General features: G+C 64.2%; 93 protein-coding genes, 2 pseudogenes and 1 riboswitch (2 of these 96 cut by a window edge). Of the genes and pseudogenes, 43 read left to right on the top strand and 52 right to left on the bottom strand.

Going from position 1 to position 115343, the window contains the following annotated elements; translation table 11 throughout:
* Positions 1-633 carry the start of a hypothetical protein gene (locus HPY44_03520; protein ID NSW55059.1) on the bottom strand. It extends 1656 nt beyond the left edge of the window, so the window shows 633 of its 2289 coding nt (coding positions 1-633); it begins with the start codon at positions 631-633; its stop codon lies off the left edge, out of view.
* Entirely contained in the window at positions 630-1091 is a 462-nt protein-coding gene (locus HPY44_03515; protein NSW55058.1) for an NUDIX domain-containing protein, read from the bottom strand. Before HPY44_03515 ends, HPY44_03520 begins: the two co-directional genes overlap by 4 nt.
* Positions 1092-1191: 100 nt before the next feature.
* Here HPY44_03515 and HPY44_03510 point away from each other — a divergent pair, with 100 nt between their 5' ends.
* Genes HPY44_03510 through HPY44_03500 form a run of 3 tightly spaced genes read left to right on the top strand, consistent with a single transcriptional unit; the run spans position 1192 to position 6176 of the window.
* Positions 1192-3786 carry a carbohydrate binding domain-containing protein gene (locus tag HPY44_03510; GenBank protein ID NSW55057.1) on the top strand — a complete coding sequence of 865 codons (2595 nt, stop codon included), beginning with the start codon at positions 1192-1194 and terminating at the stop codon, positions 3784-3786.
* 24 nt (positions 3787-3810) lie between these two features.
* Positions 3811-4668 carry a hypothetical protein gene (locus HPY44_03505; GenBank protein NSW55056.1) on the top strand — a complete coding sequence of 286 codons (858 nt, stop codon included), beginning with the start codon at positions 3811-3813 and terminating at the stop codon, positions 4666-4668.
* Positions 4669-4712: 44 nt separating this feature from the next.
* A complete protein-coding gene (locus HPY44_03500; GenBank protein NSW55055.1) occupies positions 4713-6176 on the top strand; it encodes a hypothetical protein in 1464 nt (487 codons plus the stop codon).
* Between the two features lie 21 nt (positions 6177-6197).
* On the opposite strand, the gene rnc is transcribed toward HPY44_03500, so the two are convergent.
* The 16 genes from rnc to HPY44_03420 all read right to left on the bottom strand — a co-directional run bounded on the left by rnc (position 6198) and on the right by HPY44_03420 (position 22385).
* Positions 6198-6962: a ribonuclease III gene (rnc, locus tag HPY44_03495; protein NSW55054.1), complete on the bottom strand. Its 765-nt coding sequence runs from the start codon at positions 6960-6962 to the stop codon at positions 6198-6200.
* Positions 6963-6996: 34 nt separating this feature from the next.
* Positions 6997-8238 carry a beta-ketoacyl-ACP synthase II gene (fabF, locus tag HPY44_03490; GenBank protein NSW55053.1) on the bottom strand — a complete coding sequence of 414 codons (1242 nt, stop codon included), beginning with the start codon at positions 8236-8238 and terminating at the stop codon, positions 6997-6999.
* 10 nt (positions 8239-8248) lie between these two features.
* Entirely contained in the window at positions 8249-9061 is an 813-nt protein-coding gene (locus HPY44_03485; protein NSW55052.1) for a class I SAM-dependent methyltransferase, read from the bottom strand.
* Between the two features lie 128 nt (positions 9062-9189).
* Complete coding sequence (locus tag HPY44_03480) at positions 9190-9432, bottom strand: acyl carrier protein (protein NSW55051.1); 243 nt, start codon at positions 9430-9432, stop codon at positions 9190-9192.
* A 100-nt stretch (positions 9433-9532) separates the two neighbouring features.
* Positions 9533-10273 (bottom strand): 3-oxoacyl-[acyl-carrier-protein] reductase, encoded by a 741-nt coding sequence (gene fabG, locus HPY44_03475; protein ID NSW55050.1) that lies wholly within the window; start codon positions 10271-10273, stop codon positions 9533-9535.
* Positions 10274-10311: 38 nt separating this feature from the next.
* Positions 10312-11238, bottom strand: coding sequence for an ACP S-malonyltransferase (gene fabD, locus HPY44_03470; GenBank protein NSW55049.1), 927 nt, complete (start codon positions 11236-11238; stop codon positions 10312-10314).
* A 27-nt stretch (positions 11239-11265) separates the two neighbouring features.
* Positions 11266-12462 carry a 4Fe-4S binding protein gene (locus HPY44_03465; protein NSW55048.1) on the bottom strand — a complete coding sequence of 399 codons (1197 nt, stop codon included), beginning with the start codon at positions 12460-12462 and terminating at the stop codon, positions 11266-11268.
* Positions 12463-12523: 61 nt separating this feature from the next.
* Entirely contained in the window at positions 12524-13306 is a 783-nt protein-coding gene (locus tag HPY44_03460) for an electron transfer flavoprotein subunit beta/FixA family protein (protein NSW55047.1), read from the bottom strand.
* 74 nt (positions 13307-13380) lie between these two features.
* Positions 13381-14529, bottom strand: coding sequence for an acyl-CoA dehydrogenase family protein (locus HPY44_03455; protein ID NSW55046.1), 1149 nt, complete (start codon positions 14527-14529; stop codon positions 13381-13383).
* 149 nt (positions 14530-14678) lie between these two features.
* Positions 14679-15668 (bottom strand): ketoacyl-ACP synthase III, encoded by a 990-nt coding sequence (locus tag HPY44_03450; GenBank protein ID NSW55045.1) that lies wholly within the window; start codon positions 15666-15668, stop codon positions 14679-14681.
* A 152-nt stretch (positions 15669-15820) separates the two neighbouring features.
* On the bottom strand, positions 15821-16834 hold the full coding sequence (gene plsX, locus HPY44_03445; protein NSW55044.1) for a phosphate acyltransferase PlsX: 1014 nt from the start codon (positions 16832-16834) through the stop codon (positions 15821-15823).
* A gap of 71 nt (positions 16835-16905) precedes the next feature.
* Positions 16906-17115 (bottom strand): 50S ribosomal protein L32, encoded by a 210-nt coding sequence (gene rpmF, locus HPY44_03440; protein ID NSW55043.1) that lies wholly within the window; start codon positions 17113-17115, stop codon positions 16906-16908.
* Positions 17116-17263: 148 nt separating this feature from the next.
* Positions 17264-17677, bottom strand: coding sequence for a DUF177 domain-containing protein (locus HPY44_03435; protein NSW55042.1), 414 nt, complete (start codon positions 17675-17677; stop codon positions 17264-17266).
* Between the two features lie 609 nt (positions 17678-18286).
* Entirely contained in the window at positions 18287-19513 is a 1227-nt protein-coding gene (locus HPY44_03430) for an FAD-dependent oxidoreductase (protein ID NSW55041.1), read from the bottom strand.
* Between the two features lie 634 nt (positions 19514-20147).
* Entirely contained in the window at positions 20148-21599 is a 1452-nt protein-coding gene (locus HPY44_03425) for a right-handed parallel beta-helix repeat-containing protein (protein ID NSW55040.1), read from the bottom strand.
* A gap of 147 nt (positions 21600-21746) precedes the next feature.
* Positions 21747-22385 carry a class I SAM-dependent methyltransferase gene (locus tag HPY44_03420; protein ID NSW55039.1) on the bottom strand — a complete coding sequence of 213 codons (639 nt, stop codon included), beginning with the start codon at positions 22383-22385 and terminating at the stop codon, positions 21747-21749.
* Between the two features lie 250 nt (positions 22386-22635).
* Between HPY44_03420 and HPY44_03415 the strand changes: the two genes are divergently transcribed.
* Positions 22636-26307, top strand: coding sequence for an alpha-mannosidase (locus tag HPY44_03415; GenBank protein NSW55038.1), 3672 nt, complete (start codon positions 22636-22638; stop codon positions 26305-26307).
* A gap of 767 nt (positions 26308-27074) precedes the next feature.
* Here HPY44_03415 and HPY44_03410 read toward each other — a convergent pair.
* From HPY44_03410 to HPY44_03400, 3 genes are read right to left on the bottom strand one after another with little or no spacing between them, the layout of a single operon-like run.
* On the bottom strand, positions 27075-28163 hold the full coding sequence (locus HPY44_03410) for a mandelate racemase/muconate lactonizing enzyme family protein (GenBank protein ID NSW55037.1): 1089 nt from the start codon (positions 28161-28163) through the stop codon (positions 27075-27077).
* Positions 28164-28199: 36 nt separating this feature from the next.
* The gene (locus tag HPY44_03405; GenBank protein ID NSW55036.1) at positions 28200-29012 is read right to left on the bottom strand and encodes a ZIP family metal transporter; all 813 of its coding nucleotides are present in this window, start codon (positions 29010-29012) and stop codon (positions 28200-28202) included.
* Positions 29013-29039: 27 nt separating this feature from the next.
* Entirely contained in the window at positions 29040-30899 is a 1860-nt protein-coding gene (locus HPY44_03400; protein NSW55035.1) for a hypothetical protein, read from the bottom strand.
* A 189-nt stretch (positions 30900-31088) separates the two neighbouring features.
* Between HPY44_03400 and HPY44_03395 the strand changes: the two genes are divergently transcribed.
* Positions 31089-34568, top strand: coding sequence for a discoidin domain-containing protein (locus tag HPY44_03395; GenBank protein ID NSW55034.1), 3480 nt, complete (start codon positions 31089-31091; stop codon positions 34566-34568).
* Between the two features lie 38 nt (positions 34569-34606).
* On the top strand, positions 34607-35956 hold the full coding sequence (locus HPY44_03390; GenBank protein ID NSW55033.1) for a hypothetical protein: 1350 nt from the start codon (positions 34607-34609) through the stop codon (positions 35954-35956).
* A 711-nt stretch (positions 35957-36667) separates the two neighbouring features.
* Here the strand turns inward: HPY44_03390 and HPY44_03385 are convergent.
* Entirely contained in the window at positions 36668-37522 is an 855-nt protein-coding gene (locus HPY44_03385; protein NSW55032.1) for a carbohydrate ABC transporter permease, read from the bottom strand.
* Positions 37523-37746: 224 nt separating this feature from the next.
* Here HPY44_03385 and HPY44_03380 point away from each other — a divergent pair, with 224 nt between their 5' ends.
* A complete protein-coding gene (locus HPY44_03380) occupies positions 37747-38121 on the top strand; it encodes a response regulator (protein ID NSW55031.1) in 375 nt (124 codons plus the stop codon).
* Positions 38122-38208: 87 nt separating this feature from the next.
* Here HPY44_03380 and HPY44_03375 read toward each other — a convergent pair whose 3' ends face one another.
* Positions 38209-42276 carry a heparinase II/III family protein gene (locus HPY44_03375; protein NSW55030.1) on the bottom strand — a complete coding sequence of 1356 codons (4068 nt, stop codon included), beginning with the start codon at positions 42274-42276 and terminating at the stop codon, positions 38209-38211.
* Positions 42277-42427: 151 nt separating this feature from the next.
* Between HPY44_03375 and HPY44_03370 the strand changes: the two genes are divergently transcribed.
* The gene (locus HPY44_03370; GenBank protein ID NSW55029.1) at positions 42428-43177 is read left to right on the top strand and encodes an SIMPL domain-containing protein; all 750 of its coding nucleotides are present in this window, start codon (positions 42428-42430) and stop codon (positions 43175-43177) included.
* Between the two features lie 18 nt (positions 43178-43195).
* Here the strand turns inward: HPY44_03370 and HPY44_03365 are convergent, their stop codons facing one another.
* The 7 genes from HPY44_03365 to HPY44_03335 all read right to left on the bottom strand — a co-directional run bounded on the left by HPY44_03365 (position 43196) and on the right by HPY44_03335 (position 49590).
* Entirely contained in the window at positions 43196-44182 is a 987-nt protein-coding gene (locus HPY44_03365; GenBank protein ID NSW55028.1) for a calcium/sodium antiporter, read from the bottom strand.
* Positions 44183-44259: 77 nt separating this feature from the next.
* The gene (locus tag HPY44_03360; GenBank protein ID NSW55027.1) at positions 44260-45222 is read right to left on the bottom strand and encodes a lysophospholipid acyltransferase family protein; all 963 of its coding nucleotides are present in this window, start codon (positions 45220-45222) and stop codon (positions 44260-44262) included.
* A 168-nt stretch (positions 45223-45390) separates the two neighbouring features.
* Positions 45391-46335, bottom strand: coding sequence for an aldo/keto reductase (locus HPY44_03355; GenBank protein NSW55026.1), 945 nt, complete (start codon positions 46333-46335; stop codon positions 45391-45393).
* Between the two features lie 38 nt (positions 46336-46373).
* On the bottom strand, positions 46374-47405 hold the full coding sequence (locus tag HPY44_03350; GenBank protein ID NSW55025.1) for a sugar kinase: 1032 nt from the start codon (positions 47403-47405) through the stop codon (positions 46374-46376).
* Positions 47406-47446: 41 nt separating this feature from the next.
* Positions 47447-48244 carry a DUF1828 domain-containing protein gene (locus tag HPY44_03345; protein NSW55024.1) on the bottom strand — a complete coding sequence of 266 codons (798 nt, stop codon included), beginning with the start codon at positions 48242-48244 and terminating at the stop codon, positions 47447-47449.
* 1 nt (position 48245) lies between these two features.
* A complete protein-coding gene (locus HPY44_03340; GenBank protein ID NSW55023.1) occupies positions 48246-48719 on the bottom strand; it encodes a hypothetical protein in 474 nt (157 codons plus the stop codon).
* 73 nt (positions 48720-48792) lie between these two features.
* Entirely contained in the window at positions 48793-49590 is a 798-nt protein-coding gene (locus tag HPY44_03335; protein ID NSW55022.1) for a thiazole biosynthesis protein, read from the bottom strand.
* A gap of 84 nt (positions 49591-49674) precedes the next feature.
* A riboswitch (TPP riboswitch) is annotated at positions 49675-49779 on the bottom strand.
* A gap of 284 nt (positions 49780-50063) precedes the next feature.
* Here HPY44_03335 and HPY44_03330 point away from each other — a divergent pair.
* Positions 50064-50348, top strand: coding sequence for a nucleotide pyrophosphohydrolase (locus HPY44_03330; GenBank protein NSW55021.1), 285 nt, complete (start codon positions 50064-50066; stop codon positions 50346-50348).
* Between the two features lie 120 nt (positions 50349-50468).
* Here the strand turns inward: HPY44_03330 and HPY44_03325 are convergent, their stop codons facing one another.
* Positions 50469-50675 (bottom strand): Flp family type IVb pilin, encoded by a 207-nt coding sequence (locus HPY44_03325; protein NSW55020.1) that lies wholly within the window; start codon positions 50673-50675, stop codon positions 50469-50471.
* A gap of 291 nt (positions 50676-50966) precedes the next feature.
* On the opposite strand from HPY44_03325, the gene nifS reads away from it, so the two are divergent.
* Both nifS and nadA read left to right on the top strand, forming a co-directional pair.
* The gene (gene nifS, locus HPY44_03320) at positions 50967-52169 is read left to right on the top strand and encodes a cysteine desulfurase NifS (GenBank protein ID NSW55019.1); all 1203 of its coding nucleotides are present in this window, start codon (positions 50967-50969) and stop codon (positions 52167-52169) included.
* Complete coding sequence (nadA, locus tag HPY44_03315) at positions 52136-53113, top strand: quinolinate synthase NadA (GenBank protein NSW55018.1); 978 nt, start codon at positions 52136-52138, stop codon at positions 53111-53113. Before nifS ends, nadA begins: the two co-directional genes overlap by 34 nt.
* Before the next feature lie 79 nt (positions 53114-53192).
* Here the strand turns inward: nadA and murJ are convergent, their stop codons facing one another.
* From murJ to HPY44_03280, 7 genes and pseudogenes are all read right to left on the bottom strand, one after another.
* Entirely contained in the window at positions 53193-54857 is a 1665-nt protein-coding gene (murJ, locus tag HPY44_03310) for a murein biosynthesis integral membrane protein MurJ (GenBank protein ID NSW55017.1), read from the bottom strand.
* Between the two features lie 160 nt (positions 54858-55017).
* Positions 55018-55986 (bottom strand): PD40 domain-containing protein, encoded by a 969-nt coding sequence (locus HPY44_03305; GenBank protein ID NSW55016.1) that lies wholly within the window; start codon positions 55984-55986, stop codon positions 55018-55020.
* Positions 55987-56427: 441 nt separating this feature from the next.
* Positions 56428-59004 carry a hypothetical protein gene (locus tag HPY44_03300; protein ID NSW55015.1) on the bottom strand — a complete coding sequence of 859 codons (2577 nt, stop codon included), beginning with the start codon at positions 59002-59004 and terminating at the stop codon, positions 56428-56430.
* Between the two features lie 525 nt (positions 59005-59529).
* Positions 59530-60054, bottom strand: coding sequence for a phosphoribosylformylglycinamidine synthase subunit PurS (locus HPY44_03295; GenBank protein NSW55014.1), 525 nt, complete (start codon positions 60052-60054; stop codon positions 59530-59532).
* A gap of 37 nt (positions 60055-60091) precedes the next feature.
* Positions 60092-60934 (bottom strand): phosphoribosylformylglycinamidine synthase I, encoded by an 843-nt coding sequence (gene purQ / locus HPY44_03290; GenBank protein NSW55013.1) that lies wholly within the window; start codon positions 60932-60934, stop codon positions 60092-60094.
* Between the two features lie 264 nt (positions 60935-61198).
* Positions 61199-62239, bottom strand: coding sequence for a Gfo/Idh/MocA family oxidoreductase (locus HPY44_03285; protein ID NSW55012.1), 1041 nt, complete (start codon positions 62237-62239; stop codon positions 61199-61201).
* Positions 62240-62478: 239 nt separating this feature from the next.
* Positions 62479-62565: pseudogene (locus tag HPY44_03280) on the bottom strand (RNA-binding protein).
* A gap of 863 nt (positions 62566-63428) precedes the next feature.
* On the opposite strand from HPY44_03280, the gene HPY44_03275 reads away from it, so the two are divergent.
* The 10 genes from HPY44_03275 (at position 63429) to HPY44_03230 (ending at position 72041) form a co-directional block, all read left to right on the top strand.
* A complete protein-coding gene (locus HPY44_03275) occupies positions 63429-64598 on the top strand; it encodes an aldo/keto reductase (GenBank protein NSW55011.1) in 1170 nt (389 codons plus the stop codon).
* Positions 64599-64752: 154 nt separating this feature from the next.
* Positions 64753-65703 (top strand): hypothetical protein, encoded by a 951-nt coding sequence (locus tag HPY44_03270; protein ID NSW55010.1) that lies wholly within the window; start codon positions 64753-64755, stop codon positions 65701-65703.
* 355 nt (positions 65704-66058) lie between these two features.
* The gene (locus HPY44_03265; GenBank protein ID NSW55009.1) at positions 66059-66715 is read left to right on the top strand and encodes a DUF4159 domain-containing protein; all 657 of its coding nucleotides are present in this window, start codon (positions 66059-66061) and stop codon (positions 66713-66715) included.
* 44 nt (positions 66716-66759) lie between these two features.
* Positions 66760-67617 (top strand): dTDP-4-dehydrorhamnose reductase, encoded by an 858-nt coding sequence (gene rfbD, locus HPY44_03260; protein ID NSW55008.1) that lies wholly within the window; start codon positions 66760-66762, stop codon positions 67615-67617.
* A 41-nt stretch (positions 67618-67658) separates the two neighbouring features.
* Positions 67659-68672 carry a GHMP kinase gene (locus HPY44_03255; protein NSW55007.1) on the top strand — a complete coding sequence of 338 codons (1014 nt, stop codon included), beginning with the start codon at positions 67659-67661 and terminating at the stop codon, positions 68670-68672.
* Positions 68673-68747: 75 nt separating this feature from the next.
* Positions 68748-70004: an adenosylhomocysteinase gene (locus HPY44_03250; protein NSW55006.1), complete on the top strand. Its 1257-nt coding sequence runs from the start codon at positions 68748-68750 to the stop codon at positions 70002-70004.
* A 15-nt stretch (positions 70005-70019) separates the two neighbouring features.
* Positions 70020-70487 carry a universal stress protein gene (locus HPY44_03245; protein NSW55005.1) on the top strand — a complete coding sequence of 156 codons (468 nt, stop codon included), beginning with the start codon at positions 70020-70022 and terminating at the stop codon, positions 70485-70487.
* Between the two features lie 18 nt (positions 70488-70505).
* A complete protein-coding gene (locus HPY44_03240; protein NSW55004.1) occupies positions 70506-70694 on the top strand; it encodes a hypothetical protein in 189 nt (62 codons plus the stop codon).
* Positions 70695-70697: 3 nt separating this feature from the next.
* Entirely contained in the window at positions 70698-71633 is a 936-nt protein-coding gene (locus HPY44_03235; GenBank protein ID NSW55003.1) for a sulfite exporter TauE/SafE family protein, read from the top strand.
* Positions 71634-71735: 102 nt separating this feature from the next.
* Positions 71736-72041 (top strand): ferredoxin, encoded by a 306-nt coding sequence (locus HPY44_03230; protein NSW55002.1) that lies wholly within the window; start codon positions 71736-71738, stop codon positions 72039-72041.
* 124 nt (positions 72042-72165) lie between these two features.
* Here the strand turns inward: HPY44_03230 and HPY44_03225 are convergent, their stop codons facing one another.
* Positions 72166-73194: a hypothetical protein gene (locus HPY44_03225; GenBank protein ID NSW55001.1), complete on the bottom strand. Its 1029-nt coding sequence runs from the start codon at positions 73192-73194 to the stop codon at positions 72166-72168.
* Positions 73195-73564: 370 nt separating this feature from the next.
* Here HPY44_03225 and HPY44_03220 point away from each other — a divergent pair, with 370 nt between their 5' ends.
* The 7 genes and pseudogenes from HPY44_03220 to HPY44_03190 all read left to right on the top strand — a co-directional run bounded on the left by HPY44_03220 (position 73565) and on the right by HPY44_03190 (position 82481).
* On the top strand, positions 73565-75448 hold the full coding sequence (locus HPY44_03220; GenBank protein ID NSW55000.1) for a hypothetical protein: 1884 nt from the start codon (positions 73565-73567) through the stop codon (positions 75446-75448).
* A 129-nt stretch (positions 75449-75577) separates the two neighbouring features.
* Positions 75578-76630, top strand: a complete 1053-nt coding sequence (locus HPY44_03215) for a hypothetical protein (GenBank protein NSW54999.1) — start codon at positions 75578-75580, stop codon at positions 76628-76630.
* A gap of 178 nt (positions 76631-76808) precedes the next feature.
* Positions 76809-77312: pseudogene (locus tag HPY44_03210) on the top strand (CIA30 family protein).
* Positions 77313-77717, top strand: coding sequence for a peptide-methionine (R)-S-oxide reductase MsrB (msrB, locus tag HPY44_03205; protein NSW54998.1), 405 nt, complete (start codon positions 77313-77315; stop codon positions 77715-77717).
* Positions 77718-77898: 181 nt separating this feature from the next.
* Entirely contained in the window at positions 77899-78855 is a 957-nt protein-coding gene (locus HPY44_03200; protein ID NSW54997.1) for a MoxR family ATPase, read from the top strand.
* A gap of 1 nt (position 78856) precedes the next feature.
* A complete protein-coding gene (locus HPY44_03195) occupies positions 78857-80086 on the top strand; it encodes a DUF58 domain-containing protein (GenBank protein NSW54996.1) in 1230 nt (409 codons plus the stop codon).
* Positions 80076-82481, top strand: a complete 2406-nt coding sequence (locus tag HPY44_03190) for a transglutaminase domain-containing protein (protein ID NSW54995.1) — start codon at positions 80076-80078, stop codon at positions 82479-82481. The genes HPY44_03195 and HPY44_03190 overlap by 11 nt, the downstream gene beginning before the upstream one ends.
* On the opposite strand, the gene HPY44_03185 is transcribed toward HPY44_03190, so the two are convergent.
* From HPY44_03185 to HPY44_03145, 9 genes are all read right to left on the bottom strand, one after another.
* The gene (locus tag HPY44_03185; protein ID NSW54994.1) at positions 82471-83169 is read right to left on the bottom strand and encodes a DUF2993 domain-containing protein; all 699 of its coding nucleotides are present in this window, start codon (positions 83167-83169) and stop codon (positions 82471-82473) included. The genes HPY44_03190 and HPY44_03185 overlap by 11 nt on opposite strands.
* Before the next feature lie 123 nt (positions 83170-83292).
* Positions 83293-84501, bottom strand: coding sequence for a TIGR00375 family protein (locus HPY44_03180; protein ID NSW54993.1), 1209 nt, complete (start codon positions 84499-84501; stop codon positions 83293-83295).
* Between the two features lie 35 nt (positions 84502-84536).
* The gene (locus HPY44_03175) at positions 84537-84938 is read right to left on the bottom strand and encodes a hypothetical protein (GenBank protein NSW54992.1); all 402 of its coding nucleotides are present in this window, start codon (positions 84936-84938) and stop codon (positions 84537-84539) included.
* A gap of 30 nt (positions 84939-84968) precedes the next feature.
* Entirely contained in the window at positions 84969-86120 is a 1152-nt protein-coding gene (locus tag HPY44_03170) for a M48 family metalloprotease (GenBank protein NSW54991.1), read from the bottom strand.
* Between the two features lie 174 nt (positions 86121-86294).
* Positions 86295-86699, bottom strand: coding sequence for a response regulator (locus HPY44_03165; GenBank protein NSW54990.1), 405 nt, complete (start codon positions 86697-86699; stop codon positions 86295-86297).
* 152 nt (positions 86700-86851) lie between these two features.
* Positions 86852-87055 carry a hypothetical protein gene (locus HPY44_03160; GenBank protein ID NSW54989.1) on the bottom strand — a complete coding sequence of 68 codons (204 nt, stop codon included), beginning with the start codon at positions 87053-87055 and terminating at the stop codon, positions 86852-86854.
* A gap of 469 nt (positions 87056-87524) precedes the next feature.
* Positions 87525-88910 carry a mandelate racemase/muconate lactonizing enzyme family protein gene (locus HPY44_03155; GenBank protein ID NSW54988.1) on the bottom strand — a complete coding sequence of 462 codons (1386 nt, stop codon included), beginning with the start codon at positions 88908-88910 and terminating at the stop codon, positions 87525-87527.
* 181 nt (positions 88911-89091) lie between these two features.
* A complete protein-coding gene (locus tag HPY44_03150) occupies positions 89092-90534 on the bottom strand; it encodes a PD40 domain-containing protein (protein ID NSW54987.1) in 1443 nt (480 codons plus the stop codon).
* Positions 90535-90563: 29 nt separating this feature from the next.
* The gene (locus tag HPY44_03145) at positions 90564-91928 is read right to left on the bottom strand and encodes a hypothetical protein (protein ID NSW54986.1); all 1365 of its coding nucleotides are present in this window, start codon (positions 91926-91928) and stop codon (positions 90564-90566) included.
* A gap of 657 nt (positions 91929-92585) precedes the next feature.
* Between HPY44_03145 and HPY44_03140 the strand changes: the two genes are divergently transcribed.
* The 3 genes from HPY44_03140 (at position 92586) to HPY44_03130 (ending at position 96627) form a co-directional block, all read left to right on the top strand.
* The gene (locus HPY44_03140) at positions 92586-93827 is read left to right on the top strand and encodes an amidohydrolase family protein (protein ID NSW54985.1); all 1242 of its coding nucleotides are present in this window, start codon (positions 92586-92588) and stop codon (positions 93825-93827) included.
* Positions 93820-95241 (top strand): hypothetical protein, encoded by a 1422-nt coding sequence (locus tag HPY44_03135; protein ID NSW54984.1) that lies wholly within the window; start codon positions 93820-93822, stop codon positions 95239-95241. Before HPY44_03140 ends, HPY44_03135 begins: the two co-directional genes overlap by 8 nt.
* A 75-nt stretch (positions 95242-95316) precedes the next feature.
* Positions 95317-96627 (top strand): HlyC/CorC family transporter, encoded by a 1311-nt coding sequence (locus HPY44_03130; protein ID NSW54983.1) that lies wholly within the window; start codon positions 95317-95319, stop codon positions 96625-96627.
* A gap of 76 nt (positions 96628-96703) precedes the next feature.
* Here the strand turns inward: HPY44_03130 and HPY44_03125 are convergent, their stop codons facing one another.
* From HPY44_03125 to HPY44_03115, 3 genes are all read right to left on the bottom strand, one after another.
* The gene (locus tag HPY44_03125; protein ID NSW54982.1) at positions 96704-98344 is read right to left on the bottom strand and encodes an amidohydrolase family protein; all 1641 of its coding nucleotides are present in this window, start codon (positions 98342-98344) and stop codon (positions 96704-96706) included.
* A gap of 241 nt (positions 98345-98585) precedes the next feature.
* Positions 98586-99302 carry an SDR family oxidoreductase gene (locus tag HPY44_03120; GenBank protein NSW54981.1) on the bottom strand — a complete coding sequence of 239 codons (717 nt, stop codon included), beginning with the start codon at positions 99300-99302 and terminating at the stop codon, positions 98586-98588.
* 379 nt (positions 99303-99681) lie between these two features.
* Entirely contained in the window at positions 99682-101658 is a 1977-nt protein-coding gene (locus HPY44_03115) for a hypothetical protein (protein ID NSW54980.1), read from the bottom strand.
* A 95-nt stretch (positions 101659-101753) separates the two neighbouring features.
* Here HPY44_03115 and HPY44_03110 point away from each other — a divergent pair, with 95 nt between their 5' ends.
* The 12 genes from HPY44_03110 to flgM all read left to right on the top strand — a co-directional run bounded on the left by HPY44_03110 (position 101754) and on the right by flgM (position 114439).
* A complete protein-coding gene (locus tag HPY44_03110; GenBank protein ID NSW54979.1) occupies positions 101754-102512 on the top strand; it encodes a PD-(D/E)XK nuclease family protein in 759 nt (252 codons plus the stop codon).
* Complete coding sequence (locus HPY44_03105; GenBank protein ID NSW54978.1) at positions 102500-103483, top strand: hypothetical protein; 984 nt, start codon at positions 102500-102502, stop codon at positions 103481-103483. The genes HPY44_03110 and HPY44_03105 overlap by 13 nt, the downstream gene beginning before the upstream one ends.
* The gene (locus HPY44_03100) at positions 103480-104073 is read left to right on the top strand and encodes a mechanosensitive ion channel (GenBank protein ID NSW54977.1); all 594 of its coding nucleotides are present in this window, start codon (positions 103480-103482) and stop codon (positions 104071-104073) included. The genes HPY44_03105 and HPY44_03100 overlap by 4 nt, the downstream gene beginning before the upstream one ends.
* A 154-nt stretch (positions 104074-104227) precedes the next feature.
* Positions 104228-107707, top strand: coding sequence for a hypothetical protein (locus HPY44_03095; GenBank protein ID NSW54976.1), 3480 nt, complete (start codon positions 104228-104230; stop codon positions 107705-107707).
* A 25-nt stretch (positions 107708-107732) separates the two neighbouring features.
* Positions 107733-108995, top strand: coding sequence for an ATP-binding protein (locus HPY44_03090; protein NSW54975.1), 1263 nt, complete (start codon positions 107733-107735; stop codon positions 108993-108995).
* Positions 108992-109627 carry a hypothetical protein gene (locus HPY44_03085; protein NSW54974.1) on the top strand — a complete coding sequence of 212 codons (636 nt, stop codon included), beginning with the start codon at positions 108992-108994 and terminating at the stop codon, positions 109625-109627. Before HPY44_03090 ends, HPY44_03085 begins: the two co-directional genes overlap by 4 nt.
* Positions 109624-110604, top strand: a complete 981-nt coding sequence (locus HPY44_03080) for a hypothetical protein (protein NSW54973.1) — start codon at positions 109624-109626, stop codon at positions 110602-110604. Before HPY44_03085 ends, HPY44_03080 begins: the two co-directional genes overlap by 4 nt.
* 5 nt (positions 110605-110609) lie before the next feature.
* Positions 110610-111650 (top strand): HD domain-containing protein, encoded by a 1041-nt coding sequence (locus HPY44_03075; protein ID NSW54972.1) that lies wholly within the window; start codon positions 110610-110612, stop codon positions 111648-111650.
* A gap of 133 nt (positions 111651-111783) precedes the next feature.
* Entirely contained in the window at positions 111784-112386 is a 603-nt protein-coding gene (locus tag HPY44_03070; GenBank protein NSW54971.1) for a sigma-70 family RNA polymerase sigma factor, read from the top strand.
* A gap of 32 nt (positions 112387-112418) precedes the next feature.
* On the top strand, positions 112419-112949 hold the full coding sequence (locus HPY44_03065) for a hypothetical protein (GenBank protein NSW54970.1): 531 nt from the start codon (positions 112419-112421) through the stop codon (positions 112947-112949).
* A 52-nt stretch (positions 112950-113001) separates the two neighbouring features.
* The gene (locus HPY44_03060) at positions 113002-114012 is read left to right on the top strand and encodes a hypothetical protein (protein ID NSW54969.1); all 1011 of its coding nucleotides are present in this window, start codon (positions 113002-113004) and stop codon (positions 114010-114012) included.
* Between the two features lie 127 nt (positions 114013-114139).
* Complete coding sequence (gene flgM / locus HPY44_03055) at positions 114140-114439, top strand: flagellar biosynthesis anti-sigma factor FlgM (protein NSW54968.1); 300 nt, start codon at positions 114140-114142, stop codon at positions 114437-114439.
* An 83-nt stretch (positions 114440-114522) separates the two neighbouring features.
* On the opposite strand, the gene HPY44_03050 is transcribed toward flgM, so the two are convergent.
* Positions 114523-115343, bottom strand: the 3' portion of a protein-coding gene (locus HPY44_03050; protein NSW54967.1) for a hypothetical protein. Its footprint extends 145 nt past the window's final position; the window shows 821 of its 966 coding nt (coding positions 146-966); the start codon falls outside the window, past its right edge; the stop codon is at positions 114523-114525.

The raw sequence follows: 115343 nt of genomic DNA, 5'->3' as shown, positions 1-115343 counted from the left end.
GGCGAGGTCGCTGTTGGCAATTCCGCGATCCAACTGGGACATGCAGCGCGCCACAAGTTCACGGTCGGAAGTGTGCCCGCGGGTCGTCAGGAGCGCGGGCAGGAGCCTCAGCAGCGCCGCCTGGTCACTTCTCGCGCCGAGACGTTGCGCAAAGTAGAAATGTCCGCCGCGCCGGGCCGAACCGCTGTCGTCCTGGGACAATTCTGCAACCAGCGCTTCGTCCCCGAGGAGCTCGCGCAACAGGTCCGCGGGAAGGCCGCTGTGGATCCGCGAGGCCGCATCCAGGAACCTGCGGGCGCGGATTTCGAGGAATGGATCGGGCGCAGCGCTTTCGTCCCGGAACGCGCCGGCGAAGGGGCCGCCGTTGAGCAGCGCCAGGAGCATGTCCACCGCACCGGACAGGGGCGCTTCACCCCGCGCGGCTCGAGCAATGGTCTGCACCGCCACAAGATCCCACTGGCGCAGGCCGGCAAGCTCCTCCCTGGGTGGGTGGTCAGGAATGACCGCCAGCGTTCGGGGGGCCTGCCCAATCTTGCACAGGTAGGCGGTCCTGCCGGGGGCTGCGCCTGCCGGAAGGGAACAGACGGTAATGACGGCGACCAGGAACGCGAATCGGGCAAGGGAATCCATCATTCAGCGGTGTCCTTCGTCTGCGTGAGGTCCAGGGGCGGGAGTTCCGCCACGCCGGCACCGGCTGTTGTCGCAAGGGCACACAACGTGCCAAGTTCGCCCGGGAAATGGGGTACCGTATGCAGTTCATCAAGCGGGACCCAGCGGAAACGGCGCCCCTCGATGCCGCCGCCGGCGGCGTTCCGGGCATTGGCCGACACCGTCGCGGAGTAGTACAGCTCCAGCGAATCCCGCTGCGGCCAGAAGGCCTGCCGGATGCCAATGAGTCGGCCGATGCTAACATTGACCCCGGTCTCCTCCGCCACTTCCCGAGCAGCGCACTGTGACGCGAGTTCGCGGTGTTCAATAGTTCCGCCCGGAGGCACATAGCTCCCGGGCGAGTGGTTGCTTTCCACCAGCAGGACCTTCCCCTGGTGCACAGTGACCGCCACAGCCCGGACTTTCAGGCCGGTTTTCGCCATCGATCGTCTCCTTGCGCGTCGTCGCCGTCTGCGCGGCCAAGAGGTCAGCGGGCCGTCCCGAGCGAAGACTCCCGATTATCCATTGCACAGGAGGCCTGCCATGTTTCTTGCTATCGCGCTGTTTCTCCTGGTACTGACAAGCGTAAGCTGCGCCCAGGTTCCCGAAGGTTGGTTCCCCTTCGTGATCGGCGAAATCGCCCCGGACAGCGTTGCCAATATGTCAGGCTACAATAACGCGGTGGCAGGCGCAAAGGGTTTCATCCAGGCACGGGGCGGGCACTTCGTGGATGAACAAGGGAACCGCATCCGGTTCCTTGCCACAAACTTGACTTTCGACAGCGCTTTCCCGGACAAAGATCAGGCGCCCCTGATCGCCCGACGAATGGCTGCTCTGGGAATCAACTGCGTGCGCTTCCATCACATGGACAACCAGACGAAACCCCGCGGGATCTGGGATCCGGCGTTCCAGGATCGCCAGCACATAGACGCGGAGCAGCTTGACCGCCTGGACTGGATCATCTACCAGCTCAAGCTCAATGGGATCTACTCCAACATCAACCTCCACGTCTCGCGCAAGTTCGGCGCCGCTGACGGTTTCGAGAACGCCGAGACCCTCCCCGGCTACGACAAGGGGGTGGACAACTGGCAGCCGCGGATGATCGAGCTTCAGAAGGCATATGCCCGCGAACTGCTCACCCACCGGAACCCTTACACGAACACGCGCTACGTGGAAGAGCCTTGCATCGCGATGGTGGAGTTGAACAATGAGAACAGTGCCCTGCAGTTCGCCATGGGGCAGGAGTTTCATCTCTTGCAGGAGCCGTACAAGGGGCAGCTCCGGGCGATGTGGGTGGACTACCTCAAGGACAAGTACCAGACCACCGAAGCCTTGCGCGCTGCCTGGGATGAGGGTTCCGCACCGCTGGGCGAGGAACTGGTACGCAACCGGGACTTCGCCCAGGGCACGAAAGAGTGGGTGCTGGAGACCCGCAACCGCCAGACGGATGTATTCGAGATCGTCGATGACCCCGAGGTTGGCAAGGCCATTCACGCGCGGCTGAACAGCCTCGGCGTGAATCCCTGGGATTTCCAGGTACATCAGACCGGGCATGATCTCAAGGAAGGACAGGTCTACACGCTTTCCTTCAAGATCAGGGCCGACCCGCCGCGCACCGTGAGCGTGGGAGCGCGCCGAGACATAGCCGATTGGCGCGATCACGGCCTGACCGCCTCTGTGCAGGCCGGCAATAACTGGACCGAGCACAGCTTCACCTTCACGGCCCGCGACACCCTCCCCAACCACAGCCGCTTCAGCTTCAACTGCCAGAACAGCCTGGGCAGTGTCTGGCTGGCGGATATCAGCCTGCGTCCCGGTGGAATCCGGGGCCTGGGCGAGGACCAGTCGCTTGAAGCGGGCAACGTCGCCTTCTCCAGCCGCAGCAGCACCGCCCGAGCCTGGGAAGACTGGCTGGCGTTCTTCGTCAAGCTCGAGCAGGATTACACCCGGCCATTTCACCGGATGCTCAAGGACGAACTGGGCCTGAAGGCGCTGGTGGTGGATACCCAGGCATCCTACGGCGGCATCGGTGGCGTCTGGCGCGAATCTCGCCTGGACTACGTGGACACGCACTCCTACTGGCAGCATCCCAGCTTTCCAGGGCGGCCCTGGGACCCGGGCAACTGGAGCATCGGCAATACATCCATGGCCGCGGCGGCGGGCAGGGATACGCTGACCGCTCTCGCCCGGCACCGTGTGGCAGGCCTGCCTTTCACGGTGAGCGAGTACAACCACCCGGCGCCCGGCGACTACCGGGCCGAATGCATGCCAATGCTCGCGGCCTTCGCGGGCCTGCAGGACTGGGACGGCATCTTCGAGTTCGACTACGGCAGGACTCCGACCCAGTGGGAAGATGCGAGGATCAACGGCTATTTCCAGATGGTCACCGACCCCGCGAAGCTCGCCTGGTTCCCCATCGCTGCCAATCTCTTCAGGCGCGGGGATGTCAGTGCGGCCCGCGAGGAGATCCGGCTGCGGGTGCCGGAAAATCAGATCGTGACGCTGCTTGCGAAGCACGGCAACAGCGCGGGTTCCGTTTGGGACGCAGCAGGGGTGCCAAGGATCGCATCCATCCGCCATCGTCTTGCCGTGGAGTTCGTCCCCGATGGCGAGGTCTCGGCCCCAAAGGTGAGCCTCCCACAGGACACCGCAAGCATCCAGTCGGATACCGGCGAGATCACCTGGGCGTCGGAACCCCGGGAAGACATTCCCTTCCGGGTCGAGACGGAACGGACCTGCGCAATCATAGGCTCAGTGGCCGGGACCACGCTCAATCTCAGGCCGGGCGTGGAGATCGCCCTGGGGGACACATCAAACGGCTGGGCGGCGGTGGGCCTGACCAGTATGGACGGCAAGTCGCTTGCAGAGTCCGGCCGCATGCTGCTGGTGCTCATGAGCCGCGTGGAGAACCAGGGCATGGTGTGGGACGAAGCGCGCCGCACCGTGGGCCGCAACTGGGGCAAAGGGCCGACTGTTGCCGAGCCAGTCCCCGCGACGCTGCGTTTCGCAGACGGCGGCCTGGTTGCCTACGCGCTGGATGGTTCGGGAACGAGGGGCCGCCGCGTCGAGGCAGCCAACGGCGCCCTGGTCCTCGGGGCCGACTGCCGGACTGTGTGGTATGAGCTCGTGCGGGAGTGATCGCAGGCACTGGGGGCGATACCAATGAACGCAACCCTTGACCCGCTGAGGGCGAAGCTGACCACTCATTTCGACCGCGCCGGCAAGATCACCCTCGTTGTGGTTGCCCTGGCATTCCTCTGGGTCGCCTCATTGCGCTTACTCATCGCGTGGCTGCTTCAGAGACAGTGGGGCGGGGACATCCCTGGTGGTGTCGTGGCCGCGGTGTTGGTGATCGTGGCCGTCGTCTTCCTGCTTCCCTTCCTGATGCTCTCCGGCATGACCAACGACCTGCGCCGCATCGCGCGCGAGCATGTAGGGACCAGCGACGACTCGTTCCTGGCGCGCAGCGGCCCGAGGGGTCTGCGCTGGATTGCGGTGGGGCCGGGTGGAGTGAGTCTCGCCGGGGTCTCGGACGCGTTCACCATCCCGCCGGCCCAACTGCGCCGGCTTCTGGTGCATGGCCGCCGGTTCTGGCTGGAGTGGGAGGACCGTGACGGGATCACGTGCGCGGTATGGTCAGAGCGCGCCGTGAAGGCTCCCGTGCTGGAGGCGCTGCAGACCCTGGTGCGCATGCATGGCGGCGAGGTGGTAACAGTGGAGGGCAAGGCTCTGTCCGGTGCCATGAACCGTGGACGCAGCCGCATCCAGAGGGCGACACGGGCCCGGATCGCGCCCCCGCTCATGGCGCTGGTGGGGGTACTTGTCCCCACCCTCATCATCGAGGACTTGTTCCGAGGGCTTCAGGAGACTGATCCAGAGGCTTACCTGAACGCAATTCTCGCCATGACCGCTGCCGCGACCGCTCTGTTCGCACTGGTCTGGTTCTACTACGCCTTCCCGGCGTTCACACAGGCCGAGCGAGCCGCCTGGGCCGTCCCTGGCGCCTTCCAGGACGCGTGAACGGTGCGCGAATCTAACTCTCGATGTCAAGGAGCGTGATGAAGATGCGCCGTCCTGCCATTGTCCTGCTCGTCTTGCTCGTGTGGCTTCCAGCAGCCTTCACCGCCACCGCGCTCGAGCAACTTCGCGTTGGCCCGAAGCCCGTCTTTCGCGAAGGCCACACCCTCATCCCTCTCACCACCTGGGGACCCGAGTTCAGCCTGGAGATCCGCCGGGAGCTGTGCGAGAACTGGGGATATGCTCTCCAGTTCGGGCGCATTCGCCCTGACATGCTGGCGCGCCTGAGTGATCCTGCAAGCGTCGAAGCGAAGGTCTGCGCGCTTGCGGCCGAGAACCCCGAGCGCTACCCGCTGCATGTCACCATCGCCCCAGCGTTCTCGATCCGCGACTTCACCGATCAACTTCCGGCCGAGACCTGGTGCACTGACGAGAACGGCCGGCTTCCTGACGGCCAGCGCATTTTCAGCCCCGAGGCGCCGGACAGTACCTTCGACATGATCGCCGACTACGAGGCGAACATGCTCAAGCAGGTGCTGGCATTGGCGCCCGTCGCGGTCATCACCAACGGCGGCGAGTACGGTCTGAGCACCGTCGGGCATCACCTGAAGTACTGGGAGAAGGACCCGAAGGTCGTCGCAGCGCGGGGAGACCGCGACTGGTTCGAATACATCTCCGAGCGCAAGGCCCACCAGGAGATGATCATCACCGAGCGCATCCGCGAACTGGTCCCCGACCGGCTCACGTACGTCTACTACCCCACCGAGGGCTGCCCCCACCGGGACCGCTATGCGAACTGGTGGCAGTGGACGTGGGACTATGCTTTCATGAAGCCCGTGTCGGACCTGCCCAGCAGCTCGATCTACTGGAAGCATTTCAACTCCGGCTGGTCGGGGGACAATGACGCTCTCACCCAAGCCCTCAACGCCACCGCCCAGCACATCGCCGCAGGCCAGCCGCTCTCGTACAACTGGATGAACCCGGGCTGGCCGGACACCGGCAGACCCAACCCGCCGATGTCTGATGCGGAACGGTACATGGGCTATCTGAAATGCTACTACACGGCGGGGATGATTGGTGGTGTGGCCGGGTACTTCGCTTATGATCCGGTGGACAACTGGATCTGGCAACTCATGTGCCTGGGGCATGTGCAGGCGCTGTTCTCGCACCTGGAGCAGTTCGTTCGGGAGAGTGAACTCCTGCCCGGACCTAACCGGCACGTGTGGTCAAAGGACCTGCCGGCGTACGAGCTGCCCACGGGCTCGAATCAGGTGCGGGTGCTTGCGCGGAAGCACAGGGAGCGGCCGGAGTGGCTCCTGGTGGCGTGGGCTGCTGACGGCCCGACGCAAGGGGTCTCCGTGGACGTGCCGGACCTGGGCGCTGTATCACTGAGCGCGAGACCAAGCGGGAGTGTCTATCTGGCGCGGAGGGTGGCAGGCGCAGTGAGGCTGGTGTTGGTGGACCTGGATGGTATGCTGCCAACCGCGCGGATGGGAGCTCGCCCTGACTGAGGCGGGCTCGCTGTTGAAGGGTCAGGTCGGAAGCTCGGGCAGCCAGCAGTCGCGGTTATCGAGAGCCTCCCGGGCCGCCTGTTGCTGGGCGGCTTGTTTGCTTGGCCCTTCACCGGATCCAATGGTCATTCCACGGAAGCGAACCTCCACCACGAAGGTCCGTTCATGGGCCGGCCCGATGGTGTCCACGGTCACGTAAGAAGGCGTCTGCTTCGTCCGCTCTTGCAGAAGCTCCTGGAGTTCTGTCTTGTGGTCGTAGACCAGCTCGCTGCTGGTCATCGCCTCGAGCACAGGCTCGAACACGGTCATCACGAATCTGCGGGTAGTCTCAAGGTCAGTGGACAGATAGACCGCACCCACCACGGCCTCCATGCAGTCCTCCAGAAGTGATGTCTTGCCGCGGCCGCCGGTATCCTCCTCACCCTTGCCCAGGAGCATGTAGTCACCCAGCCCCAGCTGACGCGCGACCCGGGCCAGCGTGCTGGCGCGAACCGCGTACGCTTTCATCTTCGTGAGATTGCCCTCGGGAGCAGTGGGGTAGGCGCGGTAGAGGTGTTCGACCAGGATCAGATCAAGAACGGCGTCACCCAGGAACTCCAGGCGCTGGTTGGCCACCCAGGGCCCCAAGCCTGCTTCGCGGGCGAAGGAGGTGTGCGTGAAGGCGGCCGCGAGGGTCTGCAGCGAAACGGTTTCGGGCAGGCCGAGTTTCTCTCGCACCGCCTGCCAGCGCGCTTCATCGTGCAGCGGGTCGGCCCGCTGCCCTTGGTCCGGCCGGTCTGAAGCCAAGAAGTAGACCTCGCAGGGGCCTCCGTGCGCGGCGCTATTCCTCGTAACGCCGCGCGACGACGACCGCGTTGTGCCCACCGAAGCCGAAGGAATTGCTCATGAGGGTGTCGATCCGGGCTGAGCGGTGCTCCTCCCGGACAACATCAATCCAGATGTCATCATCCGGCTCGTGGCAGTTGAGGGTCAAGGGCACAATGCCCTCTTGCATCATCTTGATGGACAGTGCCAGCTCCATCGCACCCGTCGCGCCCAGCATGTGCCCATGGACGGATTTGGTCGAGCTGACCATGGGGGAGTAGTTCTTGCCCTCATACAGCAACTGCAGGGCTCGGGCCTCCATATCATCTCCGCCCGGCGTTCCCGGGGCGTGGGCGTTCACGTAGTCGATGTCGGTGACGGACAGTCCGGCCTCATCGATGGCGGTCAGCATCGCCCTGGCGGCGGCTTCCCCGCATGGATCCGGGGCCACCATATTGTATGCGTCCGCGGTCATCCCGTAGCCAACGATCTCCGCGAGGATATTGGCTCCCCGTGCACGGGCGAACTCCAGTTCCTCCAGAATGATGATGCAGGCGCCCTCGCCCATGACGAAACCGTCCCGGGTCTTGTCGAAGGGACGGCACGCTGTGGCAGGCTCGTCATTGCGGGTGGACAGGGCCTTCGCAGCGCAGAATCCGCCGAGTCCGGTGGGAGAGATCGCGCCTTCAGTGCCGCCGGTGATGATGGCTCTCGCAGTCCCGTGCTTAATGGTCTCGAATGCGTTCCCAATGGCATGGGTTGCACTGGCGCAGGCGCTCACAGTCGCGTAGTTCGGGCCCTTGGCGCCCGTGCGCATGGAGATCATCCCGGCAGCCATGTCCACGATCATCACCGGGACCAGGAAGGGCGATACTCGGCCCGGACCTTTGGTGATGAGCTTCGTGTACTGCTCCTCCCAGGTCCACATGCCGCCGATTCCGCAACCGCAAATGACGCCCACGTCATACTGGTTCTCGGGGGTGATCTTGAGCCCGGCCTGGGCTATCGCCTGGTCGGCAGCCACAATGGCGAACTGCGTGAAGCGGTCGCAGCGCTTGGCTTCCTTGCCATCCATGTACTGGGTGGGGTCCCAGTCTGGAATGTCCGCGCCGATGTGCACGTCGTAGTCGGTAGTGTCGAAGATGGAGATGGTCTTGATGCCTGTGCGTCCCTCAAGGGCCGCGGACCAGGCATCCTCCAGAGAATGCCCAACCGACGACACACAACCGATACCTGTCACGACGACTCGGTGGGACATGCTTACTCTCCTATTCCTCAACGTTTTCGCGTCCCGCCGGCCCGGCTTCCTTTCGGGCCAACACAAACAGATTCTTGGTCAGCCGCAATGCCGACCGCGCGCTTTCGAAAAGGAAGCCCGGAAGGGTAGTCGCATAGAGCGCAGCCCCTGGCACCGGCACAAGACCACACTCCCGCAGGACCCGGTCCAGCGTGCGGGAGTGATGGTACACAAGATGAGTCTTTGCCCAGTTCCCGCGGTAACCCCGATACGTCTGACGCCAGAGGTGGGCGCGCAGATACTCGCACGATGGAGTGATGATGGCGGCAAGACCGCCCGGCTTGAGTATCCGCCGAACTTCCCGCAGCCCCTCGCTGGTGCGCGGGATATGCTCGATCACATCCCACATGGTCACTACGTCGAAGCTATCGTCGGGCAGGCCGGTCCGGGTGATTGAAGCCCGGTGAACTTCGAACCCCAGGCCCCGACAGTGCTCGACCGGGTACTTGCCGACGTCGAGGCCCACGGGCTCAAAGCCCGCATCGCGGGCGGCGATCAGTGTCTCTCCGACACCACAGCCGATATCCAGCAGACGCCCTGACGGCACGTACCTGCGGATGATCCTGATCCGACGAGCCGCGGAGCGGGTTTTCCTGGCCGTGCGGAGCTGATAGTTCTGGAAGTAGGCCTCGTCGTCGTAGTGCTCGACGGACCGGGCCGCCAACTCGTCAGCATCTGCGTTTACGACCAGCCCGCAGCCGGCGCAGCGCAGGTAGTGACCCTCCTCATGCTTCACGTAGTCACGGATGTCGGTCGAGCCACAGACCTGACAGGGGCCCTTCACAGGACCGCCCCCTCTCGCCGCCGATCCGTTCGCACGTAACGAAGCAGGGGGACCCCGGCCGTCCGGCAGCCTCTAGCGGCTCGCTTACCGTGGCCCGAATCCCCCTATGGACCGCATACCTGTCGATACTATGCCTCGCCGCCAAGTTTGGCCTCGAGATAGCGCACGGCGTCGCCCACGGTCTGAATCTTCTCGGCGTCTTCTTCCGGAATCTCCACGTCGAACTCGTCCTCGAGAGCCATGACGAGCTCAACAACGTCCAGCGAGTCGGCGCTCAGGTCGCCATCAAACGAGGCGTTCTCGGTGACCTTGCTTTCGGGCACGGAAAGCTCGCGCACGATGACTTCCTTGACCTTCTCGAACAGTGCCATTTTGCGGTTCTCCCTTCAAGGGTATGCATAAGTTGGGAGCACTGCGCTCCCTTGGTGCAGGTCAAAAAGAATCCTCAGCGTACAGGCCGGCGGCGCACAACTACATAACCATTCCACCGCAGATGCTGATTACCTGCCCGGTCAGGTAGGACGACCTGGGGCCGCACAGGAAGGCCACCACGTCGGCCACATCCTGGGCCGTTCCCGGCCGGCCCAGCGGAATCCCCTTCAGCCATTCGCTGCGGGCCTCCTCACTGAGCTGGTGGGTCATCGGGGTCTCGATAAAGCCGGGCGCCACCGCATTACACAGGATGTTGCGGCTGGCAAGCTCCTTCGCGGTGGTCTTCGTCAAGGCGATCAAGCCGCCCTTCGAAGCGGAGTAGTTGGCCTGCCCCGCGTTCCCGATAACACCCACGACCGACGCGATGTTCACGATGCGCCCGCTCTTTTGCTTCATCATCGGCCGGGCAACCGCACGGGTACACAGGAATGCGCTCTTGAGGTTGACGTCGAGCACCAGGTCCCACTGCTCATCCTTCATGCGCACCAGCAGGCCGTCGCGGGTAATCCCCGCATTGTTGATCATGATGTCAAGCCGGCCAAACCGGTCCAGCGTCTGCTCCACCATGCTCTCAACGTCTTCCACCTTCGCAGCGCTGCCAACGGTGACCAGTGCTTTGCGCCCCAGGTTTTCCACCATCGCGGCGGTTTCCTTCGCGGTCTCCTCCACCAGATCATTCACCACAATATCCGCTCCATCGCCCGCGAGCGTCAGGGCAATTGCGCGGCCGATCAGTCCGCCGGCTCCGGTTACGACTGCGATTTTTCCGTCAAGATCCATGCTGCGACCTCCGGTGTCAACGGGCAACTGCGCCCTGTTTAGCCCAGTGATTCCACGAACGCATTGATCTCCGCCAGCGTGCCGACACTGGCCACGCGCACGTTGCTGTCGATGCGCTCGATCAGCTTCGCCAGCACATTACCCGGCCCGACTTCTACAAAGCAGTCCACACCCTGAGCAATCATCGTCCGGACTGAGTCCTCCCACCGCACGCTCCCCGTCACCTGATGGATCAGCGCCTGGCGAATCCCGTCTGCCTCAGTGCGCGCCGTGGCGTCCACGTTGGAGACTATCGGGACTGTCGCGTCGGACAGGTGCACGGCCTCGAGCTCCGGCCTGAGCATCTCTGCGGCAGGGGCCATGAGCGGGGAGTGAAAGGCGCCGCTGACCTTGAGCGGGATGCTCCGTCCCCCGCGCTCCTTGGCCAGCGCACAGGCGGCGTCTACCGCGGCCTTTTCGCCGGAGATAACCACCTGACCCGGGCTGTTGAAATTCGCAACACTCAGGACGCCCTCGCCGGCCGCATCCTGAACGAGTTGCTCGACGTCCGCGGTTTCCATCTTCAGGATCGCGGCCATTGCCCCGCCTACCTGGCTTGCGGCGGCGGCCATCAGCTCGCCCCGCTTACGCACCAGGCGCGCTGCCTCCTCAAGCTCCAGACACCCTGCCGCGACCACTGCCGAGTACTCTCCCAGGCTGTGGCCGGCCACCAGCGCGGGCCCCTCCGCGTGCCGTTTGCGCAGCGCCGCGAAGGTTGCCACGCTGTGTGCGAAAATAGCGGGCTGCTGGATCTCGGTGGGTGTGAGCGCGTCGGCGTCCTCGCCGAACATGATCTCGGTGAGGGAGAAGCCCAGGGCGTCATCCACCACGCGCAACACTTCCTCCGCGATGGCGGATTCGCCCGCGATCTGCTTGCCCATGCCCGCGAACTGCGAGCCCTGGCCGGGGAAGACGTAAGCGATCATGCGAGTGCTCGGCGCACCGCCCGCGGGCTAGTTGCCGAATTCCTCCTTGAGCGCCTTCACGAGTTCCGGAATGACCTCGAACAGGTCGCCAACGATCCCGTAATGCGCCACCTTGAAGATCGGCGCGTCCGGGTCGGTGTTGATGGCCACGATGGTGTCGGAGGAGGACATGCCCGCGAGGTGCTGGACTGCGCCGGAGATGCCGCAGGCCACGTAGAGCTTGGGCTGGACGGTCTTTCCGGTCTGACCGACCTGGTGATAAGCGGGGATCCAGCCGGCATCCACCGTTGCGCGGGACGCGCCCACAACGCCGCCCAGGGCATCGGCCAGCTCGCGAATCAGCGCGAAGTTCTCAGCCTTCTTGATCCCGCGGCCGCCGGAGACGATGATCTCGGCGTCCTGCAGGTTCACCTTCGAGCCGCCCTCTTCCTGAATGACCTCGATGATCTTGGTGAGGACTGCCTTCTCGTTGAGATTCACTTGGGTGCGCACGATCTCACATTGGGCGTTCTCGCGCGGCGGGATCTTCTTCATGACGCGTGGGCGCACAGTGGACATCTGTGGGCGAGCCTGCTTGCACAGGATCGTCGCCATGATATTGCCGCCGAACGCCGGGCGGGTCTGGCGCAGGAGTTTGGTCTCCGGGTCGATATCCAGCCCGGTGCAGTCCGCGGTGAGGCCCGCTCCGATGCGCGCGGCGATACGGCTGGCAAGGTCCCGGCCCATGGGCGTTGCGCCGAACAGGACAATTTCGGGCTTGTGGGTGTTGATCAGCCCGGTGAGCACGTCGCTGAAGGGCCCGGTGCGGTACTGCGAGAGCACCTCGTGCTCCACGATGTACGCCCGGTCGGCTCCATGGGCAGCGGCCGTGGGAACGAGAGCCTCCACGGACTCGCCCACGATCGCGACAGACACATCCGTACCCAGGTCTGCTGCAAGGCGGGATGCCTCGCCCAGGAGTTCCAGCGACACGTCGGCCAGCTTGCCGTCATGCAGTTCGGCGATGACCCAAATGCCCTTGTAGGCGCTGGTGTCCACGTCGGCCATCTTCGGTACTTCGAGGATGATTGCGCCGAACTTGCAGGAGGATGCGCAGGCGCCGCAACCCGTGCAATCTTCGGTGAAGCGAGCCTTGCCGTCCTCAACCACGATCGCCCCGTACGGGCAGGCGCTGATGCAGACCTTGCAGCCGACGCACTTATCGACATCGATGTGTATAGACATTGTGATCCCTGTAGCGTGGATTTGCCGCCCCACGGGTCGGGGCCGGCTTGCGGCTCCCTGTTCAGAGAACCTTGGCATCCCGCAGCCGGCTCACCAGTTGGCGCGCCACGTCGGGCACATCGCCCTCCAGCCTCTCGGCCTTGTGGTCGTGGCTGGGGGCGAACACCCGCATGACGTTTGTGGGCGAACCCGACAGACCGCAGCGCTCAAGGTCCGCACCGACGTCTTCCGCTGTGAGACACGGGATCTCGACCTTGCGTGCTTTCATGACACCCTTGAGCCCCGCATGGCGCGGCTCGTTGATCTGCTTGACCACCGTGATCAAACAGGGCATCGGCGCCTCCACCACCTCGAACCGGTCGTCCAGCAGCCGCTTGACCCGGACCTTCTTACCGTCCACCTTGATTTCGATGGCGTAGGTGACCTGAGGGATGCCAAGCTGTTCGGCAAGGCCGGGCGGTACCTGCGCGGTGTCTCCGTCGAAAGCTTGCTTGCCGCAGAGAATCAAATCGAAATCCCCGATCTTGCGTACGGCCTGGGAGAGGGCATAGCCGGTGGCGAGGGTGTCGCTTCCAGCGAAGGCGCGGTCGCACAAGAGCAGCGCGTTGTCGGCGCCCATCGCGATTGCCTGACGCAGGGCTTCCTCGGCCTGCGGCGGCCCCATGGTGATGACGGTTACCTCACCGCCATGCTCCTCCTTGAGCTGGAGCGCGGCCTCGATGGCATTCTCGTCGAAGGGGTTGATGATGCTGGGGACGCCGTCGCGCATGAGGGTGCCCGTTTCCGGGTTGATGCGCACTTCGGTGGTGTCCGGCACCTGCTTGATCGAGACGATGATCTTCATGCTGTAAGCCCTCGTCAAGGACCCGGCGCCGTGAGATCGTCTCCCCCGACGCCTGACCCGCTGTTGTTCGGCATTTACTTGCTGATGGCTTCGCGCAGAAGGGCGAGGGCGATGACGCCGCGCTGGATCTCGGACGTGCCCTCCACGATCTCAAACAGCTTGGCTTCGCGCATGTACCGCTCCACCGGGTATTCGCAGGTGTAGCCGTGTCCGCCGTGAATCTGTACAGCCTTGGAGCACACGCGAGAGACCGCTTCGGAACCGTACAGCTTGGCCATCGCGGCCTGCTTGCTGAAGGGGAGGCCCTGATCCTTCATCCATGCGGCCTGGTAGGCGAGCAACCGGGCACATTCGATGTCGGTGGCCATGTCCGCGAGGTGGAACTGGATGGCCTGGAATTCGCTGATCTTCTTCCCGAACTGCTCGCGCACCAGCGAATACTGCACGGCGCAATCGTACGCCGCCTGGGCAAGACCAACCGCGCCCACAGCCATACCGATGCGGCCGATGTCCAGCAGATCCATGGCCACGCGGAAGCCCCGGCCTTCCTTGTACAGCACGTTCTCCGCGGGAACTTCGCAGTCCTCGAAGATCAGTTCGCGGTTGGACAGAGAGTTGTACGCCATCTTCTTCTCATCCTTGCCGAAGGAGAAACCGGGCATGCCCTTCTCGAGGATGAAAGCCGTCAGACCACGGGTCCCGCGATCAGGCGCGCTGTTGGCTACGACCACGTAGGTCTCCGCGTCCCCGCCATTGGTGATGAAAATCTTTGTGCCGTTGAGAATGTACTTGTCGCCGCGCTTTTCGGCACGCGTCTGGACGGAGCCGGCATCGGAACCCACGTTGGGCTCAGTGAGACCCATGGCGCCGATCTTCTTGCCGCTGGCCAGGTCGCGCAGATACTTGTCCTTCTGCTCGTCAGTGCCGAAGGCCATGATCGGGTACATGCACAGCATGTGGGCAGCGTAGACGGCCCCGGTGGTGGTGCAGGCAGCGCTCAGCTTCTCGCCGATGACTCCCCATTCCAGGAAGCCCATGCCCATGCCGCCCCATTCCTCGGGAACCGGCACACCGAACAGGTCACACTCGGCCATGACCTTGATGTTGTCCCAAGGGTACTCGCCAGCCTCATCGACCTCACAAGCGGTCGCCTTGAAGTCGGCGCAGATCTCGTCAACGGCGTCGAAGATCTCCTGCTGTTCCTCGGTGAAGCTGAAATCCATTGTGCGGACCTCCCTGGAACTGTGAACCGACCCTGGGCCGGGGATTGGGCTGCGCGGCGCGAGACGCCAAAGCGCAGGGTTTTCTCAACGCCGGGGCCGGCGCATGTAATGCTGGCCCGGGCGGTCGATACAGCTGATGATCGTCGCGATCAAGTCCACCGGAAGACAGCGGAAGCGAGGCTGAAGCCGGCCCCGAAGGCAACCAGCAGGACGACGTCCCCGGGCTTGAGACCTGTCTCCCGCGCGTACTCATCCAGCGCGATACCCACTGAAGCCGCCGATGTGTTCCCGTACTTATCCAGGTTGATGACCATGCGCTCGTACGGGATGTCCAGCCGCTTCGCCGCGGCATCGATGATCCGCAGATTCGCCTGATGCAGAACGCAGACGTCAACCTGCGACATCTCCAGGCCGGCCTTCTCCATGCAGCGCCGCGCGATCTCCGGCACGCCGCGCACTGCGAGCTTGAAGACTTCGTGGCCGTCCATCTGCAGCAGGTGCTGGTAGTCCGCGAGAGCTTCGGGGGTGAGGCGGGTGCGGCTGCCGCCCGCGGGGATCATCAGGAGTTCGGCAGAGTCGCCCTGGGTGTCCATGGCGAAGGCCAAGAGCCCCTGCCCGGGCGCACATGGCCCGAGAACAGCGGCACAGGCCCCATCACCGAAGAGCACGCAGGTCGAGCGATCGGTCCAGTTGGTGATGCGCGTCAGGGATTCGGCAGCGATCACCAGGACGTGATCAGCCGCCCCGGTCTGGATATACTGCGAGCCGGTCACCAGCGCCTGCACCCAACCGGTGCAGCCGGTCACAACGTCGAAGGTGCCGACACCTTTGGCGCCCAGCATGTCCTGGACGATGCTGGCAGTTGCGGGGAAAGGCATGTCCGGAGTGATCGTTGCAACGATGATCATGTCCAGATCATCGACGCTGATGCCCGCGTTCTCCAGGGCCTTGCGGGCTGCCTCGAAGGCCAGGTCGGAACTGGCTTGATCATCGGCGAGGATGCGCCTCTCACGGATGCCCGTATGCTCGACGATCCACTCGTCGCTGGTGTCAACGATGTCGCACAGGTCCTGGTTTGTGAGCACGCGCTCAGGCACGTACGCGCCAAGACCTTTGATACAAGCGCCTCGAACTTCCATGGTCTTGAGTCCCTCGCCGCCGCGGCGGGCAAGTTCGCGCGCAGCGGCCAATGTGATCGGGTGCCCCGCAGGTGCCGGGCCATTGTCCCTGAACGCCGCCCTCGCATGGGCACGAAAGATCCCGCGGATCTGGGGGCGTGCGCGTACTGCCTTCAGGCAGGGACAGACGCCTCGGGGAACAGCTCCCGGCAGGTATCGCGGACGTGCTCCACCACCCGGCCCTTCACCGCGCGCTCCGCAACAAGCAAGGCGTTCTTGATGGCGAAGGCGTCAGACTTACCGTGGCTGACGACGCAGATGCCGTTGACACCCAGTAAGAGCGCCCCGCCGTACGTGCCATAGTCGAAGAGATCTCGCAGCGCCTTGAACGGGCCGCGCATGAACAGCATGCCCATCCTCGCCCACGCGCTGCGTTTGATGCCGGTGCGAAGGACGTCAACCAGCGTACCCGCGACACCCTCAGCAACCTTCAGTACCACATTGCCAACGAAACCGTCGCAGACGATGACATCCACGTCATCGTCTGCGAAAACCTGGTCGCCCTCTACATTCCCGATGAAGTTGATCGGGGCCTTCTCCATGAGCGGCATGGCGGCCTGGGTCAGTTCGTTGCCCTTGTGCGCCTCGGTGCCGATGCTCAGCAAACCCACCCGCGGCGCCTTCATGCCCAGCGCGAACTCGGCGTAGATGCTGCCCATGAGGCCAAACTGCACCAGGTATTCCGGTTTGCAGTCCGCATTGGCGCCGGCATCCAGCAAGATCCGCGGGCCGTGCTTCGTGGGCAGGAAAAGCGCGATGGCCGGCCGGGCAATGCCAGGGATCGTTTTCAACCGCGTGTGGCACAGGGCCATGAACCCGCCGCTGTTGCCGGCGGAGACGCACGCCTGGGCTTCACCGGAGAGAACCATCTCAACGGTGCGGGCAACCGAGGAATCCGGCTTGCCGCGCAGAGCGACGCGCGGGCTGTCTTCCATCTCGACGATCTCGGTGGCCGGGCGGATGATCATCCGATCGGCTCCCGCGTGACCGGCGATAAGCGCGCGAATCCTGTCTTCCTGGCCGCAGAGCGCCACCTGTGATTCAAGGCAGTCCGCAGCCAGCAAGGCGCCGCGCACAACCTCGTCGGGGGCCAAGTCCCCGCCCATGGCATCCAGAGCTATGAGCATTCGGGGCTCCTGTGGTATACCCGGACGCTAGCCAGTGCCTTCAGGTCCGGGCGATCGACCGCGCAAAGAGCCTACTTCTTCTCTTCCTTGCGCTTGTCGTCCTCCGCGACCGTGTGGTCGACCTTCCGGCCCTTGTAGTAGCCGCACTTGTAGCACGCATTGTGCGGAAGAATCATGGTCTTGCAGTTCCTGCACTGGGTGAGGTTCGGAAGGGCGATCTTCTGATGCGTCCGCCGCTTCCTTGTCCGGGTGTTCGAATGTTTCCTCTTCGGCAGCGCCATTTTCCTGTCTCCCGTTCATTGTCAGCCGTCCGCACACAGGTCTGAACACGGCCAACCCCGATGCGGGCCCCAATGGCCGACTGTCAGTACTCAACAAGCCGGCTTGTCGCTCAGGTTCAGGCAGCGCTGCCTGCCCAGCGGCATGCCGTCAGTCGTCGATGAGATCGCGAAGCCCGGCCCAGCGCGGATCCACGTCGTCCTCGCCGCAGCCGCATGGTCCGTCGCTCAGGTTCCTGCCACATCGGGGGCACAAGCCCGCACAGTCGGGCCGGCATAAGGAACGCGACGGCACATTGAGGACCAACACCTGCCGGACCAGTTCACTCAGGTCCACCAGGTCGCCACTCAGAAGCGGGATAGGCTCCTCCGTGCCGGCTTCCCACATCGAAGGCTCGTCAATCTGGGTCAACGAGCACTGCTCATAGACCTCAGCGTCCAGCTCCACGACGTGATCGGCAAGGCAACGGCTGCACGGCAAGACCGCAGTCGCATGCAACCGGCCCCGCGCGGTCACGAGGGAATCGGCATTCTCAAGTTCCACATATCCGATCACCGGACCCACGAACTCCCCGCCCGCGCCATAGGGTGCCGGTGCGTCAATTTCGCACCGGACTCGCCCCTGCGGCTTGGATAGCGTCGCGAGAATCCGGTATTGCATAATGCAGAACGCGGCTTTCGCCGCGATAGGTGGCCTGTGAGCCTATTTGCAGAAGGCGAGTATATTGCCAAGGTGCAGGGCGTGTCAAGACTCACAGGCCGTCGAAAGAGCATCGGTCCTCCTGGATGCGTGCCGGCTAATCCCAAATCCGCGTTCAGCCAGCCCTTTGCCTTGAGCCTTTCCACAACAGCCCGCGAAGCCGGCGTCACAACCGCCCGGCGTTCTCATCATTTCTGTCGCCCCCCCCGGGGGCTCAAGCGACCTGAAGTGCCCCGATTCCACGGGCTCCGTTCCGCTTCGCTCCACTCCACCCGCGGCTATGAGCTGTCGCCCGCTTCGCGGGCTGTGAGGCAAAGGGCCCACCAACGAGATGCCAACTCTCCAGGGCCGGCGGAACTCATTCCGGACAGAGAGAGCGTCTGACTTCGATAGGTCCAGGCACGCTCTGGCCGCTGCTAAGATAACGCGCTGATGCCTGTAAGCCAAGATGCTCTCAGTCTTTCCGCTGTCAGCCTACTCTCCCTTGCGAGACGCAATCACCCTTCGCAGTTCTCCTCCGTCCACTTCCGCCGGCTCCATCCCGTCCCTGACACACCACGCCGCCGCGAGGCCCGCCGCCTGCCCCATCGCCATGCACGTCCCGGTCACTCGGTACGATGCGTGGGCCTCGTGGCTCCCCGAGATGCACCGTCCGGCGACCAGGAGGCCGCCCACACCCGCGGGAACCAGGCAGCGGTAGGGGATGTCGTACACCCCCGTCTTCACCCCGTGTCCGCTGTCAACGCCCGAATCCGGGTCCGGATCGTGGATATCTACACCGAAACCGCAGGACGCGATCCCGTCCTCGAACGCCCGCGGGGCCGTCAGGTCAGCCAGCGTCAGCCTGTACAGGCCTGTCACGCGCCGGGTTTCACGGATCCCCATCTGCGGTGCGGTAGCCGCCAGCCGCACGCCCTCGAGCCCCGGCACATGACGCAGGACCTCCACCATCTCGTGAGCCTGCCGCCGGGCATCCACCGTGCCCTTTGTCAGGTCCGCCGGGTCCAGCGGGTTCAGTCGGTACACATGCGTGGCCTGGATCGCCGCCTCACCCGCAGCCGGCAGAGTGATGAGCCACGGGGCGTAGTTTACCCGCTCGAAAGGCAGGCGGTGCGGCAGACCGGCGCGCTCCAGCGCATCCGACATGAGGTCGAACAATTCGAGAGCCGAGTCGCAGTCAAAGCTCCCGATACCACGGACTTCGAACATGAGGGTCATCGGCTGCACGACGCCATCGGCATCCCTGCCCATCTCATACTCGCAACCGGCCCGCGCCGCGATGTCCCCATCTCCCGTGCAGTCCACGGTCACTTTCGCCAGGACAGCCTCTCGCCCGGCCTTGCTTTCGGTGATTACCCCCCTCAGCCGTCCGTCCTGCACGATGCTGTCCACACAGTATGTATGGTATAGCAGTTCCACGCCGGCCTCGGCCAGCATCCGTTCCAGTTCGAGTTTCATCGTCTCCGGGCAGAAGGTGTGGGCGAACTTCCAGCGCTTCCAAGCCCCCGCAGCTTCCAGTCGCTGGATGAGCTCGCGCACCAGCCAACCATTGCGGGTGGCTTCGAAAAACGGGTTGACGAGACCAGCGGTCCACATGCCGCCGGCCATGCCGTAGCGTTCCAGCAGCACCGTGCGGGCACCCTCGCGCGCGGCGGCGATTGCGGCCGAGACCCCGGCAGGCCCGGCGCCACAGACCAGCACATCGGCCTGGAGGCGAACCGGAGTGTTCCGGGGCGATTCCAGGACACAGAGGTCATCGACACCAATCGCCATCGGGTGCGGCGTAAGCTGGTATCCCATCTGCTGCGTCTCCCTGTACGGCCGTCGCGCTTTTCTCTCAACCGTTCTTCCGCACTGCCGTGTAAGATGACCACAGGGGCATCCGGGCCCTGGCAGCCTGGCGCGAAGTGCTCGACGCACCCGCAGCCTGGATTGCCCTCGTACCCCGCCTCATGCTTCCACTGGCCCTCGATGTATCCCCGCGTCTGCCCGACTGTCGCCAGGGTGCACTCGAACACCGCGTACGTCGACGCCGGGACCCGGCGCTTTATTGCGCCCTCAACCGGTTGCGCATCGGCCGCCACCGCAGCTCCCGCGATTACATCGACGGTACCCTCTCCGTCCGTGCCGAAGTACACCCCATGGTACCCCGGTTCCGTGCTCAGGGCTTCCAGTGCAGGCGCGACCCGAGCGAACTGCCGCCCCCAGATGTCCTGGTAGTCAAGCTGCATCGGATTCCCACGCACCCCGACGCCCATGACCGAGAAGGCTTCCTTGTCTGCAATTCTCGGTTCCATGCCCGGGCGCGCCCTTTGCCGCTATTGTCGATGGAGCCTCAGCCGTGACATGCGCCGACCCAAGGCCCTCCGCCGTCGGGTCGGGCATTGCCAAACAGGTCAATGCCCGGATCACCCGGCACAGCAGTGCCTGCTCCCCGGCAAGGAGAGTCCGGGACAAGCCGGTACCCGCCGATGGTCCCAAAACCCTCGCCGCCTGTGCCCGGCGCGATCAGCCCTGGCTCGGACAGGATCGCCGCGGGGTCCTCTGGCCGGTTCCGTATGTTCCCGAACCACGCATTGTTGCTGCAGGTAATCCCGGTGATGCCCCGCGGACTGTGCACCATCTGGCCGTCTGCGTGGACGATATTGTTCACAAACCGCAGGGTATCCGGGGCGCCGGAGGTGTTGCGGAAGAGGGTCACCGACAGTTCCGGGCCCACGTAGATGGTATTGTTATGGATGGTGGCCCCGCCGGTCCCGTCGCTCTCCAGTGTGAAGGTGGCCACCGCATCGTTCTCGCTCACATTGTAACGCACAATGGTGCCCCTGGAGCCCGCGCACATGAGCAGGAACCCCCCGGCGTTGTGGTGGCTGTAATTGTACTGAAAGACCGTGCCGCGACAGCTCACATCGTCGTCGAAGGCCTCGCTATCCCAGACCGTCACGCCACCGACCGCAGTGTGGCTGACCTCGTTGAACTGGATCAGCGTGTCATTGCAGCGGTGGGGCCAGATCCCTGCGCAGGCACGCTCGCCCGGCCTGCGCCCAACTCTCTGGTGGGCGTAGCGCAGCACATTGTGCTCGATCACCGCGCCGTCGCAGCCGAGTATGAATATGCCGTCGCCGCCGATGTCCCGCAGGTGATTGCCCCGGATCACAACCCCCGTGCTGTGATGGGTATCCTTCGCGGTGGGGTAGTCGGTGAGCAGAATCCCGTTTCTGTCGACGCGTTCGATGGTGCAGTTCTCGATGAGCAGGTCGTCGAACCACGTCTCCTCGCCCTCGCGCTTCAGCAGGAACCCGCCGTCATCACCGGTGAGGCTCCCGCGCACGTCGTGGATGTCCAGCCGCCGGAAGTGTAGGCTTCTGGCGATGCCGAACTCCTTCATGTACGCGAACACGCCGATGGTTCCGCCACTGATCTCCAGGTCGGCGATCTCCCAGTGCGAGCCATTGTAGAGCGAGACCACCGGCCCTGATCCCGGCCCCCGCAGGATATGGGGCTTCGGTCCCTCGCCATAGCTCCCCACGGTGTTCGGGCTGCCGAGTGCGCCAGAACCCGTCAGGTTCAGCGGGCCCTCGTATTCGCCGCCTGCGCGCAGGAGTATCCGGCTGCCGGGTTCCAGTTGCAGCGCGTTCACCGGGGCGAGAGTCTTCCAGGCCCCCGCCGGCGAACGCCCGGAGTTGGAGTCATCGCCGGAGACCGCATCCACGAAATACACCGGAGCAGCGGCCCGTGAGCAGGTCAAACAGGCGAGCACGAGGATGATGCACCACTTTTCGCGCAAGGCAGTTTCCTCCGGGGGACGGCGAGGTGCAGGTGGCAGGATATTCCGGGCACAGGTCGCGAGACCTTCCAGGGGCCGGGGCGCCACCGGTCTTGGCGAAGGCCAAGCTCCGGGCGGGATCCGCAGGCGTTGCCTGCAATTGCTCCTCTACCCCGCCTTTCTCCCCACAGTCATCAACACACCGTATTCCCGTAACACACCGTCTGCGCCCGGGCGTTCGAAGACATGCACCGTCTCTGACCTCAACTCCACCAGCCCCGCCTGTGCGAAGAACCCCTGCATCTCCTCAGCGCCGAAGCCATGGTGGTACACCGCCTCCGAGTCCCCGTGGAAGGTTCCGTCCTCGGAGTCCAGGTCCACAATGCAAAGGGCGCCGCCAGGTCTCAGCAGTCCCGCTACGCGCCGGATCATCCCGGCCGGGTCCGGGATGTGGTGCATTGCCATGGCGCTGAAGATCAGGTCGAAGTCGCTGTCGGGCAGGTCGTCTCGGGTCAGATCCGCCTTGAGAGGCGTCACATTCCTGACGCCCAGCTGGGCCATCTTCTCCCCGAGAATCTTCAGCATCTCCTCGGACGTGTCCACAGCGAGGATCGACTTCAGATGCGCACTGAGGGGATACGTCACCAGTCCGGTACCGCAGCCGATCTCAAGCGCGGTCATATGCGGCCCGACGGGCACGGCCTCGCGGATGGCGTCCGCAGTGGTCATCGCAAGCTGGATACGTTGCGGATTGAGGTCCCAGGTTGCGGCGGCACGGTCGAAACGGTTCTGGCTGTCAGTGGTCAAGGCACGGGCCTCCTGCTATGCTCCTGGCTGGCCAACGGGTGGGTGCCACACCAAACTCCGCCTGGTGTGCCGTGGTGCCGGCACCGCCACCCATCGTCACCCGGCCATCATACCCCATCGACGGAACGATTCCCACAGCATGTGCGCAAGATCGGCCCGAGCCACAAAGATCCACCACGCAGGAAAGCCGCGATGGGTGCCGAATCCAACTCTGTGCGCCATTGAACCCGCGCAACCCGGAGGAGCTCCCATGCATCGCCTGGCCGCCCTGCTCGCTGTCTGCTTCGCCTTGCCGGCTTCGCTCTGTATCGCGCAGCAGTCCGTGGATCGCGTACTGGCCAATTTGCAGGCCATCAGCGTCACCGACGCAGGAGACTGGCGATTCGCGCATCCCGCACAGCCCGGCGGCGAAGCGCCCGATCTCGACGACAGCGCCTGGCAGGTCGTGCGCCCCGAGCACGGGTGGGAGTTCCCGAACACGTCCGCCTGGTACCGCAAGCGCGTCGTAATCCCACAGACCGTGGGCGGCGTGTCGGTTGAGGGGTCCCGACTGGTCCTCACCTGCGCCGTGGATGACGACATGGACCTTTATGTCAACGGCAGGAACGTGGGTCGATTTCACTGGGACCAGGGCAGGGCGGTGCTCACGGAAGACGCCCAGCCCGGTCAGGAGATCGTGGTAGCGATCCGGGCCATCAACCAGGGCGGTCCGGGCAGGCTCCTTTGGGCGCGGCTGGACTACGAGGCCCTGGAGAGTTTCCGCGAACCTGCCGGAGAGTGGGCGGCGCGGCTTCAGTTCTGCAAGCGCCTTCTCGACTCCAAACGCATGGTCGACAAGCGCGCCGAGTACCTGCGAACCCTTGACGCCGCTGCGGGCATGATCGACTTCGACGCCATCTCACGGCGCGATCCGAAGGCCTTCGAGGCGTCCCTGGACAAATGCCTCGCCGCACTGACGCCGTTCTCGCAGCTGGCAAAGCAGTACACCATTTTCCTCGTGGGCCACGCGCACATCGACATGAACTGGCTCTGGCTGTGGCCCGAGACCAAGACGGTCTGCCGTCTGACCTGGGATCAGGCGCTGAAGTTCATGGACGAATACCCCGAGTTCCGTTTCACACAGAGCCAGCCGGGCGCATACATTGCCATCGAGGAGGAATGCCCCGAGCTTTTCGCGCGCATCCAGGAGGCGGTGGCGCGGGGGCAGTGGGAACCCGCCGGGGCAAGCTGGGTGGAGGGCGACACCAACATGGCGTCCGGGGAGGCCCTGGCGCGTCAGTGTCTTCTCGTTCACCATTACTACACATCCCGCTTCGGCCAGCAGAGCAGACTGGTTTGGCTGCCCGACAACTTCGGCCACGCCTGGACCGTCCCCAGCATCTTCTCGGACGCGGGCTATGAGCACTTCTACTTCTGCCGCGCGGGCAAGGGCCTGCCCACCTTCTGGTGGGAAGGCCCCGACGGCGGCAGGCTCCTGGCATACAACCACCGCTGGTACAACGAGGAGTTCCGGCGCGACCGGGGCGTGGTGCCCCTGGAGATTGAGGACCGCGTCGGCATCCCGGCCTGCATGATTGTCTACGGCGTGGGCGACCACGGCGGCGGCCCCACGCGCCAGGACATTGAGGCCGCCAAGGCTCTGCAAGCGGACCCGCTCTTTCCCAACATCCAGTTCGCGGCCACCGAGGACTACTTCACCGCGGCCCTGGAACACTCAAAGGGTGACTTGCCCATTGTGAAGGACGAACTGAACTTCACCTTCGAGGGCTGTTACACCACCCACTCGGACGTGAAGCGCTGGAACCGGGATAGCGAGAACATTTTGCCCATTGCCGAAGCCCTGTCAGCGATTGCCGCCAAATGGGGCCCGGAGTACCCGCGGGAGGGTCTCACCCGGGCCTGGCGCAACACGTGCTTCAACCAGTTCCACGACATCCTCCCCGGCAGCGCTATACACGGGTCCTATGAGTATTCGAAAGAGCTGTATGAGCAGACGCGTGAAGTCGCGGACAGCGCCATTGACCAGTCGCTGGAAGCCCTCTGCGCGCAGATCGACACCCGGGGAGAGGGGCAGGCGGTGGTGGTCTGGAACCCGGTGGCCTGGGATCGCAAGGACCGGGTGGCGGTGGTGCTTCGCACGCCGGGCCCCTGGCCCGGCGCCATCGTGACGGACACCGAAGGCAAGGCGCTTCCGGCGCAGGTGATCAACTCCAAACCCGACGGCGAGGCTTTCGCGACCACCGTAGAGTTCATCGCCGACCTGCCGGCGCTGGGCTACGCGGTGTTCCACATCACGTCCGGGCCTGTCCGGGAGCCCTGGAGCGACCCGAGCACACAAAGCATCACGGACGAGCAAGTGGCGAGCATGAAGGCTCAGGGAATCCCCATGAATTGGGAGCACCGACACAGCCCCGACATCAGCGCCCGATTCCTCCTGGAGATGCTCCATGAGGCCCCGCACGGTATGTCGGCGTGGAATATAGGGCCGATCACGAAGACTGAGACGCTGGAGCTCAAGGACGTGCGGCTGGAGTCAAAGGGGGATGTGTGCACTCGCTTCGTCGCATCCTACGCCTACGGTCAGTCCACCTTCGACGTGCAGGTCTCGATGTACGAATCTCTGCAGCGCGTGGAGTTCGACATGCTTGCGGACTGGCGGGAACTTGGCAATGCCCGGGATGGCGGACCCTTCCTGAAAGCCGCCTTCAAGACCAGCGTGGACAGTCCCCGGGCAACTTTCGAAATCCCCTGGGGCAGCATCGAGCGCGCCGCAGACGGCCACGAGGTCCCCGCACAGAAGTGGATCGACCTCGCGCAGGCAAGGCGCGTGGTCCCCGAAGGCGGGCGCGACGCAAAGGCCATCGATGTGTCCCGGTTCTTCAATGAGGACGTGTTCGCCGGGACCGATGACACCAATGACGGGGACTTCGACAACGGGAACCGCTCATACCCGGCGGAGATCCTCCCCACCGGAGATGCCCGGGCGGACGGCGTCCCATTGATTGTGCCGCCGGTTGAGAAGGGCGCGCTCAACTCCATCCGCGCAGAGGGGCAGACTATCGAGTGGCCCGCGGAATCCGCGCCCGCGCTGGGAGTGTTCGGGGCAAGCTCCAACGGCCGGCACGGTGGCCCGGCAACGCTCCTGTACGAGGACGGGACCCGCGCGCCGGCAGTGCTGGAGTTCAGCGACTGGTGCTTCGGGCCCGGCTCACGGGAGACCACGGCCTTCCGGCTCGACCACCGCTACGCGGACGGTCGCAGGGCCGAACCCCCCGTTCACATCTGGCTCCAGCGCATTCCTTTGGACCCCTCAAGACCGGTCAAGGGCATTGTCCTGCCCAAAGAGCCAAACCTCCACCTTTTCGGCTTCGCCTTCACCGAGAGCGTGACTTACGAGACCAACTGGGGCCTGGCGCTGCTCAATGACTGCAAGTATGGGTTCGACGTCAAGGGCAATGTCATGCGCATGTCCCTTTTGCGCGCCTCGTATGACCCGGACCCCATGCCTGACCTGGGGACCCATCGCATCCGCTTCGCGATCATGCCCCACCAGGGCGACTGGCGTCACGGGGAAGTCCCCCGGCGCGCCCTGGAGTTCAACCAGCCGCCCATCGCGCGGGTGGTGGACTCCCATCCCGGGACGCTCCCGTCTGCCTACTCCTTCGTCCGGGTGGAGCCGGCGGAGATGATCCTGTCAGCCTTCAAGCTCGCTGAAGACGGGAACGGGTTCATCGCGCGAGTCTACAACTCGGCAGGGGTGGGAGGAACGGCGCGGATCACCTGCAACCTGCCCTTCAGCCGGGCGGAGTCGTGCAACCTGCTGGAGCAGTCGCGGGAGACCAACTCGGCGACCGTGGACGGCCCGGTGGTGAGCCTGGACCTTCAGGGCCGGCTGCACGGAACGGTGCGGTTGGTGCCGTAGCGCAGCCGCCGACCGGGATGCCCCCGGGCTGAAACCCGGGGCTAGGGGCCTGCGGCCGGGCGTCCTGCCGGACGCGACGTCGATGCCCCGGGTTGACGCCCCGGGTTGAAACCCGGGGCTAGGGGCCTGCGGCCAGGCGTCCTGAGGGACGCGAAGGCGGAGCGTCCCGCTCGACAGGCCGTTCGCCGTTCGCCGTCCAGCCCCGAAGGGGCGGAAGCCCTTTGCCACCAGCGTGAGCTGGTGGAATCAGGCCCCTCCTTCGAGATCATAAGAGCCCCCGAAGGAGGCGGCAGGCGCCCCGGATCGACGCCCCGCGCTGAAGCACGGGGCTAGGGGCCTTCGGCCGGGCGTCCTGCCGGACGCGACGTCGATGCCCCGGATCGACGCCCCGCGCTGAAACCCGGGGCTAGGGGCCTGCGGCCAGGCGTCCTGAGGGACGCGAAGGTCGAGCGTCCCGCTCGACAGGCCGTTCGCCGTTCGCCGTCCAGCCCCGCAGGGGCGTCAGCCTCTTGCCACCAGCGTAAGCTGGTGGAATCAGGCCCCTCCTTCGAGATCATAAGAGCCCCCGAAGGGGGCGGCAGACGCCCCGGGTTGATGCCCCGGGTTGAGTCGGTGCCCCGAATTGATGCCCCGCGCTGAAGCACGGGGCTAGGGGCCTTCGGCCAGGCGTCCTTAGGGACGCGAAGGTCGAGCGTCCCGCTCGACTCCAATGACACCCGCCGACCGGGACGGTCGGCTTACGCGAGCCCGCCGCGGGAGGGTGGCGGTCACGCCTCCGACACCTGCCGGTCAGCCGCCTCCAGCCATTCCGGCCGAACCGTGATGCCCCAGCCCGGTCCCTCCGGGAACTCTGCTTCGCCGCCGTACGCCCGGGGCATGGGGTCATAGATGCCCGTCATCGAGTCCTGCGGCTCGATGGAGTATTCCATAAATGGGCCGGCATTGGGCATCGCCCGCAAGCAGTGCATGGTGAAGACCTGCAGCATGGAACGGTTCGCCGCATGGGGCACGCACACCAGCCCGGCGTCAGCCGCCATACGCGCCACCTGCATGAGCCGCGCGACGCCGCCCACATAGCACACGTCCGGCTGGGCGATGTCCACCGCGCGCATGGCGATCATCCGCCGCCACTGGTGCAGGAAACAGTCTTGCTCGCCACCCGCCACGGGAACCTGCAGGGACTCGGCGACCTGTGCCGTCCACTCGTACTCCCAGTAAGGGCAAGGCTCCTCGAAGTGCACGACCCCGTTCGCCTCCAGCATGTACCCGACTTCGATGGCTCTCTGCGCGGTGTAGCAGCCATTGGCGTCCACGAGCAGCGCAACGCGGTCGCCAACGACCCTGCGCACGGTGGGAACCAGGGCTTCGGTCCGGCCCGGCCACTCGTCCTGATTGTGCCCATTGACCTTGCCGATGCGCAGCTTGAAGGCGCGGAAGCCCTGGTCGTCGCGTAACCGCGCCATGCGCGCGGCTTCGTGTTCCGGCGAAATATCCCGGCGCATGCTGGACCCGTACACGGGCACCGGCCCGGGAGTTCCCCCGAGCAGCTCGCAGACAGGCTTGTCTTCCAGCTTTCCACGCAGGTCCCACAGGGCCGTGTCCAGGCCCGAGAAGGAGCGGCGCACGTAGCTGCCCGGGAACTTGTAGTTCGCCTCCATGACCCGCGCTGCAAGGGCGTCGATCTCGAGGGCATTCGCTCCCAGCGCGACGGGAGCGACCTGCCGGTGGAACACCAGTGCAGATATGTCCGCGTTGAAGGGCGCCATTTGCCCGAAGCCTTCAGAGCCGTCCTCCGTAACCACGCGGACCACGCTGATGGCTCCGCTTGTATAGGTCTCGATCCGCTGAATCCTCATGGCTCACTCTCTCCCGTCCCCCGGAGTTTGCCTTCCCTACCCCAGCGCCACGTCCAGGATCATCATCACCACGAATCCGATCATCACGCCGCCGGTGGCCACGTCTCGATACCCACCGTTCTGGGACTCCGGGATCAGCTCCTCCACGACCACGAAGATCATCGCCCCGGCCGCGAAGGCCAGTGCGTAGGGCAGGATCGCCTGGGCCACAAGCACGATGGCCGCACCGATGACCGCTGAGACCGGCTCCACAACCGCGGAGAGCTGTCCATAGAAGAAACTGAGTCGGCGTGAGATGCCCTCGCGACGCAGCGGCATGGACACCGCAAGGCCCTCGGGGCAGTTCTGGATGCCGATACCGAGAGCAAGAGCCGTAGCGCCGGTGAGGCTGGCTTCGGGAAGCCCTGCCGCCGCTGCTCCGAAGGCAACGCCGACTGCGAGGCCTTCGGGAATGTTATGCAGGGTGATGGCGAGGATGAGCAGCGTCGTGCGCCGCCAGGTCGTGTGTATGCCCTCAGCGTCCTGTGTCGCGAGCCCTGGGTGCACGTGGGGCAGGAGCTTGTCTACACCGTACAGTACAGCGCCTCCAAGCAGGAAGCCGACGGCAGGCGGAAGCCACGAGGGCAGTGGCCCGGCCGCGGCCATCTCGATGGCAGGCGACAGCAGCGACCAGTAGCTTGCCGCAATCATCACCCCCGCCGCGAAAGCCAGCATGCCGTCCAGCAGCTTGCGACTCGGCTGCTTCGCCAGGAAGACTCCGGAGGCGCCAAAGGCGGTAAGGCCCCAGGTAAGCAGCCCCGCGAGGAGCGCCTGTACAACCGGATGCCACTCGCTGAATGACTCGAACACGGCGAACCTCCTGGTTGCGCGGGGCTGTCACTCGCCGCGCTGGTCCCTAACCGGGGTCGATGACAGCGCGATCTCGGTGTCCAGGCCCTCTATCACCACGCCCGCATCGCCCGGGTCCGTGGCTGCGGTTATCGCGATCGCCGAAAGATGGCGCGGGTCGAGGTCACGCACCTTCAGCCCCCGTATCGCCACCTCTGCGCAATTGTCCACGAGAATGGAATCATATTTCGCCCGGGGCCGCCGCGTGTCCTCGCCAGTCTCGATGCGGTTGTCGATGATCCGCACTCCACGGCAGGCTCGCAGCTCAATGGCCGGAGTGCCCAGGTCCCGGAAAAGATTGCCCTGGATGAGCAGGTTGTGGATCGCGCGGGCGCTGGAGAGCTTCCCGTCGCGCTGCTGCGAGTACAGGAAGATCGCGGGCATGTAGCCACCTTTGCCGTTGAAGGTGTTCCCGATGATCTCAATATCCCGCGCCAGGGGGCCTTCGGCCCAGCGGGTGCTCTCGTGGTTGAGCGAGATGCCCCAGCCCTCCATCACCTCGAACAGGTTCCCGGAGACCCTCACCCCGGTGGCGCTGAGCAGTATCCCTCTCCCCCGGAAGCAGCGGAAATGGCAGTCGGTGATGACCGAACCTGTGCCGCTTTCAGACAGATTGTACAGGCAATCGGCATCCTCCACACTCGCTCCCGCGCGCAGGCCATCAATCGGGGCGTCGAGAGCAACACGGTAAGCCCAGCGGTCGGGTAACTCCGCAACCGAAAGCACCCTTGCCTGCCCCAGCACGCTGGCGGTATCCACGTCCATGCCCTCCAGAAGGTCCCCCACGAGCAGCGTGTAATGAGACCGCTGCAGCACCAGTTCCGCGGGCGAAATGACCTCCAGCACCGGGATCGCGGAACTGTGGATGTTGATGCCGTCGTCGGCCATGCCCTCGAAGCTGCAGCCGTCAATGGTGATGCCCTTCCGGCAACCCCGGCAGTGGACCCCGTCAGCATTGGTGGACAGCATCCTCCCGGAGCCCTCGCGACGCAGGACGTGGCAATTGCGGATGGTCACCTTGCCGCAAAGGTATGGCAGGAATGCCAGTCCGGGCGAACTGTGGAGTGTCAGGTTCTCGAAGATCAGGTCATCGCAATGGCTGGCCCCGAAAGCTGCCGTGTAGTTCCGCGCGGCGTGGACGAAGCGGTCTCCGGGCTTCATGCCCGAATTGCGCAGGGGTTCAGGGTATCCGGTGGGAGGGCCGCCGATCTTCATGCGCCAGTGCCGCGGCCCGATCTTGCTGTCGATGACCGCCGGGATCGCCGTGGGCCCGAAGCGCGTATCGCCGGTGCCCTCCAAGGGCCGCACCACCAGCCCCCAGACCGCCTTCGCATTCTGGAAAGCCGCGTGGTCAGGCTCGATGAAACCTTCGTCCACCTGCAGGTCGTAGGTCTGCGCGTCCAGGTCAACCGCCGTGATCGTCCCCTGGGCGAAAGGCGGCGGGTCATAGTCGAGGGTGAGGTTTCGCACTGTCGTGCGCAGGCAGCCGGACAGGCTGAAGCCGCCAGTCTCCGGGTCCGTGATGATGAGTTCAGTGCCCGGATCGCTGCCCCGGATGGTGAGGTCCCGGGCGTTCGCAATCCTGACGGCATGGTCGCCGGCAGGGGGCCTCCCCAGGCGATATGTGCCCGCTTCGAGCACGACTTCGGCGGGCTGCCCGCAGTCAATCGCAGCCGCGATAGCGGCGCCGATCCCTGGTCCCGCATCGGCATAAGCACCCGGCAAGGCTCCGTAGTCACGCGCGTGGAATCGGCGCACGGCGGTGTCCTCCGCGGCTGGATCGGCCACGGCCGCAATAGTAGTCAGGGCCAGCACTATGCACAGCCCGGCCATTGGTGGCGTGATCATCAAAGGGCTCCCCTGCATCGGAACGGCATCCGTCAGGTCTCCAGCGTGAGCCGCAGGGAAGGAACTCTGCCCTGCAACTGCGAACCGCATTCCTGTGGAGAATATGCCGCGACTGCCGGCCCGGCACCTCCCGAAGGCAGTGAGGGCGCCGAGCCGCTCGTGCGCGATTTCGGGTCCAGGGGGTCCGCGATGAACAGGCTCAGTGCAGCCCTTGCCCTTGCCCTCGCGTTGACCGTCATACTGCAGGCCCAGGCGGAGTTCGACTCCTCAACCGGCCAGATCCGCGATGCGCGGTGGCGGTCCGGCGTGCCACTGGGGGGAATCGGCTGCGGCGCAATCGAACTCCTCACCGACGGCGCTTTCGGCAACGCGACCACGAACCACAACTGGGACCGGCCCACCGGGGTCCTCCGTGGCAGCTTCGCCGCGGTGCGCTGCGAGACCAACGGCATGAAAGCTGCGAGAATCCTGCGGGGCACCTGGGACCGCGAGTACGAAACGGTCACCAACATCGCCCACACCCGCTATCTCGGCCTGTACCCCCGCGCCGAACTGGCCTTCCAAGACGATGGTCTCCCGGTAACCGTAAGCCTCCACGCCCACTCTCCCCTGATCCCTCGCAATGTGCGGGACTCCTCACTCCCCGTGGCCTTCCTGGACTTCACTGTGACCAATCCCGGTGCCCAGGTTGCCCAAGTGTCCCTCGCGCTCTCATGGGAAAACCTCGTGGGTTTCGGCGGGCGCAAGGACGTCCCCTGGGATTTCGCTTCCGGCCGCGAGCAGACGCCTTGGACGGGGGACGATTGCGCGGGCATCCTGTTCACCAGCACCGAGAGCTTCGACGACATGCGCCAGAATACCATCGGCACCCACTTCGCAGGCGTACAACTGGGCGAGGGTGTGACCGTGGCCACCTGCAGCGAGTGGGATGCCGATAGGTCATCTATCCCCTGGTGGGACAGTTTCGTGGAGACGGGCAGGCCGGAATGCGAGCCCCAAAGGTCTCGGGTCCACAGTTCTGCCGCGGTGGTCTCGGCCTCAGTCACCCTTGAGCCCGGTGAGGCGCGGCGACTGCATTTCCTGATTGCCTGGCACATGCCCACCTTCCGCATGGAGCACAGGGTGCGGGAATACTCGGGCGAACTCGCCCCTGCGAAAGACGCGGGACGCGCGGCCTTCGACCGCGACTTATCTTCACGCTGGTCTACCGGTCGCGAGAAGCGCGCGGGCGACCAGTTCACCGTGGACCTTGGGCGCGTGGAGACCGTGTCCGGCCTGACCCTGGACTCGAGCCCATCCCCTTCCGACTATCCCCTGGGCTACCGCGTCGAACTGGCCGAGACCCCGGAGCAGTGGGCGATTGCGGCCGAGGCCACCTGCGCGGAAGCCGGGAAGCAGCAGGTCAAGGCGATCCTGGACATCGCCTTCGAGCCTACGCCGGCGCGGTATATCCGCATTACCAACCTCGAAAGCCAGGAGTTCTGGTTTTGGTCCATCCACGAGCTGACGGTGCACACCCCCGGCGGCAAGGTGGACCTCTCCCGCGCTTCCTCATCCGCGCGCCTGCAGGAGGCGCGGGAGCTGGTGCGCAAGACCGACGTCGGCCACTACTTCCTGGAGCAGTTCCCGGAGATCGATTCCCTGGTGAACTACGCGGTGGCGCGGCGCGAGCGCCTCCTGGAACAGACCCGGGAATGGCAGGACGTGGTGCTCGAGTCCAACCTGCCCTTCTGGCTCAAGCTGAAGCTCATCAACTGCGCTTTCACCATGTACTCGGCCACGGTGCTCACCCGGGACGGGCGCTTCGCGGTCCTGGAGAGCCCCATCGACATGGGTGGCGCGCTGGGCACCATGGACCAGCGCATGGCCGCTCATGCCTTCTATGTGCAGATGTTCCCCGAACTGGATGAGAGCGAACTGCGGCTGTTCGCCGACTGCCAGCAGGAAGACGGGCGCATCACCCACTTCAACGGCAACTTCCACGAGGTCATCGGCGACCCGCGGGTGGGCTACGGCATCACGGACTGGCCGGACCTGTCGGCCTCCTGGATCATGCAGGTGCTCAAGCTCTACCGCTGGACCGGCGACCGAACCTTCCTGGACCACATGTGGCCACACGTGCGGGAAGCCATCGACTGGCTGCAGAGTGCCGATGAAGACGGTGATCTCATCCCCGAAGGCGGCAGCACCTACGACTACGAGCAACTTCCGCGCGGGGCATTTATCTACTCCGCAAGCTGCACTCTGGGCGCGCTCCTGGCGGCGGAGGAGGTGGCCCGCGTGCAGGCCGAACCAGCCCTCGCGGACGAGTACCGGTCCAGGTTCACTGCACTCCAGGCGGCGGTGATGGAACGCCTGTGGAATGGCGAGTACTTCATCAAGTGGCGGTCGGCTCGAAGCGATGCCAAGAACCCCAACAGCTTCGTGGCTGCTCTCGCAGGGGACTGGCTGGCGCATATCTGCGGGCTGGGTGACACCCTTCCCCCGGGCATCGCCGAGCGCGAGGTACACCAGCTCATCGCTCGGCATCTCAAGCCCTTCTTCCCGGTGCCGCCCATGGAAGTTACCGCGGAAGGCCAAAGTGCTACCAGCGCATGCTTCCTCCTGCAGCATGAGCCCTACCTGGGCTGCGAGAGCATCTACCGGGGCTATGTGGACGACGGGCTGGAGGTTCTGCGCCGGGTGTACCACTGCGCCTGGGAGCAAAACAAGAGCCCGTGGGACCAGTCCCTCGTCTACGACGCCCCTGGCGGCAGACAGGGCGGACTGCGCAGCTACATGACCTGCCCCACCTCCTGGCATGTGCTGAATGCCCTCACAGGCCTCTCCCTGGATGCGCCCGGCCGGACGCTCTTCATTTCGCCCCGCACATTCTCAGCCGAGACCGAACTGCACTGCCCCGTATTCCTCCCGGGATTCTGGGGACAGGTGGACTATTCGCCTCGGTCCGGCAAGCTCACACTGTCCATCCTGAAGACCTTCGAGGACTGCGACGTCACCATCCGCCAGATCGCGCGAGACGGCAAGACCCGGCCGATCCGCCTTGCCTCCGAATTCCGCGTCGAGGCGGGGCAGGTGCTGGACCTCTCCCGCTACATCAGGGTCCTTGCACCGTATCCCGTCTCGAAACAGGTGCGATGGGTCGCCGCTCCTTCACCCGACATCCACCCGGGCCTCAAACCCGACGGCTGGACCCTTACAGCCGGGGTGCCCGGCAATCGTCAGGCATCCGAGACCGACACCGCCGCCGCAATTGACCGCGAAACCGGGACCCGCTGGACTACAGGCCGTGCAATGCGACCCGGCGACTGGCTTCAGGTCGATCTCGGAGAGAGCCGACGCGTTCAGGGCATCTGGCTGGACATCGCGCGGTCGAAGCTGGACTACCCTCGCGGCTACGAAGTGCGGGTTTCCCCGGATGGGGAGACCTGGGAGACCGTGGCCCGGGCTGAAGAGGGCGCGTCCCGGCGCAGCGTGCGGCATGGCATCTGGCGCTGCGAGTTCGCCCCCGTGGACGCGCGCTTCGTGCTCATCATCCAGACCGGCTGGGACAGCTACTACTGGTGGTCTGTACACGAGTTGTACGTGCTCCCCGAGGGCTTCCAGCGCCCGGTTCCCGCGGGCAGGCCAACGAACGTGCAGATGCGGCGCGAATTGCAGGGGAGGTAAGGGTCGAGGTTTCTCAGGACGCTGAAAGGACAGACAACATGACCCGCGCAACCTGTCTCCTGCTCACCTGCACCCTTGCGTGCACACTCGCCCGTGCCCAGGAGAAGAACCCCATGACCCACCACCTCGTCAGCCTCATCGACGTCCGGGATTTCGGCGCGGAGACCGTGCGCGTGGGTGATCTCAACGGCGACGGTGCGCCGGACCTGCTGTTCGTCCAGAGCATCCGCGCCACCCGGGAGATCACCTGCCTCACCGCGACCACGATCTCCGGCGAGATACTCTGGCAGAAGGGCGTCCACTCCGCCGATAATGGCGAAATCTACGCCGATCTCCCGGTGCAGGTCTACGACTGGGACGCCGACGGGCGCAATGAGGTCCTCTATGTCCGCCAGGCCACGTACGCGGAATGGGACACGAACGCAAGCTGGGCCCGGGAGCGCGCCACGCGGTACGAGGGCAAGGCGCGCATGATGGTCCTCGACGCGCAGACAGGCGAGGAGAAGGGCGGCTTCGACCTGCCCGCACCGGCGGACGACTGCTTCCTCTTCGCCGACCTGACAGGGCGCGGACGTCGCGCGGACCTCGTGGTGAAAGACCGCTATTGGACCATGTGGGGCGTGTCTCACGAGGGCGAGGTGCTCTGGGAATGGGCGGGGTCCACCGGGCATTTCCCGGCCCTGTGCGATACGGACAATGATGGCCGCGACGAGGTGTTCGTGGGCTTCGCGCTTATCGACCACGACGGGACGGTGCTCTTCAGCCACGACCCACGAGGCGCTCACCAGGACGCCGCGTATTCGGTCCGGCGCGCCGATGGAAGCTGGAACCTGCTTTTCGGCAACCACGGCATCCACTGCCTGCGCCCGGACGGGTCCGAACTGTGGGGCCACCCTCTCGCCGAAGCCCAGCATGTGGTGGCAGGACGCTTCCGGCACGACTCCGAACTCCAGTATGCGGTGATCGACCGCGGGCAGCCCCGCGCCGATGGACAGCGTGATTCGGCCACCCTCTACCTCTATGACCCGCAGGGCGCCGAGATCTGGCGTCGAGAGCAGCCGGCCGGGGGCTGGTACGCGGCCTGCATCGCGGTGAACTGGATGGGCGACGGGACCGACGGGGTGCTGGTGTATGCCCGCGGGCCGGGGGAGAGCGTGGCGATCTACGACGGCCAGGGACAGATCATGGACACGCTGCCGATGCAGTGTACCCCGGACCGCAGCGAGGAAGACCGCCGCGCCCATTTCTACTGCACCCGGGCCGATGTGTGGGGCGACAGCCGCGACGAGGTGATTCTGTTCGGCTCCCGGGGCGCGTGCATCTACGCCAACGCGAGACCGCTGGCAATCCCGACGCACTACAACAACACGCTGTACCCGGGAATGTGAGGGGGGTGACCGGCTCAGCCAGACGCACAATGGCCGTGATCGTATGTCTGTGGGCCTGATCTGGCACTCGTGTCCGCCATACCGTCCGCAGCACGCCCGGCCGAAGGCCCACAGCCCCGTGCTTCAGCGCGGGGCGCCAGCGTGGGACAGGAAAGCCCGTCCGCAGGACGCACGGCCGAAGGCCCACAGCCCCGTGCTTCAGCGCGGGGCGTCAGCGCGGGGCATCGACGCCCCCGCAGGCGGAGCTCGGGTTTCTGCCGCCCCCTTCGGGGGCTCTTATAATCTCGATGGGGGCCTGATTCCACCAGCTTACGCTGGTGGCAAGAGACTGACGCCCCTTCGGGGCTGGACGGCAACGGCGAACGGCCTGTCGAGCGGGACGCTCAGCCTTCGCGTCCCTCAGGACGCCCGGCCGAAGGCCCCTAGCCCCGGGTTTCAACCCGGGGCGTCAACCCGGGGCGTCAATCTTCGCGTCCCTCAGGACGCCCGGCCGAAGGCCCACAGCCCCGTGCTTCAGCGCGGGGCGTCAGCGCGGGACGGGAAAGCCCGTCCGTAGGACGCACGGCCGAAGGCCCACAGCCCCGTGCTTCAGCGCGGGGCGCCAGCGCGGGACAGGAAAGCCCGTCCGCAGGACGCCCGGCCGAAGGCCCCTAGCCCCGGGTTTCAACCCGGGGCGTCAACCCGGGGCGCCAGCGCGGGACGCCAGCCTCTCTACCCCTTCAGTCCCGTCATCGTGATCCCTTGGATGAACTGCCGCTGGGTAAAAAAGAACAGGACAATCAGCGGCAGGACCACGATCGAAGAGGCGGCCATCAGCATGTGCCATTCCGTGCCGCCGTGCTGGCTCTGGTAGAACTGCAGGCCCAATGACAAGGTAAACATCTTCTGGTCCGTCAGGTAGATCAGCGGGCCCAGGAAGTCGTTCCAGACATAAAGGAAGTGGAACAGCGCAACCACCGCCAGCGCGGGTTTCGACAAAGGCAGAACTACATGGCGGAAGATCCCCAGTTCCGAGCAGCCGTCGATGCGCGCGGCGTCGGAAAGCTCCCGAGGGATGCTCAAGAAGAACTGGCGCAGGAGAAAGATATTGAAGGCGCTGCCCAGGAATGCGGGGACCCAGAGCGGCCGGAATGTCCCGATCCACCCCAGTTCGCGGAAGATCGCAAAGACCGCGACCATGGTCACAGGGAAGGGCACCATCATGGTCGCGAGTGCGATGGCAAAGACGATGTCCCGGCCCTTCCAGTTGATGCGCGCGAACCCGTAGGCCACGAGGGCATTGGAAAGCACAGTGCCGATGACCCCCAGAACCGCGAGATACAGGGTGTTCACGGCATAGCGCAGGAAGGGGATGTAGCCGAGCTTGTCGCTGCCGTAGGTTACAGCGTCGGCGTAGTTGCGCCACTGGATCGTGGAGGGGATCCAGACCGGTGGCACCCGCATGGTCTCCTCGATGGGCTTGAGGGAGGTGGAGATCATCCAAACCAGAGGGAACAGAAAGGCGACCGATCCGAGGACCAGGAGCAGGTAGGCAACCAATCGTCCGGTGGGGGATTTTACGGTCATGTCTTGCAGGCAGTATTCGCACCCCGAATGCCGATGACCTGCCGGCGCTGGGCGCCATGGAAAGGCCTCTGCTTCCGGATTCCCTGGTGGCACTGCCTTGCAGTCTGTGCTATCATTAGCGGCGTCGTTTGTTCGACAGACTGGTGGGTAAGATAAAGGGGCGGGGACCCATGACCAGTAAATTCAGCGGTAACAGTCGCGAGGCGAAAGGAGGTGGCGATGTATTGACGCGCCCGAAAATCCTTATCGCCGAGGAGCAGCCAGGTCTTGCAAGGCTTCTTGACCTGCTGATCCGGCAGAAGGGCTTTCGGACAGATATCGCAGGCAGTGGACAGCAGGCGATCGAGCTTGCAAAGGACGAACATCCAGATCTGATTGTGCTTGATTCTATGATGCTGGCTCCGGGCGGGGGCAGTCTTCTGGACCAGTTGAGAACAGATCAGGCGACGTGCGAGATCCCGATGGTCGTCCTGACCACCGAAGAGACGATCGATGATCTTCCCGGCGACGGGCTGGCTTTCCTGACAAAGCCTTTCGAACCCCGTGGCCTGCAATCTCTGATCGAGAGCGTACTTCTCTCCCATCGCTCCGCAGTCTAGCCCAAGCCATCATACTCCAACAATGAACGAGAGCCGGGCATCCGCCCGGCTCTCGTTGCATCTCCAGCTCTGCCACCCGCGCAGATGTCAAGGGGCCAGCGCCTCAGGCCTTCCAGCCCCTGAGACCGTCACCGCAACGTTCCCGGTGGCACGATAGCCACTGCGCGCGCCGGCCGTCACGTGAGCGACCGCGGGTATCGAGAAGCTGTCGTCCATCTGGACGTCGCAGATAGCGAACTCCGTTCCCGCGCGGAACCCCTCGGTGCTCTCTACAGTGTAGCGCATGAGTTGCCCCAGTCTGGTACGGATCACCCGGGTCTGAGCGTCTCTCGCCTTGAGCAGCTTACCGCTCATGAACTGCGTGCCGTCGGGGCTGTCGCAAGTGGCGTATTCGTGGGCGAGGAGGCTCACGAACTCTTGCGCATTCGCTGGATCATCCTCGAGAATCCCGGTCCCCAGCACCAGAGTCGCGCTCTCCAGGTGAATCCGCGAGCCTGTGGGGATGTTCTCGACCCGGACGATCCGGTGTGCCGTATTGCGGCTGTACAGTGGGTTATCGAACAGGATCACCTGCCCGTTCAGACGGCCATCGGCAGGCAGTTGTGCGTCCACATCCACGACCGACGCCGCCTCGTCCACCGCAGTCACCTTGCCCGAGTACTGATCCTGCGCGCAGGCGATGGTCAGGTCGCCGAACCGCAGCTCACGCGCTCCGGACAGGGCCGCCTGCTCCACCCGTCCGCCACGGACTCGCAGATAGGCGAAGCAGCCCTGGAATCGCAGGGATGTGTCAAGTCCGCCGAACTCCCGGGCTTTGTCCGCATCGCCTGCCGAGAGGAACACGTCGGTCGCGCCGTCCTCCAGTTCCACCAGAATACCCACGGGCGTGATCTTGTCGCCCGACGAATCCACGGGCAGCCGCCGCACCGACTTGATGAAGGGCCGCGGCTCCGTGGGCTCTTCCTGACCCGAGGGCGTGAGTGTGACGCTGGTCAGCCCGAACCAGAAATGTCCGGCGTTATCGTCCTTCGTCAGCCGCAGGGCCAGGGCGTGTTCCCCGGCGTCAAGGGCCACTTCTCCGAGCCTTGCGGGCGCAGCCGGACCCACCGATCCCGCGGTTCCAGTCACCGGCTCACCCAGCGGCTGCCCATCCACCAGCACTTGCACCGATCCATACGAAGGCGACTTGTAGTGCCCGAGGGTGATCACATACTGGCCTGATCGCTCAACCGAAAACGGCACCGTCATCTCGTCCCCACTCTTCTCCGCCTGGAACAAGAGCACGCCGATGGCGGTGATCATCTTGCTGGTCCCCGCCGAGACCTGCGCGGACTGGGCGAGTTCGGCCGCATCAATGGTCTCCCCCGGGTGACGCACGCCGTAAGGTTCCAGTACCGCAACGAAGTCGCTGGACAGGTCGCTGTCCGACTTGCGGCGGGCGATTGCGTAGCGGGTCTTCGGAAGGTTCGGATAGATTCCAGGAGCCCGCGCGGTGATGACTTCCGTTCCGGGCTGGCCCAGGATCGTAGCTTTCAGGAAGTCCTGTTCGCCCGGCAGGGACCATGTCGCCGACCAGTTCTCCTCACATTCCGCCGCCTGCGGGGCCATCAGGAAGCCCAGCCCGTTGCCCGGCGGCGGATTCCAGTATGGCTTACCGGGGAAGCCCTTCATATCACCGTCATTGAGCTGCAAGTCTCCCCAGCGAATGTCCGGTCCGGCCAGAGAGCCGTCGGCCGGCTCTGGCAGCTCAACGCCCTCGAAGGTTGCCTGCTCTCCGAATGAGTGCAGAAGGTAATCGTGCTGCCTGCCGCCTTTGACCCGAAACAGATCAACCAGGTACCTGCGGTCTCCCTCGCCCGCCATGGCAAGCAGGCGACGGTACACGCTCACGCCCTGGTTCACGTAGCTGTTTTCGCTGGAAGCTTCCACGAGCTTCAGGCCCGGCACGTCCGCGAACTGGTGCAGGCTGCCGCCGGTGCCGCTACCCTCGGAACGCTGGGGCTTTTCGTCCACAAGCACCAGATTGTGGCTCGCGGTCTGCTTGCCCCACCCCACCTGGGTGTGAGTGCTGCCCAGACCGTAGCCGAGATCATAGGTGACCTCGAACCCCCGTGCGTAGTAGTTGATGTTCAGGTCGTCCAGGTGCCCGTGGTTGAGGCTCGGACCGTAGCGCAGGAGCAGTGCCTGAGCGGACGGGCCATCGCCGTCGCGCAGGAATGCGAAGCCTTTCTGCCCGAACAATTCGCACCGACTGATCTTCCGATCGAGTTGAGGGTCGATTTGGGCGTCGGGATCGGGCGCCAGCGCTCTGCCGTGGAACAGCAGCCAGGGCATCTCGCCGTCGGAGTCACGCATCGCATCCGGGTCGCCGGCCGACAGCCAGTTGAGCAGCCTTCCGAACTTTGCCCGGTCAGCCGGGTCCGAGACCCGGGCGTACAGCCGCTCCGCGAGCCTGTAGTCGAACTGGTTGGTGGGGCGCTTCGGCAGGTATGACTGCGCCGTGTCCGGGCCGGAATCGCCGAAACGCGGGGTCTTGCCGATGCAGTTGAAACTCAGTTGCGGCAGGACGTAGAAGCTCTGAAACTGGCGATCATCGTACAGATTGATGCCCGAGGGATACTTCTCGCTGCGGTAGTTGAACAGGGGTTCAGCAAAGGTGAGGTACAGGTTCCGCGTGTGATCGGCGTACATGGCGGAAGTTTCGAAGTACCGGCCGTCGCGGTCCACGTTGTTGCGCACGAAGCTGAGTATTCCATAGGGGCCGTCGTAGGCCCAGTCGATGTACCACGGGATTCCCAGGCAGCAGCCCACCGCCAGTGCGCCACGGACATAGTCCGCTTCGCCGTTATGCAGGCGGCCCTTGAGGGACTGTTCGTAGCAGTATTCCGCGCCATTGCGCAGGAGGTTCAGTTCGATGTTCTCGCGCCGGGTCAGGCCCTCGCGGATTGAGGGCTTGTTCAGCGAGGCGCTGGGGAAGATCTGGTCGTACTCGTCCACGTAGCGCACCAGCACCCGTGCCACCTGGTACCAGGGCCTGCAGAACCGGCCGCTGGGAGGGGAGCTGGGGTAGTCCCACGAACCTGCGTCGCAGGATGGATATATGTCGGCCAGCAGATCCAGGATAAAGCCCGCGCGGTCGGCGTACTTGTCCTCCCCGGTGAGGGTGTAGGCGAGAGCCAGATTGGCGACTGCCTTGGCCTCGAGTGTCTCAACTACCCAGGCATTGTACGAACCCACGAAGTAGTGGATACGGCCGTCGGGGCCAACGTAACCGGTTCCCGGGTCCGGGTGATCCTCATCCGGCAGCACGTGGCCGTTGGCGCAGGTCACCTTGCCGGGCTTGTCCCAACTGCACCGTGCCCCTCCCCAGGTGCCCCAGCTTGCGCTGCAGATGGGACAGCCGCTGAATCCGTATGCGAAACACGCGCCTTCCTCTGGAATCACCGAAACCAGCCACTCTTCGCTCTTGTCCAGCCACTGGTCGGCCTGGCTCTTGACCGCCTGGAACCACTCCTGCGCCCAGGGCGAGTTCTTCAGCGTCTCACGCGCTCGGGTGACGTCTTCCGGCGTCAGGTACACACACGGGTGCACCGGCATTCCCTGCGGCGTGAGGTCCTTCTGTTTCCAGTCGTGAGTCGGGGGCATGTTCGGCTTCACCTTGCGCTCGGGGTCGAGAAAAGCCATGATCTCGCGCGCCGTCACGTAATGCCGCTCCGGGTGATGCGCCTCCAACACCAGCACCTTCACCCAGTCCGCGTCCCTGGCATCAAAGCGCACCACCCGGGGGAGTGTATCATCCGGCCATTGCTCTTCCACACTGGAGCCATCCGAGAACTCGATGCGCAACCGCTTCCAGGGGCTGTACAGCTGAGGGTTGTCCGCCTGGACCACAGCGAGGGTATCCAGCCGGATAGACTTCGGGAAGTCCAGCGTCAGTTCCACCGGGTACTTCGGAAAGGTGCTGGATGCCCACCAGGTGTTGAGGTCGCCGTCTACGGCGGTTTCAGCGGAGTACTTCCGGCCTGGAGCGCCGGCCGAGCCGCTGGCGGTGATTTGCGCGCCAGCGGCGACATTGGGCAGCCCGTAGGTGCGCAGGTCGCCGTCGGCCAGACATGCCGCACATAAAGTGAGGAGAAGAATGGAGCGCAATGTCATGAGTGGTACCTCCACCACGAGTTCATAGCTCATTCCCTGCCGATGCCCCGCAACCCTTTGCAGGGGACTGGACGCCGCATAGCGAAGGTATGGTGAGCCGAGCCGCAAGGCCCGCCTCGGCGGGAAGAGACCCCAAAGGAGATGTTGAACAATGAAAGCGTACGCCGTCGTGATGTGCCTCGGGCTGATGCTCGCGCTTTGCGCAGGCGCTCAGGCCCAGTTCTTGACCCCACCGGTGGCGGACAACTGCATCTCCGTAATGGCAGGGGGCTCGGCAAAACAGCCTGCCGACTGGTTGGACGTCCACATTTTCATCCAGTCTTCAGCGCCTTCGGCGGAGACGGCGTTGACCATGAACCGCGACGATGACCAGCGGGCCTACGACAAGCTTGTTGCCTCAGGTATCGCCGAGGAGAGCATCACGTCCTCGCCACCCTCCCTGTCCGGTGGCGGGGTTTATGCCATGGCGCGGCAGGACGCGGAGCGCCAGTGGTTCGCCAACAGCACCATCACGGTCAGAATGACCAGACTCGACCCGGGAACAATGTATGAGGACGCAGGGCGTATCGTGGACCTGGTGGCCGGCGTGGCCAAGGTCAACCCTCAGGGAAGCAATGCCATGGTCCAGGCGATGGTGGCCGACAACCTGTTCGAATTCGGAGTGAACGACTCGACCGCACTGCGCGACCAGGCGATGGCGGACGCCCTGAAGAACGCGCAGGCAGCCGCGGCATCCGCAGCCGCCAACGCCGGCAAGAAACTGGGGCCGTTGGTGAGCGTATCAGTCATCGATCAGTCCCTGGGCACCATGGCCACGATCATGCAGATGTTCAGCTCCAAGCCGACCGTGGGCGAGGCGTCGATGTCGGTGATGATCACGGCGACGTACAAGCTGGAGTAAGGGTGAGGGCCGGGGCGGTCAGTTCGCCGGGCCGCCTCGGGCCGTGACGATGAGCACGGCAGTGTATGCCATGTAGACAAGCAGCAACGCGGCGCCCTCGTGCCGGTTGATGCGCCCGCGAGGTTTGCGGAACCGGTAACCCAGGACGTACAGGGATACCGTGAGGATGCCCACCGCCACCATGTCCCGGGGCAGCAGGTCGGGAGGGACATCCATTCCGCGTCCCGCGACCACGGCGGCACCGACCACGCCCAGCGTGTTGAACAGGTTGGAGCCCAGCACATTGCCCAGAGCCAGATCGGGCTCGTCCTTGCGCACGGCGGCCAGCGCGGCGGCCAGTTCGGGCAGCGAGGTCCCCACCGCCACCACGGTCAGCCCGATGAGCAGGTCGCTCACCCCAAGGAGCGTTGCGGCCTCAACCGCGCCCCACACCAGCGCCCGGGAACTGACCAATAGGAGCACAAGACCCACTGCCACCCAGATCAGTGCCCGCTGCAGCGTCATGGGGTGGGCATTGAGTTCCTGCTGCATCTCCGCGCCCAGCGCATCATCTCCATCCTGGCGCCCCTGGATCACGCTCCAGGCCGCCAGTATTCCGAAGACCACCAGCAGAGACGCGCCGTCCAGCACGGACAACTTCCCGTCCCACATGAGGGCCACGCTCACGGCGGTGACCATGCACAGGATCGGCAGTTCCACGCGCAGAACCCGGGAATGCACCAGGACTGGCCGCACCAACGCGGACATACCCAGAACGAGGCCGATGTTGGCGATATTCGAGCCGTAGGCATTGCCGAGCGCAAGGGATGGCGCGCCTTGAAGGCCCGACAGCAGCGAGACAGCGAATTCGGGCAGGGATGTTCCGAAGCCGATAATGACCATACCGACCAGGAGAGCCGGCACCCGCAGGTGCCAGGCAGCGGCGGCCGCGCCCTCAATGAGACGCGTCGCGCTCCACACCAGGAGAGCGATGCCTCCGACAAGCGCGAACACAACCTGGACAATCGCCAGGTATCCCTCAGTTGCCACTTACCCAACTCCTCGTGGAGACGGCACTGTTGGCCGGGCGCCCGCAGTCACGTTCACAAGAGACCCTCAAGCCGCTCGAAGGGATACGGCGGCGGGAACTCGTGTCCCGGCCGCCAGAAGTGGTAATGCCAGAAATACTGGCTGGGGTACTGGCGCACGCAGGCCTCAATGGCCGCCATGCATCGCGCGGTGTTCACCCACAGGTCGAAGTCCCGGTCGCCGGTATCGATCTGCTCCACCGGCGGCAAGAGCGTCGTGGAGATGGTGCCGTCCTCCTGGCGGATCGGGAGCACCGGCAGGATCTGGCAACCTGTGCGCTGCGCCATGAGAGCCGGGGTATGCCAGACATGGGTGGGCTGCCCGAAGTACGGCACTGTCAGCCCGTTCCCCCAAGCGAACTGGTCAGGCAGGATCGGCACACACTGATTCTTCTTCAGTGCCCGCATGATCCCCCGCACGCCCTCGCTGATGGGGATGATCGGGAAGCCCATCTTCTCCCGCAGCCGGAGAATGGACCGGGCGAGCCGCGGACTCTTGGGCGTGCGAGATAGCGGGATAATAGGCAGGCCCTCCTGCAGCATGTGCAGGGCGCCCACTTCCCAATTTCCCAGGTGGCCCGCGAGTATCACCACACCATTGCCCTGCGCAATGGCGTTCTCGTAGTGCTCCAGCCCGTGAAGCGTGGACAGCCCTGCGAGTTCCTGGTGGTCCATCGACGGCAAGCGCAGAAGCTCCAGAAACATCATCACCGCGTGCTCGAAGTACCTGCACACGATGTCGTCGATCTGGTCGCCGGTGAGTTCGTCACCATATGCGATGCGCAGATTCTCCTCACACTTCGACCGGTAGCGGCGGTGGTGGCGATACCCGAGACGGCCGATGCGGCGCCCGAGTTCCTGGGTCTCGTGCCAGGACTTCCGGGCCACAAGGTTCTCGAGAAAACCGATGGCGGCCGGGCCAATGGCCCCCCTGATGGCCCGGCGAATCTGGGGACGAAACAGGCGTATCTTCGGCAAGTCAAGCGGCTCCTGTCGATAGGCTATGGTGGGGGGAATGTACCACACCGCGCACCAGGGCTCAAGGCACACAGGCGAGGCGTGCGGAACGGCCGCGGGCCGGGACTGCAATGCGAACAGACCGGGCGGCACCCTGACACGGGTCCCGCCCGGCCGCTCTTGCGTTGTCTACTTGGGCGCGTAGCCCCACATGTTGCTGCTGAAGTCCAGCTGCTCGCTGACTTTCGCGCCGGCCCGGCTGATCGCTTCGAACTCCTCCTCCGAGAGCCGCCAACCCACGCCGCCCAGCATGCCCTCCACCTGCCGGGGATTACGCGCGCCGCAGATCGGCGCGGTGATGCCCGGGTACTGCAGTGTCCAGGCGATGGTGGTCTCAATCAGCGTCTTGCCGTGGGCATCGGCGATGCCCTGCATGAGATCCACGACTTCCAGGCACTGTTCGAAGATGCCCTCGGCGAAGAGCTTGTTCGCGGCGCGGATGTCGCCGGGAATGTCCTCGCGGCTGCGGAACTTGCCAGTGAGCAGGCCCTGTGCCAACGGGCTGTACGGGATCACGGCGATCCCGTTTTCGACGCAGAAAGGCAGCACGTCTGCATCGATCTGCCTCCAGAGCACGTTGAAAGGCGGCTGGCAGGTATCGATCCTCGCGGTGGCCACGGCCTGCTGCATCTGTTCGAGAGAGAAGTTGGAGACGCCGACGAGACGCACCTTGCCCGCCTGCCGGATCTCATCCATCGCACCGATAGTGTCGGCAATGGGAATCTGTGGGCTGGGGTAATGCACCTGGTACAGGTCGATGAAGTCGATGCCCATGCGCTCGAGACAGGCGTCGATGCCCTTGCGGATGCCGTCGGGATTGGCGCCGATCTTGCTGGCCAGAATGACCTCATCCCGCCGGCCCTGGACGGCCTTGCCCACGATCTCCTCGGAATGCCCGGACCCGTACCCCACCGCGGTGTCGATGCAGTTGATCCCCGCATCCAGTGCCGCGTGTATGGTCTTGATCGACATATCGTCTTCGACGTCGGTCCAGTTCGCGACGCCGAACTGCCAGGCCCCCAGGATGATCTCGGAAACCTGCACGCCGGTGGTGCCCAGTTCGCGGTACTGCATGGCGTTCATCCAACCTTTCGTATTGGCGTAGGTCGATCCTACCTCTGCACCCGGCCGCCGCCACCGGATTTGAGCACGCCCTCCACTTCGGCCACCGTCACCAGGTTGAAGTCCCCGGTGATGGTGTGCTTGAGGGCGCTGGCGGTTACGGCGAAATTGAGGGCCTCCTGATCGCTCTTGCCGGACAGCAAGGAGTAGATCAGGCCTGCCGCGAAGCTGTCGCCCCCGCCCACGCGGTCCACAATTGGCACGATCTCATAGTGCGGACCGACGCAGAGCGTGGTGCCGTCATACAGCACGGCGCTCCAGCCGTTGTTCGAGGCGGAGATGCTCTCGCGCAGGGTGATCGACACCTTTCTCAGGTTCGGGAAGCGCTCCATAAGCTGTGCGGCGACACTCTCATACAGCGCTGCATCCACCTGCCCAGCGTCCACATCGATGCCTTCGGCGGTGATGCCGAACACCTTCTCGGCATCCTCCTCATTGCCGATGGCAAGGTCGCAGTGCTTCACCAGTTCGGGCATGACTTCGGTGGCGCTCTTACCCCACTTCCACAGGTTCTTCCGGAAGTTCAGGTCACACGAGACGGTGAGCCCGGCAGCCTTTGCGGCCTCGATGCCCTCGAGGCACACATCCGCCGCGCCCTCGCTGATGGCCGGGGTGATGCCGGTCCAGTGGAACCAGTCAGCGCCTGCGAAAGCCGCAGACCAGTCGATGTCGCCTCGCTTGACCTCGGCGATGGATGCGCCCGCGCGATCGTAGATGACCTTGGACGGGCGCTGCACCGCGCCGGCTTCCAGGAAGTAGATGCCCAGGCGCTTGCCCTGGCGCACGATGTGGCTGGTGTCCACGCCGAAACGCCTGACGTAGTTGAGACATGCCTGGCCGATGTCATTGTCGGGCAGAGCCGTGACATACCGGGCGTCGATGCCGAAGCAGGCCAGCGAAACGGCGACATTGGCTTCACCGCCGCCGTAGGTGACTTCAAAGGTGTCGGCCTGGGTGAAGCGCAGGAACTCCATGGGCTTGAGCCGCATCATGATTTCGCCGAAGGTGACGACGGTGGGCATGTGTGTACCTCTCCTGTTGGGAACTGGGCAGTTTCTGATGCCTACGCCGCAATTGGAGCGGCATTTCGAAGGTATTCCGATAGCTGCTCGGGCTCGCCGGGCGAGACCAGCATTTCGCATTCCGATTCCAGTGTCTTCTGGGCAGCGGAAGTCCATTTGGTCGCTGCGTCAACCGCCACTATGCGGTGGAGGCGCGGGCGGGCAGCACGGATGTCGCGGAACCGGAAGTTCCACCTCTCGGCGAATGCCAGAGGCTGATGTCTGGCGACGACAAGAACAGCGCGAATGATCCCGCTCGTGGCAAAGGCCAACTGGAAGTCCACCTGGTAACGCCGAGTGGTGGCTCCGGCAATACGCATGCCTTCCCGGTAGCGTGCGTCCGCGTCATCCAATACCTCGCGGATGACCGAGTACGTCTCGGTCTCCATCGCCGGACCATGTGGCCTCATCACTGACTCGGCCGCAACCTGCGCGTCCAGGAGTGACTGAACCAGGTTCTGTACCGCCCTGCCAGCACCCGCCTCCCCGACCGGGCTGATAACGGTGGCCCCATCAAGTTCGGCCCGGCGCGGTGCCAGCGTGCTCGCTACGCGGGACCGGGCTCTACCGGGCTTGAACGCATCAATTCCGGCTACCAGAAGCGAGCGGATGAGCCCTCCGCGGTCGCTCAGGACAAGACCGTCAGCTTCTTCCCATACCGCGATCTCAAGCGGATCGCCAGTCGCGAACCTGAAGGGAGTACTCACGACCGTGGTGCCATCGGGTGCCTTGCCGAGGCGGAAACCGCTCCCCAATGCCTGAAGATACGGCTGGATCAAATCGGATGCGCTGGTGAGCACGTTACCTGTCCTCCTCTCTCAAGTGCTGGTCCTGCCTTGTGCGCACCGTGATGTTCCAGTGGTGACAGGCGCAGATGAACATCTCTCGAAGGTCTGTCTCTACGCCCAGTGGGGGCTCGAACGTCCGGCCGCACTCGCTGCCATGGACGTCGTCCCACAGGTGCTCATGCCAACCTGGGACTGTGAGACCGTCTGCGAACACATGACAGACCTCCCAGTCAATGCGCCTCACACAGACGCCACGCCATACCAGGGCCACCTGCGGCGTCTCGCCATGCCTTCCTCGTCTGGGTAGAGACACGTGTGCGTCCACCTTGAGCCCCGTCAGACGCCCAGACGAGTCGTAGACGCTGGTCGCGATGATGCGTCGGGATCCCGCCCGTTCTCTCACCGGCGGCACACGCGTGATGAACTTCGGCAAGGCGACCAGTGCGTCCGCGTCCCTTGCCGAAGGGCCTTCCGTCAACGGTCGCAAAGGCGATGCCCCTCCCCCGACCAGTCGTCTCTATGATTGAGGCAACTTCGCGTCCCGAGTGGCCGATTCCTCCTTATAATACCCTGTGTCCCATCATCTCCACCGCTATCTCCGCTGCTCTCTCCCCGGACAGGAACATCCCTCCGAAGATAGCACCCATGCGGGGGCCTGCGAACACCGCGTTGGCCGCCATCCCGCAGGCGATCAGACCGGGGTATATCTCGCGGGTATTGGGCACCAGCGACCCTTCCCCCACTTCGGCCCACATCGGCTTCTCGCCGGGAACGCAGGTGGCGCCGTCGCACAGGCACGCGCCGGGGATCTTCGCCAGCACCCGCCGGGCAACCTCAGCTGGATGCCCGGTGGCGTCGATGACCACCTTCGCCTCCAACGCCAGCGGGTCCACGTGCAGGCCGGCCATCTCCACCGCACCCCAGTTGATGACAATGCCCGAGACCCGGTCGGCCTCGCGGATGATGACATCCTCCACCGACACGCCCACCCAGATCCGCGCCCCCGCGTCGATTGCTGCCGCCGCGCACTTGCTCACTGTCTCTACGGAATCGGCGGTGTACAGGCCGGTCTCGCGCTCATTCAGACGCACACCCACCTCCTCCAGGATGGCCCGAGCATCCTCCTGGACAACGATGCGCGGGAAGAGCATGCCGCCGCCCCACATGCCGCCGCCGACGTGAAGGTTGCGCTCGAACACGCCCACCTTGTATCCCCGTCGAGCGAGGAGTTTCGCGGCGTGGATTCCGGACGGCCCCGCTCCCGCGATGGCCACATCCAGTTCCAGAGATTCGCGAAAGTCCTCCGCGAAGGCATCGACGATGAGGCGGGTAATCAGTGTTTCCTTGATCTGACTCATCGAGACCGCTCCTTTCGGTGCGGCGGCCCCAAAATAAAGGGCCGCCGGCATCTTGAGGAAGCATGCAGCCGGCGACCCATATCAGGCGCTCGTCTGTCGCTTCCCTACGCCGGTACTAACCGGATCAGGTTCCCAGGGTCAGCGGGGTCTCCGCTATCTCAGCCCGGGTGGGCTCCCCTAGCGACGCTTGGACGATTATACCATGCTGCATCTCGTCTGACAAAGCCAATGCAGAGACAGCGGAGAGCCACTTGCGAAGGCGGGAAATCGACAAGCTCCCGCACTCCCGGTATGCCGAGGACCTGAGGACCGCGAGTGCCTGGTATCCCAGCACCCGCGAGGTCGCCCAGCCTTTCGCCCGTCCAATCCAAGCCCGGCTTCCGCGAAACCCCGGGGGACTGGCTCGAGCCGAAAAGACGTGGTACTCTTCATCCGATGAGCGCCAATCAGCCCGTCATTGTGGAGATAGACTGATGACCATACGCCATTACCAGAGCCTGATCCGGGACATCTACTTCGAGAAGGACAGCGCCCGTGGGATCGACGGCAACTTCATGTGGTTGGTCGAGGAAGTGGGAGAGCTTTCCAGAGCCCTGCGCAGAGGCACTCCTGAACAGCAGGCGGAAGAGTTCGCCGATGTGCTTGCGTGGCTCACGACCCTGGCGAACGTGAAGGGGATAGACTTGGAGCAGGCATCAGCACAGCGTTACGGTGGCGGATGCCCGAAATGCGGGAAGACGCCCTGCGACTGCGGGTAGCCTGGCCATCCTCGAACCGCGGTCGTGCATGAAAACAACCGCCACGAGAGAGCCAATGAAGACAGTCACGCCCTCGCGGAACCTTTGAAGGCCAGACCTGCCTCTCGCTCAGTGGCCGGGTCACGGCGAGCGATTTGCCATCCGCTGGAAAGCGTCGGCTGTATCGTCGGCCACTTTGCCCATGGTGTCGGAGAGGTCGATCAACCGGGTCCATGCGCCAACGGAACCCAGCGCGACCAAGGCAACCATGATGGCATACTCGAGGGTCGTCACCCCGTCCTCGTCGGCGAAGAACACTGCGATGGTACGCCAGAATTCGCCGAGCACCTTTCTCGCCCCCTAGCGAGTGGTTCGTGTTGCCCCTACATTGTCTGTACCCACTACTCAATATTAGCGCAAGATTGAATCAAGGTCAAGACTTTGTGAAACCTTTGTTGCGCATTTTTGATCGCTGCAACCGCCCACGGCGCCGCAGAGTGGTCGGCCACTTGCCGCCTTCCGAGCAGCTACCCATGCACCTGCGACCTGCGCTGCCATGCTTGACTCTCATAGAGAGGAAGGATAACCTTCTTATCCAAGGGCAGGCGTCGTTCTGCCCCCGAGTCTGTGCGCCAGCACCTGCGCGATGGTGAGGAGTCGACCAGATTGATCTATTTCGATAATGCAGCAACCACGAGAATCGACCCCGAAGTCCTCGGGGCCATGCTCCCGTTCCTGCAGGACGAGTTCGGCAATCCCAGCAGCGTCTACCAGTTGGCAGCGCGGTCGCGCGTGGCGCTTGAGAAGGCGCGCGAGACTGTGGCCGGTTACATCGGCGCTACGCCGCGCGAGGTCATTTTCACCGGCTGCGGCTCAGAATCCGACAACTACGCCATCAAGGGCGCGGCTTGGGCCAATGCGGACAAAGGCCGGCACATTATCACCTCCGGAATCGAGCACCACGCCGTGCTGGACGCCTGCCTCGCACTGCAGCGTGACGGATTTGAGGTCACCGTGCTCAATCCCGACAAGTATGGGCTCATCGCGACGGAACAGGTCGCGGAAGCCATACGAGAGGACACGATTCTCGTCAGTATCATGCACTCCAACAACGAGGTGGGCACGATCCAGCCCATCGCGGAGATCGGCGCACTTTGCAAAAGCCGCGGCGTCCTGTTTCACACCGACGCCGTGCAGTCACTGGGCAAGGTTCCGCTGGATGTGAACGAGCTGAACGTGGACCTCATGGCCATGTCCGCCCACAAGATCTACGGTCCCAAAGGTGTGGGGGCCCTGTACATCCGCAGGGGAACCAGACTCGTGAAACTTATCGACGGCGGGGGGCAGGAACTGGGCCGGCGCGCGGGTACCGAGAACGTGGCGGGGATCGTGGGTATGGGCAAAGCCGTGGAGCTCCTGGCAAGCCGCGCGGAAAGCGACAATGCCCGCATCGCCGAACTCTGCCGGCGAGTGATCGATGGCGTGCTGGAGAGGGTGCCCATGTGCCAGCTCACCGGGCACCCCGAGAAGCGCCTGCCCAACATCGCCAGTTTCGTTGTCAACTACATTGAGGGCGAGGGGATGCTGCTGTCGTTGGACCTGTACGGCATCTGCGCGTCCAGCGGTTCGGCCTGCACCTCGGGCTCCCTGGACCCGTCCCATGTGCTGCTGGCCACGGGCTGCGTCCACGAGGTCGCCCACGGCTCGCTTCGCATCAGCCTGGGGCGGAACAACACCCGGGCCGAGGTGGACATACTTCTGAACGCGTTACCGGGATTCGTGGAGCGCCTGCGGGAGATGTCGCCGATGTGGGCGGATGCGAAGCGCAAGGGCCTCGTGTAGCCGGTCCAGCGGCAGCCAGGAGGGGAAACACCGTGAGCGACTACGAGAAGCTCTCCAGGGAAATCCGGGAGCTTTGCACCCAGAAGCATGCCGTTATCCTCGCCCACAATTACCAACGGGCCGAGGTGCAGGACGTCGCCGACTTCACCGGCGATTCTCTCGGGCTCAGCCGTGAGGCGGCGAAGACAGACGCGCAGGTCATTGTCTTCTGCGGCGTGCATTTCATGGCCCAGACAGCCAAGCTGCTCAGCCCCGACAAGACCGTGCTGCTGCCGGAGAAAGCGGCAGGGTGCCCGATGGCGGATATGATCGACCCCGTGGCCCTGCGCGAGTTCAAAGCAGAACACCCCGGCGCGCCGGTGGTGGCTTACGTGAATACCACAGCCGAGGTGAAGGCAGAATCGGACATCTGCTGCACGTCCTCCAATGCCGTGGACGTCGTGCGCTCGTTGGAGGCCGAGACCATCCTCTTCGTCCCTGATCAGCATCTCGGACGCTGGGTTGCGAAGCATGTCCCGGAGAAGCGGATCATCCTTTACGGGGGCTTCTGCCCTGTGCACCAAAGCATCACGCCGGACATGGTGGCCGACGCAAAACGCCACCACCCCCAGGCGGTCGTCATGGCCCACCCCGAATGCCCCGAGGAGACCCTCGCGCTGGCAGACGTGGTGCTCTCCACCGGCGGCATGCTCAACTACGCCCGCAAGAGCGAAGCACAGGAGTTCATCGTGGTCACCGAGTTCGGGATCGTGCACCCGCTGCAGAAGGAGAACCCGGACAAGGTCTTCCACCAGATCTCTTCGGCGCTATGCCCGAACATGAAGCTGACCACGCTGGAGAGTGTGAAGCGCGCGCTGGTTACCCGCACGGAGGAGATCACCATCGATCCGGAGGTGGCGCGCAAGGCCAGGCAGTCGGTGGAGCGGATGATTCAGATCGGGTAGAGGCAGTGCGGCGTCATCAGGGGTGACTGAAGCAGGACGGATCGGGGCCGGCAATCGCGTGCAGGCCTCGATTTTGTTTCTATTGGTCGTCCAGGGCTTGCCCGGCCCCTTCATTCGCCAGACCCTCCGGCCGCTTCCGCGCAATAATCCGCCACGCGCTCTTGAGTTCCTCGGCATGCAGCAGCGCGCAACTCACCACATAGAAGGCCGCGCTCACGGTGACGGGCACCATCACCGTGAGGAGCTTCGCCAGTTCGCTCTCGGTACCAAGTCTCCCAGTCAGCCACGCCGATCCCGTCCAGCAGATGAGCCCGAGCCCCACGGTTCCAGGCAGTATACGCAGCAGCGACCGCGCGATCCTGCCCCCATCAAGCTGCCCGACTTCGCGTTTCAGCAACAAGATCAGGAGCACCGCGTTGAGTACTGCCGTGGCCGAGGTGGCCATGGCCAGGCCAATCACGCCGTTGGTCTGGGTCGCCCAATACCCAAGGCCGAGGCAGACCACGATCGAGATGATCCCACAGACCACGGGAGTGACTGTGTTCTGGCGCGCGTAGAAGGCACGAGCAGCGATGTACGATATGCCCAGGGAGATCATCCCGGGGCTCAACCACAAGACCACGGTTCCCACAAGCGGCGAAGTGGACGGATCGAAGCTCCCACGTTGGAAGAGCATGCGGACGATGGGGGTGGAGAGCGTGGCGAAGACCACCGTCACCGGCAGCACCAGGAACAGCGTATTGCGCATGGCGAAGGAGAAATCGCGGCGGTAGGACTTGAGATCGCCCCGCGCGTAGTGCTCCGAGAGAGAGGGGAAAACAGCAATGGCGATACCCGCCGCGAATACCCCCGACGGCAACTTCCAGAGCCGGTTCGCATACTCCAGCACCGCCGGGGCGTTCTCCTGGCACATGGTGGCCAGGACCCGCACCACGACCCAGTTGATCTCAGCCACCGCGAGGCCCAGGATCACCGGGAGGGCAAGACGGATCGTCCTGCGCACCCCCTCGTCCTTCAGATCGAACACGGGCAGCAGTCTCGCACCGCGTGCTGCCAGGGGCGGAATCTGGATAACCACACTGCCCAGTAGTGCCCCTACCACCGATCCCCAGGCCATCACCACAAGCCCTTCGCTCTCCGGGAGTGTGCCGCCGATCACCGCGCCGATGATGAACACCACGTCATAGACCAGCGGCCCCAGCGCCGGCCAAAGGAAGTGCTTGTGGGCATTGAGCGTACCCATGAGGAGGCTGCCGAGCACCAGGAACAGCTGGGCCGGGAAAATGATACGCATGATACGGGCGCACACATCCACACGTTCGGGCGCCGAACCCAGCCAACCCAGCGCTGACAGGCGCGCAACCTGGGGCGCGAAGAGTGAGCCGCCGATGACCACCAGGCCCCCCACGATCAACAGGAGCCAGAAGATAGTGCTGAAGATCCGCCACGCTTCGCGCCGGCGTCCGTGAGCCAGGTATTCGGTGAACACAGGCACAAAGGCGGTGCGCGCCGCCCCGCCGGCGATGAGGAAGTAGATCAGGTCGGGAATGGTGAAAGCGGCGAAGAAGGAGTTGATGTCTCCGCCCGCGCCAAAAGCGCTGCCCACCACCATCATCCGCACCATTCCGGCGATGCGTGCGGCGAAAGTCAGCACCACCATCAGGATCGCGGCGGAGGCCAGGCCTTGCCCGGCGGGAACCGGCTTCTCGGCCCCTCTAGTCGGCTGTTCGGACGATGAACTCATGCGTCACCCTGGAAATGTTTGGCGGATTCGGCCGGCGATTGCGGATGCACAAGCTCGGGCAGGCTTCTCGAAATACAACGCGGCTCCGCCCGAGTTCGAGCGGAGCCGCAGGATACTCAGCTCCCCGGGCTCGCGGGGGAGCAATGAAGTTGCGCGAAAATCAGTACCGGCGGGTTACGCGCTTTTCGGTTCCGCCGTTGGGCGCGCTGCTCCAGAGTTCGCGATCCCGAGTGAACAGCAGGCGGGTTCCGTCGGGTTTCATGACCGGGAACCCCTCGGAGTTGCTCGTGTTCGTGATGCGCTCCAGATTGCTGCCGTCAACGCCCACCCGGTAGATCTCAAAGAATGTGTCGCGGTTGGAGTGCAGGTAGATATACTCTGCCCCGCCCACGGTGGCCCAGCAGGGAGCCTCGAAGCGTGAGACATCCCCCGCGCCCCGGCGCAGCGCCGCGGTGATATTGGTCTCCACGCCAGTGGCCATGTCGCGGACGATGATATCCGTCGGTCCGCTCGCCGGGCCGCGCTGGAAGGCGATCTTGCTGCCGTCCGGGCTGTACACGGGCCACTGCTCGATCTCGGGGGTGGCCACGACATATTCAAGCCCGGTTCCGTCTGGGTTGATCGTCGCGATATCCGGGCCGCCGGTGCCCTGCCCGCCAATCACCTTCGTGGTCGAGAAGATGATCTTTGCGCCGTCCGGCCTGTAAGACGGCTGTTGGTCGGTACCGGTCACCGTGGCGTCGGTGAGGTTCGTGATCGCCGCACGGTCGCCTTGGATAGTGTTCATGAGCATCAGCGACACACTGCCCTTGTTGCGGCGGCCGGAGAACACGATTGTCCCCCCGTCCGGGCTGAAGGCCGGATGCCAGCCACCTTCGTCGATGAAGCTGTCCGGCTTGTTCGCCGACCGGGTGAGCAGGAACTTATTGCCGCCCTCGCTGTTGCTGCGGTACAGATAACGCTGCCCATCGGCCCCGAAGGACGCGTAGCAAAGCAGGTTCCCGCTGCTCCAGGCGGCGCGTTCGCTGATGTTCAGGTACAGAAAATTGTCATCGCTGCTGCTGCAGCCAATAAGCAGCGCCAGGGTGCACGCGGCAAGCCCCAGAGCCGCCATCCTCGCAACCGTCATCGCGTGGAGGCTCCTTTGACGACTGATCTGCGGTTCGGGCCCATCAGCCCAAGTAATCCGACATCGAGCGCCGCCGCAAGTTGCGGCCGGAATGCGCTGGCATTATACGAAGCGCCGTCCGCAAAGGTCAAGCGGACGGCGCGAAGCCCCAGGACCCTCGCTCCTGTGAGATACGTGCCGGCTGAGGCCGAATGCGCGATCAGCGTGCCCTTTGCCCTCGGTCGTCGCCCACACCCTGTAGCCGGGGGCGGGAAGCCCTCGGACGCCGGCGCTTGATAATCACCCGGGAGCCCCTGGAAGGGCAGCACAACCGCCCGGTGTTCTCATCATCACTGTTGCCCTCTTCGGCAGCTCAGGAGACGCGATTCGGCCGCTGACTACGGTTCCAGCCCCTTCGCGGGCTGTGAGACCAGCGTCCGCTCAGAAGATCAGGGAGCGCTATCACGACGGCGGCGTCCCGTCGCGAACCCACGTACCAACATTCACCTCCTGGAGTGTCGGCAACAGCTCCCGCCCGTCCGACAGCGTGCCCCCGGCGGTCACGATCACCGTGGTCCCAAGCTGCGGAGGTATCGAGACGCAGTATGGGTGTCCCGGACGGTACGCCCACTTGAGTTGCCAGGGGTCATCCGACCCGGGGATCTCGAACTGTACCGGGATGCGTGGTGTCAGACTGTTGGCTTCCACAGAGAAGTCGGCGGTGATCTCCTTCGTGGTCCACGTGTCCGGCACCGTCAGGCGCACCGTGCCCGACACGGCTTGAGGCGTGAAATTATGTACCTCAAACTCCACGGTATGCGTCGTTCCTGCGGGTAGAAGTGTGGCCTTGGTCATCATGCGCGCCTGGGGGAAGTAGGCGATCACGAACACGTCCACAACCTTCGCCGGGTCGACCGGGGCAAAGGTCAGCGCAGCTTCGCGGGCCGTCATGGCCGCCAGCCAGGCCCCATGCCCGCCGTGTCTCCGGAAAGCCTCCGCCATGCGGAAACCGCGGTCGACGATGGCCTCGGACAGTCCTTTCATCGTGCCCAACTGGTCACTGACCAGCTGTGCCCGCGCCTGCTCAAGAGAGTCCCATGGGTCCGGATCGGCCACCCGTGTCGCGTTTTCCACGGGAGCGCACAGGGCATCCATGACATCGGCAAACCATTCGGACATGAGTTGCAGGCGGTACAGCCCGGTGCAGTGATTGGCCTGGGGGGAGCCCCGCATGACCGCCGCGTTCGCGAGATTCACCATGGATGCGCGGATGTCCAGCGCCACCGGCTCCAGGGCCGCGGTGTCCCGCCTGAAGTTGGTGCCCATCCGCTCCAGCGCCGCGGCCAGCGTGGCCCGCATCCGCGCCGCCTGATCCTCCGTGCCCACCTTGATGTCTGTGGCAAGGGCGCGCACGTAGGGCGAATCCACGTTGTAGACATACCCGTATTCGGTGGTCAGGTAAAGCTCGAAGCGGGCGCGGATCGCCTGGGCGACGTATTCATCCGAGACCCCCATGAACACCACCGGTTTCCCCGTCACATTGAGGGTCACACTGCGTCCACGGGCTTTGAAACTCCTGCCTAGTCCGTCCAGGCGCACCGCACCGGGCTCCAGATCCACCGTGGCCGTGCGCGTGCCATCGGGCGACCACATGACGACGAAAGGCCGGCCCCGGCTCGCGAACAGGTAAGCGGTGACGCCCTCGCCCAGTTCCAACGGTCCGATGTAGGCGGCTTCGGACAGCAAGTTCACCGTCGCCGCGTAGCCCACATACATCGCCTTCGGGACAATTTGCCCGGTCGCGTTGCGATAGGTGAAAGCCGGGATAGTTGGCGCTTCCTTGCCGATAAGCGGCAGCCCGATCAGCGAGTAGCAGTAGCCCTCCTCGCGCCAGGCTTTCAGGGTCGCATACAGACGCAACACGTACTCGCCGGGAGGCACTCCGGTGGGTATCGACGGGTAACACTCCGTCTGGACCGTCCGGCACGGCAGCCAGTGCCGGTACCCAAGCTGTGGCACGCCATAGTAATAGCCGAGGGTCTGGGTCTGTATGTCGAAGTTCGAATGCCACGCGATCTGGTCGAAGTAATACTGCCCGTTCATGGCGTATGTCCGGCCCATCTCCGTCCAGTGCGCGCAGGAACCGCCGTAGATAACCTTCTCGTGGTGATTCTTCTGCTTCAGCGCGCAGGCAGCAATGCGCAACAGGTCCACATAACGCGCCCACGGCCCATAGTAGTAATTCTGGTCGGCCTCGTTCCAGATCTCCCAACTACGCACCAGGGGAAGGGTCTCAACGCCCCCCTGATCCACCTCCGGCGAGGGCCAGTTCACCGTCTGAGGCGCGAGGATGTCACGCATCGCCTCCACGTAAATGCGCCAATGATCCAGTTCTTTCGGGGCGAAGGTGTGGGTGCGCACCGGGCTCATGTCGTCCGGGGGAAGGCAAGCCCAGCTTGTGGTGTAGCCCAGGGTCGGGATCATCTGCAGGCCGAACTTGCGGCCCGCTGCGGCGAACCAGTCAGGGCGGGTGCGTACAAACACACCCTTCTTGCGCTCATAGTCGGGCCAGCTGATGTCGAAGCGCAGGTAGCGGCCGCCCATCTGGGCGATGAGCCTGTACCGCTCCTCCTCCATGGGCGAGTTCTGGAAACCCCAAAGACCCGGATCGCCTTTCGCGAGACCGGGCCGCGGGATCACGCAGAAGGCATCGGTCACCGTCTCATCGCCGAATTGGAGCGCGAGCGAGTACAGCCCGCATTGCATGGGCCGCAGTTCGAGCACTTCCGGCCGGTCCGCTGAGAGACTCATGGTGCCGCGCGCCACAACACTGCCGTCATAGTCGCGCACCTCGTACGGCACTTCCCTGGATTCGCAATCCGCATGGACATTGAGCACCGGTCGTTCGCCCACGTAGAAGGTGCGTGCAGGCCGTTGAGTGGTGATGAGGCACGACACGGCGGCATCCGACGGCTCGACCGTCGCGAGGAGAAAGATAACTAGCGGCCACGAGGTGCGGAGAATGAAGAACCGGGACACGTTGCGCCTCCACCTTCTCGGAAGGTTTCCGTGTCTGTTACTTCGGGATGACGCACGGAGTGCTTGAGGAACTTCGGCTCCCGTGCTGATAGCTTTGCCGTCCCGCGCTGAAGCACGGGGCTGGGGGCCTTCGGACGAGAAATGAGCGCGGGTGTCGCGCTGGCCCCTTGGCCCCGCGCTGAACACGGGGCTGGGGGCCTTCGGACGAGAAAACAGCGCGGGTGTCGCGCTGGCCCTTTGGCCCCGCGCTGAAGCACGGGGCTGGGGGCCTTCGGACGAGAAAACAGCGCGGGTGTCGCGCTGGCCCTTTGGCCCCGCGCTGAAGCACGGGGCTGGGGGCCTTCGGCCACGCGTCCTGTGGACGCAAAGGCGTACGCGGGTGTCACGCCCGGGACCGGCTGCCGTCGCCGCGAAGGAGATGGAGACCGAGGGGGGTTAGGCCGCCGTCACTCCTCCCAGAAAGCGACAGGCGCAGCCCCACTATCAGCAGGGCTGCGCCCTCAACAGCTCTGCCCGTCTCCCTAGCTACCAGACCTCGCACTCCTGAAAATGCGGGTTCATCAGAAGGCCCCGGTCGCGGCGACGGGTAATCGCAATCTCCTCCGCCATCTTTCGCGCTGCCTGGGCATCTGGCGCGTCCAGTTCCAGGGTCCACAGAACCCCTTTGAGCAGCCCGCGCACCCGGTCGCCATATCCGAGCCGTCCCGACAGCGCCGCGAGCGCCCCCTCCGCCGAACCGTCACCGGGGTCGGTCACAAGCACGTGCGCCACTTGTGCGCCCGCGGACTGCCCCGCCTCATGTTCGCCCGCGCGCACTTCGAACACATGCTTGTTCGGGTTCACAAACAGGTTGGTCTTCTCGGCGATTTCCGACACCAGCGCGATGGCCGACTGGGCATCCGGCGCATCCACTTCGAACCTGTAGTAGTCCGCGCGCTTCAAACTCTTGAGCGTCTCCCCGTAGCCCATGCGCCGTCGTAATGCGCCGGCAGCCGTGAGCGCAGTGACATCCGGGATCTTCAGCCTGACCAGCAACTCCACATGCTCCATGGTGGGAAAACCTCGTCTTGGGTGTGAACGCGCCGCGTCAGGCAGGAACCGCCGCAAGCAGGTCGCGCATGGATTCGAACACTGCAAGACCCGGGCCCGGTGCTTCCGCCGCCGCCGCATTACCCCAGGCCCGGTTCTTCGCCGCGGCCCATTCCCCTCCCAATTCGCCCGGCACCTGTCGCAAGAAGCTGGCGCGCTCGGGGTGAGGCATGAGCGCGAGGACGTTGCCCTCAGGGTTGCACAGGCCGGCGATATTGGCTAGCGCACCGTTGGGGTTCACAGCGCGGCTCTCATCCAGTGCCCCTTCAGCATCGCAATACTGGAAGACGATCTGATCGTTCTCCCGCAGCTTCTCCAGCAGACCCTCGATGCGCGTGGTGAACCGCCCCTCACCGTGGGCAATGGGCACCGGCCAGACCTGCCCCCTGGGCATCCGGGATGTCAGCTTGCACGTACCGCTGGAATGCCGCAGGTATACCCACCGGCAGCAGAATCCAGCGATCCGGCCCGACGGATCGTGGAAGTTCGGCGCCAGCGCCATCTCCACATCCCCCGGCGTGATGCCGGGGATCATCCCCGCTTCCACCAGCACCTGCGCGCCATTACAGATGCCCAGGCAGGGCTTGCCCTTATCCATGACCTCGAGGAAAACCCGATTGACAATGGGTTCCTTCGCGGCAATGGCGCCGCTGCGGACCCGGTCCTGATAAGAGAACCCGCCGCCGATGATGTAGCCGTCATACTCGGCAAGCAAGGCGGCATCCCGATTCCAGCGGAATACATCGCAAGCGAGGCCGCCGGCTTCGGCCGCCCGCACGGTTTCCCACTCGCAGTTTGAGCCGGGGAACTGGATCAGCGCAACCCGTGGTCTGTCAGCCACAATCCTGATGCTCCCTGTCAGAGAGTGTCAATCTTACCGGCCCATGATACCAGTGGGGCAGGCCAATCGCAAGGGCAAAGGGGGAGTATGCGCCGGCCCCTGGGCTGAAGCGCGTGGCGCAGGTGTCTTGACTGCGGCCGAGTGCATTGCCGTGTTCTGTGGTTTCTGGCGAGGTTGCACCATAGCTGGCCGTAAAGCACGCCAAACGGGTCCGGGAACCCGACGACCATGAATGGAGGCCTTTCCGCGTCTGCCCTGGCCCGCTCAGAGTTCCACCCGCACGCCCTCGTCCGACGACCGCCGGGCTGCCTCCACCACCTGCAGTACCCGCAGGGCATCCAGGGCGGTAGCAGGCGGCGCGGTGCGCTTGCACGCGGCTTCGAGGAACGCGTTGAGGAAGGCGTAAGAATACCCGGGGCTCTGCGGGTCGCTGGTGCGCTCGAACCGCACCCAACGCCGCGCAAGGCCGTCGTAGTCCGGGTGCCCGGTGCGCAGCCGGTAGCCGTTCTCGCCCTTCACCGGCCAGTAGAGCGACCCGAGACTGCCCTCAAAACTCACTGACAGGTCACTGTCGTCGTAGCCCAGGAAAGGCTTGTGCGCGTACCCCGCACGCAGGCAGCCGATTGCCCCAGACTGCAGCTCGAGGGTTACAACCGCCGTGTCTTCCACATCGATCTTTTCGCCGGAGAGGGTCGCGATGCGCGCCATGACGGAGCGCCCAGGGCCAAGCAGGTGGAAGATCAGGTCGATCCAGTGGCAACCAAGCCACGACAGGATGCCCGCGGCTGCGGTTTCCCGATGGAAAAGCCAGGACGATGGCCCGCGCAATGCAACTTGCGACGTGAGCCACAGCGCGCCGAAAGACCAGATATCGCCCAGCACGCCCCCGTCGATCAGCCGCCCGATCTCGACCACCACTGGGTCTACGCGGTAGGGGTAGCAGGGGCAGTAGGCGGCGCCAGTGCGGTTGCAGGCTTCGACGATCCGGGCCATTTCCGCCGCAGTGCGCGCTCCGGGCTTGTCCCCATAGACATAGACGCCCGCCTCCACCGCCCGCAAGGTGGCCGGCCCGGCCTCGCGGTCGGTCAGGAGCACCACCAGCGCATCCACCGCGCCGGGTTCAAGCAGCGCGTCAGGCGAGTCCACCATGAAACCCTTCGCGCTGTTCGCGCAGGCTGCCCGGGCTTTGGCGTCGTCGGCATCGAAGAACAGCAGGCGCTCCACGGCGGGGGTGCTTTCGAGGGCCTTCAGGTGTCCGCCCCCATGGGGGTGGTCAACGCCCCAGACGCCCACAGTCATGGCCATGTCGGTGCGCCTCCTGCCCGGCTGTTGGAACGACCTGATCCTTTTCCTCCAGACAGCCCAATCTACCTGCATGCAGAAGCGGACCCGCCCGGTCCTTGGGCAGGGACCGGGCGGGCTCGCCCAGCTGTGCTGCTGTGTCACATGGCTGCGACTTAGGGAGGGAGGGTAGCCATGAGAAGGTTTTACCAGTTGCGTCTGCCAGGCGGCGTTCCGAAACCTGCATCTTGCCCCGGACGGTAACCCCCATAACCTGCACCATAGCCGTATCCGCCGTACATGCCGGGGCCAATTCCACCGTAGCCGCCCATGTTGCCGCCACCGCCGCCAGGACCGAGGTCGTAGATAACCTCGCCACCCATGATCTGGGCAATAAGCGCGGGACTGATGTGGTTCATCGGGATGACCACATAACTGCGCATGGTTCCGGCCTGAGCAAATGCCGGCACGGCGGCTGAAAAGATCGCCAAGATTGCAAAGAGCAGTAGAAGCCTGATCATCACAGTCCCCTTCCTCTTGCTCTGGCGTCAGGGTCATTAGGACAGGCGGGGCTCAGCGTCATCGGCTCGGGAAGGAGGGAGGGAGTGGCCTTCCTTTGTTGTGGCGTGTAGCCCCTTATCGGGGTGAGCCCCGCCTCTCGTACTATCAATATAGACGTGGAATCCTGTGGGAAGGTTCCCTCTCCATTGAAAAATCTGTAACAAGTTTATTCACATCGTGCATCCTCCCTTTCAGGGCCCTGAGCCCAGAACCGACCCACCGATTTGTGACACCTCCAACCTGGGGTCTTTCGCTTTGGCAGGCATCCGCGCCTCATCTATCGCCGGCCCGAACGTGCTGGAGACTCGCTAACGGGCCTTTTGCCTCACACCTCGCGAAGGCCGCGACAGAAAGGATGAGGAAGCCGGGCGGTTGTGCGGCCTGCTTCGCGCGCTTTGAGGTAACGACGGCGTCTCTTTTCGTTGACCGGTGCACCCGAGGAAGGACATCAGGCCCGGCTCGACTGAACCGACTTGCTTTCGGTGAACGCCCCCCCAACTTCCTCGTGGTTGACGCCGCCTTCGTGTTGGCCTAAGCTTACCGGGTCATCCCGGCCCGTCCGCGGCGGTGAGCCGCTTGGCAGATCCGGCGGGCCCGCTGTCCGGGCGTACGCTCTGGAGGCGGGCTCACTCTTCGACTGGAGGCGTTCATCTTGCAGTACCGTGAAGTCGGCGACACGGGCATCATGATCTCAACACTCGGACATGGGACCATGCGCTACAAGGGTCCCGAAAACGCGGCGGAGATGATCCACCACGGCCTGTCCCTGGGCATGAACTACTTCGACATCGGCCCGGCGTACTCGTACAAGGAATTCGACGACAATGCGGAGTCCTGGGTGGGCAAAGCCATCGCCGGAGTGCCCCGCGAGACTATGGTGCTCTCCAGCAAGGCCCAGCCCCGGGCAGGCGAGCCCAAGGTGGAGCGTAGCCTGGGAATCAGCACTCGGGACCAGATGTGGCAGTGCATCGAAAACTCTCTCAAGCGCGCGGGGGTGGAATACTTCGACTTCTACCAGCTCTGGGACATGAGCGCGCCGGATCATTTCGAGACTGCCTGCATCGGCGCGGACACCCCTCTGGCCGCCATGCGCGAAGCCAAAGAACAGGGCCTCGTGAAGCACCTGGGCTTCACCACCCACAACCCCATCGGTGATCAAGTCATCGAGTGGCTCGCCCAGGTGCCCGACTTCAAGTTCATCACCGTCTATTACAACTTCACCGACACCGCACCCGAGAAGGTCATCGATTACGCCCATGAGCACGGAGTGGGCGTCTGCATCATGGGCCCGTTGCGCGGCGGGCTGCTTGTGGGTGAGTCTCCGGCATTCGAGCGCGCTCTGCCCGAATTCGCCGGCCTTCCTGTGCAGGAGATCGCCATCCGTTTCCTCCTGGGCAACCCCGGCGTCACCACGCTCATCTCCGGCATGAATGAGATCGAGCACATGGACCAGAACGCCCGCGTGGCGAGTCTCGAAGACCCGATGACCCCCGCGCAACGCGAGCGCTTCATTCAGGCCTTCCGCGATTTCACCAAAGGCGAGCCGCTCTGCACCGGCTGCCGGTACTGCGCCGGCGCTTGCCCCGAGCACTTGCCTGTATGGATGATGATGCCCATGTACCAGCTTGCGGCTGTGTTCGAGGTCCCCAGCGCCCGCAAGATGGTGGCGAAGATGGTGGGCAGCGAACGCATGGACCCCTCGAAGTGCATCGCCTGTGGCGTCTGTGTCGAGAAGTGCCCGCAGAACCTGCCTATCCCCGAGCGTATGGAGAAGCTCGTGGAAATGTCAAATGCGTACAAAGCGGAACTTGGCGAAGAATAAATGGGTTATGCGGTGTAGTGACGGCGCCCCGTGGTCTGTCACGGGGCGCCGCACTTTCGGGTCACCTGTTAGCAGGTGCCGGGAACATGTGCAACTGTCTACATGTTAGATAGGAAATAGAGCTCGCGCTCAACAAACACCGGAGGTGCGTGGTATGAAGAGGTACGTGTTCGTGCTGGGACTCATCACTGTCGTTCTGGCGCTGGTTCTGGCACAGACGGCAGCCACGGCCGATTGCGGCTCGTGTGACGGCAAGCCGAAGATGCTCAAGGATGGCAAAGGCCCCCACGGCCAGCAGGGAGCCGGGTGTGGCATGATGGCCCAGGGGGCGGGCGCGGGTGCCGGCTGTGGCATGGCCGCCACGCAGGGCTGCCCCATGGGTGGCAAGGGCATGGGTCAGGGACGTGGCCGGGGCATGGGAATGGGCATGATGGTTGCCGGCCCGGTCCAGGTCAATCCCGAGTCGCAGAAGTTGTGGAAGGACCTGGAGCGACTGCAGGTCAAGCGTCACCGGGCGATGTGGGATATGTTCCGGCTCCTGGGCGCCGACAAAGTCGATGCCGCAGCCGTGCAGGCCAAGCAGAAAGAGCTGTGGACGCTCAATCAGGACATGATCGCCAAGCACCAGGCGCTGTCGAAGTTCATCTCGGAGGCTGCGGCATCAGCCTGTCCCGGTTGCCCGGCGATGGCGGGCGCGTCTTGCACATGCCCGGAGTGTGCCGAGGGCTGCAAGTGCTGTGTGGGCGGCGAGTGCACCTGCGGCCCCGACTGCAAGTGCCCGTGCTGCGCTGAGGGTGGCGCCTGCAAGTGCCCTGGCAAGGCCGGCGTCGCGGCGATGGCGGGCGCGTCTTGCACATGCCCGGAGTGTGCCGCCAAGGGCTGCAAGTGCTGTGTGGGCGGCGAGTGCACCTGCGGCCCCGACTGCAAGTGCCCGTGCTGTGCTGAGGGTGGCGCCTGCAAGTGCCCTGGCAAGGCCGGCGTCGGTTGCGCCGCTGATTGCAAGGGCGGACCTGGCTGCGCGGGCAAGCCCTGCGGAGCCGGTGCTGCCAGGGGTTGTGGCGCGGGTGCCGCTGGCGGTTGTGGCGGCGGCGGCGCGATGCAGTAAGCCGCAACGCCCCAGACGCGGAAGGATCTCCAGGGAGCTCCGCCGAGACAGGCGCGGGCTCCCTGTTGCATTCCGGCGGCCTTCGTGCGGCAGGGGAGCCCTCCGCCCGTAGAGAAGAGTAATCCCGTCGGACGCAGAGCCTTCCCCTGCTGTTGGTCGCCTGCAAAGAGCCGGCACACGTGCACGGGGATGCTCAAGCGCCACGGACAACCGGCGGACTTACAGGGCGGGCTTGCCCCCGACGACGTTGGCGATCACCAACTGGGGGATTTACATCCGATCCCGTGCGGTACCCGGAACGGGTGCCTCTACCCGATCCGTGCCAGGTTGACTGAAATCGCTCTTGGATCACATCATGACACGCTCATTCACAACCATCTTCCTCCTCGCGCTCACGACGCTCCTCGCAGCCGCGCCGGGGGAGCTTCAGGTTGCCCGCTTGAAGTACGGGGGCGGCGGTGACTGGTATGCGAACCCCACTGGCCTGCCCAATCTGATTCGTGCCGTGAACCAGCGCACCACCATCCGGATCGCGCCTAGCCCCGGCACGGTTGAGCCGGGATCCGACCGCATCTTCGATTACGCTGCCCTTTTCGTCACCGGCCACGGGCAGATCCGTTTCACCGAACCGGAGCGGGCAAATCTTCGGCGCTACCTCACCCGTGGCGGGTTCATGCATGTGGACGACAACTACGGTCTGGACGAGTTCTTCCGACCCGAGGTGAAGAAGCTCTTCCCAGACATTCCCCTGGTCGAATTGCCCTACAGTCACCCGATCTACCGCTGCTTCTACTCCTTCCCCTCAGGTCTGCCGAAGATCCACGAGCACCACGGTGGCCCACCCCACGGTTACGCTATCATCCACGAGGGCCGGGTGGTCCTCTTTTATTCCTTCAACACCGATCTCAATGACGGCTGGGAGGACGCCGATGTCCACAACGATCCTCCCGAAATCCGCGAGTTGGCTCTGCGGATGGGTGTCAACATCCTCACCTACGCCCTCACGCATTGACTCACCGAAGGGCTTACTGGTACGCTTGCCGCGGTGATCAGGGCATGCGGCAAAAGCGAGTAGTCGTCACCGGCGCGGCCGGAATGCTGGGCAGCGCCGTGGTCGAACTGGCCCCCGAGGGTGTCACAGCAGTGGGCGTTGATCTACCCGACGGCGACCTCACCAACCCTGCCCAGGCCATGCAGGCAGTGGCGGATCCACATCCATCCGCGGTGATCCATTGCGCCGCTTACACCGACGTGGACGGATGCACCCGCGACCCTGAGCTTGCCTTCCGCGTCAACGCCGAGGCCACCGGGAACGTCGCCCGGGCCTGCCGAGCCTGCGGCGCGCACCTGGTGGCGATCAGCACGGACTACGTTTTCGACGGTGAGAAAGGCGCCCCGTATGACGAGGATGACCAGCCGGCGCCGATCAACCCCTACGGGGAATCCAAACTTGAGGGCGAGCGCAGTGCAGCACGGGAGCATGACCGGGTGCTGATCGTCCGCACCCAATGGCTCTTCGGGCCCGGCGGGAAGAACTTCGTGCGCACTATCGTGACCAAGGGCCGCGAACTGGGCAGCGTGAAAGTGGTTGCCGACGAGTTCGGCTCGCCTACATACACTCGCGATCTCGCGGCGCGCCTTTGGGAGCTGGTGGCGCGCGAGGCCGTGGGCATTGTACACTGCACCAACGCAGGGGTCTGCTCCTGGGCTGAGCTGGCCCGCGAGGCACTGGCCGCGGCAGGTTCCTCCGAGATACAGGTTCAGGAGATCTCCCGAACCCAGTGGGAAAGCCCCACCAGGCGTCCGCGCTACAGCCCGCTTACCAGCGCGCGTTTGCCGGAAATGGGCCTCGCGCCCCTGAGGTCCTGGCGGGAGGCGGTGCGAGAGTACGCACGGGACCATCTTCGCCAATAACACTACTCACAGGCCGCCACGGCGGCCGAGAGGACGGACCCATGGCAATCTGGCGCGCTCGCAGTCCGGTAAGAGTTGACCTCGCCGGCGGCTGGACCGATGTACCGCCTTTCAGCGCTGAGCAGGGCGGAGCGGTTGTGAACGCCGCCATCTCGCGGTTCTCGTACGCCTCGGTGATACCCACCAGCGACGGCCGACTGCGGCTGGAATCCGCGGACTACGACACCCGTATTGAGGCCCACGGCATCCGCCAGATGGAGTACGACGGCAATCTGGACCTGTTGAAAGCCGCCATCCGGCGCCGCGGGTTCGACCTTGCCGCGCATATCATCACTCGCAGCGAAGCCCCACCGGGATCGGGCACCGGTTCATCCGCCTCCATGGGCGTGACCATGGTCGGTATCATCGACTACCTGCAGGGCAATGACGTGGACCGGATGGAAATCGCGGCCCTGGCAAACCTTCTGGAAGTCGAGGAACTGGGGATACCGGGAGGTAAGCAGGACCAGTATGCCGCGGCACTTGGCGGCATCAATTTCATGCAGTTCCGGGACCCGGAAGTGACCGTGGAGCCCATTAGCCTGCCCAAGGATTTCCTCCTGGAGCTTGAAAAGCACCTGCTGCTGGTGTATACCGGCAAGTCCCGGCTGTCGGGAGATCTCATCAACCGCGTCATGGGTGCATACCAGCGCGGGGAAGCCGGTGTGGCCGAGGCGCTTATGAACATCCGGCAGGCTGCCGCCGACATGCGCGACGCCTTGATGGCCCGGGACCTGCAGGCCGTGGGCAGGTTGCTGGACTTCAACTGGGAGAACCAGAAGCGCCTGTACTCCGAGATGACCACGCCGAAGATCGAAGCCTTGTTCGAGATCGCTCGGCCCGAGGGAATGCTCGGTGGCAAGGCGTGCGGCGCCGGAGGCGGTGGCTGCATTCTCCTGCTGTGCGAGCCTGACTCTGAACACCGTGTCCGGCGTGCCGTGGAGGATCTCGGCGGCACCGTCATTGAGTTCCAGTTCGACCATTCAGGTCTGCAAGTCTGGACGTCGCAGGCATAGGCGCACCGAGCCGGGAAGAACCGAACTGGACGAACACCGCTCGCACTGCGCGGGTGAACACGAGGAGACCGATCCATGGGATACGATGTCGCCGACCTGAACCTCGCCGCTGAAGGCAAGCTGCGCATTGAGTGGGCCGACCGCCAGATGGCAGTCGTGCAGTCCATCCGCGCCCGCTTCGAGAAGGAGAAGCCACTGGCCGGCCAGCGCATCGGTGCCTGCCTGCATGTGACCAGCGAAACCGCCAATCTCTGCCGCACCCTTGCCGCGGGTGGCGCAGAAGTGCTCCTGTGCGCAAGCAATCCGCTGTCCACCCAGGACCCGGTGGCCGCGTCTCTCGTGCAAGACTACGGCATCAGCACCTATGCGATCCACGGCGAGGACAGCGAGAGTTACTACCGGCACATTCACGCGATCCTCGACGCGAAGCCGACCATCACCATCGACGACGGCTGCGACGTCATCGCCACCATTCACTCTTCTCGCACCGAACTGATTCCGGGGATCCTTGGCGGCATGGAGGAGACCACCACCGGCGTCATCCGCCTGCGCGCGATGGCTGCTGACGGCGCCCTCAAGTACCCGATCATCGCGGTGAATGATGCGAAGACCAAGTGCCTGTTCGACAACTACTATGGCACCGGGCAAAGCACCATCGACGGCATCCTGCGCGCCACGAATATCCTCCTCGCGGGACGCAATGTGGTGGTCTGCGGCTACGGACAGTGCGGCAAAGGCGTGGCCGCACGCGCCGCAGGCATGGGAGCGCGGGTCATCATTGTGGAAGTCGACCCCATCGAAGCATTGCGAGCAGCCATGGACGGCTATCAGGTCATGCCCATCGCGAAGGCGGCTGAAATGGGGGACGTGTTCATCACCGTGACCGGCGATAAGCACATCATCCGCGGCGAGCATTTCGAAGTCATGCGCGATGGCGCGATCCTGTGCAACAGCGGGCATTTCGACGTGGAGGTCGACCTCGTGGCCCTTGCCGAAATGGCCACGGACAAGAGAATCGTCCGCCACGAGACCGAGAAGTACACTCTCGCCGACGGCAGATCCATCTTCGTCCTCGGGCAGGGCCGTCTGGTCAATCTCGCGTCCGCCGAGGGTCACCCGGCGTCGGTCATGGACATGAGCTTCGCCAACCAGGCTCTGTGCGCCGAGTACATGACCTTGCACCACGACAAGCTGGATGTCGCGGTGCACACCGTTCCGGTGGAGATCGACCAGCAGGTGGCGCTGCTCAAGCTCCAGGCAATGGGCATCGAGATCGACACACTCACCGCCGAGCAGCAGGAATACCTGGCCAGCTGGCACATGGGCACCTGAGGCAGGGGAAGACCAATGAACAAGCCCGTGCTGCTGGCGTTGTCCACCTTCCGGCGCGACATAGCTGAGATCGAGGAAGCTCTCGCAACTTGCGAAGAGACCAATGCGCCGCTCGTTGCTGTGTTCGTCGTGGATATCAATCTCGCGCGCTACTTCGCCGACTCCGGGGTCATGGCAGGCACAAGCCTGCGCGAGGAGATGGAGAAGGGCATCATGGATGAGCACAAGGCCGAGGCGCAGGAGGCCCTGGATCTTGTGGCGAAGCTCGCGGCCGAGCGCAATCTCCCGTGCCGCACCGAAATGCGGGTGGGGCGGTTTGCCGTGGAAGTGCGAGACCTCGTCGAACAGATCGACCCTGCGGTTCTCATCTTGACGCGAGCCGGGCGGCCCGACTGGCTGCGTAAGCTCTTCGGCTCACCGGTGGACAGGCTCTGCGAAGAACTGCAGGGCAAGTGCGAGATTCGCATCGTGCGCAAACGCTGAACTGTGAAAGACTGCCCCGTGGACTTCCTGAAATTCGTGGCCGACATCTCTTTGGACGCGCAGCCTGACCTGCCGGGCTTCCAGGCCCGGCCGCTCTATGTGGTGCTGAGCGTCGTCGCGCCCCTCATTTTCGGCATGTTGGTTAGCCAGGTGCTGCGGGTCGTGGAGACGGTCCTCGAGTCCGGCTTTCGCTGGGGGGACCGATAGCCCGTGGTGGACCTTCCCCTCGCCGGCATCCAGGTCTCCGGTCCGCTTATGGTACTCCTGGGGCTGGTGATCGGGATACTCTCAGGGTTCTTCGGGGTCGGCGGCGGCTTCCTGCTCACCCCCATGCTCAACGCCCTGTTCGGTATTCCGTATACCGTTGCCGTGGGCTCCAGCTTGTCGCAGATGATCGGCCTGAGCGCCACGGCATCCATCCGACACGCGCGCCTCGGGAATATCGACTACCGCCTGGGTGTTCTCATGCTCGTGGGTTCGGCGCTGGGAGCGGAAGGTGGCGCGGAGGTCCTGGGCCTGCTCAAACGCCTGGGCACCGTCTCTGTTTTCGGCGCCAACGTGCCCCTGATCACCCTGGTCATGAGCCTCGTCTACATAGTCCTGCTCAGCAGCGTGGGCCTCTCAGTGGGCATGGAAGCCCTGCGTTGCTCACGCCGCGGCGAGTGCACTCCGGCGGAGCCCCGCACGCCGATCATGCGCCTGCTCCACGCCATCAAGCTGCGGCCGCTGGTCAGCCTGCCCGTCTCGGGGATCGACTCCATCTCGATCTGGGTCATCATTGGTGTCGGGGTGGTAGTGGGTTTCCTCAGTGGGATGCTGGGGGTTGGAGGGGGGTTCATCCTTATGCCCCTGCTGATCTACGCCATCGGCTGCCCGACCGTGATTTCCATCGGGACCGGCATGTTCCAGACGATTTTCACCGCTGCCTACGGGACCTACGCCCATGCCATGCGCGGCCACGTGGACCTGCCCCTGGTGCTTCTCATGCTTCTTGGGTCATCCGTCGGCGCTCACATCGGCGCGGGGCTTACCCGCCGGTTTGATGCAGCGCGCGTTCGCGGCGGCTTCGCAATACTCACCGCCGTCGGGGTTATCATCGTCCTTGCCAAACTCTTGTCCGTCTTCGCCGAGAGCCAGCCTCAATAGACCTGCCGCGCCGCCTTTGGGATACCTGCGAACCCGAAGACCCTCTTGACCGTCTACCTTGATGTATTGCATAGTTATGCATCGACGGTAGGTGGAGGTAACATGAACACCGAGAAAGCGCGAGACAGAAGAGAGTTCATCGGGGACCTGTGCCGGCTCGTCATCGCCGCTCCCCTCGTGGTTGGGGCAGGGAGTATCGCCGGCGCCGACCAGTTGGCCACGGCAAAGACCAAAGTCATCGCGGCCAAGTGTACTGGCTGCGGCAAGTGCGTTCGGGTCGCGACCAAGACCTTCGCAATGGATGCTCGCACCCGCAAGGCGTATGTGAAGAACCCCTCCGGGGACCCGGTTCCGGTGATCCGCAAGGCAGCCGGCATCTGTAGAGCGAATGCGATCGTGGCACCGTAGGCGTGTTCTACCGGTCAGGGTGCGGGTCCCACACCGCGCCCTGCCTGGTGTGCTCTCAGCGGGGAACACTGCTCCGGCGTCAGAAACGCCGGCGCAGAACCGCACTGCCAGTCCTCTTCACTATTCACCGCGAATGGGCGATATTCCAGACCTTCTTCGCAGTGTCGTACATCGTGTGCAGATTTGGCCCCTTGGCCTCGCGCGGGATGCACTCGCCGGAATTGAGGATCATCCCACCCGAAGCCGCAAGTCTCACAAGCCTGTCCGTCTCCGCCGCCACCTGGGAGGCGCTCCCCAATTGCAGGAGCCCGATTGGGTCCACATTGCCCATGATCGCCACGCCGGGTAGTTCCGGTTTCGCCTTCGCCATGTCCATCCCCGGCCCGATGCTCAGAACTGAGGGCTCGGTCAGTGCTTGAGCCTTGAGACCCTCCAGTTTCTCCTCGCTGTTGTGCAGGAACACGAAAGCGCCCGCTTCCTTGAAAGCCCGTGTTACCCTCAGGCACGGCTCAAGCGCCCATTCCTCATACTGCTGCGGGCTCATGAGGTGAGTGGAAGCATTGCAGTCGCCCAGCCAGAGCGCGTGGGCGCCGGCCTCGATCTGCGCAAGGCCCACGCTGAGCGCGAGTTCCTCGGTGAACTTCATGGCGTCGCGCACCAACTGGGGGTCATCCATCATCATCATGTAGGTCTCGGCCATGCCGAAGATGAGCGTCACCGCCGAGAACGGCGCGCCGATCCGCCCGGTGACGCAGGCATTGTCGCCAGCCGCGGATCGCAGCCCATGGATCGCCTCCAGCAGCATGGGCAGCCTGGCATCGCGCGTGGCATCGGGCACCTTCAGGGACGACAGTGTCTCGCGGTCGAAGGGCAGGAAGCCGCACACTGCCGGGACGATGTCTTCTCCTGCCTGCACTTCCACGCCAAGGGGTTCGAACTCCAAGGTGTCGTCCACGTGCAGCCAGAACCAGTCCCAGCCGAACCTCTCGCGCACGAGGAGCTGGGTCTCCACAATGGTCTCCGAATCACGGATGTACTCTTCGTAGTGCAGGTCGGCATAGTGGGCGTCGAACTCCTGGGACAGCGCGAAAACCGGCAGGTCTCGCGGGACCTCGAGGTTCACGCATGCCTGGATGTTCTCGATGAGGGTCATTGGTGAGGGCTCCTTTGGCGGTTGTGCGGCTGTCCATCAGCCCAGCATGATCAGCGCTTCCCGGCTTCGTCATCTCTGTCCGGCGGTCCCGCCGCCGGTTTGCTGTCGATCCGTCACGTGGGCAGGCCAAGACGCGGCAGGATGATCCACTGCAAGATTAGCCATATCAGGAAGATGCCGCCGATTGCGAGCAGGGGTATCCAGGTATCCATGCCGTGCCACCTCCCTTTCGCGCTGAGGCGCACTCCTCACCCCTTCGTTCCATCATTTCTCCGCAAGCCCTGCTCTATCCTGCCCCTTGCCTTTGCACCTTGTCGCGCGAACCTTTATCATATCGGCGTGCACAACCCAAGATACGGAGGCCCTACCCATGCTCCGCACAATCTTCGCCACTTCTCTGCTGGCCGTCGTTTCGCCGCTCCTGGCGCAGATCAGTCCCTTCGGCATCTGCTCCCACCTCCACGCAGGCAACGAACATCGCGACCACGATGCCCAGCTTGCGATGATGGACACTGCGGGCATCCGTTTCGCCCGTGCCGACTTCTCGTGGGGCTATTTCGAGCGCAGCAATGACGACTGGCGCTTTGAGGTGTACGATACCATCGTCGCCGCCTCGAAGAAGCACAACGTCACGATCCTCCCGATTCTGTGCTACAACGTGGACTGGGCATTTCCCGCTCACGAACACCTGGAGGACTGGTGCGACTACGTGCGCACCGTGGTCAGCCGCTACAAGAGCGACCTCAGGTATTGGGAAGTCTGGAACGAGCCGAACATCGGCTTTTGGAAGCCCAGCCCCGACCCTGCCCAGTACACCGATTTGCTCAAGGCCACCTACAGGACCATCAAGGAGATCGACCCGAGCCTCGTCGTTCTCTACGGCGGCACCGCGGGCATTCCCTTCGACTTCATCCGCAAGACCTTCGAGCTTGGGGCCCACGACTACTTCGACGTCATGGCCGTTCACCCGTACCGCTATCCGCAGGTGCCGGAGCAGGCGCAGATCACGACCGACTTGCAGAAGACCTGGGCGCTGCTCGAGGAGTTCGGCGGCCGCAAGCCCATTTGGATCACCGAGTTCGGCTGGCCCACCCACATCACCCCTTCCGCAGACCCGGCCTTCTTCGCCCAGCTCATCCGCTACTCCGCAAGGCTGCGGTTCCCCGAAACCCAGTCCTTCAAGGTCGCCGTGCTGCACGCTCCCGGCGTGCCCGGCTTCGGCACGCTCGGGCCGGCGGTGAACGAGGCGCTCAACAAGCTCGATGGTTTTTCCAGCCGGTTGGCAGGACTGGAGGAGCTGCCGGACATCGACCCGAAGGACACGCAGGTCGTGGTCATGCCCACCGGCGAGCACTATCCCGCGGATGATTTCCCGGCCATGCTGGCATACGTGAAGGATGGTGGGCTCCTTGCGCATCTCGGTGGGGTTCCTTTCTACTACGCCCAGCGCAAGGAGGACGGTGAGTGGAAGGGTCCCCATGCCGGGGAAGCGGCCCGGGGCCCGTTGCACGTGGGTTGGAAGGCCTGGTGGACCGAAGAGGGCCTGCCCGAGGAGGCCGGTGACACGCGCCTGCTTGCGCCCGAAGATTCCGGCATCATCCTGCCGCCCAACGTGAAGAGTACACGCTGGCTCACTGATGCCCGATTGCAGGGCAATGACAAGTTCGTGCCCCTGCTCGCGGCCTACAATGGCGATAAGCTCATTGGTTACCCTGTGGCCCTGTACTTGTACGACAGCGACCTCAAGGGCGCCTTCCTGGGCACGATTCTCAGCACGGGGGGAAGCGGAGTCACCGAAGACGTTCAGGCCCTGTATCTCCCCCGCGCCTACATGCTCACCCTCGGCGAGGGCCTGGAGCATGTCATGTGGTATGAGTTCCGCGATGGCGGCGATGACGCGACCTACAACGAGCATCGTTTTGGCATCGTCCGCAATGATCTCACGCCCAAGCCCGCCTACCGCTCATTCCAGGTCATGACGCAGGCCCTGGGCGTGGGGAAGTTCGTCGAGAAGCTCGATCTTGGGGAGGGCAACTACGGCTACGTTTTCGATGCCGGCCAGTCTCGCACCGTGGCCCTGTGGCGCGCTGAGGGAGCACAGCGCGTGCGCCTGCGCATCACCGGCAACAATCTCGAAGCCTGCGATTACCAGGGCAACGCCGTCACCCTGCGCGTGGATGAGGGCGAGACTGAGGTCGAGATCAGCCCGGGCGTCATCTACATCACCGGACTGGAGGCCGTTGAGGCGCTGTAGTTCGGCGACTGCTGGAGAGGACATCCTGCCGCCTGCGGCCAATAATGGACCTTCGCCAACCGTGCCCCGCGAGACCAGCCTGCGGGGCGCGGGCGAAGGGACCTTTACTTTCCTGGAGAACCCGATCCCATGACCCCGCGCGAGCGAATCCTTGCCGCCATTGAGTTCACAGGGCCGGACCGCTGCCCCATTCAGCACTACATCTTCCCCGGTGCGCTTTGGAAGCACGGGCAGAAGCTCATCGACCTTACTGAGAAGTATCCCGATGACTTCGGCAATGCTGCAATCAAGGCCAATCTCAATGCGCCGCGCGAGGAGGGCCAGACTGAAAACGATATCGTGGAGTGGACCGATGCGTGGGGCACCGTCTGGCGCAGGTTGCGCGGATACACATCGGGCGAGGTGCTGCGTCCCGCTATCCCCGACTGGGACGCCTGGAAGACCTACCAGTTCCCTCCCCTTCCCCCGGACGAGCATTTTGAGGAGTTCGCGGCCCAGGTCAAACAGCGGCATCCCGAGGAGTTCGTCATGGGCTCCGGCTGCGGGTTCTTCCAGCTTATGCAGCACATGCGCGGCAATGCCAACTACTACATGGACCTTGCCGAAGACAACGAGGGCGTCAACGAACTGGCCGACCGCATGGTGGAGCGCAATCTGTATCACATCGAGCGATATGTGAAGGCCGGTGCGGATTGCATCCAGTTCGGCGACGACTGGGGATCCCAGGATTCCCTGCTGATTCACCCCGACATGTGGCGGCGGTTCTTCAAACCCCGCTACAAGAAGATGTTCGAAGTGGCCCGAGACGCCGGCGTCCATGTCTGGTTCCACACAGACGGCTGGATACTGGAGATCATTGACGACCTCATCGAGATCGGTGTCACCCTGCTCAACCCCCAGCACTCGTGCATGGATACGAAGCGAGTGGGCGAGATTTGCGGTGGCCGCGTCTGCATCCGCACGGACATCGACCGCCAGTGGGTCATTCCTTTCGGCACGCCCGATGATGTGGTGAACGCGGTAAAGGAGGCCATCGAGGCTTTCGGCACGTTCAATGGCGGGGTGATGCTCCACGGCGAGGTCGGTCAAGAAGTGCCGTTCGAGAACATCGAAGCGCTCTATTCGGCCTTCTACGAGTATGGGAAGTACCCGCTGGACTGGCTGGGGAGGAGCAGCCCGTAACGCCAGAGTCCGAGTTTCGGCAGGAAGCAGAGCGGGTAGACGATAAGGTCAGACGATAGTTTCAGTTGCAGGAGTTGCGGAGGAGGTGCGGTCGATGTTGAGGCGTCTGAATCTTGTCGCGACTGCTCTTGCTATGGTGGGACTGTTCGCGGTGGACGGGGATTGTGCGGGTGAGCCCATGACAAGGAAAACCGTGTTTCAGTTCAACGGCTCCACGGACGAGCCGCGCTGGCAGATTGTCAACGATACCGTTATGGGTGGGGTATCGGACAGCACCTTTACTTTCACCGGCAAGTCCACGGCGGTCTTTGCCGGGAATGTTTCCCTGGAGAACAACGGGGGCTTCGCGTCGGTCAGGTCAGCCCCGAAGGACCTGGACCTTGACGGCAACGAAGGAGTTCTTCTCCGCGTCAAGGGTGATGGCAAGGCCTACAAGTTGTCCGCGCGTCAGGACGCGCTGTTCGACGGGACGACATACCAGGCCACTTTCCCAACTCGACCCGAGGAATGGATCACCCTTCAAGTACCCTTCCGGTACATGGTCCCTACTTTCCGCGGGGTGACCTTGCGCAACAGGCCGCCTCTTGATGCCTCGCGCGTCCAGTCCTTCGGCTTCCTCATCAGTGACAAGCAAGCCGGTCCCTTCCGCCTGGAGATCGATTGGATCGTGGCGTACCGCGCGGTGCGGGAGCCTGAGCGGCTCACCCGTTCCGATGCCGAATGGCGCGAGATCCTCACGCCGCTGCAGTACCACATCACACGCGAGAAGGGCACCGAGGAGGCCTTCACTGGCCAGTACCATGCAAACAGAGCCGACGGCCTTTACAGTTGCGTGGCTTGCGGGAACGCCCTGTTTCTCTCGGCCGCAAAATTCGACACCGACACCGGGTGGCCCAGCTTCTACACGCCTTTGTCCGAGACACGGATTGATGAGCAGCCTGACACAAGTCTCGGCCTGGAGCGCACGGAAGTGCTCTGCGCGCGATGTGGGGCCCATCTGGGACATGTGTTCCAGGACGGACCTCCACCGACGGGCCTGCGGTACTGCATGAATTCCGCCGCCCTCATTTTCGCGCCCGCGGAATGACGTCCTGGGCCAGGTTGCCTCGGCTCGACCGGTGTGCCGCGCCTGCAGGGGGAGGGACGTTACCGCCAGGGTGGCAGGTGTCGCGCCTGCGCCCCCCGGCCTGTTTCACCCCGCTGCGAACCTTCCGTCCCGGATCGGTGTTCTTTCTGGTCAAGACCCCAATTCACCGAAGGGCAATCCCATGAGCGATCACGAACTCAATCTGCTGACGCAACGCCTCATCGAGAATGTAGAGACGGTGATCGTCGGCAAGCGTAGCGCCGTTGAGCTATCCGTGGCCACGCTGCTGTCCGGCGGCCATATGCTCATCGAGGATATCCCCGGCGTGGGCAAGACCATGCTTGCCCGGGCTCTGGCGGGGTCTATCGGTGGCCAGTTCAAACGCATCCAGTTCACTCCGGACCTGCTCCCCGCGGACATCACCGGCGTCTCGATCTACAATCAGGACGAGCGCGCCTTCGAATTCGTGCACGGCCCGATTTTCGCCAACGTTGTTCTCGCCGACGAGATCAACCGCGCTACGCCCAAGTCACAGTCGGCGCTGCTCGAGGCGATGGAGGAGTTCCAGGTCACCGCGGACGGCCAGACGCGCCACCTGCCCCGGCCGTTCTTTGTCATCGCCACCGAGAATCCCATTGAATACGAGGGCACTTTCTCCCTGCCCGAAGCCCAGCTTGACCGCTTCATGTCTCGGGTCAGCATAGGCTACCCGAGTCATGACGAAGAGGTGGACGTGCTCTCGCGCCAGATGCTGGTGCACCCGATCGAGCGTCTCAGCCCCGTACTCTCCACGCAGGACGTTGCCGCCGTTCAGGAAGCGGTCCGCGAAATCGAGGTGGACGATTCTCTCAAACATTACGCGGTCAAGATTGTTGGCGAGACCCGCACCCATCCTGATGTCGAGCTTGGCGCCAGCCCCCGCGGTTCGATCGCGCTGGTCCGCCTGTCCCAGGCGCTCGCGGCAATCTCCGGGCGCAGCTACATCATCCCGGACGATGTGAAGCGCGTTGCTGTGCCGGCGTTGGCACATCGCGTGGTAGTCAAGCCTGACCGTCGCATCCAGGGCGTGACTTCCGAGCGCATCGTGCTGGAGATCCTCGATTCCGTAACCGTGCCTATCAGCGAGGGCGTGAGGTAGCTTGCTCATCGGCAAACGCCAGGCGCTCCTGTGGGGCCCGCTTTTCCTGTTCATCGTGGCCTTTGTGCTGCACGTGAACCAGATGTTCATCATGTTCGCGGCACTGGGGCTGCTTGGTCCTGTTTCTTATGCCCTCGGACGGCGAAAGCTGGCGGAGATCCGCGTGGAGCGCTACGGGCGTTCGGTAATGACCGCCGGTGAACGCGGCAGTGTGCACCTGACGGTCCGCAATGAGGGGCGGCTTCGCCAGTTTTTCGTGGTCGTGCGAGACCAACTTCCCGACGGGCTCGAGAGTCCCGAAGGCGGACAGGTGTTGGTGGCTGACCTGCCGGCGGAGTCCGACCGGCGAATGTCCTATAGCCTGTTCGCACGGCGACGCGGGGTTTTCAAGGTCGGGCCGCCAGTGCTCGAAGCTTCAGACTACCTGGGTCTATACCGCTTCACGCGAAGGGGAGAGCGTGCCGCTGAGGTCCTCGTCTACCCCCGTGCGATACCCATCCCAAATCTCTGGCCGCGCGCCCTGTCGGGACGCACCCCCCACAAGGCCTCCCGCCGGGTCATCGGCCCCAGCCTTGAGTTCTTCAGCCTGCGTGACTACCTCCCCGGTGACGACCTGCGACATATCAACTGGAAATCCTCGGCCAAGCGCGACAAGCTGACTGTGGTGCAGACGGAGCAGATCGAGGCCAATGAATGTGTGATCGCGGTGGACCTGTCCGCCGCGAGTCACGCAGGGACCGGGGACATCGCCACCGTGGAGTATGCCGCGACCCTTGCGGCCTCCCTTGCGAACGAGGCGCTGGGCAGAGGCTCAAACGTGGGTCTCATCGCTCAGGGCAAGGTAGACCACAGCGTTATCGTATCAGGCAATCCCCGGCAGCAGGTGCTGTTGCTCGAGTCCCTGGCGAGGATCGTCCCCGACGGGGAGCACTCTTTCGCCGACGTGGTCTCCACACATGAGGACCAGCTGCCGCCGGGATCTGTCGTGGCGGTGATCTCTCCCTCGGTCGGCCCCGAGGCGATCGCCTGCGCGGCGAGACTGCGGGCGCTGGGGCACCCCGTTTCGTGGTTCGCTATTGCGGCCCACACCTTCCCGGGAAGCAAGGCTGACCCGGCCGAGTATGAAAGAACGCTGGCCGGTCTGGCAGCCCACGGCTTCCGGGTCTACCGGATCACGGGCGACCTGCCCCTGGAAACCAGCCTCTGGAGGAGGGCCGGTCGTGGCGGCTGAGAACTTCCCGCAGCAGACGACCGGTGCGGCACCGGCTCTTGGCTCCGCGCGTGAGCGGGCAGCGTACCTGCTGCCCCTCCTGCTCGCGGCTTTCGTCGCGGCTCACGCAGCGGCAGGAGCCATCAGCATCACCACCAATGAGCCTGCCTACGAGCTGGTGCTTCATCTCCTGCTGACCCTCGCCATGATCTGCAGCTACCTGGGGGTGCGCATCGGCCGAAGCTTCGCCGCACTCGGCGCGGTCGTCATGCTCGTGGCCTTCGCCACCTATGGCCTGCGCTTCGATCAGGCGATGCCGTTCATGCCCCTCATCTACCCGATGGAGGTGCTCGGCGACGACGAGGTGAGCCTTGCCGCGCTCTGCGCGTGGTTCCTGGTGGGCTTCTGCTTCATGCAAAACCAGCGCGAGAATCTGGTTTTCGTGTTTGTTCCGGGTCTCGCCGTTTTCGGCCTCATGGCCACCCGGAATCTCAACCCCGAGCTTCTTGTGTCCTTCATGGTGTTCATGTCAGCGTCGGTCTACTGCTGGGGCTACGACCATTTTCTGCGCGCAGCGGAGACGGCCGGACGGCGACTAGACTGGCGCCACTGGGCGCGGGCCCACGTGTCCGGCGCCGCGCTGGTGTTCGTCCTCGCGGCGCTGGGCGGCCTGCTCGTGGGCAATGCACTCTACTACGCTACCCCCCGCATGTACACCGGGTTCGGCCTCCAGCAACGGATCTGGAACTACGCCGGCGCGCACGTGCAGGGATACTTCCTGTTCCGGGACGGGTTCGAGATCGGCGCCGGGCCAATCCGCCTGTCGCAGGAGCCGGTGCTGAAGGTCAAGGCTGATGAATTGCATCTGTGGCGGGGCCGCGTCTACGATTTCTACGACGGAGAAGGTTGGGAACGCAGCGACCGATCTCAGCTGAGGGTCGTCAAGACTGAAGATGACACATTCCTTCTACGTACGCTGGTGAAGCCGCGGGGCCCGGCGGGGGTTTCTGAACCCATCGTCGACCAAGCCACCGGACAGAGCGGGCCCGCACCCGAACCCGGCGGCCCGATACCAATGGCGCCGATGCCCGGGCCGCCGCCCATGGCCGGCGGTCCACATCAGGCTCCGGGCGCACCCGGACCGAGCCCCGGCGTCGGACCTTTCGGCCCCGGTTCAGGCGGCCCACCCATGATGCCGCCAACCCCGGCCGCGCCTCCGATTCCCCCGCCTACGTGGACCCTGGCGCCTCTGAAAGGCCGGGAGTTCAAGCAGGTGTTCGAGGTCGTCGGTTCATCCACCGTCGGCCTCTTCGGTGCATCCTTCCCTGAAAGACTCAAGTTCGGCCCACCGATGGGTCCTGTCTCGCCGGCACGCCGCGGCGGCGTAGCCACAGACTCCACCGGATCGATCCAGACCACGTCGGTCATGAACGTGGGGCAGACCTACACCGTCTGGTCGCGCATCCCCGACTTCACCCCGGACCAGCTGCGCGCCGCAAGAAGGGAACGCTACCCCAGGGAGTTCCGACAGCGCTACATTGAGCAGAACAGTGCCGAGGTCGCTACCGAGCTCAGCCCGCTGGTGAAGTCCATCACCCGCGGCCTCACCAATGACTTCGACAAAGCCCGAGCGATCCAGGATTATCTCGAGAAACGCTGCCTGTATACACTCGATGTGCCCTTCACGCCCGTGGGCAGGGACCGGGTGGTGTATTTCGTCAAGTCCAGCCGCCGAGGAGCCTGTGACCTGTTCTCCAGCGCTATGGCTCTCATGTGTCGGCTTGCCGGGATCCCGGCTCGCGTGGCTACCGGGTTCAACCGCGGCGAGTGGAGTGCACAGGATCAGGCCATCATCGTGCGTGGCAGCGATGCTCACGCCTGGGTGGAGGTGTACTTCGGAGAGCTCGGGTGGGTTCCTTTCGACCTTGTAGCTGAACGCACGCTGGAGACCTCTAGCTGGGCCTCGCTGCTGGAGATGGGACAGTGGCGGCTCGCGGCTCGACGGTTCCTGCGGGTGCTCCTCGGCGGCCTGGTGGTCGCGGCCTGTATCTATCTGGCGGCGACGGCCTTGGTGGACCCGCGCACCTATCTCGCCTCCGCAATGGGGCGTTGGCGACGACGTCGAAATCCTTTGGCGCTGCTGGCTTTCGAATATGAGGGGCTCCTGCGGGGGATCGCTCGCAGGGGACACATCCGTCACTGGCGGCCGCTCACGCCGCTGGAATTGATCGCTTCGGTGACCCAGGGTACGAAATGGCGTTCGAGCCCGGACCTGATGGCCGAACTCGAACGCCTCACCCAGAACTTCTACAGACTGCGCTATTCCAGCCGCCGAACAAGCGGGCAACTCCTGGAGCTAAGGAAGGACATCAGGCGACTGGCTCGTGCGCTGAAGCGCGCTCATCTCAGCCGATGACCTCGATATAGGTCGGTGTGATCTTGATGGTCTTCAGTTTCGGCTGCAGCGGCATCTTGCGCATGTCCAGCACCGGGTTCAAGCTGCCCAGGAACTTGTTGACGATGCCAATGGGCACCCCGAGAATGCCGATGCTGGCTTGTGTCGGTTTGAAGTGCAGCTCATAGTTGTTCTTGATCTCCACCGTGCCGGTGAGCTTGATGTTCACCTTGTACTTGCCGGTGAAGGTCACTTCCCCGTCGCCGAAATCCGCCTTGAGGTTTTGGATGGATGACTTCTTCAGGGCAAGCAGCCGGTTTACGTCTGCCTCCATGAGCTTCACGTGGGCCGATGTGCTGCCGGAGTTGACGACCCGCAGCTTCTTGCGCTTGACCAGTTCGTTCACGTCAATCTGGACATCCCGCGCGGACATTGAGAAGTCCACAAGCTTGACCTTATCTTCCTTTTCCTCGGCCCAGTCCGCGCTCATCGCCAGATAAGCGAACTGCCCCTTCTGTGTGCGTGCAGAGCTACTGTAGGGTTTGACCGTGATCTTCAGGTTCTTGGTGATCCACTTCTCATCGATCTTGGCCCTCAGCACCTTCTCGGCCATTTCTGTGGAGATCGCAGCCCAGGCAACGCCGGCCACGAAAGCCGTAATGCACAGCGCTATCACGACCGCGGCGTACCCCGTACGCAGCTTACCCATCCTTGGCACCTGCCTTTCCGACTATCTGCTTACGACATCTGGTAGTAGACGATTCAGTTAGACATGCGGTTCGGCTGAAGTTCCTGCCCTCGCAACACTCCAGCCTGTCTCCCATCCGCCCCGTCACATGCCCGGCAGCTTCAGCGCTCCCGGATTGTGAGCCACGGCTTTGCCGTACTTGCCCCCTCCCCCCGCTTCAAGGTGAAGCGTTCCCCCGCGCGCCCGGGCAATCAGCTCGGCCTTGCGCGCGCCGACTACAGCTGCCAGTTCCTGTTCACTCGCGCGGTGCAGCACCGCCATCTCGCTCCCGAAACGGTTGATCAGTTGGTTCAGAGCCACCGCGCCGATGCCGGGCACAAACTGCAGCGGCACCTGGTATTGGTAGTGGCCCCGGTGTTCAGGCGGCCTGGGCTCCGGGTAATCCGCAATCTCCACGATCCGGTCCAGCACCCCGCAAGTCACATTCATACTGCCGCACTGCTCACACCGCCGCACGGGTGGCTCGCCGCGCGCGATCCACTTGCAGTCTTCGCAGCACGACCTGTGGTACTTGCCCAGCCTGGGATCCAGGCCGAAGTTGGCGATCACCTGACGCCCGCCCTCGCGCCGCAGGGCCATCACAAACTCCTGGAAAGTCGCTTCCTGCATCTCAATGATATTGTACTCGCGCCCGATCTTGGGTAGCGAGTGTGCGTCAGAGTTGCTGAGAAACGTGCGGTCCGAAAGCTCCCCGATTCTGTCGGCGAGATAGCTGTCAGCACTGAGGCCTAGCTCGATAGCGGGAACGTCACCCCAGTCCTCCCCGAATATCTCCTCTGCTCGGGTTGACGCCGCGCCATACACGCTCTTGTGGGGTGTGAAACAGTGGGCGGGCACGAGGACACCGTCGCAGTCGCGGCACATCCGCAGCAGGTCCTTTGCCGGCAGCTTGCACGTCTGGCTGGACAGCTCCAGATTGGTCACATGGGCGCCCATTGTCGCCGAAAACGCTTCCAGGCGCAGCAGATCAGGGAAGTAGCTCACGTGGTGAGACATGCCGCCACCGGGCTCGCGTGTCTCAAACTCAGCGCCTGGGATGATCGTCACCTGGTCTCGGAAGCGCAGGCCACCGCCGGCGATGGCCGTCATCTCCCCGGAGTCCAGGAGAGCCCGAATATCCTCCAGGACCGGCGGCGAAGCGCAGTCCACGATACCGACAACCTCGATGCCTTTACGTTGAGCGCATTCGATGGCGATGTTTGCGAAGGTCAGATCCCGAGCAGCCGTGATCTTCACGGGTCTTCCCGAGCCGCTGCGGCCGATGTGAACGTGGAGATCGCAGTGAAAAAACATGGCTGGATAGGAGACGTCACTGTGGATTGGTGCGGTCAGTGGTCCTCGTGCTCGTCCGGGTCCTCACACGACGCCGGGGGAAGCAGGAGCGGGCCACGTCTGCGGAAGTCCGGCCAGCTGATTCTCAGCCGTTCCCGCAGCCAGGTCAGCGCGTAGGCCGATAGGCCGATGTACACAGACATGCGCGAAGACAGGCTGCTCTCAATCGCCCCCTCCATTCCGCGCGAGAAGAGATGGAACAGGGCCACGATGACCATCAAAAGGCTGGAGACGGCCAGGCAGGTCACCAGACCTGCCCACGACCACCTCGCAACCGCCGGCGCACAAGAACGGCCCGATTCCCACTGGGACCGGGCCGCGAGCACCCGCGCCATGCACACGCCGGAGAGGCAAAGCCCGGCAAGCGCGCAGAGAATCGTGATGATGACCGACGACAAGGGGCTTCAGTCCCCCGGAGACGACAAGGTTCAGTACAGCCGATCAAAGCTCTCTCGGGCCATGGCCTGGCGGATGGCCTTCAGAGACTCCTTCGCAAGTACCTCAATCGACTTGCCGGTGAACGCCGCGTCGCCCTGCGTGATCTCGAACACCGGTTCACCGCGTGCTTTCACGATGAACCCGTCACCGACTTTAGTAGCATTGAACGCAGCGGCGGGAGCACCGTCGGCCAGCGCCTCCGTGAGCTTCGCGAGGGCCTGGTCCGCGCGCTCGGATTGCGATGCCTCGAATGCAAAGACCTGTTCGGTGCGCCAGGTGAGGAGTTTCGCGGGCTTTTCGCTTACCGCCCCGTCCTTGATCTCGGGCTTCTCCCAGTTCGCCGTCTTGCGGCGGTTGATCATGATCCCGTGGCGCTCAAGCTGGCTGATCAGGTACTTCACGCGGTCCCCGCTCAACGGGTGGGTCTTGAAGACGCCCATGTCCGGCGCGCCTCGGCGGCGTTCCTCTGCTGCGAGACGCTCCATAAAGGTGAGAAGGCCCACAGGGTCCCACGGGCTGTTGATCAGCGCCTCCACCGCGCCCTGATCCGCGAGTTTCTCCATCTCGACGGAGTAGCCTCCCAGCACGCCGGCACGGTAGTAGAGACCCGCCTGCATGACCGCCGGCCAAAGCTCGCTGTCCGCCCCCCCGATGAGAATGCTCGCGAGAACTGCGGCAAGTTCGCCCTGGAAGATTTTCTTGGCGCGCTGCGCCTGGAAGAGACCGTCATAGTGGACATTGTGAACGATCTCGTGAGCGAGAACCCCGGCAAGTTCATGGTCCGACTGCACCGACTTCACGAGGCCTTCCAGCACGAACACGATCCCGCCCGGGAGACTGAAGGCGTTGACCTCGGGCTCCGGTCCGGGCTTCTTCTCTCTTACATAGTAGACCGTGTACTTGACGTCCGGTCGCTCGGTGTTCGCGGCCAAGATGTCCACCATCTGCTGGAGCTTTGCGACAGTCTCCTTGTCGTCAACGGGGGCGTAGTCTTGCAGAATCTCCTTCGCTGCTTTCTCCCCTACCTCGCGTTCGTACTTGGCGCTCCACGGGGGCTTCCCGGCAGCATACGCCTGTGGAGCAATTGCCCACAGGTACCCCAAAATGGCGACTATCGTCATCGTCTGCAAAAGACGGTTCATCAGATGCCGACCTTCACAACAGCAGTCAACGTAATGGATAAGTCACGCTTGTACACATTTTCCTTATTATGACGAATAGGGGAAACGGGAAGTTCCGGGGCACACCCGCCTTGCGGCTCCGGGCTGATTCGATGCGGGTGCAGATGGTCGCGTTCGGGTGAAATGCGGGCGTCTCTAGAGCTCTCCACAGGCCACACTGTCTACGGTTCGGGAGAACTCATCAATCTCGAAGGGCTTGCGCAGTACGGGGCGCCCGCATTCTCTGACGGCTCGAACAATGTCGTCTTCCAGGTCCGCTCCGGTGACGAAGATCACTCGCGCCGCCTGTTCGCAGTCAATGTCCCGCAGCTTTCGATAGAACGTCAGCCCGTCCATGTTCGGCATGAAAATATCGCAGATGATGGCATCGTACCTGGTTGCCTGGACCCGCTCACAGGCTTCCAGTCCGTCTTTCGCGACGTCCACAAGATAGGCACCATGTTCGAGGATCGCCTTGACAAGCATTTGCAGGCCACCCTCGTCATCAACGACAAGCGCTCCGGCGAAACGGGTCTTCCCGTTGGCTGCGGCATCGGCCACGCGAGAACCTCCCTTGCTGCTTTGTGCGGCGGCTGCGTCCAGGAGCGTCCCGTTTCTGGTGCTGTTCTACGGAGCCCAGCCCCCCCTCGACGCGAAATAACCTCGGAAAACAGATAGCATGACTGAAGGCCAGAGTCAATCCCGCGGCAGTTCTACTTCACTGCAAGACATGACGCCGGCACTCCGGTGACGGTCGCCAGTTCATCGATGGCTACGACGCCCACAAGCGTCGCGACTGCCGAGACCGCGAGAACAAGGAGACGCTCCGCACCAGCCAGAGGCGCCAGAGCGCGCGACTTCCCGAGCATCGCCAGAAGTGCCGCCGGCAGATACAAGGGCACAAGCCAGCCCGGCACCAGACTGAACTCCCGGCGAAGACAGGCCGCGACGAGGTCTCCCCAGCCGGGACTGCCCTCCCCGCTCCGAGATGACAGGCCACGCAAGAGCCGGGCAGACACCGCACGAGACCCCACACCCACGTGGCCCTCGCGACACTCAGATAGCCAGTCTCGGCCCGGCTTAGTGGTCCGACGGTCGAGACCCCGGTTCGCCAGAGAACCCCGGTGACTTCATACGCGCCCACCCGGAGCCGCGCCTGCACCCGGGTGTCCTGGATCTATCCGACCACCAGATAGTACTGCAGAGCGCCGCCTAGCGCAACCGCTGTGGGCAATGGAACCACGGCTCCGCCGAAGTAGGTGCAGATATAGTACATGCCCAAACTCAGCGCGACCCCGACATCAACGGCGGATGCCGCCAATATCGGCGCGGCTTGCGTCCATCCGCACAGCTCACCGCAGGACCCAGATTCCGCGCCCCGGGCAGTCACGGCGTCCAGCCCTGCGCCACCATGCGCTCCATCTGGTATCCCAGGCCCGGCCCCTGGAGGCTGGACGTGTCCGCCTCACCCCCCACGAGACTGAAGATCCCTCCATGGACCGCTTTCTCGGCCGGTTGAGTAGAATCTGGGAAGAACTGCCGACTGTTGGCCTCCACGCCCATGATCGTGCGCAACCGTGCACCCAGTCCCACTGAGTGCATGAGCGACAGCGACGGGTTGGTCAGATCCTGTACGCTGAAGGGGATGCCCAGCTCGGAGGCCTTGGACCAGAAAAGCGCGTCCGAACTCTGGCATTTGCAACTCTTCAGCGCGATCCCTGACCAGCCCTGCTCCAGGGCAAGATCAAAGCTCTCCAGATCGGTGAGGCTCTCGTCCACGATGACCGGCTTCAGTGCCGATAGCGGCCGCATATCGTGCCCCAGCGCCTTCAGGTCGCGACCGGTTGGCTGTTCGATATACAGGATGCGGTCGTAGCAGTCCGGGGACTTCGCCCGTATCGCGTGGAGCATCTCGATGATGTAATCCGGGCTCTGACACTGCTCATTAGTGTCTGCCGTCAGGTGCATGGTGGTCATGCCCAGCTTGCCCAGTTCTTCACGGCCGATCTCGTACACGCGCAGCATGCGGTCGATGTCCCAGTCCAGGTCGTTGCCGCGCAACTTCACCTTGAGGCAGTACATGCCCTCGCGGGCGATCCAATCTGCAAGGCAGTTGGGATAGCCATCTGCCGGGTCTGAATCGTCCAACTCGTCGCGGCTGAGTTTGTCCAGGCCTCCGCAGAGATGGAACACGGGGACCTTCGGCAGGTAGCGGTCGCGCACGTAGTCACCCGGGTACTTGCCGCGGAACGATGGCCCCAGCCAGCGTGACAGGTCGTCAGACATGAACCCCGCGCCGTAGCCCTCATATACGTCGATCCCGTTGACGATACCGAAGGCATCGTGCACTGCCGCATCCACGGCCGAAGCGCAGACCAGCGCGCTCAGGAATGGTTGCGGCGGCGTGAGATTGCGCCGCGCGCACACGTCGATGTTCAGTGCCCGAAGATCTCTCTCCACATTCTCGAATAGCGCGATGGGGTGATCCGGCTCAGTCTGCGCCAACATCAAGTCACAAAAGCCCTGCACCACGTCTTTCATCGCGGCTTCCTTGTCGCAGTGCGACAGGGCCGGGTCGGGCCAACCCCAGAAGTCCATGATGAAGATGCCCCCCCAACCTTCCGCTACATTCCCCCGCTGGTTCTCTACCGTGGCCTTGACCTTGCAGAAGTCGAGCTGCTCCACGACTACTGCGCCGAACTTCAGGGGTGTCCTTGCGGTGCAGGGGGTGTAATGTACCTCAAGATCCTTCACCTTGATGTCCGACAGCATGGCGGCACCTCGCGGGTCTGTTGCGACTGGGTTACGGAGGGTCAGGGATTTGCCCTGGGGCATCCACTTGGGCGCCCGAGCACCTGTTTCGACGTGGCGTAGGGCAAGACCTGTTCACGCAAAAAGGCCGCCGGAAGTGCGCAACCTTCGGCGGCCTTTTCCCGACAGATCTGCGGCTGGGTTACATCGGGGGCATTCCCATCATGCCGGGCATCCCCATCATGCCACCCATCATGGCCTTGGTCTTGTGCTCCGTGAGCTGCTTAGCCTCCGCGCTTTCCATGTCACGGACAACCAGGCCGCGGATGACGAACTGCTCATTGTTCTCGGAACGCTGGGTCATCGCCGGGAAGACAGCTTTCTTGCCATCCGGCGACCAGGCGACCGCAGTATGGCCCGGGGTTTTGATGTTGTCGTCGAGGTCCTGACTGATCTCGTACACCAGACCGCCCGGGGCCTTGATGGCGAAAACCCGTTTCTCCGTCGCGCTGGCGCCGGCCACCATCTTGCCATCGGTCGACCAGACCATCCCGCCCATGTTGAAGTTGCCAATGCGCTTTTCGGCGGTCTCGGGCTCATCGGGCTTTCGGAAGGCCATGAACTCCTCCGTGGTAGTCGCAGGACCCATGCCCATCATGCCCATCTCGGGTCCCATCATGCCCGGCATTCCCCCGGGCATCATTCCAGGCATACCGCCGGGCATGCCGCCACCGCCCGGAGCCTTGGTTGTGACCTTCCTGTGCAGCACCAGCAGTGGCTGCTTCGGGTTCCAGGAGGCGTTCTCAACGTCATCGCCGATCTTTTTCAGACTGGAGCGGTCCAGGGGCATGACGCAAAGGATCCGCTTACTGGTCGCGGCCGGGGCTCCCATCATCATGCCCATGCCCATCTCGGGGCCCATCATGCCGGGCATTCCGCCGGGCATCATGCCCATTTCCGGCCCCATCATGCCCATGCCCATCATCTGGGTGGCCTTCAGCGCCTCCTTGGGGATCTGCGCGCCGGGCTCCAGGGCATCCTTGGCAGGAACTTCCAGCACCATCCAGACCGCATTGCTGCCGTCGGTCCAGCCGGCGTTGATGATCTTGTCCGAGCCGCGCGTGGAGTAAAAGACGGCCGGAGTCGCGTCAGCATTGCCGACGAGGATTTCGTGGCGGTCCTTGCCCACGAGATCGACAAGCAAGAGCTTCTTCCCGTCGGGGGAGTATGCGGCGAACTGGGGATCGACGGCCCTGATGATCAGCGTTATCCGGTTCGGCCTGGCGGCATCCATCTTCCAGAAGCCGCTGTATGGGCTGGTCTGGCCCGCGGGTGCAGACAGGCCGCAGATGATGCCGGCACTGTCCGGGGTCCAACACAGCGGCTTGAGGTTCTTCGTGAGCTTGACTTCGCCGCCCTCGGCGGAGATCAAGCCCGCCTCAACCGGGCCGGCGGTGCCCTGGGTGGCCGTCGTGCGGGTGAAAGCAATCCACTTCCCGTCCGGCGACCAGATCGGGTCGATGTCAATGGGGGAGGCGGGCATTCCCATGCCCATCATGCCCATCTCCGGCCCCATCATCTGCCCCATGACGGCAGCAGGGGCCAGCAGCAGCAACACGACAGCCAACAACAGCAGACAGCGCATCTTTAGTGCCTCCTTCTGCCTGACGGTGCTTAGCCGCCCGCTCCGGCAGGAGCAGCAGCGCCGGTGTCTTTGGTGGATGCGGTGGTGATGCGGCTCGAATCACCGGTTTCGACGTCTACGACGAAAATACCGTAACCGGTTCCGTCTTCTGCCCCGAAGGCCAACTTGCGGCTGTCGGGGGACCAACTGAAGGGCTTGCAGCCACTGACGATGCCGGACAGGCCAAACCCGACACGGCGGACCGGACGGCCATCAATCGGTGCAACGGAAAGCGTATACGGCGCCTTGGCTCCCCACATGTAGGCCACAAACTTGCCGTCCGGGGATGCCTCCATTGCCAGTGCGATATCCGAGGCAAGGCGCCGCTTCTTCGTCCCCGCCTGATCGCACAGCCAGATGCCCGCGTTCGGGTCGGTGGCACCCGCAGTCTGCAACTTGCCGATGCTGGCGACGATGTCGGTCCCGTTGGGGAGCGATACCGCCATACTGTCCTTGCCAACATCCTTGACGACCGGGGTGACCTGTTGGGACAGGGTGCCCTTTGCGATGTGATAGGCAGTGGTCACGCCCATGCCCATGCCCATTCCCATCTCAGGCCCCATCATGCCCATTCCGGGGCCCATCATACCCATCCCCGGCATCATGCCGCCCTGTCCCTGCTTGTTCTCTTGCTGCACCAGCCAGATGCCGTCTCCCGAGGCCAACCAGTTCACCGGGTTCTTGCGATCTTCGACAGGACAGAAGCCGGCATTCTGCGTGGTGTTTGGCTGGGCGGGGAAAAACACAACCGCTTTGCCCTGGTCGTAGGGGATCGCGAACAGGTCGCCCTTTGGCGAAAGGCGGATCCAGGGCATGATTGCGGGGTACCAGCGGTCATTGTCGGCGCCACCGAACTTCATGCCGTAGATTCCCCACTGCCGGTAGCTCTGTGCGCCGGTGCCCTGGAAGACATAGCACAGCTGGCCGGCAGCGGCATCCTGAATCAGAGCGCGGCCCCCGACAACGGACGCCGCCTCTCCGCCCCGGGTCGCGACCCGGAAGATGCCTTCCTTGCTGAAGTCGGGCGCGCTACCCATGCCCATCCCGGGCATTCCCCCTGGCATCCCGCCCATTTCGGGGCCCATCATCCCGGGCATTCCGCCCATCATGCCCATCTCGCCACCCATCATCCCCATGCCGCCCTGCACAGGGGACACAGTCCATTCATTGCCGGTGAGGCTCGCGTGGACGCGGCTGAACATGATGTTGGCTCCGTCGGCACTGAATACGGGAGCCACATCGATGACCTTCGCCGGAGCGAAGCCCATGCCCATCATGCCCATTTCGGGGCCCATCTGCGCTAGCGCCGTTGCGACGAGGCACAGCGCTGCCAGAACAGTGACGGACGCACGCATAGCGCGTTCATCTCTCCTTTCGCTGTTTCGAGGGGCGTGGCTTTGAAGCGCACCGACCACAGCGTTATACTATATGCGTTCGTAGACGCTGGCCCCCGGTTCCCGGTTCGCTGCCCGCCCCGCGGGAACGAGAGAGACGCGCCACGAAGTACACTATTGGCCACGGAGGCGCGAACATCCTCCCTGGGCCGGCGTCTTTCTTCCCGTGAAGCCGACCGAAGCCAGTATAGCGCAATCCGGGCGGCGATAGTCAAGCAATTGGCGACGAGTATCAGGGACCATCGGTCTTATGGCATGCGTGACGGCCTCGTGTGTGGCCCACGTCCGGTGCCCGCTCTGCCGGAGCCATCCGCCCATAGCCCCCGGCCATACGCTGCCGCCCGCTTCGCGGGCCGTGGGACCGCGGTCCCGTTCGGTGGAGCCAGATAGGCTCGGACCAGCGGTCAGATGACGCGCAAGTACCCACAAGACCGTGATGCACCCGCGGCGAGTGTGGCCTGCAACTGCCACCGGACGCGCGGCGGCAGGAGTCTCGTGCCGATCCGACGAACCATAGAATCAGTTTCCCCGGGGCCGCGGTGGCTGCTTGTGCGCCTGCCGGCCAAGCCGGACTGACTGCTCCGGTCATCGCCGTGAGCAGAGTTGGGAGGGCTACCGATGGCGGTGCGAGAGACGCAGGCTGCGCTGGTGCAGGCCATGGAAGACCTGCCGGTGGTGGATGCCCACGAACACCTGCCTCCGGAGAAGGCCCGGGTCGAGTCCCCCGTGGACTTCGCCACATTGTTCTCTCACTACACCCAGACCGATCTGAAGTCCGCGGGAATGACGCCGGAGGACTACAGCCGCTTCCAGGCCCCCGAAACGGATCTGGACGCGAAATGGGAGATGTTCGAGCCCTACTGGCACAGCATCCGCTTCGGAAGCTACTCCCGCCCGGCTCTTATCGCCGCGCGGGAGTTCTATGGCTGCGACGACATCTCCCGCCACACCTACCGCCTGCTCTCAGAGCGGATGCGCGCAGCCAATACCGCCGGCATCTACAAGCGAATCCTGCGGGACCGCTGCAATATCCGCATCTGCCTGACGCAGATCGGCGCGGTCCCTGACGACGACAGCGGGATGCTCGCTCCCCTGCTGCCCGTCGGGTTCCTCACGGGACTGCGGGACCGGGAGAGCGCCGTGTCCTTTGGCGAAACCCACGGGGTCCAGGTGAAGGATCTTGCCAGCTACCTCGACGCCATGCGCGCAGCCCTTGAGCAGTGGAAGGCGCAAGGGGTGGTCGGGGTCAAGATGGTCTCGACCCATCTGGGCGACCCGAATCACACCGACGCGGAGCGCGCTTTCTCCGCGCTCATGTCCGGAGCGGATCAGGATTACTTCGTCCTCCACTGGTTCCTGCATCAGGAGGCGCTGCGCATGGCCGGCGACCTGGGCCTCGTGGTCGCGGTGCATTGCGGGATCATCTGGGACAACTGGAACAACTTCTACGAGAACCACCCGCGGAATCTCATCCCCATCCTGATGAAGCACCGGAAGACGAAGTTCGACATCTACCATGCCGGCATCCCGTGGCCGCGGGACCTGGGGGTGATCGGCAAGGACTTCCCAAACGCCTACCTGAACCTGTGCTGGTGCCACATCATCTCCCAGCGCATGACCGTGTCCCTGCTGGATGAATGGCTGGACATGGTCCCCGTTCACAAGATCATGGGCTTCGGCGGCGACTATCACCGCCCGGTCGAGAAAGTGTACGGACACCTGCTCATGGCGAAAGAGGACATCGCGCGGGTCCTTGCGGGGCGCATCGATGACGGCCTCATGACCGAGAAGCAGGCCCTCGAACTGGCCGGGCAGCTCTTGTTCGACAACCCGCGGGACCTTTACGGGCTCGATGTGTGACGACGCGACCCAGGAGACTGATGCGCGGCAGGGCACTGGTTCGCGCCGAATGCGCCGGGCCTCGCGGATCCTGGCGCTGCTCCTGCTCTTCGCAACCGCCTACCAATGGCACCCGGGCGGCGGCTGGAATGTGATGACCCGCATCGCGCTGGTGCGGGCCGTCTACCACGATCACACTCTCAGCATCAACCGTTCCCATCACCGCACTGGAGACAAGGCCGAATATCCGCCGGGCAGCGGCATCTACTACTCCGACAAACCCGTGGGCGGGCAGGTGCTCGGACTGCCGGCCTATGCGGTGGGCTACAGCATCGGCAAGCGACTGGTGCCGCAGAATGTAGCCCTGGATGTGGGCGCCACGGTCGCGTCATGGTTCTCGGTGGGGCTGCCGACCATCGTCGCCTGCCTGCTCATGCTCGACCTGTTCGGCGCTTTCGGGCTCTCCCCGCGGCAGGCGGCGTTCATCACTCTTGCGTACGCCCTGGGTACTCTCGCCTGGCCATACTCCACGGTCTGGTATGGCCACCAGGCGGCAGCGGCCTTCGGGTTCATCGCCTTCTGGTTCGCGGGTCGCGCGTCGCGGCTTCAGGGGCGGGCATCCGCCGCGCTCGCAGGCCTATTCGCAGGTTGGGCGCTGATCACCGAGTTCCCCGCCCTCATCATCGCCGGCGTGGTATTCCTGTACGTCGCCCGACTGGGTGCGCGCCCAGCCGTGTCCTTCGTTCTCGGCAGCATCCCCTTCATCGCCCTGCAGCTGCTTTACAATCACGCCTGCTTCGGCAGCCCGTTGCGGTTCGGCTACATGTACGAAGTGCGCCCGGAGTTCGCGGAGGCCCGTTCCTGGATCGGGTTGCCAAAGGTTGAGGCTCTCTGGGGCATCACATTCTCGGCGAACAAGGGCATCTTCGTCATGTCGCCCTTCCTGCTCTTCGCGGTCTGGGGCCTGTGGCGGATGATCCGGAGCCGCGCATGGCGCGCCGAGGGAGTAGCGGCGGCGGCGGTGTTCGCGCTCTACATGGTCTACAACGCTTCGCACTTCATGTGGGAGGGCGGCACATGCTTTGGGCCCCGCCATATCGTGCCGATGCTCCCCTTCCTGTGCATCGGGCTGGGGTTCGTCTGGCCGCGGATGTCCTCCCCGGCGCGCCTGGCCTGCGGGGTCCTCACCGGTGTGGGCATTCTGGTGATGTTCGCCGCCGTCAACACCCTGGCGGAACCCGCGCTGCACATGACCACCGGTGGCAGCGGCCCGCTGGAAGCCCTGGCCCGCCTCAGCCTGGGGTCCGTGGAATGGCCCACATTCGGCATGCTCCTCGGGCTGGGAGGGTGGAAGACCATCGTCCTGCAAGGTGTTCTGATCGCCCTGCCGGCGCTTTGGTTGTGGCGAGTGACGGGCGAGCCCCCGTCGGCTTGAGCCCCCGCGGCAGGTCCCGGGAGGCGCGTGCAGAATGAGTCTGCGAGAGTCCACTAACGGAAAGGGAGCACATAAATGCCCGGAGTCGCGGTTGAGATCGCAGTCATCGCTCTGCTGGTCCTTCTGAACGGGGCGCTGGCCATGTCTGAGTTGGCCGTGGTCTCCGCGCGCAAGAGCCGGCTCCAGGACCTGCGGGACCGCGGCAGTCGTGGGGCCGCCGTCGCACTCATCCTCGCCGAGAACCCCAACCGCTTCCTCGCCACCGTTCAGATCGGGATCACGATGGTCGGCATCATCTCCGGCGCATACGGCGGCGTGACCATCGGCGAGAAACTGGGTGCGGCTCTCGCAAGGTACCCGTGGCTTGGGCCCCACGCCGAAACGGTGGGTGTGGCGACTGTGGTGGTGGCGATCACCCTGGCGTCACTGATTATCGGAGAGCTGGTGCCAAAGCGCATTGGCTTACGGTACGCCGACAGCATCGCGGCGAATGTCGCCATCCCGATGTCGGTCCTGGCCACCATCGGTGCTCCCGCAGTCTGGCTGCTCAGCGTCTGCACCGATGGTGTGCTGCGGCTGCTCGGGCTGGCTTCCGGTGCCCCCGCGGGCGTTTCCGACGAGGAGATCCGGTTGCTCGTGCGCGAGGGCACCGAGGCCGGGGTGTTCGAGGAGACCGAGCAGGAGATCATCGAGGGCGCGCTGGGGCTGGACCGCCGCCGGGTTGCCGGGCTCATGACCCCGCGCCAGAAGATGGTCTGGCTGGACATCAGCGCTCCCGAGGAGGAATCCATCCGCGCGGTCCTCAGTACCGCGTTCTCTCGCTACCCGGTCTGCGATGGATCCCCCGACAAGGTCCTGGGGTTCGTCAACGCCCGCGAGATGCTCAGCCTCCTGGCAGACCAGCAGCCGGTGGTGCTGCGCGACCTCGTGCGCAAGGCCGCTTTCATCCCCGAGACAGCGACGGCGCTGGAGGCCCTCGAAGCCTTCCAGGAATCCGGGGCGAAGGTGGCATTCGTGGTAGATGAGTACGGCGTTGTGGGAGGAATGCTCACACTCGCCGACGTCCTGGAAGTGCTGGTGGGTGACGACGTTGGCGGGGAGGGCGGGAATACCCCGAAAATCGTGCAGCGCGACGCGGACAGTTTCTTCGTGGACGGGCTCATGCCTGTTGCCGAATTCGAGGCTCACTTCGGCGTCCCGGTTGGCGACCACGGACACCGCCAGTACCACACCATCGCGGGCCTTGCCATGCAGCAGCTTGGCGCGATCCCCAGCGCGGGAGATACCTTTGAGTGGGAGGGCCTGTCCTTCGAGGTGGTTGACATGGACGGCCACCGTGTGGACAAGGTGATCGTGACTCGGCCGCCGCAGGACCAGATGGACTGAACGGCCCGCATTGGGGGACTGGCATCCGAGTTCGCGCCGTTACGAACTCGGTGCCTGTACCCAATGCGTCACAACCTCACGGGCTTACCGGACGACGTTTCTCCTCGGGCAGACGCAGAATCCGCGCCATGTTCCCGCCCAGCGCCAGACGCTTGTCCTCGATACTCAGCCTCGACCACGCCACCCAACCCAGTTGCGGCGCGGCGTCGCGCATGACGCAGTCCGTGCCGAAAATGAGCTGTTCCGGGCCCACTTCCCGCACGAAGAACTCGCAGAAGTTGTACAGAATCGCGGTATAGGTGATCTCCGCGTAGATATTCCGGTGGGTCTTCGCAATGTTCGCCACCGCCTGGGCCATGGGCCAGCTCTGCCCGGCATGGGCGCACAGGAAATGGGCTCCGGGGTAACGCTCGGCGCACTGGGCAACGTGCTCCGGGGTGCAGCTTCCGGGCGCGCTGAAGCCCATGTGGCAAAGCACCGGCCACTGGTGCTCGTGGGCGAACCGCAGCATCGGTTGGTTGCCAGGGTCGATCAGGGGCTTCTGATGCCCCGGCGGGTAGGGCTTGAAGCCGAAAACCTTTCCACTCTCGAACACCCGCGGGATCTCCTGCTCGACCAGGTCCGGGTAGGACGGGTTGATGCAGCCATACGGCAGGATGCGGTCCGGATAGCGATCGTGGGCGGCCATGGCGATGTCATTGTGCTCCGGGGTGCCCACGCGGATGCCGCCCCAGGTGCTGGGCATCGCCAGGTCAATCCCCAGGCGATCCATGGTTCCCACGAGACCGTCCACATCGTTGTAGGCCAGGGCGCAGCCGAAGTACCCCATGCAGCCGTCGTGGCCGATGTGGGAGTGCGCGTCGATGATGAACTCCTCTCGCAAGGGTTCGCCGAGCTTCAGTTTCGCGACGATCGGGTCATCGTCGCGCGCAGGCCAGGGCTCGAGCGAAGGGAGCTCGCCCTGGGCGCCGTCCACGCCGGACAGCAACCGCAACAGGTTGCCGCTGCCGATCTTCTCCCGGGCCTCAGGGCTGATGGTCTCGTAGAGGGTCATCATCTTCGCCGCGCCAGGACTGTGCTCGGGCAGGCCGGTGCTGAACAGCAGACGATCCGGGCCGAACTGTTCCACGAACCGCTCGTAGGCGCGATGGCCCTGGAAGCCCCAGGTGTCCAGGTGCAGGTTGGGCACGGAACCAAACAGGGGGTTGATCAGCCGGTCTGTGCTCCAGGCCACGCCGCAAAGAACTACGGGCAGCTCGGGGTACCGCTTGCACAGAGCGACAGCAGCCTCCACCGAGAGCTCATTGACATCCACGAAGAGCGGAATCCGGTGGGCCTGAAGCTTCGCCAGCAGCGGGCCGACCACATCGTCACTGGTACCGAAGCCGTGAGCGCGCGGGTAGAACCGGGCGGCCCGAACATTGCGCTCCAGCATCTCGGCCACGAGGTCATCCGGCGGGGCCATCTCACCCGTATGGTGGGGCATCACCACCCACTGGGGCGCGAGGCGCGGCTGCCCGGCGATCTCATCCAGCAGCAGGCGATTGCCGAAATCCTGGTAATACTCGCAGGATTGCGCGTGAAATACCAGTGCACCCTCGATGCCGTAGAAGGCGTAGTCGTCGAGAAACTGCTCCAGCCTGCGCGGGGTTTCGGGGTTCGGACAGGAGCGCAGGCCAATCATGCAATTGGAATCGAAGAAGCGGATATTGATCATGAGACATCACCTCGTTCTCTGGGCCTTGCGGTTCTTTGGGCCTTGCGGGCCCCGGGTTGAGCCTCGGGTCTGGGGGACCGTCTGTCCAAACGCCCTGCCGGACGCGAAGTCCCCCGCTACTGGGGCGAATCCCCTCACACTGCGTGGGCCGGGCGTCTCGCCCGGCGGCCGTTGGTCGTGCGTGGGACAGGCAATCGTGCCTGTCCGCACCGTTCGCCATTGTCTTTGGCCGGCGCAGGCCTCAAATCGGCGCGGCGGGCCAGCGGCGCATGGGCAGGACATCCACCGCGCAGCGCGGCGACAGGTTCGCCACATACACCGCCGCCTCGGCCACATCCTCGGGCGACATGAGCTGTTCGGGCGACCAGTCAGGCCGCTGCTCGCGCACCAGGTCCGTGTCAACGCCCCCCGGACAGATGGCGGTGACCCGCACATTGTGCGCGCGCATTTCGTCGGCCAGAACCTTGCTGAATCCCAGGAGCGCGTGCTTCGATGCACAGTAAGCGGCCTGCTCCGGATATGGCTTCAGCGAGGCCATGGACGCGATATTGATGATGCACCCGGACCGCCGCTGGACCATCCCTGGCAGGACCGCCTTCACCAGCATGAAAGGCCCGCGGGCATTGACCGACTGGATGTGATCCCAGTCCTCCAGCGACGTATCCAGCACAGACTTGACCGCAAAGGCGCCCGCGTTGTTGACCAGGATGTCCACCGGTCCCCAGTGGTTCTCCACCCGGCTAACCACGGCCTGCACACTGCGGGGATCCGACACGTCACCCTGCAGCGCAAGTGCCTGCCCCCCCGTTGAACGGATCTCCGCGGCGGCATCCTCCACCTGCGCCAGGGTTCGCGCCACGCAGGCGACCTTGGCACCTTGCCGGGCGAAGGCAATTGCCACGGCGCGGCCTATGCCCCTTCCTGCTCCAGTGATCAGGCTGACTTGTCCCTCAAGCATGGCGTAAACTCCATGTGTGTAGAAGACGGCGAGCGGTCCGAAGGACCCTCAGCCCGGTGCTTCAGCGCCGGGCTTGCACGGCCTCCTCAAGCCTCACCCCGGCATCAGATAGTGCTCGTGGGTCCCCGTGATGGCGTCCACGATCAGCCAGACGACCATTCGTCCGCAAGGACGACCGGTCCGAAGGACCCTCAGCCCGGTGCTTCAGCGCCGGGCTTGCACGGCCTCCTCAAGCCTCACCCCGGCATCAGATAATGCTCGTGGGTCCCCGTGATGGCGTCCACGATCAGCCAGACGACCATTCGTCCGCAAGGACGATCGGTCCGAAGGACCCTCAGCCCGGTGCTTCAGCGCCGGGCTTGCACGGCCTCCTCAAGCCTCACCCCGGCATCAGATAATGCTCGTGGGTCCCCGTGATGGCGTCCACGATCAGCCAGACGACCATCATGAAGATGTCGCCGAAAGCCAGGCCCAGGAACAGGGGCAGCGAGGCGACAAGCCCTTTAGCACCGCCGTAGCGCATGATCACGCTCTTGAGTGCCCACCCGATGAGAGTGGAGAACCAAAGGCATTTCATGGGGTATGTCTGCATCATGATGAACCCCACGGGATGGAACGGGAACCACAGGAAGCGCTGGCGCAGGTGGAACAAGAGCAGCGTGAACGCGCCGCCCACCACCATCGCCACGCTGTTCATAATGCTCGGCTCACGCGGGACCATCAGGAAGTTCTGCAGAAGCCGGAACCCGCCTGGTCCCGCTCCCTGAACGTACCACTTGTTGCAGGCCATCCCGCTGTATCCGTATACCAGCCGCAGGTTCGCCCAGTAGCTGATCACCGTGGACAGGAGTATCGTGACCCCGAACACTGCCAGCATCTTCCGCTTGTCCAGGCCCGACAGGTCCGCGATCTTCAGGCTCTGCATGAAGCTGGGCATGAGGAACGCGCGCAGGTCAGTCATGAATCCGCGCTCGATGAACATCCCTATGGTGAGGCTTTTCGCGCCGATGGCATTGGTGCCGGTGACGGTGATCATCGTCTCAAGGGAGGCCAGGGTCGCCTGCACGAAGAGCATGCCGGACTCGGCCACCACCTTGGTCAGGGCCACCGCCAGGACGATATACAGGAGCATCTGGACGAAGGAAGCCACCGGGCTCATACCCGCCGCCGAACTGAACCAGACCAAGGCGATCAAGCAGCAGGCCACGCCGATGACACAGGTGCGGTACGACAGCGGCTCACCCTCACTGGTGCGGCGCACGCCGATGGTCTCGTCCCAGACGTCCTTCCAGTGCAGCCGCGCCACCCAGAAGGACAGGGCGACATAGGCGAGATACCCGCCTACCGGCTGCATGCCCAGCCAGCCCGGCTCGCCCCAGGTGGTGGGTTCCTGCCGGCCCTTGAACCCGAGCACCTGGGCGATGACGCGCTGGATCTTGGTGAACCAGAAGAAGAACCACATGGAGAAGCTGACTTCGGTGCGCAGAAGCACAGTGACTCCGATGACCACCAGCCAGATCTGTCCGGGCACCCAGCCCACCGCGTTCCACGGAGGCTCGCGGAATATCGGCTGGAAGTTATAATAGAGCTTAGCATGGGGGAATGAAGGGTAGTAGAACCCCAGCCCGTTCTGCAGCTGCAGCAGGGCGGCTATGGCGAAACCGATCCACATGAGGCGATTGCCGAAGAAGGCCTTGTTCGCGAAGGGACGCTCGGCGTCGGCGGTCATTTCCATGGGCAGGGCGACCAGGGGGAAGGACAGTTTCTCCCGATCGGCCCACTGCTTGCGGAACAGGACGCTCAGGAACATAACCAGCCCGTAAAGCAGGAAGCTGAACAGGCCCCAGACCGCGAGCGGCGTGTACCACTGGCCCCACGGGAGTCTCTCGCCGGGCCGCAAGCCCTCGAAGAACGAGACCACCGCGCGCTCATCGGTGGGCGCGAACCAGGTGGGGATGTGCTGCAGGAACAGCTCATCCCACTTGTTCTCGGCCGAAGCGTAGTAGTACGGTGTGACCACCACTGGGATGAACACGTTTTCCGCGCCGTGGCCGGGCACGAGGGTCGAAAAGAGGAGCATGCAGTAGATCATCAGCAATTCGGCGCGGTCGAAGGGCCTCACGCGGCCGAGAACACGCAGCGCCGGATTGACCACCAGCACCAGGAACAACAATGCAAAGATGGCGCCCGGGGGAAGGTGTTGAGCGCCGAGGAATGTGCTGCTGAGGAAGACGTCCACATAGGGAATGATGAAGCTGAAGATGATGGAGAAAACGAGGCCCGTGACCACGCTGCGGACAGTAATGCGCCCGACGCTCTCGAGGCGGCCCTGCGTGGTCTGTTCGGGTGCCAGCATCGGCGGCGCTCCTGGAGGCAGTTCGCCGGATACCCCGGCGCGCACACTGTTCCACGAGAGCGGACGGATTCCCTTTGCCTGAGGAGACCCGCCACGTGACTGACTTCACTCCCCAGTATGTCCTCCTCCTCGAACGGCCCTCCGGGCCGCTTTCGGCGCGGAATATCGAGGACTACAGACAGTGCCCGCGCAAGTATCTGCTTTCGTCATTCGTGACCCGGGAGCAGGCGGACACTCATGTTGGCGGACCGGCGATCCTGGGGCGAGCGGTGCGAGCCGCATTGCTGTCCATGTATGCCGCAGGTGGTCCCGACGCCCTGCCGCTTGGCGATCTTGAGGGAATCTTCGAAGACAACTGGGACGGGAGCGCCTGCCGGGACAGCCGAGAGGAGGAGGACCTCCACCGTGACGGCCTGCGAATGATCGCCGCTCATCACGCCGCGCCTTTGGACCTCCCCGGCCCGCTTGCCGTGGATGTTCGCCTGGAGCAGGAGATAGGCGGCGAAACATTCGTGGCAGTGGCTGACCTGGTGGCCGCCGAAGGCAGCACCGTGGCGCGATTCACAACCTCGCGCCGACCGCCTTCACCCGCCCAGATCGCCAGAGACATGCCCTGGGCCACGCTGTTTCTGCTGGCGAGGGCCGCATACCCGGCTCCGACCGTGCTCATGGCTGACCTGCGCAGAAACCGGACAGTCGAGGTGGCCCTCGACGCCGAGCAGGTGCGTGAAGCAACGCAAGTGCTGGTCGACGTGGCTGCACGGATCAATGCCGACCGGGCTTTCGCGCCGGTGACCGGGAAGCATTGCCAGTGGTGCCGGTCCAGGAAGGACTGTCCGGCTTGGCAACGTTGACTGCCGGTAGAGCGCTGATCTGGCTGATGCTCTGCGTTGGACTTTCTTGCGCAGCGCTGCCGGCATTGGCCGATGAACGCCGGGTCATCGGCGGCAAGGGCGTGCAAGTGCATTACTGGCCGGAGCACGAGGAACAGGCGCTGCTGGTGCGGTCCGAAGCAGAGCACGCATTGCCGATTCTGGCAGACACACTGGGGCTGCAGTTCAGCCGGCCAGTCCGCATCGATATCGTGCGCTCCCACCGGGAGATGGTGGAGCTGGCGGGAAGCAGAGTGCCGACATGGACCAGGGGCCTGTCGCTGCACCATGCGAACCACGTGATACTCAAACCACAGACCCAGAAGCAGATGCAGCGGCTGGTCATGCATGAGCTGACACACGTTGCGCTGGACCTGAAAATGCAGGCATCTCACGGCGAGGCGCCCAGGTGGGTGCACGAGGGTCTCGCGCAATGGATGGAGGGTGAGATGCCTGCGGTGCAGAAGGATATCCTGGGCACTGCGGCAGTGGAGGGACGGCTGCTCGCCCTGGACGAACTTGAAGACGCTTTCCGGGGCGACCGGGAGACTGTTGACCTGGCATATGCCCAGAGTCACGTGCTGGTGGCCTATCTCGTGGAACACGGGCCGCCCGGAGCGGTGGGCAATTTCCTGGAAGCCCTGGAAGAGAGCGGGGACGAGAGACGGGCCCTGCGCCGCGCCGCCGGGATCCCGCTGGATGCCCTGCAAGAGCGCTGGATCAAGGAGATCCGCACCGAATACGCAGCCCGTGGAGTGCCCCTTTCCGTGGAATTGCTCGTTTTCGGGGCGATGGGGCTGCTGTTCATCGCGGCGGTGGTGGTACGGCTACGGATGGCCCGGGAGATCCGCGAGCGCATGCAGTCCGAAGAGCGTTTCGAACAGTTGATGGCTCAGCTCGAACTGCTGGAGGAGCCGAATGAGGACGACGAACGAGAGAGTGAGCGCCCATGAGTGAGTCATTCTTCCGCTATGTGAGCCGGCTATGGTTGTCGCAGTTCCCGGTGCAGCTGATGCGGTCGATCCTGGTTGCAGTGCTGTTTGAGGTAGCTGTATACCTGGTGAACTCCCGCATCCGCAAGGCACTGACGCGGGCGCTTTCCCGCGACGCCGAAGCCGACCCCATGCGGAGACTGGAGCGCCGGCGGGTGATCCTGGGCATCCCCACACTCATCGTGCGCACCGTCCTGTACGCCCTGGCGCTGCTCATCATCTTGCGGATTTTCCGCTATAACGCGAATCTTGACCTGTACCCGGTTGCTCTGATCATTCTCGGCCTGATACTTGTGGGTGCCCGCAACGCGCTGAGGGATGCCGTGGCCGGCTACTTCATCTTCTACGACTACCTGTATGACGAGGGTGACGAGATCACGGTGGGCGAGATTACGGGCACGGTGACGGAACTCGCCCTGCGGCACACGCGCCTTCAGACCCGCGATGGGCACGTGGTGGTCCTGCCCAACAGCATGGTCCGGCCGCTCGTAATACGCTCGGCCCGCGGAGCCCGCCAAGAGCCCCAGGCCCGGTCAAGCGGCAGGGGTTAGGCCGGCGGTGCTTTATCCGGTCGTCAGCCGTTGCCGCCGCCGTCGGCTGTCATTGCTTCTCGAAGCAGCGCTCCCGGCAAGCCACATCACGCAGGGCGTGGTGAGGCACCCAGTTGCCGGCACCGCCTTTCCACCACGCCTGGAGGTACTTCCCATGAGAACCGCTCCCTCGATCATCCTCGCTGCGCTCTTCACATGCGCCGTCGGCTTCGCGCAGCCGATTAACTCCTTCGAAAACGCCAACGCCATTCCCGGTGGAGGCGCGATCGTGGAGCGCGTCCGGGAGCATGTCACGGACGGCGAATGGGCCATCAAGGCCACCTTCCCGGGCAATGAGAAGGACACCTGGCCCGGCCTGAACTTCAGTTTCGACGAGGACACCACGAAGAAGCAGGTTTTCGCCTTCGACGCCTTCAACCCGGGCAAGGCGCCGGTGGCCCTGTCCTACCGCATCGACTTCGCCGAGGGCGATCCCCAATTCGGCGCGGCATCGGTGGCTCCCGGTGGCCCGCACCTGGTGGAAATCTGGGTCTCCGGACTTCCGCGCATCACCCGCATCTTCCCGTACCTGCGCATGCCCCGCGCCGACCACGTTCTCTTCATCGACAATGTGCGCTGGGCCACCCTCGAACAGCGCTTCATCGCCCTGCATTACGTGGACGAAAATACCCCGCCGGAGCCGACCCCGACAGAGACCGCCCGCGGCTTTATTCCCTTCCGCCGGGCGCTGACCGACGTGGTGTTCGCAAACTCCGTGCCCCTGGCGTCGGAGCGGCTCACCACCCTGGATGTCTTCGCCACACCGGGCGAATATGAGCCGGCCACGCTCTCGCTTTACGCCCTGCGCGACCTAAGGGGCGTCCGGGTGAGCTTCGACGGCATCCCCGCTGAGGGCGAAGTGCTGCCGGTGCGGGCTCTGAACAAGCGGGTCACCTACAGCTCCGACCAATTCATCAAGGACATGCCGGTCCTGTGCGAGCGCCGGGCCAGCGTGGACATCGCGGCGGGAAGCTCGAAGCGCTTCGTCATCGATCTTCAGGTGGCCCGTGACGCCGCGCCGGGCATCCACTACGGCACCGTGACGGTGCAGGCTGAAGGTGCCGATCCCGTGGAGATCCCCATGCGCCTGCGGGTTCTGCCCTTTGCGCTGCAGGAACCCAGGGACATGTTCTGGGGCGAGTACTACACCGGCCCGAAGCTCGCAAGCACCGATGAGGAGAAGAAGGCCACCCTCGAACGGGACATGATCGACATGCGCAACCACGGGATGACCTCGGTGGGCCTGTGCTTCGGCGTGCCGCTGGAGGGCGTTGTATGGGCCGAGGATAATACCTGCACGGTGCACCTCGACGGCACCAGCCTCTACGAGCGCTTCATGGACCTTTACCGGGACCTGGGCTATCCAATGCCGGTAATCCTCCTTGCCGACAGCGGGCAGTCAGCGGCGAGTCTCGACCAGAAGTACGCGGTGGACAGCGACGAGTGGGCGCAGCGCTACAAGAACTTCTGGATCGCGATGCAGGGCATCCATCGCGAGCACAACTGGCCGGAAGTCATCGTTCAGCCGGTGGATGAGCCCGGCTGGCAGGACCAGGCGGCGCGTGACCGGAATGTGCGTTGCCTGAAGCTGCTCAAGCAAATCCCCGGAATGCGCACCGAGCAGGACGGGCCTGGGGACTCCTACTTCCACCACGAGGCTGGACCCTGGGCCGACGTCTGGAACTATAACGGCGCGATCTCAGACCGCGAGACGGTGCGCAAGGCCCAGGCCGAAGGCCACATCATCACCCTGTACAACTGTGACGTGGAATCATACCGGCCCGAAGTGGACCGTTACGTTGCCGGCTGGTTCCAGCTGGCGGCAGGAGTGAGCGGCTGCTACAACTGGGCGTATATCTCCTACAACGGCAGCCCGTATGATGATCTCGACCACAGGACCGGAACCTGGATGCACGTCTACCCGCCGTATCTGAACGAGCCGGGCGGGCCTTCGACGGGCTGGATCGGCACCCGCGAGGGCGTGGATGACTACCGCTACGTCTACACCCTCAAGCAGACCATCGCCCGGGCGCGCGAGAAAGGTGCGCGGGAGGCGGCAGACAAGGCGGAAGCAGAGCTTGCGGCGATCATCGACTCGCTGGACTACTCGCCGCGGGTGCGGTCGGCCGCACGCTGGACCGAGGAGCGGGCCGGCCAGGGCAAAGACAAGATCATCAGCGGAACCCTGAAGCTCCCCAACGGCTGGGAGCACGGCGAGTACGAGAAAGCCCGCTGGCGCGTGGCCCGGGCCACGCTGGACCTCATGGCGGCGCTGGGCGAGATCCCGTCCGAAGTCAAGGGTGACGCAGCCGACAGCGGGAATATCCCGCTTGTCTGCGCGATGCGCTGGTTGGACGCGCCGATCGCCGAGACTTCCCAGGCGGCTCCGAAGGTCGACCGGCAGGTGAGCATCCCCGTTGTGCAGGGGGCCCCGGTGCTGGATGGCGTCCTGGAGGACAGCTTCTGGAGCACGGCCGCGACGCTGGAGCCTTTCGCCCTGGCCGCGGGCACCGGTAAGCCCGAAATGCCCACCGATGTGAGAGCCGCTTCCGACGGCCGCAACCTGTACCTGGGCATCGTCTGCCACGAGGATAAGATGGACTACCTCACAGCCGGCATCACCCAGGAAGGCGGGCCAGTGTGGCAGGATGACTGTGTTGAACTCTTCGTGGACGGCAACCTGGACCGCACCACCTTCCGACAGATCATGGTCAACTCCCTGGGCGTGCAGGCATGGAACAACACCGCGCAGAGCCGTTGGAGGGCGAAGTCGAAAGTCGCGGTGAAGCGCGAGCGGGACCGCTGGACCGTGGAGATGCTGGTGCCCCTGGCGGACCTGGGCATCACCGGCTCCCAGTTCGGGTTCAATGTCTGCCGGGAGCGGCGGCCCATGGAAGTCATGGAACTCTCCTGTTGGTCGCCCACCGGCGGCAGTTTCGGGTCGCCGGAACGCTTTGGGCTGGCCAGTCTCGGACAAGCCTGGATCGGCGCACTCAGCGTGCCCGAGGCCAAGCTGGGAGCGAACTCATTCACCGCGACGCTCCTGAACCAGACCGATGCCGGGGTGACGCTGTCCGCGGTGCTCCTGGAACGCCTTGGAGAGAATGTCTCCAGGCGGACGCTGGATGATAAGATAGAGCTTGCGCCGGGCATGAGGATCGAGCGCACCTGGCAGTACACGCTGGCAAGCGAGCAGGCCCCGACATTGACGCTGCGCCTTGTTTCCGCCGACGGCAAGACCGTGGCGGAGCGCAGCTTCACGCCATCGGTGCTCGCTCCGCTGGGAATGCGGGTGCGCCCGCGGACATACTACCTGTCCGAAAACCTGGCCGACGCCACGCTGGAGATCAACCTGGGCAGCGACATGGCCCAAACTTCGGCTCTCACGTTGGCCATCTACGATCCGGCGAGTGGGGAGATCATGCGGCACCAGCGGGTCACTCCGATTGAGAAGAGCCGGCTGCAAGTGACGCTGGACCTGCGCGGCTTGCCGGAGGGCGGCTACGAGGCCTGGTCCCTGCTGGACGCCCCCGATGGGACGCGCATTGCCGAGCAGATTACGCCGCTGGTCCGCCTGCGCGGGCCCTTTGATTAGTCGCTGAAAGGAGGCAGGCGGCGCGATGATCACACGATTGGCGGCCTGGGGCTACAAGTGCCTGTCCGACGTGGACGTGCGCGTCGGACCCTTCAACATATTGGTGGGCCCCAACGCCACCGGCAAGAGCACCTTTCTCGATGTGCTTGGGCTGCTGTCAGATGCGCTCCAGCGAAATGGGGACATCGACGCGGCAATCCGCAGCCGCGCCCGCACCGTGCGCGAACTGGTCTGGCAGCAATCGCAGGACTGGTTCGATTTGGCTGTCGAGGCGCGATTACCCGATCACCTGCGGATAGCATGGAGTGGGGAATCCCCGTGGGAATCGGTGACGTACCGGGTACGCATGGGTGTCGGAGCCGATGGGGCGACACAGGCTGAGGAGGAGCGGGTCTTCGGAGTCCCCGCGGAAGTCGCCGATGGCTTTGAGCGACGAACACAGCTGCCCGTCAGCGGCTTGGACCCGACGCGTCTACCGATAGTGGACAGGCCGGCGCCCGAAGCCGCCTATCAGTTGCTGAGGCGAGGTGGAAGCGGCACCAGCCATTTCCAGGCAGCGGGAAAAAGCAACGCTAAATGGCCTTACAAGCCAACCGCGACCCACTTGGCGCTTGCCGGCACACCGGAGGACCCGGACAGATTCGCCGTCCTCCTCTGGCTCCGCGACATCTTGCGCGACCGAGTGCGGTTCCTGCAGCTCAATAGCACTGAGATGCGCAAGCCCTGCCGGCCTGATGCGCCCCGAGAACTCCAGGCGGATGGCGGGAATCTGCCCATTGTCGCGGCGCGTCTGAGGGACAACGCGCCGGACCGGTTCAGGTGGTGGCAGGAGCATGTTGCCGGGGTACTGGGCGGGCTCAAGGAGCTCCGGATAGAGGAGCAGGCGCACGACCGACACCTCTACCTGAGTGCGGTGTTTGAGGGCGGTCCGCCAGTGCCTTCGTGGCTGCTTTCCGATGGCACGCTGCGCTTTCTTGCGATGACACTCATCGCTTACCTGCAGGGCTCGGACACGATCTACATCATCGAGGAGCCCGAAAACGGCATTCATCCGCGCGCGCTGGAAGCTGTCATGGATTCCCTCTCATCCGTGTACCAAGGACAGGTCTTTGCGGCGACCCATTCGCCGCTTGTCGTGGGTCTGTCGAAGCCGGAGCACTTGCTTTGCTTCGACCGCAACCCAGACGGGTCAACCGCGGTTTTACCGGGCGACCAGCACCCGGCATTGCGAGACTGGAGTCGCAGCATATCGCTTGCTGATCTGTATGCGGCGGGTGTTCTCGGATGAGCGAACAGGACTTCCTGGACCTCCTGGTCGTTGTGGCCGACAGCCACGCCGAGAGCGCGATCCGCACTATTCTGTCACAACGCCACAAGTCTGTTCCGATGCGGGCGATCACGTTTGAGATAATCCGTTGTCCCGGCAACGACCCGCAGGCCCGAACAAAGGGTCCCGACTTCCTGTGCGAATATCAGAAGAGGGCACAGCACGGACTGATCGTCTTCGATCGGGAAGGCTGCGGGCAGGAGAGCCGCACTGCTGAAGAACTGGAGCAGGAACTTGAGACCCGGTTAGGTCCCATCTGGGGTGATCGCGTCGCCGTTGTCGCGATTGACCCGGAGTTAGAGGCGTGGCTCTGGGCGGGAGTCTCGCATATTCAGCAGGAGCTTGGCCTCTCTGCGGAGGCCCTGCGGGGTGTGCTGGGCGGCTTCAAACAGGGCCAGGATGGCAAGCCATGCCGACCCAAAGAGGCTTTCCAAGAAACCCTCAAGAGGGCTCAACGCCCGGCCTCAGCAGCATTGTACGGTAAGCTTGCAGAGAAAACCGGCCTCAAGGAGTGCAGAGACCGATCCTTCGCAAAGCTGAAGGACTGCCTTAGCCGCTGGTTCCCACCCGCTGACCTCACAGGGAGTGTGTGACCGAAATCTTGCCCATCCCGCCTGTTCCCGCGGACCCGCCGGAGGTTGTGCCGGGTGAGTGGTCGGCGCTCCTGGAAGAGTTGCCCGACACCGGGCGAATCATGGTCCTCGGGCCCGGAGATACCGGCAAGAGCACTCTCGCGTGGTGGCTGGCGCGGGAACTCCACCGGCGCGCGCCGCGTGCAGGGCAGGCTGGTGGCGTCGCCGTCGTGGACTCCGACGTGGGGCAGTCGCGCATCGGCCCCCCGGCAACCGTGGGGATGCATGTGCTCGGGGACCGGGGCTGCGCGTTCTACTTCGTGGGAGCCGTGTCGCCGAACAGGCGGCCTGCGAGCGTGGTCCGAGCTACCCTCACCGCCTGCCGCGATGCCACGGTGCGCAAAGTCGCCTGGACGGTGGTGGACACCACCGGGTATGTCACAGGAGAGGTGGGCGTGGCGATCAAGACCTCGAAGATCCGCCACCTGCGCCCCCTGCACATTGTTACACTGGGGCCGACCGACATACTCGCCCCGATCCTCGACGGGTTCCGCGAGGACCCACAGGTGACCGTCCACCCGCTCCCTGTCCCGGCTGCGGTGCGCTGCAAGACCGTGGCCGCCCGCTGCCAATGGCGGCAGGAGGCTTTCGCGACGTGGCTGGTTGGTACGGAACTCCACTGGATCCGCGCGGCGGAGCGGGACTTTGTCAATGCACCCGCGCCGGAGCTATTCGCAGGATCGCCCGAGTGCGCCGAGGAACTCCGGGGGCTATTGGTGGGGTTCAGTGATGCCGATGGAAGAGGCATCGCGCTGGGGCTGCTTCACACCTTTGATTTCCGCCAGAACCAGGCCCTCATACGCTGCTCCGAAGCCGGGGCCAAAGCCCCGCGGGTCGAGTTCGGATGCATAAGGCTCGAGCCGGACGGGAGCCAGATCGGCGCCAGGGCCGGCAGGCGCGCTGATGGTCAGGGTAATCTTTCCGACAAGCACAGGTGAGCGCCATGCTTGAGAAGCAGTTCGTCGAGGACCTGGTGGAGAACGCCCGGGTCCATTCGGCTTTCGCGGTGAGGGAAAAGAGCCTCGTGGCATTCCGCAGCAAGCCGGGAAAGTTCCTGAACCTCGTACTCAGCGACCGCACGGGGGAGATCACCGCGCGGGTCTGGGACAACGCTGAGGAAATGGCCGAAACCTTCGAACCCGGAGATGTGGTGGTGGTCAAGGGCGCGGTGCAGGAATACCAGGGGCAACTGCAGCTCATCGCCTCTCAGGTGAGGCCGGCCGGGATCGATGAATATGACGTGGCAGACCTTGTGCCCACCGCGGGCCGGTCGCGGGATGATCTTGAGCGCTGGCTGGATGATACCATTGACCGCGTGGCAAACCCGCACCTGCGGGCGCTGCTGGACGCTTTCTTTCGGGAGCCGAACTTCCGGGAGCAGATGGCCACGGCCTTCGGCGCAAGATCGCTGCACCACTCTTATGCAGGCGGGCTGCTTGAGCACACGCTGTCGGTGGTTCACTTACTGCTCGCGGCGGCCGAGATTCACCCGGAAATGGACAGGGACCTGCTCATCGCCGGCGGACTGTTGCATGACATCGGGAAGCTGGAGGAGCTTGCGGGAGTCACCGTTGCAGACTACACTGACGTCGGCAAGTTCATCGGGCACACGGTGCTCAGCGACCGGATGATCCAGGAGCGCATCCGGGGCATCGAAGGATTCGACCCACACCTGGCGAACCTGCTGGCGCATATGGTCCTGAGCCACCACGGGGAGCGGGAATGGGGCGCACCCATAACCCCGGCCACCATGGAGGCTTGTGCCCTGCATTATGCGGATAACATGGATGCCCGGGTGCAGGGCTTCAAACAGGTTATTCAGGCCGGCGCGTCGTCAGAGGCGGAGTGGTCCGAGTACCACCGCTCATACCAGCGCCAGATTTACCTGGGGCGCAAGGAACGTGTGTCCGCTGAGCCCGGCCCGGACCCGTCTGACGAGTCCGGCGGCTCTGACGTCGGCAATGGTGGGCAGTTGGCGTTCTAGCTGCTGGAACGCAGATGCGCGGCCGACAAGGGGGCCTGCGCAGGGGTACCCGGATCCATCTGAAACGAATGAAAATGCTATCCCCCATAGTAGTTGCGGCTGACTGAACCTTCGACTCCAGGCAGCGTCTACGATGACGAACACGGCCGAAAACCAGGCTTACCAGACCGCTGCACTCGTCGAGAGAGCACGGCAGGGCGATTCGAAGGCGTTCGCGAGCCTGGTCGACCTTTACAAGGACCGCATCTATACTTACGTCTTACGCATGTGCCACGACCCGGATGAGGCCGCGGACATCGCTCAAGACACCTTCGTGCGGGCATATCAGTCCCTGGGTAATTTCCGTGGGGCATCCAGTTTCCAGACATGGCTCTACCGTATCGCGAGCAATCTGGTTATCGATTCAGTTCGCCGCAGGCAGCGCCGGGATGACGGCAATATCTCCCTAGACGCGCCTGTGGACACGGATGACGGCGAAATCGGCAGACAGCTGCCTGATGAGCGCCGCGGGCCCGCGGAACTTGCCGAGAGCGCGGATGTGCGCCGCGAAGTACTCGAAGCTGTGGCCCGGATCTCGCCCAAACTCAGGCCCGTACTGGTGATGTATGATTTGCAGGGCATGAGCTACCAGGAGATCGCAGATATCCTGGGCTGTCCGCTTGGTACCGTGAAAAGCCGTCTGTTCAATGCACGCAACCAGCTGAAAGAGCTTCTCGAGGAGCGTCAGCTCCTGTGATTCGCCGTGACCGCCGTTCGGGGATGAGAAACATGAAGTGTGCAGAATGCAGGTATCTGGCCGCCACAACTCGGAAGCAGGAGCGCACCGCGGCAGAGGCGGAGCTACTGGCTGCCCACACGCTCAAGTGCGCTGATTGCGCCGAGTATGTGCGCGAGATGGAGGCTGTCCAGGGGCTTCTAGGGTCGGTGGGCCAGGAGGCCGCCCCGGATGATTTCGCTTCCATGGTAATGAAGCGCGTGGAGCGCGAGAGTGTTCCCGCCCACTCGGGGTGGTTTGAGAGACTGTTCGGCGCCCTGCGCGCGCCCGATCCCGTGATCCCGCTGCGCCAGGCGGTCTCCGTGGCTGCCCTGGTTCTCATGCTTGCGTCTGCGGGGATGCTGGTCATGTACGAGCGCAGCAATTCAGGAACACCGGCTCATGAAACAGTGACCGTTGCTGAAGGCGGCAGCGCGATCCAGGGCGATGCTGAGTTCGTTCAGGAGCTCGTGCGGCGCCATCAGACCAGCGACAGCGTCCAGCCGGTACCCGAGGACGAGGGCATGCGTCTTGTCAGCTATTGATGCCCCAGGAGGCGTTCTGGGCCGGGACCGGCAAGACCCGGCCCCTTTAGTCATGAAATCCCCAGTGAATGTGCAGTCCCGGTTCATCAGTCAACTCTCCGCGGTTCTTCTCGCTGCTGGGCTTACTGCGTTTGGCGTGCTCTGCGCCGCGCCGGCCTGCGCGGAGAACCCCCTTGACCTTCTCCGGCAAGCGATCAAGGCAGATGGAAAGGTGCGCTACGAGGCGCGGGTGGAGATCGTCTCCAGGGAGGGCGGAGCACCCGGCCAGACGGTCGTCCAGCGAATCCTGAAGGACGACGCCAACAGACACCGTACCGAGGTCATCGCGCCCCCCTACCTTGTGGGCCGCCTGATCATCAGTGATGGGACGACAGAGTGGGAGTTCCACCCGCGGGCTCGGCTGGTGCACCAGCGCAAACTGCGCCCGCCGTCCGAAGTCCAGAGGGTGAAGCTTGAGCAACTTGACCTCGTAAGCGACAGCCTGCACGTGACCTACCTGGGCATCGCGACAGTCGCAGGCCGGCCTTGCGATGTGGTCAGCATCCGCCCCCAGGGCGACAAGGTCACGCGCAAGCAGGTCTGGATCGATGAGAAGACCCACGTTGAGTTGCGCTGGGAACGCTACGACTCCGCCGGGCGTCTCACCACCCGCTGGACTGTGACCAGCATCGACTATTCGCCATCAACACCGCCCGGGGCGTTCTCCTTCATCCCCCCCAAGGGCGTCAAGGTGTGGAAGATCCCCGCGGCAGAACGCATGTCTCTGGCAGAAGCCGAGAAGCGCATCGGTTTCAAGGCGGTGCTCCCCGGTTACGTGCCGCCTGGATACACATTCCACCGAAGTGACGTGGGCATCACCGTGCGCGGTGGGCGCAGCGCCCTGTGGCTTCGCTATCTCAACGGTGTGGACAGCTTCTCAATCTTTCAGTCACAGCGCCTCAAGGTGCGACCTGGTCCCATGCCGGAAACAACCTACTGGGAAGCCGGCGACTACTCGTTCCTGCTCGTAGGGCGGCTCTCGTCCCAGGAGCGGCAGAAGATAGTCGATTCCGTGCGCCCCTGATTTGTTACACCATCTGGTGCATCCGGCCTGCAGACAGGCGGCGGGATCGCTAAAGGCGCGCAGAGGGCGGGCCGATAGAGGAGTTAGAGAGGCCCGCGGGGGCTGACTGGAGGTGCAAGGCGATCTGATGAAGATTGAGACGAGCATGGTGGCTGCGGGTGGCGGTGTTGCTGCGGGGAAGGTATCGGTTCGCCCTACCGAAGGCCCGACTGGAGCGGGGCCAAGTGTGGGGCCGGTTGCCGCAGGGGCCGATGAGGCGAGTCTGAGCCAAATCGCGCGGGACTTCTGCGTCGCTCAAAAAGCGCTTGCGGCCACCCCTGATGTGCGCGAGGACAAGGTCGCAGAGTTGAGACAGAAGATCGCGGACGGAACCTTCGAGGTGAATGCCGACCTTATCGCGGACAGGATCATCGAAGGCGGCCCGTAGGCTCCCACGGATAATGTTGCAGTGAAAAGACCGGGCGGACATCTCCGCCCGGTCTTTGTCTTGAGCAGGGTCAGTGACGGACTTCAGTTGTCAGCGGGAGGCGCTGTCGGGGCCGGCGCGGGGCAGGCTGACGCGGCCACAGGCTGCGCCGGAGACTCGCCGATGGCCTTGCGCGTCACATCGAACACGGTCCGGGCAACCATGACGCGGTCGGCTTTATAGCGGGCGTCATCCACACTGTGCATCAGCTTCAAACCCGATTCAATGCGGCGCCTGGCAGTTGACGGGATGTCTTCCAGCTTCGTCACAGGGACGATGGCCACGCCCGCCGGGTCCACGATAGGCCGGGCGATAGCCTCCTGCTTGGCCTTGCGGCAACCGGGGCACTGTCCACCTTCCGGGCAATTGCCGGGCGCGTGGGGGGGCACGGAAACAACTTTGCCCTGCGCCTGGTTCACAACGCCCTGCAGAATGTCATCGTAGAGCGTGGCGACGAGATTGGGCAGTTCCTTGTCGAAAAGTTCGTCACTGCAGGCGCGCGTGAGAAGCAGGTGATCCAGCACGACGGCGACCATCGCCCAATCCCGAGTCGGGATCTCAACAACCTTCGGCTTTGCCGGTGGCGTGTAGTTGGTGACCGGCCCGGTGGCGACGGGCTTGCCTTTGCCCATGCGGATGCAGGGCTCGGCCAGGGGGAAGAGCCGCTCGAAGTTGGCCTTCCACGCCCTCGCCAGGTCCATCTGGCTCATGCCCCGGCCGGCCACGTCCGAGGGGTACACCTTGGTTAGCAGGGTCTTTCCGATGTAAATTGCCGGTTCCGGGCCGCCTACCACGTACATCTTCGGGCGACCAACATCCTCCACCGAAATGGCCTGCGACACCTGCTTGTCGATATACGACACTC

The sequence above is a fragment of the Armatimonadota bacterium genome (genome assembly GCA_013314775.1).
Lineage (GTDB): Bacteria > Armatimonadota > Zipacnadia > Zipacnadales > JABUFB01 > JABUFB01.
The sequence above is the reverse complement of the archived record's forward strand: the minus strand, read 5'-3'. Positions and strand labels throughout refer to the sequence as shown.

Excerpts from the sequence above, each read along its gene's own strand:
- flgM (NSW54968.1), top strand. The coding sequence starts at position 114,140 with ATGAAGATTGAGACGAGCATGGTGGCTGCGGGTGGCGGTGTTGCTGCG.
- murJ (NSW55017.1), bottom strand. The coding sequence starts at position 54,857 with ATGAGTTCATCGTCCGAACAGCCGACTAGAGGGGCCGAGAAGCCGGTT.
- fabD (NSW55049.1), bottom strand. The coding sequence starts at position 11,238 with ATGATCGCTTACGTCTTCCCCGGCCAGGGCTCGCAGTTCGCGGGCATG.
- HPY44_03185 (NSW54994.1), bottom strand. The coding sequence starts at position 83,169 with ATGGGTAAGCTGCGTACGGGGTACGCCGCGGTCGTGATAGCGCTGTGC.
- HPY44_03065 (NSW54970.1), top strand. The coding sequence starts at position 112,419 with ATGAAGTGTGCAGAATGCAGGTATCTGGCCGCCACAACTCGGAAGCAG.
- HPY44_03085 (NSW54974.1), top strand. The coding sequence starts at position 108,992 with ATGAGCGAACAGGACTTCCTGGACCTCCTGGTCGTTGTGGCCGACAGC.
- HPY44_03090 (NSW54975.1), top strand. The coding sequence starts at position 107,733 with ATGATCACACGATTGGCGGCCTGGGGCTACAAGTGCCTGTCCGACGTG.
- HPY44_03500 (NSW55055.1), top strand. The coding sequence starts at position 4,713 with ATGCGCCGTCCTGCCATTGTCCTGCTCGTCTTGCTCGTGTGGCTTCCA.
- HPY44_03350 (NSW55025.1), bottom strand. The coding sequence starts at position 47,405 with ATGCCCACCGTCGTCACCTTCGGCGAAATCATGATGCGGCTCAAGCCC.
- HPY44_03390 (NSW55033.1), top strand. The coding sequence starts at position 34,607 with ATGACCCGCGCAACCTGTCTCCTGCTCACCTGCACCCTTGCGTGCACA.
- HPY44_03355 (NSW55026.1), bottom strand. The coding sequence starts at position 46,335 with ATGCAGTACCGCGAACTGGGCACCACCGGCGTGCAGGTTTCCGAGATC.
- plsX (NSW55044.1), bottom strand. The coding sequence starts at position 16,834 with ATGCTCATAGCTCTGGATGCCATGGGCGGGGACTTGGCCCCCGACGAG.
- HPY44_03395 (NSW55034.1), top strand. The coding sequence starts at position 31,089 with ATGAACAGGCTCAGTGCAGCCCTTGCCCTTGCCCTCGCGTTGACCGTC.
- HPY44_03060 (NSW54969.1), top strand. The coding sequence starts at position 113,002 with ATGAAATCCCCAGTGAATGTGCAGTCCCGGTTCATCAGTCAACTCTCC.
- HPY44_03170 (NSW54991.1), bottom strand. The coding sequence starts at position 86,120 with ATGAACCGTCTTTTGCAGACGATGACGATAGTCGCCATTTTGGGGTAC.
- HPY44_03510 (NSW55057.1), top strand. The coding sequence starts at position 1,192 with ATGTTTCTTGCTATCGCGCTGTTTCTCCTGGTACTGACAAGCGTAAGC.
- HPY44_03130 (NSW54983.1), top strand. The coding sequence starts at position 95,317 with ATGCCCGGAGTCGCGGTTGAGATCGCAGTCATCGCTCTGCTGGTCCTT.
- HPY44_03150 (NSW54987.1), bottom strand. The coding sequence starts at position 90,534 with ATGCGCTGTCTGCTGTTGTTGGCTGTCGTGTTGCTGCTGCTGGCCCCT.
- HPY44_03155 (NSW54988.1), bottom strand. The coding sequence starts at position 88,910 with ATGCTGTCGGACATCAAGGTGAAGGATCTTGAGGTACATTACACCCCC.
- HPY44_03135 (NSW54984.1), top strand. The coding sequence starts at position 93,820 with ATGTGTGACGACGCGACCCAGGAGACTGATGCGCGGCAGGGCACTGGT.
- HPY44_03270 (NSW55010.1), top strand. The coding sequence starts at position 64,753 with ATGAAGAGGTACGTGTTCGTGCTGGGACTCATCACTGTCGTTCTGGCG.
- HPY44_03480 (NSW55051.1), bottom strand. The coding sequence starts at position 9,432 with ATGGCACTGTTCGAGAAGGTCAAGGAAGTCATCGTGCGCGAGCTTTCC.
- HPY44_03415 (NSW55038.1), top strand. The coding sequence starts at position 22,636 with ATGCATCGCCTGGCCGCCCTGCTCGCTGTCTGCTTCGCCTTGCCGGCT.
- HPY44_03220 (NSW55000.1), top strand. The coding sequence starts at position 73,565 with ATGCTCCGCACAATCTTCGCCACTTCTCTGCTGGCCGTCGTTTCGCCG.
- HPY44_03460 (NSW55047.1), bottom strand. The coding sequence starts at position 13,306 with ATGAAGATCATCGTCTCGATCAAGCAGGTGCCGGACACCACCGAAGTG.
- HPY44_03230 (NSW55002.1), top strand. The coding sequence starts at position 71,736 with ATGAACACCGAGAAAGCGCGAGACAGAAGAGAGTTCATCGGGGACCTG.
- HPY44_03100 (NSW54977.1), top strand. The coding sequence starts at position 103,480 with ATGAGTGAGTCATTCTTCCGCTATGTGAGCCGGCTATGGTTGTCGCAG.
- HPY44_03450 (NSW55045.1), bottom strand. The coding sequence starts at position 15,668 with ATGGAAGTTCGAGGCGCTTGTATCAAAGGTCTTGGCGCGTACGTGCCT.
- HPY44_03465 (NSW55048.1), bottom strand. The coding sequence starts at position 12,462 with ATGTCTATACACATCGATGTCGATAAGTGCGTCGGCTGCAAGGTCTGC.
- HPY44_03180 (NSW54993.1), bottom strand. The coding sequence starts at position 84,501 with ATGTTTTTTCACTGCGATCTCCACGTTCACATCGGCCGCAGCGGCTCG.
- HPY44_03225 (NSW55001.1), bottom strand. The coding sequence starts at position 73,194 with ATGACCCTCATCGAGAACATCCAGGCATGCGTGAACCTCGAGGTCCCG.
- HPY44_03245 (NSW55005.1), top strand. The coding sequence starts at position 70,020 with ATGAACAAGCCCGTGCTGCTGGCGTTGTCCACCTTCCGGCGCGACATA.
- HPY44_03285 (NSW55012.1), bottom strand. The coding sequence starts at position 62,239 with ATGGCCATGACTGTGGGCGTCTGGGGCGTTGACCACCCCCATGGGGGC.
- HPY44_03215 (NSW54999.1), top strand. The coding sequence starts at position 75,578 with ATGACCCCGCGCGAGCGAATCCTTGCCGCCATTGAGTTCACAGGGCCG.
- HPY44_03140 (NSW54985.1), top strand. The coding sequence starts at position 92,586 with ATGGCGGTGCGAGAGACGCAGGCTGCGCTGGTGCAGGCCATGGAAGAC.
- HPY44_03305 (NSW55016.1), bottom strand. The coding sequence starts at position 55,986 with ATGACGGTTGCGAGGATGGCGGCTCTGGGGCTTGCCGCGTGCACCCTG.
- HPY44_03255 (NSW55007.1), top strand. The coding sequence starts at position 67,659 with ATGGCAATCTGGCGCGCTCGCAGTCCGGTAAGAGTTGACCTCGCCGGC.
- HPY44_03400 (NSW55035.1), bottom strand. The coding sequence starts at position 30,899 with ATGATCACGCCACCAATGGCCGGGCTGTGCATAGTGCTGGCCCTGACT.
- HPY44_03125 (NSW54982.1), bottom strand. The coding sequence starts at position 98,344 with ATGATCAATATCCGCTTCTTCGATTCCAATTGCATGATTGGCCTGCGC.
- HPY44_03115 (NSW54980.1), bottom strand. The coding sequence starts at position 101,658 with ATGCTGGCACCCGAACAGACCACGCAGGGCCGCCTCGAGAGCGTCGGG.
- HPY44_03120 (NSW54981.1), bottom strand. The coding sequence starts at position 99,302 with ATGCTTGAGGGACAAGTCAGCCTGATCACTGGAGCAGGAAGGGGCATA.
- HPY44_03265 (NSW55009.1), top strand. The coding sequence starts at position 66,059 with ATGACACGCTCATTCACAACCATCTTCCTCCTCGCGCTCACGACGCTC.
- HPY44_03070 (NSW54971.1), top strand. The coding sequence starts at position 111,784 with ATGACGAACACGGCCGAAAACCAGGCTTACCAGACCGCTGCACTCGTC.
- HPY44_03410 (NSW55037.1), bottom strand. The coding sequence starts at position 28,163 with ATGAGGATTCAGCGGATCGAGACCTATACAAGCGGAGCCATCAGCGTG.
- HPY44_03330 (NSW55021.1), top strand. The coding sequence starts at position 50,064 with ATGACCATACGCCATTACCAGAGCCTGATCCGGGACATCTACTTCGAG.
- fabG (NSW55050.1), bottom strand. The coding sequence starts at position 10,273 with ATGGATCTTGACGGAAAAATCGCAGTCGTAACCGGAGCCGGCGGACTG.
- HPY44_03095 (NSW54976.1), top strand. The coding sequence starts at position 104,228 with ATGAGAACCGCTCCCTCGATCATCCTCGCTGCGCTCTTCACATGCGCC.
- HPY44_03075 (NSW54972.1), top strand. The coding sequence starts at position 110,610 with ATGCTTGAGAAGCAGTTCGTCGAGGACCTGGTGGAGAACGCCCGGGTC.
- HPY44_03385 (NSW55032.1), bottom strand. The coding sequence starts at position 37,522 with ATGACCGTAAAATCCCCCACCGGACGATTGGTTGCCTACCTGCTCCTG.
- HPY44_03145 (NSW54986.1), bottom strand. The coding sequence starts at position 91,928 with ATGCGTGCGTCCGTCACTGTTCTGGCAGCGCTGTGCCTCGTCGCAACG.
- HPY44_03335 (NSW55022.1), bottom strand. The coding sequence starts at position 49,590 with ATGAGTCAGATCAAGGAAACACTGATTACCCGCCTCATCGTCGATGCC.
- HPY44_03200 (NSW54997.1), top strand. The coding sequence starts at position 77,899 with ATGAGCGATCACGAACTCAATCTGCTGACGCAACGCCTCATCGAGAAT.
- HPY44_03455 (NSW55046.1), bottom strand. The coding sequence starts at position 14,529 with ATGGATTTCAGCTTCACCGAGGAACAGCAGGAGATCTTCGACGCCGTT.
- HPY44_03250 (NSW55006.1), top strand. The coding sequence starts at position 68,748 with ATGGGATACGATGTCGCCGACCTGAACCTCGCCGCTGAAGGCAAGCTG.
- rpmF (NSW55043.1), bottom strand. The coding sequence starts at position 17,115 with ATGGCGCTGCCGAAGAGGAAACATTCGAACACCCGGACAAGGAAGCGG.
- HPY44_03295 (NSW55014.1), bottom strand. The coding sequence starts at position 60,054 with ATGGAGCATGTGGAGTTGCTGGTCAGGCTGAAGATCCCGGATGTCACT.
- HPY44_03370 (NSW55029.1), top strand. The coding sequence starts at position 42,428 with ATGAAAGCGTACGCCGTCGTGATGTGCCTCGGGCTGATGCTCGCGCTT.
- fabF (NSW55053.1), bottom strand. The coding sequence starts at position 8,238 with ATGTCCCACCGAGTCGTCGTGACAGGTATCGGTTGTGTGTCGTCGGTT.
- rfbD (NSW55008.1), top strand. The coding sequence starts at position 66,760 with ATGCGGCAAAAGCGAGTAGTCGTCACCGGCGCGGCCGGAATGCTGGGC.
- HPY44_03515 (NSW55058.1), bottom strand. The coding sequence starts at position 1,091 with ATGGCGAAAACCGGCCTGAAAGTCCGGGCTGTGGCGGTCACTGTGCAC.
- HPY44_03505 (NSW55056.1), top strand. The coding sequence starts at position 3,811 with ATGAACGCAACCCTTGACCCGCTGAGGGCGAAGCTGACCACTCATTTC.
- HPY44_03375 (NSW55030.1), bottom strand. The coding sequence starts at position 42,276 with ATGACATTGCGCTCCATTCTTCTCCTCACTTTATGTGCGGCATGTCTG.